This window comes from Yersinia similis (assembly GCF_001053095.1).
GTDB lineage: Bacteria > Pseudomonadota > Gammaproteobacteria > Enterobacterales > Enterobacteriaceae > Yersinia > Yersinia similis.
Map to the genome: position 1 here is coordinate 1 of NZ_CGBP01000020.1, position 86,251 is coordinate 86,251.

Sequence of the window (86,251 nt, forward strand, 5' to 3'; positions counted from 1 at the left end):
CAGGTGAGCTGTAAAGCCATAACAACCGAACCCGATCACCAGAACCAAACCACCAAACCACCAAACCACCAAACCACCAAACCACCAAACCACCATCAACCGAAACCCGATCACCAACTGAGATCTCCGGGATTCACAACACCCCCTTTTTATCTCCCAAAATCCCCTTCACTATCTGCACATCCTGAATCCCCAATCCGGTTAAATCCGCCAAGGTAATCTGTTGTTCATTATCTCGAAAAGGGATGCCTTGCACTAAAGCTAAACCGATCTCAGTTAAGCTGTGATGGGCCAATAGCCCTTGCTTAAATGCCAACGAAACTTCGCCAAAATCGGTACATTGCACAATTGAATCCACCAGAATTTTATCGGCTCTCGCTACCAACTCGGTGGAGAGCTCGTGCTTACCCGCGTTATCTGCCCCAACCGCCGTAATATGTGTCCCCGGCTGGATATCCTCAGCCTGTAAAATTGGCTCCTTGCTGGGTGTGGTTGTGACAATAAATTGGCTGTGATGGGCCAGCTCTGCGGCATTCAACGTAGTGTTGACTTCAAAGCCCTCTGCCTGCGCATATTGGCGATACTCCTCTAATGCAGTTTCACTGCGGCCCCAGACCCATAGCTGGCGGCAAGTTATCACATTTTTCAGGTACATCAGATGCAGCCGCGCCTGTATTCCTGTTCCCACGATACCAACGGCGCTGATGTGCTGTGGCGCACAAAGCTCGGCGACAATTCGCCCGGCCAGTGCTGTGCGTAGCGCCGTTAGCCAGCCTTCATCCAGTAAGATCGCTTGTGGTTCACCGGTTTGTGCCGAAAACACCATCATCAATCCTTGATTGCTGGCTAAGCCTTGAGCGGGATTATCATAAAATCCACCGGAGACTTTCACTACAAACTGGTCATCGCCCTGTAAGTAACCACTTTTAATACAGCAATCACCATTGGCATGATCAAACAGTAAATGCTGCACTGGAGGCATCTGGACTCGTTGCTGGCTAAAAGCAATAAATCCCTCTTTGAGCAGTAATGTGATGCGATCAGCATCGAATTTGTCGAGAATCTGTTGTTTATTTAGAATTAGCATCCGCTGACAGCTCCCAGATATTTCTCCAGCACAATATTCTTACCGCACAACACCACCGCCACTTTCTTACCTTGCCATTGCGGAGCCAATTTCAGTGCCGCAGCCAGTGCCACACCGGCGGCACCTTCAATCATCCAGCGGTCAGTACGGGCAATCAGACCCATGGCCTCTTTGATTTCTTGCTCACTCACCAGCACCTTCTGATCGATTAACTGCTGGCACAGTGCGAAGGTGATAGCCCCCGGTTCGATACCACCGGCGGTTCCGTCAGACAGCGTTTCTTGCTCTGCCACCTCCTGAATTTGTCCCTTTTCCAGACAGGTATATAGGCTGGTGGCATTGACCGGCCAGCAACCAATCACCTGTGTTTTATCCGATAATGTTTTCAATACGGTCGCAATACCTGAAATCAGGCCACCACCACCAACGGCAACAAACACCGCATCAAGATCTGGCTGCTGTTCGATCATCTCCATGCCACAGGTGCCTTGCCCGGCAATGACCTGCGGGTCGTTATACGGTGAGATATACACTTTACCTTGTTGCTCAGCGGCGATACCGGCGGCCAGTTCAGCATTTAAGGCATCACCGGGGACTAATTCAATTTGACCACCCAGTGCACGGATAACATCCAGCTTGATGGCTGCCGCCTGTTCTGGGGCGTAAATAGTGGATTTAATCCCCGCCAGTTTTGCGGCCAGCGCCACACCTTGCCCATGGTTACCGGTGGAGGCGGTGATCACACCTTGCTGGCGTTGTGCATCATTGAGTAAACGTAACTTGTTACTGGCCCCACGAAATTTAAAAGAACCGGTGTGCTGCAGGTGCTCACATTTAAGATAGATCTCACAACCGCTGTGTTGAGATAGTAGCGGGCTATGCTCCAACGGCGTGACTCTCACTTGTGGGCGTAATATCTGGTGGGCCTCTTTGATGGCATCAAACAACGTATTCATCTCGATTCCTTTAAATTTTATTTTCAATATATCCGTGGTACAGCAAGTTGTCTGCGCGCTAGCTGCTTCCTGCAACTCGAATTATTTAGGGTATATACGTCAAAATATGACGGGGCGTTCTGTATGCCATAATGGCACACATATTTAGCAAAAAATGTCATTTGCAACTTATCATAAAAGAATTAAAAGCATAAAAGAGTTGAAAATATGAATGCGCAAAAACACCATTTCTTACCGGAACAGCAGCTTACCTTTGATCCCAGAGGCCATCAGCTCACCAATATCAATATCTGGACCCCGGATAGCCAGTGGTTGGCTTATGATGTGCGCCCTAACGGTGGGACTTTTAACGGCTTAACGATTGAGCGAGTAAATTGTATTACCGGTGAAATTGAGGTGATTTATCGTGCTCAACAGGGTGCTCATGTCGGGGTGGTGACCGTGAGTCCTGATATGCCCGCACGCTATGTGTTTATCCACGGGCCGGAACACCCGGATAGCCACTGGCACTACGATTTCCATCATCGGCGTGGGGTGATTGTGTCCGAGCCGGATAGAGAACTGGCGGTGACCTTAGATGCCATGGATATCACGGCACCATATACCCCCGGTGCGTTACGGGGAGGCAGTCATGTGCATGTTTTTAGCCCTGATGGTAGCCGCCTCAGCTTTACGTATAACGACCATGTACTGCATGAACGGGATCCAGCGTTGGATTGCCGCAACGTTGGTGTTGCCCTGCCGTTACGTGGTGTGAATCCTCCGAAACACCACCCTCGTGAGCACGATGGCAGCCACTTTTGTGTCTTGATCAGTTGCACTACGCCTACGCCGCAAGCCGGTAGCGACCAGATTAATCGTGCTTATGAGGAAGGTTGGATAGGGGAACGGGGTTACGTAAGGGCTGATGGTACTCGCCAGCGTTGGGCACTGGCATTTATCGGCGATACCTTTTCCGCACAGGGTGAGAAGGTTCCTGAAATTTTTATTGCTGATTTGCCTGAGTATGATCGAGATTATGCACGTGCCGGTACGCACCCACTTGAGGGAACGGAAAACACGCTACCCGCGCCGCCTGCGGGCGAGATCCAGCGGCGGCTAACCTACACCACTGAACGACGTTTCCCTGGGCTGGCAACCTGTCCACGCCACTGGTTGCGCTCATCGCCGGATGGCCGTGCCATTGCTTGCCTGATGAAAGATGATAACGGTGTGGTGCAGTTATGGTTGATCTCTCCTAATGGCGGTGAACTGCGTCAACTGACAGCGAGTCAATGGGGGATTCAATCTGCATTTAGTTGGAGTCCACAGGGAGGGCATTTGGCCTTTATTTGCGATAACAGCGTGATGTTGTGCGATAGCCTAACCGGACATTTACGGCGGCTGACGGCTCGCAGCGTGGTGGCCCCGTTGGCTGACGCTGTGGTGTTTTCACCAAATGGCAAAAAGATCGCGTTCATGCGTGAGATCGATGGATGGGCACAAATCTTTACTGTGCATGCTGATTAGCAGCGACAAGATCTATTGGCTGGAGAGGGTTGAGAGGATCTATTGTTTTGGCGTATCACCTGTCTGATTGGTTTGCTGGTTCTGTATCTCGGATTGCCGGACACGTTCACGCGGTGAACTGGCCACTTTGTCCTCACTGTCTGAACGCAGATAATCGTAGGGCAGGAATAGGGTATCCATCACGGCGGAGAAAGGCAGGTCTACTGCCAGTAAGGGGCGTAGTGCCCAGCCGGTATCGTCATCTTTGAGCATGGCGATATTGGCTTCGGTGCCAGAGTAATAGCCTTGGCTACTGCTGGTGTGGGTCAAAATACTGGAACAACCGCTGGTCAGCAGCAGCGAACAACCAGTAGCAAAAGGGATAACGATATTTCTCATTATGTTATTCGGCTCTCATCACCAAGTGATTAACCCACGACGTCAGTGTCAGGTTTTGTCTTTCATTGTCACACTCTCTTACAGACACTTCCTATAGTCAAAAATTCAATCTTCTGGACTTATTTTTGCTTAAGTATAAGTGATAGAGGCCATTTCATCGAATATTTACCGCCTGTATTTTCCAATGAGATTTTTTTGCGAAATTTTTTTGATTTTTCGCTTGAAAAAAAGAAGAGTGCACCCACTTTATTATCAGGTCGAAGAGAATACGCCGATAGGGTATTCAGACCATAGGCCTGTCTAGAGTGGAAGGCTTAATTATAAAGTGTGATAACACCCTTGCTAATCTATTTAGGAGGCAGTTTGTATGCGTAATTCCGATCTTGCTCCATTGTATCGTTCCGCTATCGGTTTCGACCGGTTGTTTAATTTATTAGAATCCGGCCAGAACCAAAGTAATGGCGGTTACCCTCCTTATAACGTCGAATTAGTTGACGAAAATAACTACCGTATTGCCATTGCGGTGGCAGGCTTCGCAGAGCAGGAGCTGGAGATTACTACTCAGGACAATTTGTTGATTGTTCGAGGTTCTCATGCCAATGAGCCTGCACAACGCACATATTTATACCAAGGTATCGCCGAGCGAAACTTTGAACGGAAATTCCAGTTGGCTGAACACATTAAAATTAAAGGTGCCAATTTAGTGAATGGCTTGTTGTATATCGATCTTGAGCGGCTGGTGCCAGAAAGTTTGAAACCACGCCGTATTGAAATTAAGTAATCAGTCCTTATATAGATTTTTTAATAGTGTGAATTAGTTACATATACCCAAGTTAATTCAAGAGGCCGGTAGGCGGCAACCGAGTAAATCCTCAGGAGCTTAGATAACTAAGTGACTGGGGTGAGTAAGGCAGCTAACCCCTGCATCTTGAAAGACGACAGGTATATTTAATAACAGCGTTTGGCCTGCCGTAATCGGGGGCTGACCGGTCACGGACTGTTTATATAACGTTAATCCGTGGCTGCCTATTATCTCGCTTCAAAGAAGGAGTTAACGTATATGCGTAATTATGATTTGTCACCTTTACTTCGTCAGTGGATTGGCTTTGATAAACTGGCCAGTACAATGCAGGGCGGTCAGGAGCCACAAGGCTTCCCTCCTTATAACATTGAAAAAACTGACGATAACCACTATCGCATCTCACTGGCGTTAGCCGGTTTTAAACAGAGCGAATTAGATATTGAAGTCGAAGGCCCACGCCTGACAGTACGTGGTAAGCCAACACCAGTAGAGAAACAGGTTGAATACCTGCATCAAGGGCTGGTTCGTAAAGAGTTCTCGTTGACCTTTACCTTGGCTGAGCATCTGAACGTTGATAATGCCCAGTTTGAAAATGGCCTGCTGCATATTGATTTACTGCGTCAGGTGCCGGAAGCACTGCAACCACAGCGTATTGCCATCGGCAGTGCCGCACCTCAGGAGCGCCAGGTATTAGAAAGCCCGGCAGCACCTGACCAGCAGTAATGGTTGTTAAGTGACCTTGTGGTTTTGATAAGTTGGTTTAAAAGTTAGTGTTTTAACGTGTCGTTATGATGACCGGTACCCTCTGCCCGGGGTACCGGTGGTTACCTCTTATTGCACGACCCTCTGTTGTGTGTTTTTAGCATTATGCTTTTTCCCCCTGTTTGTCTTTACACCGGAGAGATTCCCCGCTCTCCGGTGCATTTTGTGGCGTATCCCACATTTAACCTCCCCCCCTTCTGACAGAATCCCTACTAATTGTAAGAATTTAAGGCCATGCATAGCATCTGAGGCAATCATGATGCTGGTGAGAATAGAGAATCCCTGTGGGAGTAGAAGTGGCCAACCTATTTTTAAACTTAGGCAAGGAAGTGATTTATGAGTGCTATCGCCCTTACCGTCAGTATGTTGGCGCTGGTCGCCGTATTGGGGTTATGGATCGGTAATTGGAAAATCTATGGTGTGGGGTTAGGTATCGGTGGGGTGTTATTTGGCGGCATTATTGTGGGCCATTTTGCACAAACTTATCAGATCGTCCTTAACGGAGATATGCTGCATTTTATTCAAGAGTTCGGCCTGATTCTGTTTGTGTATACCATCGGTATTCAAGTCGGGCCGGGGTTCTTCTCTTCACTACGGGTATCGGGGTTGCGGCTTAACTGCTTCGCCATCCTGATGGTGGTTGTAGGCGGGTTAGTGACAGCGATTATTCATAAGCTGTTTGCCGTGCCGCTGCCGATTATTCTGGGTGTATTTTCGGGTGCGGTAACCAATACTCCGGCACTTGGCGCGGCTCAGCAAATTCTTACCGATTTAGGTTCGCCGCCACAACTGGTTAGCCAAATGGGGATGGGTTACGCCATGGCGTATCCATTTGGTATTTGTGGCATTTTACTGGTGATGTGGCTGATTCGTTTATTCTTTAAAATCAATATCGATCGTGAAGCGAAAGCGTTCGACAGCAGCTACGGGCAAAACCGCGAGTTGCTGCAAACCATGAACGTTGCGGTGCGTAACCCCAATCTACATGGTTTATCGGTACAAGATGTGCCATTGCTGAACAGCGATGAGGTGGTCTGTTCACGATTGAAGCGTGGCGATTTACTGATGGTGCCCATGCCAGCCACGGTGATTGAAATTGGGGATTATCTGCATTTGGTTGGGCAACGGGATGCGCTGGAGAAAGTGCTGTTAGTTGTGGGTGAAGAGGTTGATGTTACGTTATCCACGGCAGGAACGGCGTTGCAAACGGCTCGAGTGGTGGTGACCAACGAGGCGGTACTAGGTAAAAAAATCCGCGATCTTAATCTGAAACAGAAGTATGACGTGGTGATTACTCGTCTTAATCGCGCGGGTATCGAGCTGGTCGCCAGTAACAGTGCCAGCCTGCAATTCGGCGATATCCTCAATTTGGTGGGCCGTCCTGAAGCTATCGAAGCGGTGTCCGCGGTTGTGGGGAACGCGCAGCAAAAATTGCAACAGGTGCAGATGTTACCAGTATTTATCGGTGTCGGTCTCGGGGTTTTACTGGGGTCGATACCGCTGTTTGTTCCAGGGTTTCCGGCGGCATTACGTTTAGGGCTAGCGGGTGGTCCGCTAGTGGTGGCGTTGATCCTCGGACGGATTGGTAGCATTGGTAAGCTGTATTGGTTTATGCCACCGAGTGCTAACCTGGCCTTGCGTGAATTGGGGATAGTGCTGTTTCTGTCAGTGGTCGGGTTGAAATCCGGCGGTGATTTTATTAATACTTTGGTCAATGGTGATGGGCTGGCATGGATTGGTTATGGTGCGATGATCACCGGGATACCGTTGCTAACGGTAGGCATTTTGGCACGCATGTTGGTCAAGATGAACTATCTGACCCTATGTGGCATGTTAGCGGGTTCGATGACGGATCCACCCGCGCTGGCCTTTGCCAATGGTCTGCACCCGACCAGCGGTGCGGCGGCGTTGTCTTATGCGACAGTGTACCCGCTGGCGATGTTTCTACGAATCATGTCACCACAGATATTGGCGGTATTGTTCTGGACGTTGTAGAGCGTTAATTCGCGGGCTATTAAACTTCAGGGCAGCGTAATTGGCTGCCCTGTGCGTATTGGTGAAGGGGGTAACGGTGATTCACCCTGTCGGAGGGTTAACCGTATAGAGATTAATCAGTAAGTTATTTCGCTTCCTGAAACGCCCGTTCAATCTCTTCTGCCAAGATCGCCACACCTTTTTCAATCTTTTCCGGAGCTGGCACATAATTCATTCGCATACATTGGTGAGTATGTGGCCAGTCATAGCCCAGACCGGGGAAGAAGTAGTGGCCCGGTACCATCAAAACGCCACGTTTTTTCAGGCGCTGATAGAGTAGTTCGGTGCTAATTGGCAAATCTTTAAACCACAGCCAGAGGAAGATAGCGCCTTCGGGTTTGTGGATCAGGCAGCGTTCAGCGGGCAGGTATTGGCGTAAGATAGCGATGGTCTGCTGTACTCGCTCAAAGTAAAACGGGCGGATCACCTCGTTGGATAAGCGCAATAAATCACCACGCTCAATCATTTCGGCGGCGATCGCTGGCCCCATACCGCCTGGTGACAGGCTGATAATACCGTTCATATTGGTGATGGCCGAAATCACTTTTTCATCGGCAATAACAATCCCGCATCGTGAACCTGGTAGGCCCAGTTTTGACAGGCTCATGCACAAGATGACGTTCGGGTTCCACAGCGGTGTGGCGTCGGTAAAAATAATACCAGGGAAGGGGACGCCATAAGCGTTATCAATCAATAACGGAATATTACGTTGCTGCGCGATAGCATCAAGGCGGATTAACTCTTCGTCAGTAATGACATTACCTGTGGGATTTGTGGGCCTTGATACACATATTAAGCCAATATCATCAGTAATATTGAGGTGTTCAAAATCCACGTGATATTTGAACTGGCCCTCGGGTAACAGCTCAATATTCGGTTTGGCGGAGACAAATAAGTCCTCATCCAGACCTGCATCAGCATAGCCCAGATACTCTGGCGCCAGTGGGAACAGCACCCGACGGCGGCTACCATCGGCATAACGGCCAGCGAACAAATTAAATAAGTAGAAAAATGCACTCTGACTGCCATTCGTCAGTGCAATATTCTGTGGCTCTATCTGCCAACCTAGCTCATCGCGCAGCATTTTTGCCAGTGCTTTTAGCAGCAAGTCTTTACCTTGCGGCCCGTCGTAATTACACAATGCCTCGGTTAACTTGCCTTCTGTTAGCATCTCCTGACACAGTTGTTGGAAGTAGGTATCCATCTCAGGGATATGTGCCGGATTTCCGCCACCAAGCATGATAGAACCCGGTGTTCTCAGGCCATCGTTGAGGTCATCCATCAATCTGGTAATGCCCGCATAACGGGTAAATTTGTCGCCGAAAAGTGAAAACTTCATAAATGAAAATGTATTGTTATCTGTAAGTGAACAAGTACCATACTCGCAGATAAAAGCGGACGCAATGCGGAAGAATTTCTTCTGACTGCGTGAAAATATCGCCATACATATTCAGAGCGGGATAATAAACTAATCTGGCTAAAAAAGTAAAAAACCATGAAATGGCAAGAGGAAAGCATTAACCTTTTTTTCTAAGGAGTAAGGGGATTATTATCATGAAATAAGGCATAAAAAGCCAAAGGAGAGCAATGGATTTACTTCTTCCAAGATAGTTTAGACACCTAATGCTACTAGAAATCAAAGGCACTATAAATAGCAGTGTTAACAAGATAGAAAATGATTCTTTTGAGAGAACAAAAAAATATAATGAGTACCAACATAACTGAAATATTAGGAATAATGCATATTCAAGTTTGCTTTCTTCCCCGTACGAGTCAAAAGAAAGTTTGTATGCCCTAATTATCAGTTTTAGAAAATACATTTATCACTTTCCTTATAAGGAAGAGATTTATAATTGAGCTAAGTATAATGTTACAGGCAATAATTAAATCATATCCATGAATTACATTATGGTTAGCATAAGGAGATGTTCTGACCATAAAGTGACTAAGGGTTAACGTTAATAAAAGAATAAAGTAAAAAGATAACGATAAGAAGGGAAAGACCATTTTATTTTGAATGGCACCCTCTTTAATGAAAAGTAAGGGTAAATAGGAAATTGTGACGCTGATTGAAAGAAGTAATGCATTAATTGCATTTGATGTCATCAAGGTAAAAATATCATAAGCCAGTATGGCTTTACTACCATATAAAAAATATATCATGTGGTAATATAAATTAAAACCAATAAATAGTGCAATAATAAAAGACCCTATTAGAAATGCGATTCTATTTTTCATTAGAAGATCAACGCCTTCTGCATTTAAATTGGATAATATAGAAAAATAGTGTTTAGTTATTGTCATTTTATCATTCTTTATAAAAAGAAATAAATTAAGTTTCTAAGTATATAGTTGATTATGTAAATGACCAGTAAAAATAATATAAATAAGATATTTCTTGTTTAAAGATAAGCGTGTAGATAAATGTGGTAAAGGTTCCGTATTTTGTATTTATCCTAATGCTACAGATCAATTGACGGCAGAAACAGACGTTGAGTTTGTATTTTTATGCCCGGAATTGCATGTGACTGGTGACCGAACGTTATTTAGCGATCGGGGATCCCCTTCGTCCTTGACGTCGCAGGGGGTAGCTGCGGAATTTGACTGCCTCATTATGCTAACCATACGCGCCCGCACGGTTAGCTCCAGATATTAGTTCCTATCACCGACCCAAACGACCAGAACCTTATCGCCCTGATGTTGGCGGCTAAAGGCATAGTAATTGGCGGTTTGTTGCGATTGTTGTACACCAGCGCCTATCGCGGGATGACGGGCGCGGAATTGACTGACTTTTTGCCAATGGGCCAACAGTGCGCCTTTTCCCCCCGATAGCTCACTCCAGTTCATATCCGAACGGGTACCCTGCAACGGATCGGAGCCAGTTGGGCCAAACTTCCGCCCGCTTTCATCACCGTAGAAGATTTGTACTGCCCCCGGAGCCAACAACAGTAAAGAGCCTGCTCGCTGCTGTTTTGCCAGTGACTGTTGTGCATCGTCTTTAAAGAATAACCGGGTATCGTGAGAAGAGAGGTAGCTCAACACATTGAAGTTTTGCAGTTTCTCCGCCATTTGGTTGTAGGTATTATCGATAGATGAGAAGCATGCCAGCGCCTGATTTGCCTGATCCTGAAAATCAAAATTAATCATGGCATCAAAGCCATTTTGGTAGTAATCACTTTTCATGACACCGTGGCCCCAGGCCTCTCCGGTCATCCAAAATGGTAGATTATCCAGCGCCTGTTCTGGATGTGCGGCTTTCCATTCGGCCAGTGCCGCGATGCTCTGCTGCTTTAATTGTTGCCAGGCGGGTTTCTCTACATGCTTGGCAGTATCAACCCGAAAACCGTCAATGCCGTAATCGCGTACCCATTGGCTTAACCAATGCGTCATATAATCACGGGGTGTCGCACCGGCGATTTCTTGGGCTGCGGTGTCCGGTTTGTTACGGTAAAACACGGGCAAACCGCTGGGCTGCGTCGATTCTGTTTTGATATCGGGTAGGAAGGCCAGCGACATCGTCAGATCGTCATAACCGGGGGTGTCGTAATCACCAATATCGGTGCGGATCCACTTTTTACCCCACCAATTATCCCAAGCGCTCTTATCACTGAAGTTGATGTAATCATTAAAGCTGTGCCAGGTCTGCCCGCTGCCAGGGGTCCAGTCGCTCCAACGCTTACCCAAGGTTTTTTCCTGCTGATCGCCTTGCAGGTAGAGCGCCCCGAATTGGTCGTTCTGCATATCCGCCAGCGTTGCATAACCCACATGATTCATCACCACATCAAATAGGATGCGAATGCCGCGTTTATGCGCCTGTTCAACCAGTGTGCGTAAATCCTGTTCGGTACCCATATTGGCATCCAGACGGGTCCAGTCCAGCCCGTAGTAGCCATGATAGGCATAATGTGGGAAGTCGCCTTTGGTCCCCCCGCCGACCCAGCCGTGAATTTGTTCCAGTGGAGAACTGATCCACAGTGCGTTGACCCCAAGCTGTTGCAGATAATCCAGCTTCTCGGTAAGCCCCGCCAAATCGCCACCGTGAAACGTTCCTATCTCCTGCATACCATCGCCATGACGGCCATAGCTATGGTCGTTCGCTGGGTTGCCGTTATTAAATCTGTCGGTCAGGGCAAAATAGACCGTAGCGTTTTGCCAGCTAAAAGGCGCGGCTTGCTGTGTTTGGGCCGATTCCAACAGCAGTAAACCACCACTCTCTGGGGCGGGTCGTAGCGTAATTTTGCCGAGGGAAACGGTTGCTGTTTGGCCGGAATAGAAATCCCGTACAATTTCACCTTCGGCAAAGGTTTTACTGACGTCCACGGTCACAGGATTGCCATCCCAGCGTTGGCAACTGTGGGTGACGACCTGGACTGCCTTCGCTACGGGTGCGGTGACACTCAAGGTCAGCGTCGGGGTGCCGCTACGGGTATCGATTCGCGCTTGATACTGGCCATCACGGAACAACCGCCACGGTATCGCGATATTATCCTGGCAAGGCTGCAACGAGAGCATTTGGTTTAGCTTTACCGGCCCGGTTGGCTGCCAGCACTGTTTGCCCTGATAAAATTTTAGAGGGTATTCGCCTTTGGTCAGTGCGCTGCTACTGAGAAAAATACCGCTGTCCTGTTCAATAAAAGCCGGGAAATGCTGTAGGGACCAGTTCGCCATCGCGGCCGGTGAAAGAACCAGTAGCAAGGGGAGTGTGAGACGTTTCATGGCGCGTCTTCCTAATATTGGGTTCGAGAAGCGTATAAAGTTTGAGGCAGATTCAGTGTGCCGCTTGGCGAAGAAATAGCCTCATCCCTGAGCAGTTTTTGTAGGGAGGAGGGGGGCGGAGGATAAGGATTTGAGGCGGCAACACCCCCAAAAAAAGGGCCGTTATCACGGTTCGGCAAAACGTTATTGACCAGCCAAATATCTATTTACCAGCCAAATATCTATTGGCCTGATAAACATCTATTGACCCGCTAAACAGGGAGGGCCAATAGAATTGACGGGCGGATGTTAATTTAGTGAGTTGTTAGCACCTGTGGGTTTACACAGTTCTCTTTTACCGTGCCGGTGAGGGCATTGATGAGGTTATCAACCGCACAAGCCGCCATGTTGTAGCGGGTTTCATGGGTGGCAGAACCAATGTGTGGTACAGCAACCACATTACGTAGCGTCAGGAGTGGCGAATCCACAGGCAGCGGCTCTTGCTCAAAGACATCCAGCCCCGCGGCGTGGATCGTGCCATTTTTTAAGGCTGCAATCAGTGCCTGTTCATCTACCACAGGTCCACGGCCCGCATTAATCAGGATTGCACTGGATTTCATTTTTGCCAGTTGCTCACGACCAATCATATGGTAGGTCTGTTCCGTCATCGGCAAGGTAATACACAGGAAATCGGCCTCAGCCAGCAGGGTATCCAGTGAACAGTGGCGGGCACCAAAACGCTGTTCTGCTGCTTCGTGGGGGCGGCGGCTGGTGTACAGCACGGGCATATTGAAACCAAAATGTGCCCGTTGGGCTAACGCCATGCCAATACGACCCATGCCCAGAATACCAATGGTTTTATGGTGAACGTCAACACCGAACCAGTCATCACCAATGCTCTCTTGCCATTCACCGGCTTTCACCCGCTCCGCCAGTTCAACCACCCGACGCGCCGTAGACAACATTAGCGCCATCATGGTATCGGCCACGGTCTCTGTCAGCACGGTTGGCGTGTGCATCAGTGCAATGCCTCGTTGATTCAGGGCATCAACATCGAAATTGTCATAACCAACAGAAATGGTAGAGGCAGCCCGTAAATTTGGCGCTAATTGTAAAAAGTTCTGATCAATTTTACCGCCAGAACCAATCAATCCTTCCGCTTGTTCTAGGGCAGCCAATAGCTCTGGCTGATTATCCGGCGTTAAGCCATCAAAACTATTTACAGTAAAATGTTGTGCTAAACGCTGATGCAGATCGGTGGGAATACTTTTGTACAACACAATAGAAGGTTTCATCACACACTCCAGCCAGTAATACTCGTCATATTTCAAATTACCTGCACACTCTCATCCCTATCAGTGAGTTAATGTCAGTTTTTGGGGGCGCTTAATTGCCACCTTGCTGTAACTCGAATGATTTAGGTCATAGCGAATTATTTAGAATACAGCAGTAAGAACCCAAATTATTAGATAAGAACTCAAGCCAGCATAACAGTGATCATGGCCTTGGGATCAAGCGCTAATCATCACTAAAATGTGATGATTGATGAAAATACCCATCGATTTACCGATGGGTATGCTATGTACGGGCGGAGGTATCAGGCTTTTTCACCTCCTGCGAGGCGTGTCGCTATTACGTTGATTTTGTTGCGATGGCAAAGTTAAACAAGTAAGGTCTTGGAATAAATGAGCCAGCGACTTTTTAGATAAAGAATATATGTTAGATAAATAATGCATGTTAGATAAACAATACATATTAGATAAACAATGCATGAGCCAAAAATAAAAAATGTTTCAATGATACCGGGGAAGAGATGAATATTGATCATGGGACCAGCCAGCCACAGTCAGTCGGTGAACGGCTGCTGTTGCTGCTCAAAACTCGCGGCCCACTACAAGCGAGCGAGGCGGGGAACATTCTGGGCACCACCGGTGAAGCGGCGCGTCAGCAGTTTGTTAAACTGGCCAAAGAAGGGCTAGTGGTAGCCGAAGCACAAACCCGCGGTGTGGGACGGCCAATTCAGTTATGGCAATTAACCGAGAGCGGTAATACACATTTTCCTGATGCCCATGGTGAGTTGACAGTGCAACTATTGCGCTTAATTCGCACCCAATTGGGCGATAACGCACTGGAGTTACTGATCGATAGCCGTGAACAGGAAACTCGCGATCAATATTGTCAGGCGATGGTAGGAGCCAGTAATGTGGCTGAACGTGTCGAGCGGCTGGTGGCTATCCGCACCCGTGAAGGATATATGGCACAATCGCAGGTCGAGGCCGATGGCACTATCTTGTTGATTGAAAACCATTGCCCAATTTGTGCGGCAGCGACCAGTTGCCAGGTTTTTTGTCGTGCTGAACTGGCGGTATTCCGGCAAGCATTGGGCGTACCGGTTGAGCGGGTTGAACATATTTTATCTGGTGCTCGCCGCTGTACTTACCGCATCCGACCCGAATAATTATGATGACCGGGAGATTGTCGCCAGGAAAAGATGGGGAGCAGTGCGGATAAGCCTTGGGGCGTTATCCGCATGTTTTATCACGATGTTTACTATTGATATTTATCGCATTGATGCATATTGCCGTTGTTTACAGTGGGCTTAAGGTGATTTCAACCCGGCGGTTTTGCGCCTTACCGGCGGCAGTACTGTTAGTCGCGACTGGGCTATCGGGGCCAGCGCCATAAGAGCGGATACGGCTGGCAGCGACGCCCTGTACGATCAGTGCGCTAGCCACATTATCCGCCCGCTGTTGCGAGAGCACGATATTATGGGCGCGTGTACCCGTACTGTCGGTATAACCAGTCACATTGACCGCAGTTTTATCATACTCTTTCAATACCATGGCGACGCCTGTCAGGGTATTGGCTCCGGCAGGTTTCAGGTTACTGCTATTGGTATCAAAGGTAACGTTATTCGGCATATTCAAGACAATGTTCTCGCCCTGACGAGTGACGCTTACACCGGTACCGCTCATTTTTTCACGTAATTTGGCTTCCTGCACATCCATGTAGTACCCGGCCCCGCCACCTAATGCCGCGCCCGCCGCTGCACCAATTAATGCACCTTTACCACGATCATGTTTAGACGATGACAACATACCAATTCCTGCCCCCAGCGCGGCCCCGATACCGGCCCCATAACCCGATTTACCGGCTTGCGACTCACCGGTATAAGGATTCGTGGTACAGGCTGAGAGGATCAGTGCGACGGAGACGATGACGACAGGAGCCAGAATACGCTTTTTCATGAAATTACCTTAATTGACACTCTATTTCGGCGAAGAGATGACAACATCGCCAAATAGCGGATAAAAAATTTATTAACCAGCATTAACTACATTGGCTGGCATTGATGTGCCATCGTTATCCGGTAAAAGGTCAGCGAATACCATTGAGAAAACTCTTATAATGCTGCCAGATTGGCGGAAGTGCTGGTTTTCTCGACAAATTTCTCATAAGAGCGCGCTATGGCAATGAAAAAGTCGTTAGTACGCCCAAAAGCGCGGTTATTACGGCTCCCACACAAGTCTTGCCATCATTGCATCTTGTTTTTCTGCGGTATGAACAGTGCCTTGCGATATGAATAAAGAAAGCGATAAAAGACGGGTTAATGTGTGGATTGTTGCCAATGCATCGTGAGGATTGTGCCCTGAGTTTCTGCGTGATAAGCCCGCCCGATGACCGTAAAACCCTGTTTACGATAGAAGCGGTAGGCGCGCTGGTTTTGCTGATACACCTCCAGACTCAGCGCTGGGTAGTGTTGCTGAACATGGTCCATCAAGGCCTTGGCGACACCGTGGCCGTGAAAGGCTTGAGCAACAAATAACGCCCCGACAAGTTGTTCTTCCAGGATACTGATAAACCCGATAATCGCGTTTTTCTCACCGGCCGCCCCCGGTTGCTGATATACCCAGGTACGTGCTACCGGAAGATAAGTCTCTCTGATTAAGGGAGCGCTCTCATGCCAGTATTGCTCGGCAACAAAAGGGTGTGCATCAATGGTACTGGTTAGCCACAGTTGCATCAGGGCATTGAGATCGTCGGGTTGGTAGATTCGAATCATTTCACTGCGTTATCTGGGTGGCAGAAACAATTCGCCATGTGATCGTTCACCAAGCCGCTGGCTTGCATAAAAGCATAACAAATCGTCGAACCAATGAATTTAAACCCACGTTTTTTCAAAGCCTTAGACATGGCATCAGATACTACGGTGGTGGCCGGGGCTTCTGCCAGACACCACCAATGGTTAATCTTTGGCTCATCATCAACAAAACGCCAGATAAAGCGTGAGAAGTCTTCGCCGTTGGCTTCCATTGCTAAATAAGCCTGTGCGTTGGTAATAATGGCTTGGATTTTACCGCGATGGCGGATAATTCCGCTGTCCTGTACCAGTTTTTCTACCTCTTCAGGCCCCATTTTAGCCACCCGCACCGGATCAAAATGATGGAAGCATTTGCGATAATGCTCCCGTTTTTTCAGCACGGTTATCCATGAAAGCCCCGCTTGTTGCCCTTCCAGACAGATCATTTCAAACAATGCCCGGCTATCTTTGAGTGGCACACCCCATTCGGTGTCGTGGTAGGCCAGGTAAAGGGGATCAGAGGTAACCCAACCACAGCGTTGCAAGCTCATATTTATTTACCTTTTTTGTTGTTTGTTATAGCGTTTGTAGCTTGTTATAGCATCTGTGTAGCTTGTTATAGCGGAGGATGATCGCTGTTCAGGTACAGATAAGCAACCCGCTCATTTCTATTCTGTGGTGACCTTAATAGGGGGCTGGTGTGGTTAGAAATGGTGAAATTTAAACCACTTTATCCCTTCGTCGGGCCATAAATTAAACCTGATTGCAGCATCTTACCGGATTCTGGCTGTATATCTTACGGTCAACGGGTATACTGACCCATTCCATTTTAATCCACTTGTATCGCGTGCGAATCCAACATGCAAAAGTTTGATACCAAGACCTTTCAGGGCCTGATCCTGACGTTACAGGACTATTGGGCGCGCCAAGGCTGTACCATTGTTCAACCACTGGACATGGAAGTCGGCGCGGGTACCTCCCATCCAATGACCTGCCTGCGCGCAATTGGCCCAGAGCCAATCGCTGCTGCTTATGTACAACCTTCACGCCGCCCGACCGACGGTCGCTACGGTGAGAACCCGAATCGCCTACAACACTATTATCAGTTCCAGGTGATCATTAAACCTTCGCCAGACAACATTCAGGAGCTGTATTTAGGCTCGCTGAAAGAGCTAGGTCTGGACCCGACCATCCACGATATTCGTTTCGTTGAAGATAACTGGGAGAACCCAACACTGGGGGCCTGGGGTCTGGGTTGGGAAGTGTGGCTAAATGGCATGGAAGTCACGCAGTTTACTTACTTCCAGCAAGTGGGTGGCTTGGAATGCAAACCGGTCACCGGCGAGATCACTTATGGTCTGGAGCGTTTGGCGATGTACATTCAGGGCGTAGACAGCGTTTATGACCTGATATGGTGCGACGGTCCGCTGGGTACCACCACTTACGGCGATATTTATCATCAGAATGAAGTGGAGCAATCCACCTATAATTTCGAATACGCCGATGTAGATTTCCTGTTCTCCTGCTTTGAGCAGTACGAGAAAGAAGCGCAGTCCCTACTGGCGCTGGAAACTCCACTGCCGCTGCCTGCTTACGAACGTATTCTGAAAGCGGGTCATACGTTTAACTTGCTGGACGCCCGTAAAGCTATCTCGGTTACCGAGCGTCAACGCTATATTCTGCGCATCCGTACGCTGACCAAAGCTGTCGCCGAGGCTTATTATGCCTCCCGCGAGGCATTGGGCTTCCCTATGTGCAAAAAGAATCAGAACTAAGAGGCTGTCATGACTCAACAGACTTTCCTGGTGGAAATCGGCACGGAAGAGCTGCCGCCGAAGGCTCTTCGTTCTCTGGCCGAATCTTTTGCCGCTAATTTTACGGCTGAACTGGATAACGCTAATTTGTCTCATGGTGAGGTGAGTTGGTACGCCGCACCGCGCCGTCTGGCAGTAAAAGTGGCCAATTTAAGTGCGGCTCAGGCTGATCGTGAAGTCGAAAAGCGCGGCCCGGCCATTGCGCAAGCGTTTGATGCTGAGGGTAAACCTAGCAAAGCCGCTGAAGGTTGGGCGCGTGGCTGCGGTATTACTGTCGATCAGGCGGAGCGTCTGGTGACGGATAAAGGCGAGTGGCTGCTGTACCGCGCCCATGTCAAAGGGCAACCTGCCCAGTTATTGCTGGCAGGCATGGTTAATACCGCGCTGAGTAAGTTGCCAATTCCAAAACTGATGCGTTGGGGTGATAAAGAAACTCAATTCGTCCGTCCGGTGCATACCGTGACCCTGCTATTGGGGACTGACGTTATTCCTGGCACCGTGCTGGGTATCAATTCAGATCGGGTGATCCGTGGTCATCGCTTTATGGGTGAAGCGGAATTCACAATCGACAGTGCTGACCAATACCCACAGATTCTGCTGGAGCGTGGCAAGGTCATTGCTGATTATGAATTGCGTAAATCAATCATTAAGCGTGATGCAGAACAGGCAGCACAACAGATTGGCGGCGTTGCTGATCTGAGTGAAAGCCTGCTAGAGGAAGTGGCGTCATTGGTGGAATGGCCGGTGGTGCTCACCGCCAAGTTTGAAGAGAAATTCCTGGCTGTCCCTGCGGAAGCGCTGGTGTACACCATGAAGGGGGATCAGAAGTATTTTCCGGTTTACGATACCGCCGGTCACTTGATGCCACACTTCATTTTTGTCGCCAACATTGAGTCTAAAGACCCTCAACAAATCATTTCTGGCAATGAGAAGGTGGTTCGCCCACGTTTGGCTGATGCTGAGTTCTTCTTTAAGACTGACCGCAAAAAACGGCTGGAAGATAATTTACCGCGTCTGGAAACCGTGCTGTTCCAACAGCAACTGGGTACCCTGCGTGATAAAACAGATCGTATTCAGGCGTTGGCGGGTTGGGTTGCTGCACAAATTGGCGCTGATGTTAATCACGCCACCCGTGCGGGTCTGCTGTCCAAGTGTGACCTGATGACCAACATGGTATTCGAATTCACCGATACTCAAGGTGTGATGGGGATGCACTACGCCCGCCACGATGGTGAAGCTGAAGACGTTGCCGTTGCATTAAATGAACAATATCAGCCACGTTTTGCCGGTGATGACTTGCCATCTAACCCGGTCGCCTGTGCGCTGGCCATTGCCGATAAGATGGACACGCTGGCGGGTATCTTCGGTATCGGTCAACATCCGAAAGGCGATAAAGATCCGTTTGCTCTGCGCCGTGCAGCGTTGGGTGTACTGCGTATTATCGTCGAAAAGAATTTGTCACTGGATCTGCAAACACTGACTGAAGAGGCGGTGCGCCTGTACGGCAGTAAGCTGACCAATGCGAAAGTGGTCGATGAAGTGATTGAATTCATGCTGGGCCGTTTCCGTGCCTGGTATCAGGATGAAGGTCATAGCGTCGATACCATTCAGGCGGTATTGGCACGTCGTCCGACCAAACCGGCTGATTTTGATGCGCGAGTGAAAGCGGTGACCTATTTCCGCACACTGGATGCTGCTGCCGCATTGGCTGCCGCCAACAAACGTGTATCAAATATTCTGGCGAAATCCACAGATACCCTGAATGATCACGTTCATGCTTCGATCTTAAAAGAACCGGCAGAGCTAAAACTGGCGACTCATTTGGTGGTATTACGCGATCAACTGGAGCCGGTTTTCGCGGCGGGTCAGTACAAAGAGGCGCTGGTTGAATTAGCTGCCTTACGGGAAACTGTCGATGAGTTCTTCGAGAGCGTGATGGTGATGGCTGAAGACGATGCTGTACGGGTTAACCGTCTGACATTGCTGAGCAAACTCCGCGAGCTGTTCTTGCAGGTTGCTGATATTTCGCTGTTGCAATAATTTGCTCGATAACATCGTGCTGGGCAATAAGGGGAGCTATACGCTCCCCTCAGACTGCTGACAAAGCCCGATGACGCGATCTTGAACGGTGAGGATAGGCAGAGGAGTAAAGAGTCCGCGCCAAGGATGGCGCGGCTCGAGCCTACATGGATGTATTTACGGCGTCTTTACGATCTGCCTGTTCTCTCCGTCGCGGGCACTTTGTCAATAACCTCAGGGGAGCTATACGCTCCCCTTACGTTATGCCTTTATGGGGTTAGCGATGCGGGCCTTGGCTTACGTTAACGAACCTGGGTTCGTTCGCGGACTCTCCCTGCAACCTCCCGTGCTTTGGGTATATACTCATTAAGATTTTATCCAATAGAGACTTTGTCCAATAGATTGTGTACCGCACGGATTGGATGCTAAGAACGGGATTTTGTGAGAGTAAATAGTTTATTAAGGAGTGATTGCACATGATTTTTGCATTGAACACCGTCCGGAACCCACGCTGGTTGGCACCTTTATTGGCGTTCTTGGTCATGTTCTTGGTGACCGCCTGCGGAGATAAAGAGCCAGAACAACGTAAGGCTTTTATTGATTATCTGCAAAACACCGTGATGCGCAGTGGGATGAAACTGCCAACACTGAGTGAAGACCAAAAGCAGAAGTTTGGCCCTTATGTCAGCGACTACGCGATTTTAGTCACTTTTTCGCAGCAACTGAGTAAATCAGTTGATGCCAGTCTGGTTCCGGCTATTGAGCAAATCAATCAAATCCGCGTGGCACAGGATTATCTCAGTAAGCGTGATGCGTTACAGCAGTCTGCGGGCGCGCTGAACCTGTTAGTACAACAGATCCGCACTGCCAAAGCCCAAGCTGACAGCGCTCAAGCCGCATTGAAGCTACCAGATGATTTGAAAGTGGTGTTCAACAGAGCCTTTGATAACATTGTGACTCAGCCTGCTAATGTGTTGATTCCAGCAGTGCCGGTGGTCTCTTCATTTGTGCAAGATCTGGTTCAGGTTGGGGATTTCCTGCAACAGCAGGGTACGCAAGTGACCTTTAATAACGGTGGCATTCAATTCCAGACTCCGCAGCAAGCCGCTCAGTACAACACGATGATGAGCAACTTGGTCGCCAAGTACCCGGAGATGATGGCAGCGCAAAAGCGCGTGATGAAGGTAATGCAGTAATAGATTTTGTTAAATAGAATTTGAGTATTGCTCAGGGGCCTTTTGGCCCCTGTTATTTTCTTACATATTCCTCTCTGGCTTAAACCACGATAGCGCGATCTTTCGGATGAATGTCGGCTTCTCCTCCTACGAGCAAAAATAACTTGTGACAAATATCACACTTTAAAAACAAACAACCGATCATTAATCGTGACTTAAGTCACACTTGATTGGTTTTTTAGCTCAAAAATTCTACGTTGTGACTTTATTACAGCCTGTAACTGTGATCTTAATCAACAAATACACCGGTGTGATGGGTTGTTTTGTGTGACTTTCGTCACGAAATTTTCGTGAGCTACGCGTGGCTAAAAGAGCATGCTAGAGTTTGTTTTGCATACAGCGTGTTTGCATAAGGTAATACTGGCGGGTTTTGCAAAACTGCCTCCAATTAAAATAATTATATCGCGCTCTTATTGTTAGCGCGTACCAATAGGGGTGTTTTATGTTTTCACCAGACGCAAAGGTCAGGGTCCAAAACTTTGGCCGATTCCTAAGCAATATGGTTATGCCCAATATCGGCGCATTTATTGCTTGGGGCATTATCACCGCACTGTTTATTCCAACCGGCTGGCTGCCCAATGAAACCTTAGCCAAACTGGTTGGACCGATGATTACCTATCTGTTGCCACTGTTGATCGGTTTTACCGGTGGCCGTTTGGTAGGCGGAGATCGAGGTGGCGTAGTCGGTGCCATCACCACCATGGGGGTGATCGTTGGTGCGGATATGCCAATGTTCCTCGGTGCGATGATTGTCGGCCCGCTGGGTGGCTGGGCAATTAAACATTTTGACCGCTGGGTTGAAGGTAAAATAAAAAGCGGCTTTGAGATGTTGGTGAACAACTTCTCATCCGGCATCATTGGTATGTTGCTGGCTCTCCTGGCCTTTATGGCGATTGGTCCGTTGGTTGAAGTCCTGTCTAAAGGGCTGGCTTACGGTGTGGATGTTATGGTGCAGAATAATCTGTTGCCACTCGCATCGATCTTCGTTGAACCGGCAAAAATTCTCTTCCTGAATAACGCCATCAACCACGGTATCTTCTCACCACTGGGTGTCCAGCAAGCCGCTGAAACCGGTAAGTCTATCTTCTTCTTGATCGAAGCAAACCCAGGTCCGGGTTTGGGTGTGTTGATGGCGTATATGTTCTTCGGCAAAGGTAATGCTAAGCAGTCAGCTGGTGGTGCCGCTATCATCCACTTCTTCGGTGGTATCCACGAAATTTATTTCCCTTATGTGCTGATGAACCCTCGCTTACTGTTGGCGGTGATTCTGGGGGGTATGACAGGTGTGTTCACCCTGACTCTGCTGAACGGCGGGCTGGTATCTGCAGCTTCACCGGGTTCTATTCTGGCAATATTGGCAATGACACCTAAAGGTGCTTACTTTGCCAATATTGCAGCTGTTGCCACGGCCTTTGCCGTGTCCTTCGTGGTCTCTGCCATCTTGCTGAAAAGCTCTAAGGCTAAAGACGATGAAGAGGGCCTTGAAGGCGCAACCCGCCGTATGCAAGATATGAAAGCGCAGTCTAAAGGTGTTCAGGCGGCCAATGCCGCTGCTGCTGCCGGCGATTTAAGCACAGTGCGTAAAATTATCGTTGCCTGTGATGCCGGTATGGGTTCCAGTGCGATGGGGGCCGGTGTTCTACGTAAAAAAGTACAAGATGCCGGGCTGAAACATATTGCGGTGACCAACTGTGCAATCAACAACTTACCGGAAGATGTGGATCTGGTGATCACGCACCGTGATTTGACTGAGCGGGCGATGCGCCATGCACCGCAGGCACAGCATATCTCGCTGACTAACTTCCTCGACAGCCAGCTGTACAACAATCTGACGGCGGAACTGCTGCAAGCCAGTCAATTGGTTGATAATACTAAAGTACAGAAAGTGATTGAAAAACTGGACGATAGCTTCGAAGCATTTGAAGATAATTTGTTCAAGTTGGGGGCGGAGAATATCTTCCTCAATCAGCATGCGACCGCCAAAGAACAGGCTATCCGCTTCGCCGGTGAACAGTTGGTCAAAGGTGGCTATGTCGAACCTGAATATGTTGAGGCGATGCTGGATCGTGAAAAATTGAGCTCAACGTATCTGGGTGAGTCTATCGCAGTGCCACATGGCACGATTGAAGCAAAAGACCGTGTGTTGAAGACCGGGGTGGTGTTCTGTCAATACCCGGAAGGCGTGCGCTTTGGCGATGAAGAAGATGATGTCGCCCGTCTGGTGATTGGTATTGCTGCCCGTAACAACGAGCACATTCAAGTCATTACCAGCCTGACAAATGCACTGGACGACGACTCGGTGATTGCGCGTTTAAGTAAGACCACCAACGTGCAGGAAGTATTGGATTTACTGGGCGGTAAAACGTCTGCTTGATATACCCGTCATACTTCAAGCTGCATGAGCGTTGGCTGCCTTGCCTGCCTGCAACGCGAATTATTTAGCGTATAAACAAGTCATAACTGATAGGGCTGTTGGAAGAAAATGGCCCTTTTACAGCAAGGTAACGAATATGAAAGCATTACATTTTGGCGCAGGGAATATTGGCCGTGGCTTCATCGGCAAACTGCTCGCTGATGCCGGTGCGCAACTGACTTTCGCCGATGTGAATCAACCATTGTTGGATGAGCTGAATAAACGTAAAAGTTATCAGGTCAATGTGGTCGGTGAACAGGCACGGGTTGAAGAGGTAAAGAATGTCAGTGCGGTAAACAGCGGTAGCCCAGAAGTGGTTGCGCTGATTGCTGAGGCCGATATTGTCACCACCGCTGTTGGCCCACAAATTTTGGCCAGAATTGCCGCGACAGTGGCACAGGGTCTGATAACCCGCCATCAGCAAGGGAATACCCGCCCACTGAATATTATTGCCTGCGAAAATATGGTGCGTGGCACTAGCCAATTAAAACAACATGTGTTTGCTGCCTTACCAGAAGATGAACAAATATGGGTAGAGCAGCATGTGGGTTTTGTGGATTCGGCAGTAGATCGTATTGTCCCCCCCTCTGAAGCAGGTAGTACTGATATCCTGGCTGTCACGGTAGAAACTTTTAGCGAATGGATAGTCGACGGTACCCAATTTAAAGGCCAGCCACCCGAAATCGTGGGCATGGAATTGACCGATAATCTCATGGCTTTTGTCGAGCGTAAGCTCTTCACGCTGAATACCGGGCATGCTATTACCGCGTATCTGGGCCAACTGGCAGGCCATCAAACGATCCGCGATGCGATTCTCGACCCGGCGGTGCGTCAAACAGTAAAAGGTGCGATGGAAGAGAGCGGTGCGGTACTGATTAAGCGTTATGCTTTCGACCCACAGAAACATGCCGCTTATATCAACAAAATTCTCTCTCGTTTTGAAAATCCTTATCTGCACGATGATGTCGAGCGGGTTGGCCGCCAGCCACTGCGTAAACTGAGCGCCGGTGATCGTTTGATCAAACCGCTGCTAGGTACGCTGGAGTATCAATTGCCGCACGATTCTTTGGTAACGGGTATTGCCGCCGCCATGAGCTATCGCAGTGAGCAAGATCCGCAGGCCCAAGAGTTGGTGGCGTTATTGGCACAATTAGGGCCGAAAGCTGCGTTAGCGCAAATTTCAGGCTTGCCTGCTGATAGTGAGGTTGTCGAACAGGCGGTGAGTGTGTATAACGCCATGCAGGAGAAGCTGGCGCACTGATTGTAGTGATAAGCCAGCTATGTCCCATTGGCCTGGTAACGGAAACGATAGCAGGCCAATGATACGACAATAAAGGATTTGCCAACGGATAATTGATCCGCTGCAGCAGAGGGTAAATACCGGATTAAATTTATGCGGTGTTTATTTTGCCGTGGCGTCATAATCAGGCGGACAGGACTTCACCAACTTCCCAGTGACCAGCAATGATTGAAAAAACACAAGCATTTGAGAATCGGGTTCTTGAACATTTGAACGCTGGAAAGACCGTGCGCAGCTTCTTGATGGCGGCAGTCGATTTATTGGCTGAAGCACTGAATATACTCGTAGTGCAGATTTTTCGTAAAGATGATTATGCGGTGAAGTATGCCGTGGAGCCGTTACTGGTCGGTGACGGGCCATTGGGCGAACTCTCTGTGCGGTTGAAGCTGGTTTATGCCCTAGGGGTGATCACCCGGCATGAATATGAAGATGCTGAGCTATTAATGGCGCTACGTGAAGAGCTAAACCACGATGGCACCGAGTATCGCTTTACCGATGACGAAATCCTCGGGCCATTTGGTGAATTGCATTGTGTCGATGAATTGCCGCCAGTACCCACTTTTTTACGCCCTGATGAAGCCGATGCTTCGCTGATTGCCATGCAACGCCAGCGTTATCAGCAAATGGTACGCTCCACCATGGTGCTGTCTATCACGGAACTACTCTCCCGCATCAGCGTCAAACAGGTCTCTAAACTCTCGCCATTAGGTCATGGTTAATCACGAAATTACGTTTAGCCACTCTTCTACCAACAGCCATACAGCAGTGATTGCCATTAAACCGCCCATCACGCCATTAAATAACCGCAATTTCCAGTTAACCTGTGTAGTACATCCAGTTAGCCTGTAGTGCATGGCGCAGTTAATCCCCCATGATTGCCCAAACCCCATGTCAGACTGCTGACAAACCCCGATGACTTGATCTTGAACGGTGAGGATAGGCAGAGGAGTAAAGCGTCCGCGCCAAGGATGGCGCGGCTCGAGCCTACATGGATGTATTTACGGCGTCTTTACGATCTGCCTGTTCTCTCCGTCGCGGGCACTTTGTCAATAACCTCATGTCATTATTCTTTTCTTATGGGGAGAGTCCTCTGCGCTATAGTTTGTTATTATACGTGCATAGTACTGTGTAGTTTACACGTATAATCATCACAGGAGAGCGTCCCATGGCAGCCAAACAACGCAATACACAGAACGTCACAATGACTGTAGAGCGAGACTTACTAAGCAGGGCGCGTGAGGCCGGTATTAACCTTAGCGCTACCCTGGCGGCCGCTCTAGATGCCGAACTACGTCATCACGCAACGAGAAAATGGCAGGAAGAGAACACGGAAGCCCTTGAGGCATTAAATCGTTTCCATGATGAACATGGTTGCTTCAGCGATGAATACAGGACGTTTTAACGATGCAATTCACTGTCTACTGTAATACCGGAAAAAGCGTCGCTTACCCCCTGTTACTTGATGTAACGAGCGACATTATCGGACAACTAAATCGTCGAATTGTAATCCCGCTGTTACCTGTTGAAAAATATCCGGGCGGCAATCGTCCAGATCGAATGATTCCCCTTATTAGGCTGACAGACGGCAAAGAATACGCAGTAATGACTCACGAACTGGCAAGTATACCTGTTCGCGCTCTGGGGGCAGAGTTCTGCGGCGCGGCGCAATATTGTACACAGGTAAAAGCGGCAATAGATTTTCTTCTTGATGGAATTTGAGACCTCTCTGGCAACGGTCAGCAAAACCTGGCACTCGGCACGCTCTATTCGCCCAATGGCCGCTATCGTAATGCGTTTCGGCTCTCTTGCTGCTATCCCTTTAATAGCCGCTATACTGAGGCATTGATGCGGGTTGGGCTGGCCGCCTGTGAAATTAGCGGCTTACCTGCCGGAACGGCGTGGCAACCGGTGCAAGAGCCAGTGGCTTAGTGGAATGCATCTCTGTCTTGATACACAATCAGTGTTATTATATCTCTAACTTTAGTGAAATATCGTGCCCATCAGAGGCATGTACGGACCAATATTATGAAAGAACATGCAGAAATCAAACGCTTAAGCGATATGCTGGATGCGCTGAATCACAAAGACCCGGCGGTGATCCAAAAGGGTAATGTGGAGCTAATTACCCAGCATATGAAAGAAAAAGAGAAACTGGCCGCTGAAATTCAGCGTCTGAAAGAAGTGCGGGTAAAAAATCTGAGTGAAGAAGCTCAAAAACTGGCTCAACTGCCTTTCAGCCGTGCTATTACCAAGAAAGAGCAAGCGGATATGGGCACCTTGAAGAAAGCGGTGCGCGGTATTGTGGTGGTGCACCCAATGACAGCATTAGGCCGTGAAATGGGCCTAAAAGAAGTGACAGGCTACGCTAAAAAAGCGTTTTGATCGCCTGCGGTAACCTCTGGGTGGCATGGCCGCCACCCGGTGTGTTTTCTCTTTGGGTATTCTCCCTCCCTAATTCTTTAAGTGTAATAACGGTTTTGCCTTCGTTAATACAATACAACCGTAAAGCAGCGAACTCATGAAATTAAAAAGTTACCTGATGTTCACTACCTGTAGCTGGCAGAGCCAATAAACTGAGAAAATGTTTCGCACCATATTTGTACCGTTGTGTAATCGTCTGGATTGACGTCTGCGGGCAACGTCTTTTTGAAGTTACCAAAATTTTTCAAGTCACCAATTAATTTTGCATCATCCTTAATTTTAAGAAATGATTCTTTATCATCCGCCTGGGTTTTCGTCAGATAGATTTTGTAATCAGGTCCTGGTGCAATTTCTCCTTCAAAGGCAATTTCGTGTTCTGATACATACAGTTTTCCTTCTGCCCAGTGTACGGCATCACTTCCTTTCTGGTTGCGGCTAAACTCACTGGTATATTTTGCAGATTGCTTTACTACCTGAATCTCAGGTGCTGTAGCGTTAGTTTCTGCGGTTAATATTGGCAAGATATAAATCCCCAATCCTGTTCCCGCAGCAAATACGACAAGATGTGTTACTAACATTAAAGCTTTCATTCGATTTGTCATAAAATAACTCTCGGATAATCTTACTTAACCTCTTAGGTCGGGTGTTTAATCCCTTGGTCCCAGACCGTCAGTCAGTATTTTTATCATAAGTCAGCGCAGTGCCTATCATCCCTGCAGCGATAAAATTGAACCTATAAAGTGTGGCTGTGGCATCGCGCAGTATTCGCTAAAAATATATAGCGCAGGCTATCTGGTCATGCAATGCTATTTTTTGCGTGATCGATAAAAAATAATTATATAGTTAAGTTATAACCTGTTAATCAAGGTGTCCATATGAAAGAAAAGAATCTGGGCGTCCCCGTTTGCTATCGGAGTAAGCATGAATAGAAGCAATGTTTCAGGTTTTTTCTCGGAAAGGATACAAGGCTACCGCCATCTCCGATCTGGCGAAAGTGCCAACCAGCCATACTCTATCTCGCTTTTGGTAGCAAAGAGGGTATGTATCTGGCAGCACAGGCTGTGCATGTACTGAATTTTTTTGATACAAAAACCGTCAGTATCCGCTAGAAATCATAACCATTAATAACGTCTAAAATATCCTGTCTTTTTTTGTATTTAACGCTTAATTTTTCTTGCAAACTACGGGCTTTGCTACACGTGACATTCACTTTTTTCTCTATCTCAACCTGTCGTTCTTTAGGCAGTGTTGAGTCCCACTCGCCAGAGAAATATTGGCAGTCATCTGCTACGTTTAAATAGGCCGTGATATCTGCCGGATATTTTTCAGAGGCATGAGAACACTCCAGTAAAATAAAAAATGGCATAATAAAGAATATTATTTTTTTCATACTATCGACCGTCCGTTGAGCAATGGGGTTTATCTTTTGAACCGCCATGGTGTTTGATTATACCAAAGCTATTACCATTTTTTATTCGTTGGGTTGTCTTTGCTGAAAAGTAGAAACAACCCATGCTAAAGAATAAAATAATCAGATGTCCTGCAAGATTGCCGGAGTTTACTCCATATATACCACCGTCATTAATCATTTCTTTAATGACAAACAATAGACTTATAATTGTATAGGCTGATATAGCAAAGAAAATTGAGGAAAATACTATCATCACTATCCGTAAAATTAATTTGAGATTCATTTTCTAATCATCTGTGTAAAAACTGATAATATGTTACATTCCAATGCAGTAAAAATACATAGTGAAGTGATGATTATCTGATTTAATAAAAATCATTACAGAAAAAATAGGTTAGTTATCGTATCTGTTCTTTTCCGGGGTATCGATAATAGATAGTGATTTTCTGCGTACAGGCTACGATTGGTTGGGCCTGAAAAAATGGCAGAAATAACCGTAGTGGCTATTCCTGCCGATATTGAGGGATTAGAACGTTTCCCAGTTATCCTGCTGCTTGGTCCGACGGTCTTCTGGCGTATGAAGCCCGTTATAGGCCACTGGCGTCACAACACTGCCTTCATCTGTCGCGCCTTCACCTTCTGATAGCCGGAATACCGCTACTGCCTGAGCCAGTAAGATGGCCTGTTCAGCCAGTGAATCGGCGGCGGCGGCAGATTCTTCCACCAAGGCGGCATTCTGCTGCGTGGTATTGTCCATTTCAGAGATAGCCTGGCTAACTTGGGTGATACCGCGGCTTTGTTCATCCGATGCTGAAGCAATTTCTGCCATAATATCGCGGACATGAGTCACTGAACGGACAATTTCCTCCATGGTTTGACCGGCATCTTTTACCAAAGATGTCCCGGCTTTGACCTGAGAAACTGACACGCCAATCAGCCCCTCAATTTCTTTAGCGGCCTGCGCGCTGCGATGTGCCAGATTTCTGACTTCACTGGCGACTACCGCAAAGCCACGGCCTTGCTCACCCGCCCTGGCCGCTTCAACGGCAGCATTCAACGCCAAAATATTGGTCTGGAAAGCGATGCTGTTAATCACCGAGGTGATTTCAGAAATACGTTTGGAACTGCCAGAGATATCATTCATGGTGCGCACTACATCATTGACCAGCTTACCGCCCTGTTGTGCGGTCTGCGAGGCTTCGGTGGCCAATTGATTGGCGTGATGAGCGTTATCCGTGTTCTGTTTTACTGTGGCGTTTAATTGTTCCATGCTGGCGGCAGTTTCTTCTACGGCGGCGGCTTGTTGCTCGGTACGGGACGATAAATCAGTATTGCCAGCGGCAATCTCACCAGAGGCATGGGATACCTGGCTGACACCAATGCGGATTTCATCAATCATGGCACGCAGGTTTTCATTCATTCGGGCGACGGCATTCATCAACATGCCCAGTTCGTCGGTACGGGATGATGTGGTTGCTGCGGTTAAATCACCGGTGGCAATACGTTCTGCCATATCCAGTGTGGCACGTAGAGGCACGGTAATTTGACGAGTCATGCGCCAGGCGATCAACAGCCCCAAGAACAAGGCCGCAATAGCGGCAATGGCGAGTTGGTACTGGGCATTGTTAATCTCGTTGTGCGTACCTTGCAACTCTTGGGTAAACAGTTGGGTGGCCAACGTATTCAATTCATTCGCACTGGCTTCCATCACTTTACCAACATCCAGTTCTTGCTGATAAGCCGGTAAATAGGCCAGAACGTTGTCTTTATAGAGGGCTAGGTTAGCGGCAACCGGTGCTAATAGTTTCTGCTGCTCGGCAGATAACACGGACATGAAAGCATTTGCTGCACTGTTGGCAATGTTAATTGAAGTCATCAGTGCAGCTTCGGCATCTTTATTACGATCCAGTAATAAACCGCGCGCGTTGTAACGCACTGTCATTAATTTTTGGCTCATTTCTGCTAGCAGTATTTGCGTATTGGTATCGGCCCCTTCATTAAGCAGGCTTTGCTGTAGTGCATTGATATTATTTAGGCTTTCAGAGATATTCCAGCTTTGACGCACTTTATCTTTATTGGCCACCGTATTTACAAAGTTCGTCTGTTGTTGCTGGTACTCCTCAACGACATTGGTAATGTTGGCAATATTTTTTCGGTTATCAACTGACCAGCGGAGATTGGCACTTTGGGTCAGTAAATTTTTTATCTTATTGATGTGCTGTGTGTTTTCTGTGATGTATTTCAGGTCATAGGTACGTTCATAAAGTGCGCGGTTATATTTTGCCTGATTCGCTTCGTCGTTTATTTTGTAGCTCAACTCGACTTTGTAAGCATGTTCTTCGATCACGGAGAAGTGATAAGCGGTGGTGCCCGCAATGACTCCGACCAATAGCAACATCAGGAAAAAGCTTAAGCCCAGTTTTTTTCCGACTTTTAGGTTATCAAAGCTGCCAATAATTTTGCTAAATACCGCCATATTCTTCTCCGTTATACGGTGTTTCTGATATGAATTAATCAGCGTAGGTGAGTTTGGTAAGGTCTAATTATTAGAGAAGTTAAAGGACTGGCGTACGCGGGGCAGCCTTGGCAAGAGTGCTTTTCCCAAACGTCTTTTTTCTACATCCATGCATTGTTATCATGGATGCCAGTAACCTTCTTGTATGATCTATCGGCAGGAATTGATGAAACTTTAACAATAAAAATGCCAGCAAGAGTGTCTTGCTGGCATGTGTTTTCGTACTTGAAGCTTATCTGCAACGCCACATTCTTTGGCTATGCAACGGGCGGTTTAAGGCCCGTTTTATGGATTAAGCGAATTACTTGGCTTGAGTGAAACGCGCTGCGGCTTCGTCCCAGTTAACGACGTTCCAGAATGCTTTGATGTAGTCTGGGCGGCGGTTTTGGAATTTCAGGTAGTAAGCGTGTTCCCACACGTCCAGGCCCACAATCGGGAAACCTGATACGCCAGAAACGGCTTCGCCCATCAGCGGGCTATCTTGGTTAGCGGTTGAAACAACAGCCAGTTTGCCGTCGTCTTTCAGTACCAGCCAAGCCCAGCCAGAACCGAAACGGGTCGCAGCAGCTTGTTCAAATTTTTCTTTGAAGCTGTCTACGCTGCCGAAATCGCGCTCAATAGCGGCTTTCAGGTCACCGGCTAGGGTGGTGCCCAGTTTCAGGCCTTTCCAGAACAGACTGTGGTTAGCGTGGCCGCCTGCGTTGTTACGCATGAAGGTGCGCTTTTCAGCAGGCACTTTATCCAGGTCTTTGATCAGATCTTCAACGCTCAGGCCCGCCAGCTCCGGGAAGCTCTCCAACACCGTATTTGCATTGTTAACATAGGTCTGATGGTGTTTGGTGTGATGGATTTCCATCGTCTGCTTATCGAAGTGTGGTTCTAAGGCATCATAAGCATAAGGCAGTGATGGCAGTGAATAACTCATAATCATCGTCTCCGTAGTGTAGGACGGCGCAAAAAAAGTAAGCACCGCGTAAGCATGGGGATCATTATAGTTAATTAAATGATATTGAAAATGATTATCAAATCCATGTTTATCGTATGGTTACTTGGGGGCGATGAAGAATAAAATGTGGTCAATAATATTTTTATAAAATTAACTGATGATACGGTGTAACCCGCTTCTTTTTGATATTTTACGTTTAAAATAACCAACTTATCAGTGACAGTGTCCTCACGGTACAAAATGAGGTATCCACTATCAGCGAAATTGACAACTAGCTCAAGTCTGAGTGTGGTCGTCGGTCACTGGGAATTTGACATCAGTCTCTCCATTATCTTTATATCTTTGGTGTCACCAATGAGTGGATTGTCGATAAATCGATCTCTGTTATTTCATTCGCTGCGGATGGGTATACACCGTTGCCCGCCCCGGTTTACTGAAACCGACTAGCGTCAAATTGCAGCGCTCGGCGACTTCAACGGCAAGCGTGGTGGCGGCGGAGACGGCAAATAAAATCTCTGCGCCACACATGGCAGTTTTTTGCACCATTTCATAGCTGGCACGGCTGGAAACCAGCACCGCACCTTGTTGCCACGGTTGTTTTGCCCGCATCCCCAGTAGCTTATCCAGTGCAACATGGCGACCTACATCTTCACAACCGCCTAATAACTTACCTTCAGGATTAATCCATGCTGCAGCATGGGTACAGCCGGTGAGTTGACCGACCGGTTGTACCTGTTTTAGCTGGGCAAGGGCGGCATCCAAATGCTCCAGATTAAATGTCTGGGTGAACGGTAGCGGGGTAATCGGGCGGAAGATATCGTCCAGTTGTTCAATGCCACAGACTCCACAACCGGTACGCCCTGCCATGGCGCGGCGGCGCTCTTTCAGGCCAGAAAAACGGCGACTGGATAGCTCAATATTGACCTCTATGCCGTTACAGCCGGGAGTGACCTCAACAGAATAGATTTCCTGCGGACTGCTAATGATGCCTTCTGATAACGAAAAGCCCAGCGCGAAGGCATCCAAATCTTTAGGGGTTGCCATCATCACCACATGGGAGATGCCGTTGTATACCAACGCAACGGGCACCTCTTCTGCCAGCCAATCCTGTTGTGGTACTGCCAATTTATGCCGTTGTAGCACGTCAAGTTGCCGGGCACCGCGGATTTCGGTGCTAGAGGATAATCTCGAAGGTTTGATCTGGCTCACTGTGCTGTCCTGAAAGTTATAACCCATAATCACAATGTGGTAACATTCACATTAAGAATGGTGTGGCTATGTATTATCTAACATAGAAATTCATTCCACACAGAAAAAGCGTGATATCGCATGAGCGATTTTAGCGCCTCCCATTTTATTGAGGGAAGCGTGAACTGGAAATAATGTGACAATGAAGGAGATACCCATGCAGGTCAGCAGAAGGCAGTTCTTTAAGATCTGCGCTGGCGGTATGGCAGGAACAACGGTCGCGGCACTCGGCTTCATGCCGTCAGTGGCGTTGGCGGAAACGCGCAATTATAAATTGCTGCGTGCTCGCGAGACACGAAACACCTGCACATATTGCTCTGTCGGTTGTGGGCTTTTGATGTATAGCCTTGGCGACGGCGCGAAAAATGCCAAAGAAAGTATTTTTCACATCGAAGGGGATCCGGATCATCCGGTTAACCGTGGTGCACTATGCCCGAAAGGGGCTGGGTTGGTCGATTTTATCCACAGCGAAAGCCGCCTGAAATACCCAGAATATCGGGCACCTGGCTCAGACAAGTGGCAGAGAATCACTTGGGATGATGCGTTTACTCGCATTGCCAAATTAATGAAAGAAGACCGGGACGCTAACTTCATTAAGACCAACGATGCCGGTGTTACCGTCAACCGTTGGTTAAGCACCGGTATGCTGTGTGCTTCGGCATCGAGCAATGAAACGGGTTATTTGACCCAAAAATTTAGTCGCGCTCTCGGCATGCTTGCCGTAGATAACCAAGCACGTGTCTGACACGGACCAACGGTAGCAAGTCTTGCTCCAACATTTGGTCGCGGTGCGATGACCAACCACTGGGTTGATATTAAGAACGCGGATTTAATTATCGTCATGGGCGGTAATGCGGCAGAAGCGCATCCGGTGGGGTTCCGCTGGGCGATGGAAGCCAAGATCCACAACAATGCCAAGCTTCTTGTGATAGATCCGCGCTTTACCCGTACGGCATCGGTGGCTGATTTCTATACGCCAATCCGCTCTGGTACTGATATTGCGTTTCTGTCCGGCGTATTGTTATACCTGATTTCCAACAATAAAATTAACCGCGAATATGTCGAAGCCTATACCAACGCCAGCTTGCTGGTGCGGGAAGACTATGCTTTCGATGATGGCCTGTTCAGTGGCTATGACGCCGAAAACCGCAAATACGATAAAACCAGCTGGAACTATCAGTTGGATGAAAACGGTTTTGCTAAACGGGATGTCACGCTGCAACACCCGCGTTGTGTGTGGAACCTGCTGAAAGAGCACGTTAGCCGCTATACGCCGGAAGTGGTCTCCAATATTTGCGGTACGCCAAAAGACGATTTCTTACAGGTTTGCGAATATCTCGCCGAAACCAGTGTGTCCAATAAAACGGCGACGTTCCTGTATGCCTTGGGTTGGACGCAGCACTCTGTGGGTGCGCAGAATATCCGGACTATGGCGATGATACAGTTGCTGTTGGGCAACATGGGGATGGCGGGCGGTGGTGTTAACGCTTTGCGCGGCCACTCCAATATCCAAGGGCTGACTGACCTTGGCCTATTGTCGCAAAGCCTGCCGGGCTACCTAAACCTGCCGTCAGAAAAACAGCCGGATATTGATACCTACCTAAAAGCCAATACGCCGAGAGCCCTGTTACCAGGCCAGGTTAACTACTGGAGTAATTACCCAAAATTCTTCGTCAGTATGATGAAAAGTTTCTACGGTGATAACGCCCAAAAGGAAAATGGCTGGGGCTACGACTGGTTGCCGAAGTGGGATAAAGGCTACGACGTATTACAGTATTTCGAAATGATGTCGCAGGGCAAGGTCAACGGCTATCTGTGCCAAGGCTTTAACCCGATTGCCTCGTTCCCGGATAAAAACAAAGTGACAGCAGCGCTGTCGAAGCTGAAATTCTTGGTGACCATTGATCCGCTCAATACTGAAACCGCGAATTTCTGGCAAAACCACGGTGAATTTAACGATGTCGATCCATCGAAAATTCAAACTGAGGTGTTCCGCTTGCCATCCAGTTGTTTTGCTGAAGAGAACGGCTCGATCGTTAACTCCAGCCGCTGGCTGCAATGGCACTGGAAAGGCGCTGATTCACCGGGAGAAGCACTGAACGATGGTGCGATTCTGGCGGGCATCTTTATGCGTATGCGTGAGATGTACCAGCGGGAAGGTGGCGCGGTGCCTGAACAGGTACTCAATATGACTTGGGACTACCTGACACCAGAAAATCCAGAGCCGGAAGAAGTGGCAATGGAAAGTAATGGGCGAGCGCTGGCGGATCTCACTGATGCCGACGGCAAAGTGCTGGTCAAAAAAGGCGAACAGCTCAGTACCTTCGCTCAACTGCGTGATGACGGTACCACTTCTAGTGGTTGCTGGATCTTTGCGGGTAGCTGGACACCAGCCGGTAACCAAATGGCGCGGCGTGATAATGCTGATCCATCCGGTCTCGGTAATACGTTGGGCTGGGCATGGGCATGGCCGCTTAACCGCCGCATTCTTTACAACCGTGCGTCTGCTGACCCGCAGGGTAAACCGTGGGATCCGAAACGCCAGTTGCTGGAGTGGGATGGTGCTAAGTGGGCTGGCATTGATGTTGCTGACTACAGTGCTGCTGCACCGGGCAGTGATGTTGGGCCGTTTATCATGCAGCCTGAAGGGATGGGCCGCTTGTTTGCAACTGATAAGATGGCAGAAGGGCCGTTCCCTGAGCATTATGAGCCATTTGAAACGCCGCTAGGGACTAACCCATTGCATCCGAATGTGATATCTAACCCAGCCGCTCGTGTATTTAAAGACGATCTGGCCGCGATGGGGTCGCACGAGCAATTCCCTTATGTCGGCACCACTTATCGTCTGACCGAACATTTCCACTACTGGACCAAACATGCGTTGCTCAATGCCATTGCTCAACCGGAACAGTTTGTGGAAATTGGCGAAAAACTGGCTGCGAAGAAAGGGATTAAGCAAGGCGACACCGTGAAAGTCAGCTCTAACCGTGGCTTTATCAAAGCCAAGGCGGTGGTGACTAAACGTATTCGTACGCTGAATGTGCATGGGCAAGAAGTTGACACCATTGGTATCCCGATCCACTGGGGATACGAAGGAGTGGCGAAAAAAGGCTTCCTGGCCAATACCCTGACGCCGTATGTCGGTGATGCCAACACGCAAACGCCAGAGTTCAAGGCGTTTCTGGTCAACGTGGAAAAGGTATAACGGAGAGAATCTATGTCACTGCAAACTCAAGACATTATCCGGCGCTCCGGTACTAATTCCCTTACGCCGCCACCTCAGGTTCGTGATCATCAGGAATCGGTGGCTAAACTTATCGATGTCACCACCTGTATCGGTTGTAAAGCCTGTCAGGTGGCGTGTTCGGAGTGGAACGATATCCGTGATGAAGTGGGCCATAACGTCGGGGTTTATGACAACCCCGCCGATTTAACCGCTAAATCGTGGACAGTGATGCGCTTCTCTGAAGTTGAAGATGAAGAGAGCGGCAAGCTGGAGTGGTTGATCCGCAAGGATGGCTGTATGCATTGCGCCGATCCGGGCTGCCTGAAGGCATGTCCATCGGAAGGGGCGATCATCCAGTACGCCAACGGTATCGTTGATTTCCAATCAGAACATTGTATTGGTTGTGGTTACTGTATAGCAGGTTGTCCGTTCGATGTCCCTCGCATGAATAAAGATGACAATCGGGTGTATAAATGCACCTTATGCGTCGATCGTGTCGGTGTTGGTCAGGAACCTGCTTGTGTGAAAACCTGCCCGACTGGGGCTATTCACTTTGGTACCAAAGAGTCGATGAAAGAAGTGGCTGCCGGCCGGGTTGCAGAGCTAAAAACCCGTGGGTTTGATAACGCAGGGTTATATGACCCTGCGGGCGTCGGCGGTACCCATGTGATGTATGTACTGCATCATGCGGATAAACCCCAGCTGTATCATGGACTGCCAGATAATCCGACCATCAGCCCGACGGTAACTTTCTGGAAAGGCATCTGGAAACCGTTGGCTGCGGTAGGTTTCGCGGCGACCTTTGCTGCCAGTATCTTCCATTACGTTGGCGTAGGCCCGAACCGGGTGGAGGAAGAGGAAGAAGACGATGATACAACAGCTCCTACACCTTCCGAGACGGTAGCAAAGGCACCAGAGCAGACAACCTCTGAGCGCCCAGACGAAGGGGAAACGCGGAAATGAAAAAAGAAAAACCAATCCAGCGCTACAGTGCGCCGGAGCGCATTAACCACTGGATAGTCGCCTTCTTCTTTATATTGGCGGCTATCAGTGGATTAGGGTTCTTCTTCCCCTCATTTAACTGGCTGATGAATATTTTTGGTACACCACAGATGGCGCGCATTCTTCACCCCTTTGCCGGGGTGGTGATGTTCGCAGCCTTTTTGATCATGTTTTTCCGCTACTGGAAACATAACCTGATCAATAAAGACGACTTGGAGTGGGCCAAGAATATCCATAAAATCGCCATGAATGAGGAAGTGGGTGACACAGGACGCTATAATTTTGGCCAAAAATGCGTATTCTGGGCAGCTATTATCAGTCTGGTGCTACTGCTAGTCAGTGGCGTGGTGATTTGGCGGCCTTACTTTGCGCCATCCTTCCCTATCCCGCTGATCCGTCTGGCACTACTGGTGCATTCGCTGGCGGCGGTTGGGTTGATTATCGTGATTATGGTGCATGTGTATGCGGCCCTGTGGGTGAAGGGGACCATTACTGCGATGGTGGAGGGCTGGGTACCTGCGGCATGGGCTAAAAAGCACCATCCGCGTTGGTATCGTGAAGTCCGTAGTAAAGATGATGCTCGCGCCAAAAGTCAGCTGCAAGAGAAACAGGAAGAGAAACCCTGATGAGTATTCGTATTGTCCCTAAAGACCAATTAGGTAAACAACGCGAAAAAGGTACAACGGCGGGGAATATCCCGCCGTTACTTTTCGCGAATTTAAAAAGCTTGTATACCCGGCGCACTGAACGTTTGCAGCAGCTGGCGCTGGACAATCCGCTGGCTGATTATCTGGATTTTGCGGCTAAAATTACTGAAGCCCAGCAAAAAGCGCTGCATGACAATCCGTTGGTATTGGATATGCAAGCCGAGTTGGTGCAATCAGCGGCCAGTGGCAAGCCACCCTTGGATGTGAGCGTTTTTCCGCGTACCGAACATTGGCGCAAGCTGCTATCTGCGCTGATTGCCGAGTTGCGTCACGATGCCCCCGACCACATTTTGGCGGTGTTGGATAATCTCGATAAAGCATCGGTTCATGAGCTGGAGTTGTACGCTGATGCCTTGCTAAACCGAGATTTTTCTCAAGTCGGTAGTGAGAAAGCCCCGTTTATATGGGCCGCTTTATCGCTCTATTGGGCGCAGATGGCCAGCCAGATCCCCGGCAAAGCGCGGGCTGAATATGGTGAACACCGTCAATTTTGCCCAGTGTGTGGCAGCATTCCGGTTTCCAGTGTTGTACATATCGGCACCCATAACGGCTTGCGTTATTTGCACTGTAATTTGTGTGAAAGCGAATGGCATGTGGTGCGGATTAAATGCAGTAACTGTGAGCAAACCCGTGATCTTAACTATTGGTCGTTGGACAGCGAATTGGCCGCAGTAAAAGCAGAAAGTTGCGGTGATTGTGGTACTTACCTAAAAATTCTTTATCAGGAAAAAGATCCGCAGGTGGAAGCGGTCGCTGATGATTTGGCCTCATTGATCCTTGATGCCAAGATGGAAGGTGAAGGATTCGCCCGCAGCAGTATTAATCCATTTTTGTTCCCAGGTGAGTAATACGTAACCTTGCTACAATTTACCCTAAATAAGTCGAGTTGCAGGAAGGCGGCAATAGCGTGAATCCCCAAGAGCTTATTGATGTTAGGTCAATGGCAAATCAGTGACCGGGGGGAGCGAGGGCAGTCAACGTACATGTAACTCGACGTATGGCGGGTATATCGTTTAATTAATCTGTTTGAGTGACTATGAGCGCAGAACCACACCCATTATATCGCCAGTTACCGGCCATTGATCGCTTACTGAATGAGCCTGAAATGGCCCCCTTATTGGCGGAGTATGGCCCTGTTCTTTTGGCCGACACCCTGCGTCAATTACAGGTGGAAGCTCGTGAATATATCGGTCAATTTCATACTCTGGCTGATTGGTGTGCGGACTGGCCTGCCGCTTTACGTCAACGATTGAATCAACGGCAACCCGCGTTAAAACCTGTGTTTAATCTTACCGGCACGGTGCTGCACACCAATTTGGGGCGTGCGCCGCTGGCAGAATCTGCTATTGCGGCGGTGACCGATGCCATGCGAAGCGCGGTCACCTTGGAATACTCCTTAGAGGGCGCGGGCCGTGGGCACCGTGATCGGGCTGTTGCCGATTTACTCTGTACCCTGACCGGTGCGGAAGATGCCTGTATCGTCAATAACAATGCGGCGGCGGTCTTCCTGTTGTTAACGGTCATGGCGGCGGGGAAGCAAGTCGTGGTCTCCCGTGGTGAACTGGTCGAGATTGGCGGTGCGTTTCGCATTCCTGATGTCATGCGTCAGGCAGGATGTGAACTGGTCGAAGTGGGTACCACGAACCGAACACATCTGAAGGATTACCGGCAGGCCATCAATGAAAATACGGGCCTGCTGATGAAGGTTCATACCAGCAATTACAGTATTGAGGGTTTCACGGCCGCGGTATCCGAACAGCAACTGGCGGTATTGGGGCAAGAGTATTCCATCCCGACCGTCACCGATTTAGGCAGTGGTTCGCTGGTGGATATGACCCGTTACGGTTTGCCGGCAGAGCCAATGCCACAACAGTTGATTGCGGCAGGCGTAGATTTAGTGACCTTCTCCGGCGATAAACTGCTAGGCGGGCCGCAAGCGGGGATCATTCTCGGTAAAAAACAGTGGATTGAGCGGTTACAGCAGCATCCGCTGAAGCGAGCATTGCGGGCTGATAAAATGACACTGGCGGCTTTGGACGCCACCTTGCGCCTCTATCAGCAGCCAGATCGGTTGGTTGAACAACTGCCATCCCTGCGGCTACTGACCCGCCCCGTATCAGAGATCGCCGCGTGCGCACAACGCCTGCTGGCCCCACTGAGGGTCTGTTATGGCACAGATTTCACTTTGAATGTTGAATCATGCTGGTCACAAATTGGCAGTGGTTCGCTGCCTGTTGATCGCTTGCCCAGTTGGGCGCTGACTTTTACGCCTAAAGATGGGCGTGGTAGTACATTGGAAGCCTTAACGGCGCGTTGGCGCACATTGACGAAGCCAGCCATTGGCCGTGTGGCTGATGGGCGTTTGTGGCTGGATTTACGCTGCCTAGAGGATGAGGCGGCGTTGCTCAGGGAATTGGCATCATGATTATTGTCACCGCAGGCCATGTCGATCATGGCAAAACCACACTGTTACAGGCCATTACCGGCGTCAATGCGGATCGGTTGCCGGAAGAGAAGCAGCGGGGGATGACCATCGATCTGGGCTATGCCTACTGGCCACTTCCTGATGGCCGTATCATGGGTTTTATTGACGTGCCCGGTCATGAGAAGTTTTTGGCTAACATGTTGGCGGGGGTGGGCGGTATTGATCACGCTCTGTTGGTGGTGGCCTGTGATGATGGCGTGATGGCGCAGACCCGTGAACATCTGGCGATTTTGCGGCTGAGTGGCCGGCCAGCGCTAACGGTGGCATTGACCAAAGCGGATCGGGTTGATGATGAGCGCATTGCACAGGTTCGTCAGCAGATTTTGCAGGAGTTGGTTGCACAGGGCTGGCTGGTGGAGCAGGTTACCCTACTTGTCACGGCGGCAGTAACTGATCGGGGTATCGGTGAGTTACGTGAGCATCTGGCGCAATGTCATCAGAAAAGTGCTCAGAATGGCCGATTACAGCGGCGTTTTCGTCTGGCTATTGACCGGATTTTCAGCGTGAAAGGGGCCGGTTTGGTGGTGACGGGGACGGCATTGGCGGGCGAGGTGGCGGTCGGGGATACCCTGTGGCTGGCTGGCGGTGATTGCCCCGTGCGGGTGCGAGGTATTCATGCCCAGAACCAACCGGCACAGCAGGCGCAAGCCGGCCAGCGCATTGCCCTGAATATCAGTGGTGATATCAGTAAGCAGCAAATTAACCGCGGTGATTGGTTATTGGCGCAGCCGCCGCTGCCGCCGGTGGATCGGGTGTTGGTAACCGTTGATGCAGATACGCCGTTACAACACTGGCAGCCCTTACATCTGTATCATGGGGCCCGCCATATTACGGGCCGTTTTTCACTACTAGGTCACCAACAGTTAATTGACGACCAACAACAATTAATTGACGACCAACAACCGTTAATCGGCCATCAACAAATCATAAATAATCAATCCACATCAGGCGGTCAATCCTCTCAGATTTTGGCAGAGTTGCTGCTGGACAGCCCACTGTGGCTGGTGGAAAACGACCGGGTGATCTTGCGTGATATCGGTGCGAAGAAAACCTTGGGTGGCGCACGGGTGATTCATCTGGCGGTGCCACCACGTGGTAAACGGCAACCGGCGTATTTGGCTTGGTTAACTGCACTGGCCCAGGCGACGAGTGATCGGGAGGTGTTGGATTTACATTTGGCGCAAGGGCCGGTCTCCGTGCGCACGTTTAGTTGGGCGCGCCAGCTTACTGACAATGAGATGGCGGCATTACTGGCGGCGACCGATACTGTCGTTGCCGGGGACATTGCGCTATCACATCCTCACGCACAGCAAGCGCAACAAACCCTCTTGCATGTATTAACCCTCTATCACCAACAGCATGGCGATCAGTTGGGGTTAGGGCGGGCGCGTTTGCGACGTATGGCTTTACCGACTCTCGATGAGGGGGTGGTATTCCGTCTAATTGATAACTTGCTGGTGGAGGGAGCATTACACAACACCCGTGGCTGGTTACATCTGCCAGAACATGGTTTAGCGTTTACTGAGCAAGAGCAGATAGGGTGGCAACAAGCGGTGCCTTACTTTGTTGATGACCCTTGGTGGGTACGTGATTTAGCGGCCGAGTTGCAGGCTGAAGAGGGCGAAATGCGCAGCCTATTACGTAAAGCGGCGCAACTGGGTTATATCACCGCGGTTGTGACGGATCGTTATTATCTGAGCCAACGTATTGAGCAACTTGCTGATTTGGTCCGTGAGTTAGATAGCCGCCAGGGGAGTGTCAGTGCCGCAGATTTCCGTGATCGACTCGGTATTGGCCGTAAACTGGCGATCCAAATTCTTGAATTTTTTGATCGCAGTGGTTTCACTCGCCGCCGGGGTAATGGCCATATATTGCGAGATAGCGGCCTGTTTTCTGCGATAGGTTCTTGAGGAGAGCTATATTGTTGCCAGATCAGCGTTTTGTATAAATTGAGCCCTACTTTGGCAGCAAAAGTATAAATATTTGAAGGATTGATTATCGCATTTTTATCCACTCGCCAGAAAACGGCATCTCCGGCGTCCGCCAGACGGGGAGAAAACGGGTATCCCAACAGCCAGAATAGACCGAATATCAAATCGCTGGCACCTGCTGTATCAGTCATAATTTCCTGTGGATTCAACCCCGTTTGCTGTTCGAGTAAACCCTCCAGAACAAAAATTGAGTCCCTCAAGGTGCCCGGTACAACAATGCCGTGAAAACCAGAAAACTGATCGGAAATAAAGTTGTACCAAGTAATTCCCCGGTTGGAGCCAAAGTATTTTCGATTGGGTCCGGCGTTAATCGTTTTTACTGGCGTAACAAAACGCATACCGTCAGCAGAAGCAACTTCTCCACCACCCCATTGCTGTGCCAGGCTCAAGGTAGCCTGATAATCAACCAGGGGTCATGCGGTTCCGGCGTACAACCCCAGTACAAAAAATCACCTTAACGTACCATATTTTCCGTTTCCCAAACGGAGCCCAAGTATAAACAGAATGTGGGTTGTCTTCGGGTAAAGCCGAAAGTGTGATAAAACGAATATATTGACATTTTGGCGCTCCGGGTAATAAAGAAAAAGTAGAACAGGGTGTATCAGGATAAATATTGATTAGACGTCAGTCTATTATCACGATAGAATATTACAATGCAGTAATAAGGAGATAACGCAGTGACAGAATTAGAAATGGAAAAAAAATTGCTAAATAACGGCTTTACTGCCAAGAATATTGCACATATGAGGAAAATAGTTTCGCGTGATGACAAGAAAAAAGAGACCTATTCCAGTTTACTCATAGAGTTAAAGAAGCGTTTTTTCGCGGGATGTTTGATTTGTGCTATTTTATTTACCCCTCTTATTTTTATGATGTTCAATGATTATACATCGGATGAAATATTCAGTTATCTTGTCGCCCTGATTTTTGGCTTGTATATGACTTATTATATAACGCCACTGAACCTAGCATGGAAGTCATATAGATATCTTTCCAATAAGGAGGAATGATCCTCCTTGCTGTCTATTTTCTTTCATACTCTGAATTATCATCCAGATAGGTGCTACCGATAACTCTTATTTTATTTGTAGCCTTAACACCTTGTATGGTAAGTGCTAGCTTACTCATGCTGTTTATTTTTCGGTAGTAATCGGATGGAATATATTTATACAATCTCCACGCATCGGGTTTTAATGACAATTTAATGACACCATAGAATGACGTAGTTAAATCTGCCGCATAATAGGCCAACATACCGGTTTTTCTTTCAAATCCAAAGAATTCAGCCGTTCCCATATAAGCATCCTGCATAAAACCGGTAGCATTTTTATTGCCTCTTAACCGCTGAACCCCTTCTGATAGACTACTTGCACCATTTAATATCAAATGAGCACCAACGATGATACCGACAATATTTCCTGAAGCTATTGAGCCAAGGAGAATTCCACCTCCGGCGACCATCTGTAAACCGCCAACAATTACAGCTATTCCATCAATAACATAGCCGATAACTTTATCATGCTCTTCAATTTTAGCGGATATGTATACCTTCGCCTGTTTTAATGAAAGCATACTGTCTTGCTTGGAAAGGTGATAGCATTCCATTTTCAAGTTGTCTATCCCTTCCTTGCAATCGTTGTCTGTTCTGGCGTTCCGTATAAAGGTAAGATTTTTTTGTGTAAACTCTTTGATATCATTCTCAAATTTCACTCTCAAGAAAACATCTTTTATATTATTAAACGAAACTCTTCTTGAGAGATTGATTAAGTTATCAGCCTCTATTTTTGCCATTGCATAAAAATATTTATTATTTCTTTCCTGCAAGCTCAAACCAATATCCATTTGCTCACTCCTTTTTTTATGGGGCAATCTAACAAGGTATTATATCTATAGATAGAGCCTATTCCTCTATACATTATATAAAATTACGATTATTGCCCTATTAAAATGGAGTATTTTCAGATGTTTCTTGATACATTTAGCTTTTTGCGGGTAAAGCCAAGACAAATGGGTAATGGCAGAGTAGGGAGGCGGGCCAACCAGCCAGTACTGGTAAATCAGCCATTTTGTCACCTTGCAGGGCAAGCCCGCGACCGTAACAGTCTGTTCGATAACCGCCCAGCGTTATTTCTGACTGGAAATTTTAACGAATATATAGACGCTTAGCGTAGGTTTTCACCCCATTGGACCTCAAACCCCTTTATCTGGGGGAAATACGTATCGGTGTGTTTTTAATACCGTCTTGAGAAATATAACGTGGGTAAGGTTATCCCGCTGGAGAAGCTATCTGATGCTCCTCCAGCATGGAATAAACTTACTCGGCAGCAACCGCCTCGGGTTGGCGGCGGATGAACACCATCACCAAGCCTAGCCACAGTAAACCGCTCATCAGGTTAAACAGATTAAACCCTCTACTGTCGCCCCACAGGTAAGCCACTTTGGCCAACTCGATACCTAAGGTGAAGATCATCATGCTGATCATCCCCATGGCCGCAGAGACGGTTCCTTTACTGATATCACTGGCGAATAGTGTCAACCGCACCAGACCGGCGTTCGCCAGACCGATACCAAAAGCATACAGGCTCAACCCGGCGGTCATCCACAGATAGGCATGGGATGAATAGAGTGTTGAGCCGGCAGCGATCATCAGGCCAACAATCATCGGGCCTGCGCCGTAGCGGATGAGTTGAGGAATACTGGTTTTACCACTCAATCGCGCCAGTGTCAGGTTACCTATAATCAGTGCGCCGAAAATCGGTACCTGCAAAATGCCATATTCAAAAGTAGAGAGCTGCTCTCCGCTGATCAAAATCACCGGTGACTGGGCAATCCATGCCAGCAAAGGTAGGCTGGCAAAGCCTAATGCTAAAGAACCACATAGGAAACGGCGGTTAGCAAGTACCTGCTTATAATCGCGCCACATGTTGGCAACTGACAGTTTTTCCCCTTTCAGCGAGGCTGTTTCTGGCATTGCGCGCCACAGGCCAGCAAATGAAATTGCCCCCAGCACCGCAAACAATACGAACATGGTTTGCCAAGGAGCCACATGGATCAGGGCAGCACCGGCCAATGGGCCAAGCAACGGAGCAATCAATGCCACATTGGCCATTAACGCGGTGATTTTAATACAGACTGCTTCTTCAAAAGATTCCTGGATAGTGGCATAACCGACGGCACCGATAAAGCACAAGCCAATGCCTTGCAAGAAGCGCATTGCGATGAACTGTTCAATGCTATTAACCAGTAAAATGGCAAGGCAGGTCACGACAAAGAAGGCGACCCCAGCTAGCATCACTGGACGACGCCCACGGCGGTCAGACAACGGCCCAAGCAACCATTGCAGGAACATCCCCCCCGCCAGATAAGCGGTCATAGAGGTTGGAACCCATTCGACGCTAGCATTAAACTCGGCGACCACTGCCAGCATGCCTGGCTGGATCATATCGTTGGCGATATACGCTGTAAATTCGAACAATACTAAGCAGAGAGGGAATAAAAGCGCCCGTCGACCTAAACGTGTCGTGGGTGAAAATGAAGTTTGCATAAATTAAGCTAATTAATAATAAGTATGTAAAAGGGAACTGCTTGGGCAGGGCCTACAGTCAGATCGTGTCAGAGCGGTTATTTTGCCGTCAATAGCGGGTTATAGCAATAATTACCCTTAGTTTAGTGATTTGTGGCTGTTGATGTCCAAAGCACATTTGAGCTGCCGAGTGATGCCAGACTGCCTACTCTCCGTTATCTGAGACAGACCTGATTAGACTTTTAATCCGTTTTTGATTTTGAATGGGTTGTTGATGTCCAAAGCACATTTGAGCAGCCGAGTGATGCCAGACTGTCTACTCCCTGTTATCTGAGACAGACCTGATTAGACTTTGAATCCGTTTTTGGTTTTGAATGGGTTGTTGACGTTCAAAGCACATTTGAGCAGCCGAGTGAAGAATGAAGGTAGGACGCGAGGCATGGATGCCGAGCGAGGGCCGCTTGAGCAGGAAGCGAATCGGCCCGGTCCGTCAGCGAAATGATGAATCGAGGGACCCCACGCAGTGGGCAAGCGATAGTGCGAAAGCGCGGGGTTCCAAGGGGGCCACGCTTATGGCCCCATTGGCGGTTGGTTCATCGGAGGCCAGGTGAGCTGTAAAGCCATAACAACCGAACCCGATCACCGACTCAAATCACTGAACCCGATCACCGACTCAAATCACCGCACCCGATCACCGCACCAAAAACTCCCCCCCAAACCCCCTATGACTCTGTGTATATCCCTAAACTTACGTTATTATTCGCCAGGAAATCGTTTATGAAGATAATCATTTGTAAAAATAATAGCGTACCTATTTATATTCAGGCAATTTGGTCAGCTAAATTCCAGTCGATAACGGCGTAGCAGGCGATACCGCAACAAACATTATTGCAACAAGCATTATTGCAACAAACAATACAGATAACAGAGAGCATGCATGACCAATAAGATTGGCTGGATTGATAACCTTCGGGCGGTGGCGTGTATTATGGTGGTGATGATTCATTCCACCACTTATTATGTGACCCGTGGCGCACAGGTAGGAGAACTAAGCTGGGATATCGCCAATGTGCTGAATTCAGCTTCCCGCGCGTGTGTCCCTTTGTTTTTTATGATCTCCGGCTATCTGTTCTTTGGCGAAAAAAGTGCTCAGAAAAAACACTTTATGCGTATTGGACTGTGCCTGCTGTTTTATAGCGTGATCGCACTGATCTATATTTCAACGTTGACCCCAATCGACGGTTGGGCCTCGTTGAAAAATATCCTGCAAAAACCAGTGTTTTATCATCTGTGGTTCTTCTATGCCATTATCGTGGTCTATCTGGTCTCGCCCCTTATTAATGTGAAACCCGTTTCGGGCCGCTATCTGGCAATATTGATCCTGTTACTGGCTGTTGTCGCCAACCCGCAAACCAGCAAGTTCTCTCTTGATGATTTCCGTTTGTTGCCTGCTAACCTCTATATTTACGGCGATACTTTCTATTATTTGCTGTATGCCATGTTAGGCCGAGCGATGGGTATGCTGGAAACTCAGGGACGGGGGATCAGTTGGGGAGCGGCGTTGCTGTTTGTCGTGAGTGTAATATGTATTGCCATCTCAACGGAAAAACAGACGCGAATTAATGGCAGTTTTGCTGATACGTTTTATATGTATTGTAGCCCGCTGGTGTTCGTTGCGGCGGTGTCGCTGTGGGTCTGGTTTAAAAATTGTCTGAATCAGCACATTACCTGGCTAAGTTGGCTCGCCAGGCATTCACTGGCAATTTATGGTTTTCATGCGCTGATTATTCACTTTATCCGCACGCATCATTATGATTTCACTGCTTACCCAGTGCTGGATATTCTTTATGTCTTTGCACTGACTCTCGGCCTAAGTATATTATTATCAATGGGATTGCAGTGTATTGATCGGCGGCGGTGGGTCAGTTAACCACGGCAACTCCCCGTTGTGGCACTTTATGATTAACGACGCTAGGGCATAATTAACAAATTCAGCGCTGTGCAAAGAGCCCATATACGGCACTGACTTCGATACTAATGTTGTTTTTTATCTGGGTTTATAAGTAAAACCCACCGAGAGGGTTTATTCTAGGTGGTTTAAAATTTGTTAAATTTATTCATAAAAATATACATATTGAAATGATAAATGAGATTTTTCCTATAATTTTAAAGAATTAATTCACCTATATTGTAGGAGATTTAATTTTATTTTCATTGAAAATTCTTATTTTTAATAAAATTAAAATAAAAACCCACGCCTCTATCATAAATACAATTTAAGTATTTGTTTGATTGTTATTTTTACTGTCACTTGTAGCTTGCTGTTAAATTTGATTATTTATATTAAAACTCTATTTTTTATAAATGGTAATGCAATTGATGGTTTAGTTTGTTTTATAAGATGAAAAGTCGATTTTTAGTAAAACTGACAAGCCTGAATTTACCCCAGTAAACTAGCATGGCATATAAATACTTTTCCATTTCAGTTGGTTATTGTTATTTATAATTTCTTACTCAGTAAAATTGGTAAGATTTTTAATAATTTTTTATTTTAAGAGTGTGTTGATATCTTGATATTGATGTGAAATTTTATTTGGGGTATTTTATTTTAGAGAGTAAAATCTCACTGTATATAATGATTTACTTTTCGTTCTAATTACATTAGACCCCTTTAACATTTTTTGATTTCACCATGAATGTATTCATTATTAATAATTTTACTATGTGGTTGGTATATCAGAGATATATCCTTTAAATGCAGTATCTACATAAAGGTTTTTAATATGTCTAACGTTAAGAAAAGTACTTTAATTATTGCTTTAGCAACTTCATCTGTTATTTATCAGGCTTTCGCTGCTGATGCAGGGAATGGGCGTATTAAGTTCACTGGAACGGTTATTAATGCACCATGCTCAATTGCATTAGATTCTATTGATATTAACGTAGACCTAGGGCAGGTAGCGAATAAGGTTCTGGCAACGGGTAATAAATATTCTCAGAGCGTACGGTATAACATTAATCTGCAAGATTGTAATCTGACGGCTCAAGAGAGCGGGGGTACCACTTATCCCGCAATGTCTAAAGTCAATGTCACCTTCAGTGGTATTGCTGACGCGACGGCTCCAGCCCTGCTGGCTAACACCGGTAGCGCGAAAGGAGTGGGTGTGCGCCTTATTGGCACGAATGACGTGCTACTCAAAGTGGGTGATACGAGTCCTGATATTAATCTGACGTCAGGTCCGAATCAGATTGTATTTGCTGCTCGTATTGAAGCAACCAGTGCGCCGGTAACTACCGGTACTGTTGTCTCTCAGGCAACTTATGCCCTGAATTATAAATAACAAATATTTAAAGTAACCTAAGGGGAGGCGACTCCCCTTGAATTAATATTTCGCCATAAGACAATGGTTTATATATGCCATATAATGCTAAAAGAAAAACAGCTATCTTTCGAATGGTGAAAGCATTAACAATAGTTTCAATATGGTTATTTTTGCCTGAATCGACTGCGGTAGTAAAGTTCAATACCAATATTATCGATGCAAAAGACCGTAGTAATATCGATCTCTCTCGTTTTGAGGTTGATGATTATACCCCTCAGGGGGATTATCTACTTGATATTCTGATTAATGGTCGGCTGTTACCTGAACGTTATTTAGTGACTTATCTTGCTATCGATGACGGAAAAGCAACGAAACTCTGTTTGACGCCAGAGTTAGTTAATCTATTTGGTTTATCTACGGAAATTCGTGAGTCGATGACATTATGGAATAACGGTAAATGTGTTGCTATTGATGAAAGAAAAGAGATCACAACTCAGTACGATAAAGAGAAGCAATACTTAATTATTTCTATTCCCCAAGCTTGGCTGGCTTATAACGATCCCTATTGGGTGCCGCCTTCACAATGGGGAAACGGTGTTGCTGGCATTTTATTGGATTACAACTTGTTTGGTTATCGTTACTCACCGAATATTGGTGGCAGCACCACGAACTTCAGCAGTTACGGCACTACCGGGGCTAATATGGGACCATGGCGTATTCGTGCGGATTACCAATATATCAATACAGAAACGGCGGGAGAGCACTACCATAATTTTAATTGGCCGCAAGTGTATGCTTTTCGAGCGATCCCCTCAATAGGCGCTAAATTTATCGGTGGGCAGACCTATCTCAACTCCAGTATTTTTGATTCATTCCGTTTTCTGGGCGTTTCACTCTCCAGTGATGAGCGTATGTTACCGCCGACGCTACGCGGTTATGCACCACAGGTCATGGGCATTGCCCGCACCAATGCCCGTGTAGTACTGAGCCAGAATGGGCGGGTGCTTTATCAGACTAACGTTGCACCAGGCCCCTTTGTTATTCAGGACATTAGCGAAGCCGTACAAGGGAATATTGAGGTCCGCGTGGAAGAGGAAGATGGCCGTGTCACTGTGTTTCAAGTCAACGCAGCGAGCGTGCCATTTTTAACCCGTAAAGGTGCCGTGCGCTATAAAACTGCGTTGGGCCGCCCGATGCCGGGGGGTAATAATTCAGCCAGTAATCCGGCATTCTTTAGTGGCGAATTCTCGTGGGGCGCATTTAACAATGTTTCATTGTACGGTGGACTGATGACGACTTCGCAGGATTACACCTCGGCTGCGTTGGGTGTCGGGCAAAATTTATATGACTTCGGCGCACTGTCTATTGATATCACCCACTCACGTGCGCAGTTACCAAATGAAGAAAAACAGAGCGGTGAAAGCTATCGGGTTAATTATTCCAAACGTTTTGAGCAGACTGACAGCCAGATTAGCTTTGCCGGATACCGTTTCTCGAAGAAGAACTTTATGAGTATGAGCCAGTATTTGGACCGGCTGAACGGAAATATCGCCCTGCAATATGATAAGCAAGCTTATACCGTGACGGCTAACCAGTATCTGGCCTGGCCGGATATCACGATATATTTATCGATGGCGCGTAGAACCTATTGGAATGCGGCCCCCAGTAACAATTACGGTATATCCATGAGCAAGATCTTTGATATTGGTACTTTTAAGGGTATTTCGGCGACGATATCCGCCAATAAAATGAATAATCCGTATGGCAGTGAGAATCAAATGTTCTTATCGCTCAGCGTCCCTATCAGTATGGGCCAGCAAGCCAGCTATGATGCACAGCAAGGTAGCAACACCGACTACACGCAAAATATCTCCTATTTCAACAACCAGGATTCGAAAAATATCTGGCGTATCAGCGCGGGTGGTGGCAACCCAGAACTGCAAAAAGGTAATGGCGTATTTCGTGGTGGTTATCAATATAGCTCACCTTATGGTGAATTTGGTCTTGATGGCAGCCATAAAAATAATGAGTACAACTCAATCAATGCCAATTGGTATGGCTCAATTACGGCGACCGCTTATGGGGTTGCTGCCCACCAGAATAAAGCAGGCAATGAACCAAGAATAATGGTTGATACCGGGGATGTCTCAGGGGTGTCTCTGAATAATAATTCGGCAGTGACGAACCGTTTTGGTGTGGCGGTTGTGAGTGGCGCGACCAGCTACCAGCAGTCTGATATCCGGGTGGATGTGCAGAATCTACCGGATGATATTGAGGTCTACAACACCGTTATCCAAAAAACGCTGACCGAAGGAGCAATTGGTTACCGTGAGATAAGGGCGGTAAAAGGTCAGCAAATGATGGTGATTATCCGCCTGAAAGATGGCAGCTTTCCTCCCTTGGGGGCATCCGTTATCACTGATAAAACGGGCGCTGAAGTTGGGATTGTGGGAGACGATGGCCTGACTTATTTGGCGGGATTACAAGACGCTGAGAGACTGACAGTCCAATGGGGAAAAAAACAGTGCACGTTCATATTGCCAAAAGATAAAGGAATGAATTCAGGAAAGGTACTGCTGCCCTGCCAGTGAGTGATTTTTTGGAACAATGTTCATTAAAACGGTTTGTTGATCGCACCGAGTTATTCACAGCCAAATGAGGCCCTTTACAGTGGAATAGCGAAATGAAAGATATAAATAGCATGATATGGAGACAACAACATTTGTGGGCAAATAAAACGCTATTAGGGATAGCGTTCAGACTGCTGACAAACCCCGATGACGCGATCTTGAACGGTGAGGATAGGCAGAAGAGTAAAGACGTCCGCGCCAAGGATGGCGCGGCTCGAGCCCCCAGGGAAGGGTTTACGGCGTCTTTACGATCTGCCTGTTCTCTCCGTCGCGGGCACTTTGTCAATAACCTCAACGCTATTAGGGATAGCGTTGTGGCTCACGACGTTCACCAGCCAGGCTGCAATTAATCTGGATCGGACACGTATTATCTTTAATAGTACCGATAAGTCCGCCAGTGTTATTTTACAAAATCAGAGCCTGTCATCACCTTATCTGGCGCAATCTTGGTTGGAAAATGCCAAAGGACAAAAAATAGAGAGTCCATTGGTGGCGTTACCCCCTATGCAGCGGATTGATGCCGGACAAAAAAGCCAGGTTAGGATTATGAAGCTACCGGATGCCGATAAGTTACCCACTGATCGCGAGACATTATTCTATTTCAATGTGAGGGAGATCCCACCGCAAAGTGCAATGACTAATGTAGTACAAATTGCGATTCAAAATCGGGTAAAGCTATTTTATCGGCCCGTGGCTATCAAAGCGAATTATAGTGATATCTGGCAGGAAAAATTACAGATCAGTAAACAAGTAGGGGGGCTTAAAATGGATAATCCAACACCTTATTACATTACGTTGGCTTATTTGAGTCAGAATGAGCGGGGTAATTTTCCTGGTTTTGACAGTGTGATGATTGCGCCTTTTAGTACTGAATTTGTTAAAACGCCGGGTTATAGTGGTAGCCGTTATAACGTTGGTTATATGGATGATTTTGGGGGCATTGTGATACGCATTTTTAACTGTTTATCAGCAGAATGCCAAATTCAGCCAGTTGAAAAGAGAAGGTGATACACGCACCCTGTTCAGCATATGAATAAGGAATAACAATGATGCAGACTATTTTAAATAAAATAAGTCGAGTCGGTGGCTGTATTGCCCTGTTATTCATGGTAATGCTGTTATCGCAAGCTGCCTATGCACTTGATTGTGTAGAGAAAGGCACTAATGTTGTCAATAAACCCGGCATTCCGATAGGCCAATTAGCGATACCGTCTAACATTGCACCTGGCACAAAAATCTGGGAATCGAGTGATATTACGGTAACGGCATACTGCGACAATGTTTTAGGCTCGGTGTATGATCAGGTCTGGTTCTATTTTAATCCGCTTGAGCAATCATTAGGTCGGGGATTACAGTTAGGTGTCAGCTACTTAGGACAAGATCTACAAACCAGCTCTGCTCGTTTAAGCACCAATAGCAGCCCAATCACTAGCGGGCAGAACGTAACGGTAACGGTGACTTTTCGTCTGTATATTAAAGTGACTAATGATCTTCCTTCCAGTGGAAATTATACCGGCCCGGATAGTTTTACGGTATTCCAATTGGACGGCTCTGGTGGTATTAACGTGACTGCGGGTGCCAAAAATCTGAGATATACTTTGTCTGGTTTAAGTATTGTACGCTTTATTGCCTGTGGTGCGGATTTAGTGATTTCTCCGGCGTCACAAATTGTGAATTTTGGTTCGTTTAATAAAGCCCAGTTACTATCCAGCAATAATAATCTTAGCCAACCTTTTTCTATTACTGCGATAAAACAAGGTTGTTTGGCTAATTTCTCCATTCAGGCACAGTTTTTAACCGCTAACCCATTGGTGGGGGACAATGGGATTGATCTGCAAAACGGCATTAAACTAACCATTTATGATGATAAAAATCAGGCGGTTGTGTACAACCGTTACGCTGATTTTGCGCAATTGAATAATATCTCTCAGGTGACAAGAAATTATACTGCCCGCCTAAATGCCATTGAAGGACAACCGATAAAGCTGGGCCAGTTTGATGCCACGGCAATCATTAAGATTAACTATTATTAGTGTGTGAACCGCGGCCCTATAAAAATGTGCTGAGTGATAATGAGTTACCCAGCACGTTGTTTATTCGCACTATTGACGACTACTCACACAATGGCAGCAATTGTTGATAAAGTTTTTTAAAGGTTACCCGGCGGTGGGTGTAATAGTGATGCTTTTGTGGATCCGGTAAATGCGTTTGTTCCAGCGCCAGCGGGGGCAATAAATCAGCCAATGGTACATCTGGGTTCATGGCGATTTGAGCTAGCCGGGCCGCGCCCAGCGCTGGGCCAACGTCACCGCCGGTGCGATATTCCAGCGTTTGGCCACTGATATCAGCCAGCATTTGTCGCCAGTAGGCACTGCGAGCGCCGCCGCCAATTAATGTGACTGACTTTGGCTGTAGCCCACTAGCATGGAGAGCATCCATTCCATCTGCAAGTGCGAACCCGACACCTTCCAATACTGCGCGGGCTAGATCTGGCCGCCCATGCTCATGGGTGAAGCCCCAAAACGCCCCTTTAGCATTAGGGTTGTTATGAGGGGTGCGTTCGCCGGAAAGATAGGGTAGGAACCACACTGGTGTTGCAGCCATTGGTTTTTTTTCTACCTCAGCAATTAAGGCGGGAACACTGCCAGCCCCGGTGAGTTGGCAGGCCCAATCCAAACACGAGGCGGCACTGAGCATGACTGACATCAAATGCCAAGTATTAGGCAGTGCGTGGCAAAAACTGTGAACCGCACTGGCTGGATTACTGAGAAAACCTTCGCTGACTGCAAAATAGACGCCGGATGTCCCCAGTGACAACATCGCCTGTCCGGTCTTATACAGCCCAACCCCTACCGCCCCGGCCGCATTATCGCCACCGCCGGCGACAATCGGTACTCTGTTGATACCCCAACGTTTGGCGATGTCGGCACTGATATGGCCGGTTATTTGGTTACCTTCAAACAAGGTCGGCATGTGCTGGCGGCATAAACCACAGGCAGCCAGCATCTCATCACTCCAGTCACGTTGTGCGACATTCAACCACATCGTACCGGCAGCGTCAGACATATCCGTGGCGAAATCACCGCTCATCAGGAAGCGCAGATAATCTTTTGGTAATAATACCTTATCGATAGATTGAAACATGTCTGGCTCATGTTCTGCCAGCCACTGCAATTTGGGAGCGGTAAAGCCCGGCATCATCAAATTACCGGTTATCTGGCGTGATGCCGGTACCGCTTGCTCCAATGTTTGGCACTGAGAAAAACTGCGGCCGTCATTCCATAAAATGGCTGGGCGCAGCACCTGATGTTGTTTATCTAGCAAGGTTGCTCCGTGCATTTGCCCGGTCAGCCCGAGCGCTTTTACTTGCTGCATATCGTGTTCTGCGGCCAGCGCTTGCATGACCTGATTGGTTGCTTGCCACCAATCAGCAGGATTTTGTTCAGACCATAAAGGATGTGGGCGAGAAACCGTTAGTGCTGCGTTTTGGCTGGCAATTACTTGCCCATTTTCGGCCAGTAAAATAGCTTTAACGCCGGAGGTGCCCAGGTCGATGCCAACATACATATGCTTTCCTCAAATTTTAATCGGCTATTCTACTCGCCATTTTGGCCGCCTCTAAGGGCGACCCGTTAGAGTTTATCAACTTAGTAAGCGATCAACTCAGTAAGCGATCAACTCAGTAAATGATCAACCAAATAAATAGCGGTTAACCTTATTCTCTAGCAACTCTTGATGACCGCTTTGGTGCTGCGGGTTCAGGTTATGTTGACTGGCATAGCGGGCGAGCTCTTCCAGCGACAGTTTACCTTGTAGGATCTGTTGGCCCAGCTCGCTATTCCAACCGGCATAACGTTTGGCAACGATCTGATCTAATTGTCCATCTTCAATCATTTTGGCGGCAAATTTTAGCGCCAGTGCCATGGTGTCCATCGCGCCAATATGGCCGTAGAACAGATCATATTTATCGGTACTCTGGCGGCGTACTTTGGCATCAAAATTCAGGCCCCCGGTGGTAAAACCGCCCGCTTTGAGGATCTCGAACATCACCAGTGTATTCTCTTCCACACTGTTCGGGAATTGATCGGTATCCCAGCCCAGTTGCGGGTCACCACGGTTAGCATCCACTGAACCAAAAATACCTAATGCGATGGCACTGGCAATTTCGTGATGGAAAGAGTGCCCGGCCAGCGTGGCATGGTTGGCTTCAATATTGACTTTAATCTCTTTTTCCAATCCGAACTGCTTAAGGAAGCCGTAAACCGTTGCGACGTCATAATCGTATTGATGTTTAGTGGGTTCCTGCGGTTTTGGCTCAATAAGTAGCGTCCCCTGGAAACCCGTTTTGTGTTTATGTTCGACGACCATTTGCATAAAGCGGCCAATTTGTTCACGCTCTTGTCGCAAATCCGTATTCAACAGTGTTTCGTAGCCTTCACGTCCGCCCCATAACACATAGTTTTCACCGCCGAGTTGGCGGGTGGCATTCATGGCCGTAAAGACCTGGGTGGCTGCCCAGCTAAACACCTCTGGATCAGGATTGGTCGCGGCACCAGCACCATAGCGAGGATGGGTAAAGCAGTTAGCCGTGCCCCATAATAATTTCACACCACTGGCTTCTTGTTTTTCAGCCAGTACATCGGTCATTACGGCGAAGTTATTCAGATATTCCTGCAGTGACGCGCCTTCTGGCGAGACATCCACATCATGGAAGCAGTAATACGGTACATTCAGTTTATGGAAGAATTCAAATGCGACATCGGCTTTGCGTTTAGCCAGAGCCAGTGCATCCCCAGAATGTTGCCAAGGGCGATCAAAAGCATTGGCACCGAACATATCGGCCCCGCCCCAACAGAAGGTATGCCAGTAACAGGCGGCAAACCGCAGATGGTCAGCCATCCGCTTACCAAGGATCATTTCATCCGGGTTGTAGTGATGAAATGCCAGAGGATTCGTGCTCTGGCTACCTTCGTAGCGCACTTGTTCTAATTCATTAAAATAAGATTGCATGCAATACTCCTTGGAAGCAGGCCCTGCTTTTGCTGGGCTGGTGAACGTTTATACCCGTGATACTTCAAGTTGCCTGTACGTTAGCGGTTTCGTTCAGTTGTTGCCGCTAGCCTGCCACTCGAATTATTTAGGGTACATCTTCGGAGTTGTTGGCTATTCTCTCAATTACGTTATTTCACACTTAAATTCAGAGAATTATTAATTGTGGTGTAGATCTCATAAATAACGACTTAATTATAAAAATCCCTTTATATTCATCAGGTAGATGAAAACTTCGGTATAAATCCGCGTTTATGGGGAAAGAAAACATGATCGTTATCATAAAATTAACATTAAACCAAAAAACATAATTGGCGGATGAAAATCTGTAATTGCCGATGTGCTAATAAGCGTCAACAATCCTATTGCAGTTGATGTTTACCGTTTCTCTTACCCTGCTTGCACAATAAGAAAGGTACCAAAAGATGAAATTTAAGAACATTTTACTCTCCGCATGCGCTGCACTGGTAATGTTTAGTCAGCCTGGATTTAGCAAAGAAATTAAAATTGGTATGGCGATAGATGATTTACGTCTTGAGCGCTGGCAAAAAGACCGCGATATCTTTGTTAACAAGGCAGAATCCCTCGGTGCTAAAGTTTTTGTTCAATCCGCTAATGGCAATGAAGAAACACAAATGGCGCAGATTGAAAATATGATTAACCGTGGTGTCGATGTCCTGGTTATTATTCCCTACAACGGGCAAGTATTAAGTAATGTGATCGCCGAAGCAAAACGGGAAGGTATAAAGGTTTTAGCTTATGATCGCATGATAAATAATGCTGATATTGATTTCTATATCTCCTTTGATAATGAAAAAGTAGGTGAATTACAGGCCAAAAGTCTGGTTGAACGGGTACCTCAGGGCAATTATTTCCTGATGGGCGGTTCACCAGTGGATAATAATGCTAAATTGTTCCGTCAGGGGCAGATGACCGTCCTTAATCCATTGATAAAGGACGGTAAAATCAAGATTGTAGGTGACCAATGGGTTGATGCCTGGTTACCCGAAAATGCGTTAAAAATCATGGAAAATGCCTTAACGGCAAACAATAACAATATTGATGCCGTGGTGGCATCTAATGATGCAACCGCCGGTGGTGCCATTCAGGCTTTAGCCGCACAAGGGCTAGCCGGTAAAGTGGCTATTTCTGGTCAGGATGCGGATTTAGCCGCTATCAAGCGTATTGTTGCCGGTACGCAAACCATGACGGTATACAAGCCTATCAGTAAACTGGCCAATGATGCAGCTGAGATTGCCGTGACATTGGGTAATGGTGAGCAACCGAAAGCGAACAGTACGTTAAATAACGGTATGAAAGATGTTCCTGCTTATTTGCTAACACCTATTCAGGTCGATAAAAATAATATTGATAGCACAATCATCGCTGACGGGTTCCACAAAAAATCAGATATTTATTAATTAATATGTCGCTGATTGGTTTTATTGCTTTAATAAATGGCCAGTGTTTGTAAGGTGTTAATTTTGAATTAATAGACTATCACTCATCTGGCCGTTATTTTATCTATACCCGAGTTTATTGGTGTTGCCGATGGGCAGTAAACGGGTGGCGAGAGCCACTAACACTGCAATAACATCAATAAATAAGGGTATAACAAGGAGGGGAACATGCCCTACCTGCTAGAAATGAAAGATATTACCAAGCAGTTCGGCGTCGTCAAAGCCGTAGATAATATTAGCCTGACGCTGGAAGCAGGGCAGGTATTATCGTTGTGCGGTGAGAATGGGTCTGGAAAATCCACTTTAATGAAAGTGCTATGTGGTATTTACCCCACCGGATCCTATCAGGGGTCAATAATATTTTCTGGCGAAGCCTTACAGGCAAAAAGTATCCGCGAAACAGAACAAAAGGGCATTGCGATTATTCATCAAGAGCTGGCGCTGGTGAAACAAATGTCAGTGCTGGAGAATATGTTCCTCGGCTCAGAATGGGGCCGTTTCGGTATTATGGATTACGACGCCATGTATTTACGCTGCCAACGGATGTTGGCGCAGGTCAAACTGGTAGTCGACCCCCATACACCAGTCAGTGAATTGGGGCTTGGGCAGCAACAATTGGTTGAAATTGCTAAAGCATTAAATAAACAAGTACGGCTGCTGGTACTGGATGAACCAACGGCGTCACTGACTGAAAGTGAAACCGCCATTTTGCTGGATATTATTCGTGACCTGCGTAACCACGGTATTGCCTGCATCTATATTTCTCACAAATTGAATGAAGTAAAAGAGATATCAGATCATATCTGTGTGATCCGCGATGGCCGCCATATCGGCACCCGCCCGGCATCAACCATGAGCGAGGATGACATTATCGCCATGATGGTAGGCCGTGAGCTAAAAGAACTCTATCCCCATGAAGCCCATCACATTGGCGAGGAGATTCTACGGGTTGAAAACCTCTGTGCCTGGCATCCGGTGAATCGCCATATTCGCCGGGTTGACGATGTCTCTTTCTCCTTGAAGCGTGGTGAGATTTTGGGGATTGCCGGGCTGGTAGGGTCTGGCCGGACGGAGACCGTTCAGTGCCTGTTTGGGGTATATCCGGGCCGCTGGCAGGGCGATATCTTTATTAAAGGGCAAGCAACGACTATTCGTTCGTGCCAGCAAGCGATGAAATTAGGTATCGCGATGGTGCCGGAAGATCGCAAAAAAGACGGTATCGTGCCAGTGATGGGTGTCGGCGCTAATATCACACTGGCGGCACTGGATGATTTCACTGGCGCTTTCAGTTTGCTAGATGACGCGAAAGAACAATCGACAATTGTACAGTCCTTGGCTCGACTAAAAGTGAAAACGTCTTCTTCAGAGCTGCCTATTGCCCGTCTGAGTGGGGGGAATCAGCAAAAAGCTATTTTGGCCAAGTGCCTATTATTGAATCCACAAATCTTGATCCTCGATGAACCGACACGCGGCATCGACATCGGTGCAAAATATGAAATCTATAAACTTATCAATCAACTGGTCCAACAGGGGATCGCGGTCATTGTGATTTCCTCTGAACTGCCAGAGGTCTTGGGATTAAGTGATCGGGTGCTGGTCATGCATCAGGGGCGCATCAAAGCCGATCTTATCAACCATAACCTGACTCAAGAAAAGGTCATGGAAGCCGCACTCAGGAGTGAAACCCATGTCACAAGCTAATCAATCTGAACTTAACTCACCAGAGAATGGGGATAAAAAGCCATTTTTTCGGCTAAAATCCGTCAACTTACAAGTTTTTGTTATGCTGGCCGCGATTGCCATTATCATGCTTTTTTTCACCTTCACGACAGAAGGGGCCTACCTGAGCGCCAGAAATATCTCTAACTTGCTGCGCCAGACGGCGATCACCGGCATCCTGGCGGTCGGTATGGTGTTTGTCATTATCTCAGCCGAAATTGACTTGTCTGTTGGCTCGATGATGGGGTTGCTGGGTGGCATAGCTGCCATTTTTGATGTCTGGCTCGGCTGGCCGTTGCCGCTGACCATTGTCGTTACGTTGGCGCTGGGGCTGGTATTAGGGGCATGGAACGGTTGGTGGGTCGCGTATCGTAAAGTACCTTCGTTTATTGTTACGCTCGCGGGCATGTTGGCTTTTCGTGGCATTTTAATTGGTATCACCAATGGTACGACGGTTTCGCCGACCAGTAATGCGATGTCGCAGATTGGTCAGAGTTATCTGCCAAGTGGCATTGGTTTTGGCATAGGGGCTATTGGCCTGATGCTGTTTGTGGCCTGGCAATGGCGTCGGCGTAATCACCGCATCCGGTTGGGGCTACCGGTTGCCGCCCCGCAGGGGGATGTGACTCGTCAATCTATTACCGCAGTTATCGTTCTGGGTGCCATATATTTATTGAATGATTATCGCGGTGTACCTACGCCGGTACTAATCCTGACTGCATTAATGCTGGCGGGGGTATTTATGGCCACTCGCACCGCTTTTGGTCGCCGGATCTACGCTATTGGCGGCAATATTGATGCGGCGCGTCTGTCTGGTATTAATGTAGAGCGCACTAAACTGGCAGTATTTGCGATTAACGGACTGATGGTGGCGATGGCTGGTTTGATCCTCAGTTCACGTTTAGGCGCAGGTTCGCCTTCTGCTGGCAATATCGCTGAACTGGATGCGATTGCGGCGTGTGTTATTGGCGGTACCAGCCTGGCCGGAGGAGTTGGCAGTGTGGCGGGGGCAGTAATGGGCGCATTTATTATGGCTTCTCTTGATAATGGGATGAGCATGCTAGATGTGCCGACGTTCTGGCAGTACATTGTCAAAGGTGCAATTTTGCTGCTGGCCGTGTGGATGGATTCCGCTACCAAACGCCGGGTGTGACTTTACCCCATAGAAAAATCAGTGGCATACCGCGCTGATTTTTCTGTCTGTTCAGCCTTGATATCCCATGCATTTCAGGAGCTACCCCCATGTTTGAAAAACGCTACCGGATCACCTTGTTGTTTAACGCTAACAAAGTGTACGACCGGCAGGTGGTAGAAGGCGTCGGCGAGTATTTACAAGCCTCGCAATGTGATTGGGATATCTTCATTGAAGAGGATTTTCGCTGCCGAATCGACAATATCAAGGATTGGTTGGGCGATGGTGTGATTGCGGATTTTGATGACCGGCAGATAGAGCAACTGCTGGCAAATGTGAACGTACCGATTGTCGGTGTCGGTGGCTCTTATCATCAGCCGGAAGATTATCCGCTGGTAGATTATATCGCGACTGACAACGAAGCATTGGTCAATGCGGCATTTATGCATTTGAAGGAAAAGGGATTAAACCGTTTTGCTTTCTATGGGTTGCCCGCCAGTTGCGGTATGCGTTGGGCGCAGGAACGGGAATACGCATTTCGCCAATTAGTGTCTGCTGAACAATATCAAGGCGTGGTTTACCAAGGAATGGCAACGGCTCCGGATAATTGGCAATACGCACAAAACCGGCTGGCAGATTGGGTACAAACCTTGCCGCATCAGACGGGGATTATCGCCGTAACTGATGCACGGGCACGTCATTTATTGCAAGTGTGTGAGCATCTGGATATTGCTGTACCAGAGAAACTGAGTGTGATCGGTATTGATAATGAAGAGTTAACCCGTTATTTATCGCGGGTGGCGCTCTCTTCGGTGGTTCAGGGAACCCGACAAATGGGGTATCGGGCGGCCAAGTTACTCCATCAACGTCTGAATCTGCGGCAAAAACAGCAAACAGCGCCTCCCTTACAGCGCATTTTAGTCCCACCTGTGAAAGTCATGGCCCGCCGCTCTACGGACTTCCGCTCATTACGTGACCCAGCAGTTATTCAGGCGATGCATTACATTCGTCACCACGCTTGCAAGGGGATCAAAGTTGAACAGGTATTGGATGCGGTAGGGATGTCGCGCTCAAATCTGGAAAAGCGTTTTAAAGATGAGATCGGCCAAACCATCCATGGCGTGATTCATGAAGAAAAACTCGATCGGGCGCGCAATTTACTGGCGGCGACATCACTTCCTATCAATGAAATATCGCAGATGTGCGGTTATCCATCGCTACAATACTTCTATTCGGTGTTCAAAAAAGGTTATTCCATCACACCGAAAGAGCACCGTGACAAATACGGCGAAGTAAGTTACTGACCCTTTCTGAGCGGATGATAATGTTCTGTGACATGGTTTTATTGGGGGATTTATTTAGCCTGCTAATCTAATGGATAGCGCCATACAATAAACGCGCTATAATCGCCGACTTAGATAACGCTTATCTATGGAAGATCATCGTCCCCGGTGGGGCGGCTGGACTTCAAATCCAGATGGGGCCGCCAGCGGTCCCTGGCAGGTTCGACTCCTGTGATCTTCCGCCAAAGCTCTTCCGTATTACTCCCCAAAAGTCCTAAAAACCCCAGTAAAACCAATAGATAGAGCGTTTTGTTGTCCGTAGGTGTCCGAGCTTATCTCTCTAAATCCGTAACAATTGTGTATAGTAAAGGGTATAGAATTACCCTATACCTTTTTGAGCTATACACATGCCACTTTCAGATATCCAGATTCGCCGTGCTAAATCACAAGAAAAAGCCTATACCCTGAGTGACGGGCAAGGGCTATCACTCTTAATTGAACCTAACGGCAGCAAAGGGTGGCGCTTTCGCTATCGTTTTGCCGGTAAAGCCCGATTAATGTCATTAGGGACTTATGACTTGATATCCCTTGCTGAAGCTCGCTCTAAGCGAGATGTGGCACGTAAACAGGTTGCAGATGGAACAGATCCCGCAGAGGTGAAAAAGGCTGAGAAGTTGGCGCAGCGGTTTTCATCGGAAAACTCTTTTGAGGCCATTAGCCGTGAGTGGCACAAAGCCAAAGCCGATCGCTGGTCATTGGGCTATAGGGAAGAAATCATGAGTACCTTTGAGGCGGATATATTCCCATATATTGGTAAACGGCCAATTGCAGAAATCACACCGCTGGAATTACTTGATGTACTTCAACGTATCGAAAAGCGCGGAGCCTTAGAAAAAACTCGCAAAGTACGTCAGCGCTGCGGGGAAGTATTTCGTTATGCCATTATTACCGGTCGGGCTGAATATAATCCCGCCCCTGACCTTGCTAGCGCATTAAGCACGCCAAAGAAACAGCATTACCCGTTCCTGTCTGCCGAAGAGATGCCATATTTTATTCGTGACCTAGAGGGTTACACCGGCAGCATCATAACCAAGAACGCTGCGAAGATACTTATATTAACTGGTGTACGAACTAAGGAAATGCGTTTTGCTACTTGGCAGGAAATCGATCTTGAGAGCGGCTTGTGGGAGATTCCAGCAGAACGAATGAAGATGCGCCGCCCCCATATCGTGCCGCTATCTACGCAAGTTATAGCGCTATTTAAACAGCTTTTACCCATCACCGGGCATTACCCCTACATTTTCATTGGACGGAATGACCGTAAAAAACCTATAAGTAAAGAAACAGTAAATCAGGTCATTGAATTACTGGGTTATAAAGGCCGTGCGACGGGTCACGGATTTAGACATACCATGTCAACGATTTTGCATGAGCAAGGCTATGATAGTGCATGGATAGAGCTACAATTGGCTCACGTTGATAAGAATAGTATTCGCGGTACTTACAACCATGCGCAGTATCTTGAAAAGCGTAGAGAGATGTTGCAGTGGTATGCTGATTCAATATATTAGTTAAAGAAATTATGCCGAGGATTAACAATGAACCTCGGCATAGTTTTATTATCAGAATGGTAACTCATCATCTACTATATTTGCGATAGGCATATTTTTTATCAAAATTTGGCCGACCATTCTATCGGCAACTATTTTTAATTTCTCATTTGATAATCTAGGTTCCGACCATCCTTTAGCAAAACTGACGTTATCAGAACGTGGCCTTTTATTTTCTGGAAGATAATTAATCTTAATTTTTGCTGGAAGAGCAGCAGCTTCACCAACAAAAATAGCTTCCTGTTGAGCAAGTGATGGCAAAGAAGCTACAAGGCCTGATAAGCCGTCTGGTAGGAACTTAGCTACGTGTTGTTGATCCGTTGAGTTTGTTAATCTTAATACAATCCAAGAACCACATTGTGAGATAACGGTACTTTCTATATCAGCAGGCCTTTGGCTTACTAACATTAGGCCAAGTCCATATTTCCGCCCCTCCCTAGCAATTCGTCGAATAGCTGATTGTGCAGCTGCATATTGTGCTTCACCATGATTAGGAACATATCTATGGGCTTCTTCACAGACAAGTAAGAATGGGTCTGAGATTCTTTCTTCTAAAGTTTGATGGACTTTATATTGAAATAAAAGACGAGATAAAGTTGCTGTCAGTGGGCCAGCAACCTCATTAGGTAAGCCAGATATATCAATTATCCTTATATCCTTATATAATTCACCAACTTTTATTTCACCTACAAGCTGATTTAATACAACTTCTAAAGTTATTGCATCATCATTATTAACCCATTCTTCCATCAAAAATGAAATTCTTGGATCTCTTCTTAAGACAGATAGCTTATCAAGTATTGATTTGAATTTTTCTGAAAAATTAGAATCAGTTTCTTTTTCAATTTTTCCTTTTACTATTCTTGCAGCTTGAACATATCTTATATGATTTTCAAACTCAGAAAGTGAGAAAGCGATAGGTTTATCTGAATCAAATGACATTATTTCTTCAATGGTTCTACCATTATTCGGCCGAGGTTCATCTGGTGACATGCCATCGTTTGGAACATCCCACTCATAATTTTTAGGGGCTGATGAGACTAAACCAACAGAAACCATTCTGCTATGTGCCAATGCTTTATAAATGATATTATTCTGAGAAGTAGCCTCCTTTTCTGTTTTCCCAATAATCAGAGTCCTAAATTCATCTGATGACATTAACCAATATGGTAATTTAATATCTTTTTTATTTTCATTCTTTTCTAAAGCACTATACGCTTGATATGTTACACCTCTATCTAGAAATGCAGTACCATATTCATCATGAGGGTCTATCATGATAATTCGGGGAGAAATTATTTTACCTTTTATACATGAATGGTCTAAAATACTATGAAGTAAAGTTGCTACAGCACCTGATTTTCCTGAACCTGTTGATCCTAAAACTGCACAATGTAAGCCGAATAGTTTATCTATATTGGCTCTACAGGGTATTGATGTAGCACTCGAGTATCTAGCAAATGGAACTAATGGGTTAAATTCCCCATTTCTTGCCCCCTCTGCTGCTGAAAATAAACCAGAAGACTCGGTGTGAGTAAGTAGATATACCCCTTGCAAGGGTAAAGGATATGTTTTCACTCCTCGACTGAAACTTAATGTTTGCGCGGATTGTGACCATTGTCCATGCGAAAAAAGTTCCACCTCCATTATTCTTTGATCTGCTTCTGGTGGGATTGGTAAGGAGTTTCCCACTACTTCATCAGATCTCATTCTTAATAATGTTACAAATCCAAATATTATATTTCGTCCAAAATGAATTTTAACTATACTGCCAAGTTGGCCTATAGGATAAACTTTTCCCTCATAACTCCTCGTTAATTCCTCTACATTATTTGATAGTTCAACTTTTATTTTTGTTCCAGAAACCTCGATGATTTTTCCAATCTTTAGTTCTTCAATTGGTATAAATTCCATTAAATAACTCCTTCTTTCATTACGGTAGTAATACCTGAGAATGTCCACCAGTCATCATATTTTTCTTTTCTTTTCAGTACTGGTTTATCAGATACATACAAACCTTCCTGAGTGGCTATATAAATTCTTTTTCCCCAAACCTCCTTTCTCCATGTATTTAGAACGTCAGGAATACTGCCATTAATTTCTTGGCAAAATGCTAAGAGAACTGTCTTGCTATCCGGATTTGACATTGATAAGGATATTTCTTGATTAATGTGTTCATCACCAAAACTATACCCGCAAACTATTAGTACATTATACGATGGTGATGAAATAGCTTTTCTAAATAAATCAAATTGAGATGAGAATGGATCTTTCTGAGTCGCTACATATTTTGTAGACTGTGGGTAGATAAGAACCCTACGGTTTTTTGGGGGGTATGTATCCCTATCTCTTACTCGCCATAAATATCCATCATCATTTTGGTACCAATCTATTGAACCATGCATTTTTACTACATATGCTTTAGCTTCACTAACGGGTTCACTTTGCCCATATCGATAAGTTCTATATGCTACAGCTCCGCCACTAAAACCATCCCAGTATGGGATTTTATTTAAAGATAATGCATCTTCAAGAAGCGTATCATAATTAGTTGTGAATAGCCTAACCGGCTTTCTTCGCTCGTTTATACCAGCTCTTAAGTTATAGAATAGTGTTTTTATGAAATTAAAATGATCATCTATTCTTACTATAAAATTATCCTTGTCACCGACTTCTCTTTTCTCTCCTTCTACATATCCATATCTAATGGTGTCAGCTATATTATTTAATATTTCATTGTGTGCGCTTTCAATCTGATCAAGAGTAAAAATGGTATTTCCAATACTTATTTCTTTTGTTACTGAGCGGGAAGCTATAGCAGAATAGTCACCTAATTGACTGAGTATGTGTTCTATATGAACATCTTGAGGTAGTTGTACCTTTAAAATATTCACTAACTTTAATACGTCAGGACTGTCATTTAATAATTCAACAACCCTATTCGTAAGTGGATACATTAAGGGTATTTTCGCATTGTAGCTAATGCCAGCACCTAATAGCCAATTCTGTTCTGGGCAATTTAGTAATTCTTGAAATTGTTCAAACTCTTCATCCACATCATCAATCATAACAGCTCCTAATTACTCGCCTTGAAATAATAATAGGTGTAATTACTTTATTGACTGTAATCACAACTAATCCTGTGATAGCAGCGACACTCACTGTATATAAAGTTTTTTGCTAGTAAGATACAGTCTTGAATCAAGTTTATAGTACATATATCAATAACAAGAGAAAATAGGTAATAATAAAATTAAAAATTTCAACAGGTTACTATTTTTAAGGGGACTACGAATTATGTGACGCTAAGGAGACATTTTTAATTCGGCTTTCAACCTAGCCGCGCGCAATGGTCCCCCGCCTACGCGCTCTGACTTTATCATGCACTTTTCATGCATGGCATAGAGAGCCTACAAGCCCTTGTGGCGCGGTGTTTCAGATGTTTTGATGCTGAGGCGTTGCATGCAAATTCATGCACTATATGCATGCAGTGCTCTTTTTGGCAGGCTAGCCAGAGAAAAGGCCCTTAAACGGCAAGGGTGAAGTGGCGAGAACGGGAGACAAACCCCCGCCTTGAGAGGTTACAGGCGGGGTGGGATTATTAATGAATTCGTGCGTTAGAACCGTAGCGATTTAATACTTTTCGCTCTGGTAGAATAACGGCGGGTATTATTTCAGGTTCTTTAATGGGAGGGCGGGTAATGATTTTATCCACACTCTCAATCGATTTAAAGGTGCAAGAACATTCTATATTCTGGCACTGATAATAGGCCTCTTTGGTCTGCTCAGATAAATAGCGGCTGGCACGCGTATGAGACGCATGTTTACATACTGGACAACGCATCATAATTATTGCTCCCCAGTTGGATTCAATTTTGCTCGTTTATCTCGAATACGCTGGCCTAATTGCCCTCTTTTGAGCGGGCTGTTGTACAGAATGGAGTCTACATAATCCGGTTGGGGCCGTTGTAAGGTCAGTTCAGCCAGAACGGTCTCTTTTTCCATATTCAAGGGATACAGGGCGGCGGCCCCAGTTGCTTTAGCAATAAGCATACCCAGCGCGCGCTCAGGTGATTCGTTACCGTAGACATCGTTAACGACCATTTTGATTTTTACCGCCCGAATGAGTTCGGACGACAAGGTACGCAATGCAGCGACTATTTCCATGTCTGCGTAAGCCATCAGGGCTGCCCGGTGTGTTGTCTCATAGGGTTTTGCGGAAACGCACAATTTTAATATGGCTTCACTTTTATCCAGCTCCAGCTCTTCAATCAAATGCCCGAATTCCTGTGCCAGCTCCCGTTGTGAAATCCGGCGGATATGTTCGGTTTGCAGCTCATCGGTTATTTCGCCGCGCAGGCTACGAAACAGTTTGCGCCAACTACCATCCGCCTGCTGGCTTTGAGTTTCTGCCTCACGCTGTTTTTTCTGACTGCGGGCAATAGAAGTAATGATTTCATCGTATGCCTGTACGTTCTTCAGGTGTTGCGCTTTTGCCGCTTTGAAACTTTCAAGGGCGGATGTAATCGGGTGTGTAGTCATCTGGTTCATGGGGGTATAACTCCGAGTCAGTCAATGTGGAGTCATTTTGCAAGCTCTCACACAACGCCTCAATCAATGCCCGTTGTGCCATTTCCCATACAACACACTCTCAAATCAAACTAAAAGGGCTATAAAAATAATAGTTTTATAAAAACTGTTCACTACTCTTCACTTCAGGAAAAAAGTATTAATAATCAATAAATAAAAGGGTGAACAGTTCATTTAAAACTATTCACCAAGTGTTCACTACTGTTCACTTGGTTAAAAAGAGCTTTTTCTCTGGCTAGCTTAAAAAGCAGGCAAAATCCTCACTGTTGTGCTCAACCACCACCACTCTTTTTAGAGCATTTTAATATCAATCAATGTCTTTTAATTCATTTTAGCTTTAACTACTCAGTACAAAAAAACACCCCTTCCACACATATACCCGAATACACCCACATAGACCCAGAGAGTCAAATACCGTCATTTTTACGCGTGTTTGTTGTGGGAAATCACACAACAACGGCTTGTTGCATCAGATAAAAATATTCTCACAATAGGGAGCTACCCAACTGAATCCCAGCAAACCCGGCGGTATATGGCCGGACAACAACAAGGTAGCTTTTCATGCTTGCAATGACACAACAGGCTCTATCCAATACGCCACCACCCATGGCAACACACTACCCTCGTGACCGCTTTATGCGTTTGCCTGAAGTGATTAACACCACCGCATTATCCCGCTCGACCATTTATGAACTGATTAGCCGTGACCACTTCCCCGCACAGATTTCCCTCGGCGGTAAGAACGTTGCATGGCTGGCCTCTGAGATTGAGGGCTGGATGGCAGAGCGTATTGCTAACCGTCAGGGGGTATCAGCATGATCACCCTAAAAATCGGCGAGCAATTCTTCACTCTGAATGAGGGCGACGTGCAGTACATCGCTGAGGCGTTCCAGATTGCGCAGCAACAACCCGGTCTTGCTTTACCCAAGTACCGTAGCCAGCTAAACGGCGTGGTGCAAGTGATGTCAGGCAATGCGTCGAGTACGCCAGCACAGGCCAATTTCTACGCCCGTGCCCCTGCTCAGCCCAAGCCTGATATTCTGACTGACTGCTAAATCGATGACGCTCATCCCGCAAAAAGGGCTTTTCTCTGGCTTGCATCTTTTGCAGGCCTTGCGTTATAGTCACCGTGCTGTCGCAAAATCGACAGCCGGGCGTGGAAACCCGAGTTACTTATTGGCGACACAACACGCGCCAGGCGTGTTTTTTTATGTCGTGGCCTCGGCCTACCAGTTTTTTGCGCAGTGGTTTCTACACCGCTGTCGCTATCAAGCAATGGTGGCTCAGGCGGGGCAGCCTTCGGGCTGGCCGGTTTCCAATAAGGCCGGTATTTCCACCCCCGTCTGGGCTACCACCCATAAGCGTGGAAACTTCGGTGGTAGCAATAACCAATACTTATTGGAGGCTGCCACTATGGCTACATCCCTCACCCCGTTACACCCGCAATTTATCTATCTGTTTGCTGCGGTTCGCCGTACTGAATTAACGGCGCGTCCCTGCATGTTACGTACCACCGCCAGCAGTGAGAAGAATGCCCGCCTGCGTTTAACCCGTGACTACATCCTGTCGTTTGCTGGCCGCCTGCCACTGGAGGAAGTCGCATGAATACCCTTGCCGCCCGTTATCTCAGCGATACGCAGTACACCATTCCTCACGCTGATTTCTTACGCCTCCAGCATGCGCACAATGTCGGCGTGACGTTCCTCGATATGCTGGAAGCACAAACCTGTCTGTTACACGGCATTACCCCTCCATCACCTGAATCGTTCGCCTCAATGGTGGCGTTACTGACTGACCAGCTCGGACAGGTGATGAACACCTGCGAATCACAAATCTTATCCCGCATGGAGGCACCTATCGTATGAATACCCTCAATCAATCCTGTCTGCCCGTTGAAGTCCGTACCGCTGTTTATCGCCGTGCGTTAGCCCATGCCTATCTGGATACCTGCGTGTCTCACGGGGTGAGACTTGGTTACTCGCTGGATGAATTGCAAATGGCGATTGCGATGGATATTGAGGGCTACTTTGTGCGCCAGCACGGGCCAGAAACCGGTATGGATATGGCCTGTACCATGCTCAGTGACATGGTTCAGCCGGATATTTTGCTGGCTCCGCCGCGCCTGACAGTATTGGGGCAAAAAATGATGGATGAGCTGTGCCAAGCGCAGATAGCCACAACCACTCAAACTACCCTGCACTGAGGAGAAACAGACAATGACGACATTAAACGTTTCAAAAACCTCACGTGCAGCCACCGGCCAGTGGCCGGTATTGCTCCCTGCTCTTGGTATTCATATCACTGCTGGCGGCCGGGCGCAGCCCTGCCCGATGTGTGGCGGTAAAGACCGTTTCCGCTTTGATAACCTGCAAGGGCGTGGAACATGGTTTTGTAACCAGTGCGGCAGCGGCGATGGCCTGAATCTGGTTGAAAAGGCGCTGGCGGTCACGACCAAGGAAGCCGCCTGCAAAGTGGCCGAGGTGTTAGGGGAACCATCGAACCCGCCATTACCGGCACACAATGCTGAACAGGAAACGCAGGAGAAAGCGCAAGCACGGCAGCGGGCCGCAGAACAGGCCAGACAGTTGCTGTCCGTCGCCCAATCACAGGCCGGGAATGCTTATCTGACCGCCAAAGGTTGGCCAGAACTGGAGGCGCTGACATTACACGGTAAACCGTTGTGTGTTGGGGGTATTACCTATCAAACCGGCGACCTGTTATTTCCCCTTACTGATAGTAGCGGTGAAGTGGTTAACGTTCAGTTGATTAACGCCAACGGTGACAAGCGCACACTGGCCGGGGGACAGGTGAAAGCGGCCTGCCATTTTTTGGCCGGACAGGATAACGCCGTTATCTGGCTGACAGAAGGCTATGCTACCGGGCTAACAGTGCATCACCTGACCGGGGAAAGTGTTTGTGTTGCGCTCAGTGCTAACAATCTGCCCGCACTGGCGCAACAGTTGCGTACCCACTACCCAGATGCACTGCTATTGTTGGCCGCCGATAATGACGAGAACGGCACCGGCCAGACCCGTGCAACAGAGGCCGCCCAATTGAGCGGCGGTAAGCTGGCGTTGCCGTCGGTTGTTGGTGACTGGAACGACGTTTATCAGCAGCAAGGTAAACTGGCCGCCCTGACCCAGTTACAAGCATTCAATCAGCCGCAGCAGCCCAGCCCGTTTGATACGCTCAGTGACGCCGACCTGAAAGCCATGAGCGCCAGTGAAAAGGCCGAACTCTTAGCCGAGCACTATCAGCACTTATTGGCCGTGCCACAGGTGGGTGAAGACCTGTGCCGCTATGAGCAAGGAGCATGGCAGGTGTTGCCGTATCGTGTACTGAGTCGGGAGATTGCCGCTTTGTTCCAGAAAATCCGCGCCCCATTCTCAGCGTCAGGGATTAATAGCGTACTCGATACGCTCAAGCTGATGGTGCCACAAATGGGAACACCCGCCCGGCACTTGATAGGTTTTCGTAACGGGGTATTTGATACCACTACCGGCCAGTTCAGCGCACACCAGAAAACGCACTGGTTGCGTACGGTAAACAGTGTGGATTACACCCCGCCCAAAACTGGGGAAAATCTGTCCGACCATGCCCCGCACTTTTGGCGCTGGTTAACGCGGGCCGCCGGGCAACAGCACGAGAAACAGGAGCGTATTCTCGCGGCGCTATATATGGTGTTGGCGAACCGCTATGACTGGCAACTGTTCCTTGAAGTGACCGGGCCGGGCGGCAGTGGCAAAAGCGTGATGGCCTCCATCGCCAGCTTACTGGCCGGTAAAGACAATACCACCTCGGCCACCATCGATACGCTTGAGTCGTCGCGAGAACGTGCCTCCGTGGTGGGGTTCTCTCTGATTATTCTGCCAGACCAAGAGCGCTGGAGCGGTGACGGTGCTGGTATTAAAGCCATCACTGGCGGCGATGCCGTTGCCATAGACCCGAAATACCGTGATGCCTATTCCACCCATATCCCGGCGGTGATTCTGGCTGTCAATAACAACCCGATGCAGTTCAGTGACCGCAGCGGCGGCGTATCACGTCGCCGGGTTATTCTGCCGTTCCCGGAAGTCATCCCGGCTAACGAGCGTGATCCGCAGTTGTTGGCGAAAATTACCGGTGAGCTGGCGGTGATGGTGCGCCACCTGATGCAGCGCTTTACTGCTCCCAATGATGCCCGTGTGCTACTCGAAGCACAGCAGAACTCGGATGAAGCGCTGGAGATTAAACGCGGTGCTGATCCGCTGGTTGATTTTTGTGGTTATCTGCTGGCGGTTAATACGCCCAATGGCCTGTATATGGGGAATGCCAACATTATCCCAGCTAACCCGCGTAAATACCTGTATCACGCTTACCTGTCATTTATGGAGGCGCGCGGCCATCAACGGCCAATGAGCCTGACCGCATTCGGGCGCGCTGTGCCGCAAACTCTGAGTGAATATGAAATAGCCTTATTGAAACGTAAAACTAATCAGGGGATGCAAACCAATCTGATATTAAGTGAAGACTGCGAGGCCGATTGGTTGCCTAAATGTGAAGCACATTGAATAAACAACATCACGATCGTTTCTACCGATCAATATGGCGTTATTGATCTGCCTAACCCATTGGACGCTATCAGTTACGACACTTATAGTTGAGTTGTACAAACCTCATACATCCAACACCGGGGAGCAATGTATCAGTGTGTACTCGGGCCTGCTTGCAGGCCTTTCTTTTATCCCCAATTCGTCCCACATATCTTGGCACCTCAAAAATAATCACACCGGCCTAGGCCGGTGTTTTTGTATTCAATGGCCGACTGTTCACAGCAAGTGACCAGTTTGTATAAACTCGTCACTAACTCATCACCACCTAATGCATTGTATTTAAATAATTAAATTAAAAAGTGAACAGTGTGAACAGTTTTTCTATAAATCTTTTTTCTCGGCTGATTTGAATATATGCCTAGTGAGTTATCACCCCAATAGTTGCTCAAAATTTCACCGCATTAATTATTATGTATAGGAAAGTGTATAGAATCATACTTCCATTTTTATATTTTTCTTATATATCAGTATTTAATGATATTTTAGGTATTCCTGTGATCTCCGCCAAAGCCTATCTCCCGCTTTCTCTCTTCGTCAATAAATCCTTTTATAATCCAATGGTTACAATGAAAATAGTCTGTCTGAATCTACCGTGCTCTACTGGTTTCTACCCTGTGCTGGGGGCATAATTGGGGGCATAAAAATACTGTCCTTTTAGAGATGCCCCCAAATGAAGCTCAATGCCCGCCAGGTAGAGACTGCAAAGCCGAAAGAGAAATCCTACAAGTTGACTGATGGGGGAGGGTTGTATCTCGAAGTCAGTGCCAGTGGGGCGAAATACTGGCGCATGAAATACCGCTATGGCGGTAAAGAGAAGCGCATTGCTTTTGGGGTTTACCCCCATATATCACTGGCCGATGCACGTCAAAAACGAGAAGCGGCGAAGAAGCTTTTAGCCTCCGGAACTGATCCCGGAGAGACTAAAAAAGCAGAGAAATTGGCACAAAAAATGGCTATGGAAAATAGCTTTGAATCAATGGCACGAGAATGGCATAAAAATAAAGCCGATCGCTGGTCATTGCGTTATCGCGAAGAAATTATCGAGACCTTTGAAAAAGATATTTTTCCCTTTATTGGCCGTCGCCCAATAGCTGATATTAAACCAATGGAATTGCTGGAAACTCTCAAACGCATGGAAAATGCGTAAAGTACGCCAGCGCTGCGGGGAAGTATTTCGCTATGCCATTATTACCGGATGCGCGGAATATAATCCGGCACCGGATTTAGCCGGTGCTTTGCAAACCCATAAGAAACAGCATTTACCTTTCCTCACCGCTCCAGAGTTACCTTATTTCTTACGAGACTTAGCGGGCTATACCGGCAGCATAATTACTAAAACTGCCACTCGGATTATTATGTTGACCGGTGTTCGCACCCAAGAACTACGTTTTGCCCGCTGGCAGGATCTCGATCTCGATAAAGGCTTATGGCACATCCCCCCTGAGCACATGAAAATGAAACACCCCCATGTTGTACCCCTTTCTATTCAAGTCATTACCGCGTTTAAGCAACTCCACCCGCTGAGCCATCATTATCCGCTGGTATTTATTGGCCGTAATGATCACCGCAAACCCATCAGTAAAGAGAGCATCAATCAGGTGATTGAACTGCTGGGTTATAAAGGGCGGTTAACCGGACATGGTTTTCGCCACACCATGAGCACTATCTTGCACGAGCAAGGCTATAACTCAGTATGGATTGAAACTCAGCTTGCTCATGTGGATAAAAACTCAATTCGTGGCACGTATAACCATGCTCAATATCTCGATGGACGACAGGAGATGTTGCAGTGGTATTCAGATTATATGGATAGCCTTGAACTGGGGGGCAATGTGTTGCATGGCACTTTTGGTCAGCGACGCTAAGCAGGGTTAAGATTCGGCGGCTTATAAAGAGATATACCCGTCATACTTCAAACTGCATGTGCGTTGGCTGCCAGCATTCACCCAAGTCATTGAGTTATCTCAACTCCTTGGGTTCATTTCGTTGCCGCCTTCCTGCAATTCGAATTATTTTGGGAGATAACAGGAGTAATCTCATGATAAACCCAGCGGAAAAGCTCAAGGCAAAGCAGCAGGAATTTATCAGTATCAGGGAGTTGATTCAGCGGATTTCGCGTCTCCACCCCACGATGAGTCAGGCGCAGATAGCCAACTGGCTGCTGATAGAATTGACGGATGCCAGGCCAGTTTCACCGCCGTTACTGATTCAGGACGCGCTCGGCGTGACCCGCTCCCCCGGCGTTGATGACCCCCAATTTTGCTATTTTGATCTGCTCTCGGCAGCGATGGCCAACCCTAAAATGGATGGAGCGCCTTGTGATGGATGGATACCTGAAAGTTATAAACCTGACGAATTTAATCACCGGCCCGATGAGGAGGATGATCACGAACTTCCCTTCTAAGGTATTAACAGCATGAATTGTTATGATTACGTCGGATTTAACCGGACTGAAATAGAACAGCTTTTGCAGATTAACCTGCGTGACAGTGACGAAGAATATCAAAATATTCTTAAAGATAAATTACCAAAATGGTTAACGCCATTTCTATCCAGAATTAATATCACAATAAAAGAAACGGCTGCACTGATTGTTGGGGTGATGCCTTATTCTATTCAAATTGATGATATAGGAATGGTAATAATTAATTATGAGAAATCATTATGGGATGCAGTGGATTGCAACCTATTAAGTTGTCGGGATATTAGTTATACAAATACTAATAAAGATATTCGCCATGACGGTTATTTATTAAAAGCAGAAGTGGAAGGCTGGGTTAAGGCGAATGGATTTCACTGGCCGCTACCACTGGGCGCTGCACTGGTGCTGGAGCAGCGGCAAGCAGAAGAGAGCTGGGGTGGTTTTGCCGGTAAAGAAACCGCGCTGGCGTTTATTGCCGGTATGGCTATCGCGTTAGCCAGGAACAACCCGCAGTGCCGGCGCGGCGTCAAAATGAATAAAACCGCCATTGCCCGGGTGGCGACTCAGGCTATGTTCAACGCGGGATTCAGCGGGGAAATGGTGACCGAAAAGCAAATGAGTAACTTGATCAGCGAGGCGCTGCTTGTTTCTCTGCCCGGGGCCGATAATCCTTAGACGAGCGGAAGTTTATTTCCAACTCGCCGCTATGGGTTTCCAACTAACATATTCGCGTTACGGATTGACCTAAAACGACAGGAATAAAGGTTCCTTTTATTTATTTGCCACTTACCCCTATTACTGCCTGATTTTGTTTCAATTAATTCAGTAGCCACCGAGAGATAACAGGAGTCATGGAATGACCTATTCATCATTAATCCGATTGCCAGAAGTATTAAAACGTACCGGTTTTAGCCGGCCTTGGGTTTATAAATTATTAAAACAAAAGCGCTTCCCGCCACCGATAAAAATAGGGGGGCGGGCTATCGCTTTTGTTGAAAGTGAGGTGAATGACTGGATTGAACAGCAAATTGCACATTCACGGGGAAATAAGCAATGAGTGCGCTGGTGCATTATTCGGAATGTATTCCCTTTAACGTTTCATCAATGATGGCGAAATCCTGGCGCTCCAGCCGCTCATATTCTGCCCTCACTGTCGGTTTCTTTAGCATTCGGGCGACCACTTGTTCATGGGACAGGCTTGGTGGTTGGCGTTTATTATCCAAATCGCAACTCCTTCATTCGTTTAGCGGCTTTGCCTTTCTCTTTCCACGGCATATAAGCCGTTTTTTGCACCACAATATGCAAAATAACAATCTGCCAGTCTATTTGTGCCATAAAAATGACGCGGTTCCAGCCTTTCGGCTCATAAAAACACAGCTCAAACACATCTTCGTGGTAATGCATCGGGACAGCATCAACCATCTTAATACCGTAGCGCTTCATACGTTTAGCCAGGCTAATAAAATTGGCCTGCAAGCTGATGGGTTGGGCAAGAAGCTGGGTGATGACATCATCATCGTAATATTCAATGGTGTAGTTCATAGGCTAAAAAATAACAGAAACGTTATTTTCCTCCGGCTGCGGATGTATCAAAAGGAACGCCCCGACATCACTCAATACTGCCGGGGCGTTTATCCACCACGGAGCAAGGGTGGCGCGGTGGATACAGTGAGTCTACGAATATTCCCGTTGGGTGCAACTACTGGACAATAGAATCAGATTATCTGCATCTCATTGATACATAAATTGTATTTATAAAATTTAAAACATTGCTATGGGTGTTAAAAATGGCCCGAAAATGGATTTTATCCGCCGGAAACCGGGCGTAAAAAGGAAAAGTCATGAATCAATTTATTACCGAGGTTGCGGCACAGGCGCGCGGAAAATGGGGCTTTATTCTGGATGCGCTGGCGATCAGCCACAGCAAACAGCACTCCCCCTGTCCGGCCTGTGGCGGCAAAGACCGCTTTCGTTTTGATGACCGTCAGGGCGCGGGAACGTGGTTTTGTAATCAGTGCGAACCACGATCCGGCGACGGTTTGGATCTGGTTAAAAATGTCCGACAATGCTCGCTAACTGAAGCCGCGCAGCTGGTGGCCGATATTCTCGGTGTCTTGCCCAAACCGAAAGCGCCGGATCTGGCCTCTCTCATGGCGAAAACCACGCCAGGAGAATCTCGCTATTTAATTAATAAAGGTCTGAGCGGCCATAAATTACCTATTCTGCCGGATGGTTCGTTATTGCTGACATTACAGAATATGGCGGGCGACAGCACCGGCGCACAGATTATCCGGCCCGATGGCACAAAAAAGCTGATCGCCGGTAGCCGCAAAAAAGGCGCGTTTATCCCGCTCAAACCGCTGCCGGAACAGGCTGAAACCGTGGTGCTGGCAGAGGGTTACGCCACCGCGCAAAGTCTGGAGTTATTGCTACCGGCCGCCGTGATTATCGCCGCCATCGATGCCGGAAATCTGTTGCCGGTGGCACAGGCATTCCGTATCTATTGGCCTGCCGCGAAAATCATCATTGCGGCGGATAATGATATCAATCCACAAGACACAGCCAATGTTGGCCAGTTGTCCGCAGAAAAAGCCGCCAACGCGGTCAATGGTTGGGTGACATTGCCGCCAACCCCGCATAAAGCCGATTGGGATGATTACCGTCAGCAAGCCGGTACCGGGCAGGCGCGTAACAGTTTTTATCATGGTTTGTATCAGCCGCCGCCGGTGAGCCAATTGGCTGAAAACAAAGGGTTGCATCCGACATTATCGCAAATGGCCGCCAGTCAGCGCGGGCAGTTATTGGCCGAACATTATGGCCAGATTGCGGTGCATGCCGAGAGTGAAACGGTTTATCACTATGATGGCGAGCGCTGGGACAAGCTGCCCGATGGTGTGTTACGGCGCGAGCTGGTGATGATTTTCAACGCCAACGACACGCCCTATTCACCGGCCGGTATCCGCAATGCCATTGAAGCGATGAAGCTGCAAATCCCGATCATGGGCGAGCCACCACGCCATTTAATCGGCTTTCAGAATGGAGTTTATGACCTGAAAGCCAAACAGTTCCGGCCGCATCGCGCCAATGATTGGTTGCAGCATCATAACGACATCATATTCACCGAACCGCAGCCAGACGAAAATCTGGCACACCACGCCCCCCATTTCACCAAGTGGCTGGCCCATGCGGCCAATGACGAATTGCCCAAAATGGCCCGTATCAAAGCCGCGCTGTTTATGATTCTGTCCAACCGATTCGACTGGCAATTGTTCCTTGAGGTCACCGGCGAGGGCGGCAGTGGAAAATCGGTATTCACCTACATCGCCACCTTGCTGGCGGGCCGCCAGAACACCGCCTCCGGCAATATGGCGGCGCTGGATCAAGCCAGAGGGCGCGCGCAGTTTGTCGGCAAGAGCCTGATTACGCTGCCCGATCAGGTGAAATATGTCGGCGAGGGGGCTGGCATCAAGGCCATCACCGGCGGGGATTTAGTGGAAATCGACGGCAAATATGAGAAACAATTCAGCACCTTATTAACGGCTGTGGTGCTGGCGACCAATAACGAGCCGATGAGTTTCACCGAGCGGCAAGGCGGTATTGCCCGGCGGCGGGTGATTTTCGCGTTCAACCATCCCGTGAAAGAGGCGGATAAAGATCCGCTGATCGGCGAGAAAATCGCGGCAGAACTGCCAGTGGTGATCCGCTGCCTGCTGGCTGAATTTGCCGACCAGGACAAGGCGCGAAAGTTGCTACTTGAGCAGCGAGATTCACGGGAGGCGATGGGGGTTAAGCGGGATGCCGATCCGCTTTATGGCTTCTGCGCGCACATTGTCGAGCTGGGCGAGGCGGTCGGTATGTATATGGGAACGCTGGCAATTTCCCCGCGCGCCCCGCGCATTTATCTGTATCACGCTTATCTGGCTTATATGGAGGCTTACGGCCATCAGCGTTCATTATCGTTGACCAAATTCGGCAAAGACTTTCCCAAAGTGATGAAAGAGTTCGGCGCAGAATACAAAAAAGCCAGAACTGACAAAGGGTTCCGCTACAACATGGATTTATCCGACACCGCCAATGACTGGCTCCCCGCCCTGGCACTGCCCCACCATCCGCAACCGGAAGAACCCCACTAATTATTTCTCACCTCTGGCTTATTCAGAGTATTCAGAAATAGATTTAATTAATTGAAATACAAAGATAAAAACTGACTGAATAGTTTACTAATAACTGTTCAGTCAGTATTCAGAGGTGTTCATTAATTCATGGATGGCAGGTATTAAAAACTGAACACCTGAACAGTTGCTGAAGAGTTCAGCGGGGAGTATTCAGAGGGGGCGAGGCCAGAGTGGGTGCGGGTTGTGGGGGGGATTTTGTAGGTTGGTGAAGGGGGTGAAGGGTTGGGGGTTGGGATGGGGAGATGGGGGGTGAATATATAGATATTTTGAATTTATGTAATTATCGTATGTAGATGGGTTATAGGAAGCATGGTATAGTTGATAATTAATAATTTAACCTGTGTATAAAGATGGAATTAAATAATAAAAAATTTCTGACGGTAAGCATTATATTAATCGCATCCATTTTTATTATTCCTCTTATGTTATATTGGTTATTTGTTGGCATCCCTAGTACCGGCATATCATCGAACCCTACCAAATGGTCAGAATTTGGTTCTTATCTTAGTGGTATCTTTGGCTCTATCAGTGCCATAATCACATGCGTAACACTCTTTTTTATTATAGATCAACACAAACAAAATATTAAAAATCAACAACTAAACACGAAAATCCAACAAAGAAATATTGAAATACAGCAAGAGAGTATTGAAGAACAAAGAAAAGAGTCTAAATTAAGATTAAAAGAGTTTCACAAACAAGACTTTATAGAACTTTTAAGTCAATTGGAGTCTCAGGGGGATAATTTATTTTACTTCAAAAACAAGCTAAGTCTTTATCACTCTATTTTTAATCGTCGAGACTTCGATATATTCAGTGAACACTATGACTCTGCAATTCTAAATAAAGCGAATGACTATTTTTTATCAATGAAATACTACAATGATAATATTGACTCTATAACTAATGATTTTTATCCACCAAAAGATGGTAATTACAATAAATTATCAGTTACCAGACATGAATATATTAAATTACTCGAGTCTACTTTAAATTTGAATAGCACTCTTGGAGTCGTTTTTAATGAAAACGACCATGATGGTAACTTATTATTCAGAGGTATGTTTATAGGTTTAAATGCTCATCAGCCTAGGTTTTACTTCGAAAAATTAGCCAACACTCTTAATGAAATTAATTTCTTCGTTTCAAGAAAAGATTTAATTACAGAGCAACTACATATTAATGGTGATTTAAGTTATATAATGAGAGGGTTAGGGTATTATTTGAAAAAACATGATTTAAAACAGATCACACCGTCGCATTTTCAATATAAATCTAATGATCTCTTAGCTGAAATGATGTATGAATTTATGAGTATTCATGAAGAATATTTAACTGAAACAAAAATAGATGGTGAACCTCAATTAATACTGCCTATTTGGTTTGATATTAATAATTACTTCTTTCATAAAATAAATGATGAGGCGGTCAATCAGAAAGAATATCGAGACAGATTAATCAAATCAATGAAATTTGAGTTAACTAGTATGAATAATAAGAATTTATCTTCATCTTTAAATGAGAAAATAAATAAAATCACTTCCGATTTAGACGATTATAAAAGTGATTCATACAGATGAGGTTAGTGTTGGTATAATATAAATAAAAAATAACACCTATTAATTCCATACTTCAGAATAAGAGGATTGATAGTATATCATAACAGTCAGCCTATAAATAGCATCACATATTTCTATGCTTCATCAACGTCCGTGATTTTTATTTTATTATTCAATAAAGTTGCCTTCCATAGCTATGATGGAAATAATACTCCACCTACCACGGATTAGTAGGATATATATTTCCGATTAATTTGCGCACCTAGATATCCAGATGCACAAATTAAAAATATTTAGGAACATACCATAGTAGTTATCAAATCAACCACTTTATTTCTTGCTAAAATAACAATTTGGTTCTATTTTACTCTGTATCAGGAATAGAGCTGGCTATTTTTTCGTTAGTTTTCTTGGGTGGTTCAACTTTAAATCCTAGTTTATTTAGGATTAAATCTTTAGCTTCATTGGGTGTCTGAAGAAACTTTTTAAAAGAGTCACTACCTATCATCTCCATCCAAGGAGTATAATGTTCCTTTTCTTTTACCAAACGCAGTGGTTCTTCTTCAAATCGAGTTAATGCGGCTGCAAATAGCCTATTTTCAAAGTCACCATCTAATTGCTTAGCCTCTCTTCTATAACCTTCATATGCTTTAGCTACAGAGGCTTTGAATGCATAATCTTCGGCGAGTTTAAAACGTTGGCTAATTTGCTTTGTTGATAACCAAGCAAACCATAATGGTGCACCAATACTAAGAGCAGATAGAATAACCTGAGTAATAATAACTGTTAAGCTAGGATTTTGTTGTTCCAGAATCTTGGAAAGAGCCTTTATTCTTTCAAAGCCAACATAAGCACCTGCGCTTAAGGCAATGAGAAGGCCACCGACCCAAAATCTGATACTAGCATTTAATTTATCCGCTTTAACTTCAAATGCACCAGCTAATCCTTTTGTTGTTGTAATTCTAAATGCATCTTCGCATTGAGCAACTAATTTAACTGACTGTTCTTTATTAGACTCTATCAGCTTTAAGTTATTATCTGTCTTTTCTCTTTCTTTTTTAATGTCGAATAAAATTTCTGATATATCTTTTCCAGTTTTACTTATTGCTTTTTGGGAATCTTTTAACATCTCCATATCTACAGGAAGAGACTCTGCTGCATTATGTGCATCTAATATTGCAGAAACTTTGTTTTGTAAGTCAGATATTTCAGGGCTAAGTTGTTCAAGCTGTATATTATAACTTTTCAACCGACTTTTTAAACTCTTTGGTAATGCTTTACTATCATTCAAAACCTCCCATGAGAAAACCCTATCAATAGTTCCATTAATATATAACATCGTTGACATATAAGCTGGAATGGCTTGTAATCCATTACCATTATAAATATATGGTAATGTTGTTTTTATTAGATTGTCAATATTATGAGATAACCCATTTATTTCTTCTTCGATATCACCAGCCAACTCTTCAATTGGTATTTCATTTATTTTATCGACCAAATTTAAAGGCATGCAATTTAAATCATTTGGTGTTATAGCCGGGTATTGCCAACCATAGGTTTCACAAAGCATTGTGCTCCCATCATTTAAAGCTACTAACTGTCGATTCAATTCACTTAATTTCTTGCTCAATCTCTCCAGAGAAGCATTCATTTAGCTCTACCATTTTAACTGATTATTTGATAACCATTTAATACAAATAATTACACTTTGTCATCAATAAAAACACATTAATCATCAGAAATAGTAATGATTTATGGTGTATATGACAAATGCGGCCCCCCTCGCATCTACAAAAATGTTTGTCCTAATTTACCACTGGTTAATTGAACAGTAGGGAATGGCCGGATATAGTGCCCCCGCAGCGGCAAATTCCGCTGCCGTGATTAGCGTCCCGGAATTCAATAGAGCGCACGACCGCACAGGCGGTTACTATGTGCGGGTACAGTTACACCTGTGAAAAAGCAATGGTGGGCTGGACGGGGGCATCGAAAGATGCGCCGGGTTCTCTGTTGACCGGTTACGCTAACCTCGTTCAGTTCACCACCCTCTTGAGGTTAGCGTCTCTTGGTGGTGATTTTAAAGCCATCAACTGAGAGGTTGTCATCATGGATTCGACGACTAAAGCCCCTTGCCGTACCGCTTTTCTTCACCTGCCAACATCACTGGCCGCCACTCTCCCGCCGGAGGTGCGCCATGTACGATAACTCGCCCCACGAAGTGGAAGACCTTATTGATCATTGCCGTGCGCTCATTTACGCCGTTGTCGTGCTTGATCAACCCGTTGCAAAAGAAATACTCAATCTCGTTCTATGGCAGCAAATAGACCTGCTACATCAAACTTATCATCAAGCCACCAGCGAGCCTCTCAAGGCAGAATAACCTCTAAATGGCAAAAGGCATCGTGAGATGCCTTTAAAAATCACTTCATCTCACTTCATTTGAGCACTTAACGTACTAATCTCTTGATAGTTAACAGGATATAGATGCTCATTTATAATCTTGCTTTTTTAAAGTAACTCATTGTTTTAAATTAAAAACAATCTATAATAAGAACTGGGTTACCTATGAGTGCTTAAAGGAGGCAATCATGATTTTGAAGCAAAAACTGTTGCGCTCCGTCGCCAACCGGAAAGGTATTGTTGTACTGCGTTCGGAGCTGGAACACCTGGGTAGCAAATCGCAAGTTAGCAAAGCATTGTCTGAACTCGTTAAAGAGGGCGTATTAATTCGGGTTAGCCTTGGCGTGTATGCAAAAACTCGATTTAACCGATTTGCGGGGAAAAGGACGGTGGCCGCACCATTTGAAACTGTTGTGGAAGAAACGTTCAAAAAACTCAACGTGAAAGTCACTCAGGGCAAGGCCTTAGAGGATTATAACGCGGGAAGAACGACACAGATCCCAATGCAGCTTCAAGTCAGAACTCCAGGAAGGAAAATATCCAGAAACATCACTGTTTCGGGTAAAAATGTAAAATATGAAAAAACTTACGGATGAGCAAATTGCTGATATTCAGGATGCGGAAGCTGCGGGCCTGCTAAATGGCCTGCCAGCATTCGTCGCTGAAAAAGATGTGCATGTAACAGATGCATTACGTATATTAGCTAACTTGAATGTAGTGCATGAGGCACAGTTAAAAGGATTTGACCCTAGAAGTAAAAAAGTACCTGTTGAGCCAGTAAATATAGAGCTTCCTGTCCGATTAGTGTTTGCTGGCGGTACTTGCTTATCGAAAGCTTATAATTTGATTAGTCGGATGTCAGAAGATATTGATATAAAATTCATTCTTCCAGAGGTTCCGAACACCTATAAATTAAAAAATGAATGCTCATCTGATAAAGCAAGACTGAAAGATATTCATCAAAAACTGACAACAAAGCTAGCAGAACTAGGTTTCTACCTTACTGATAAAGAAGGTGAAAACCCTGAAATCAATGATAAACACCGTCATTATAATGTCGATTTAAGCTATCAAGGGAATTTCAGTAGCGGTGTTTCTAACCCTCTGCGTAGCTGTATAAAAGTAGAATTAATAAATCGGCCCATCAATTTACCTACTGAGAAGTTAAAGATTAATTATCTTTATCAACAATTAGTAAATGGTAAAAGCTACCCTGATTTTGATATCGAATGTATCAACATATCCGAGACTCTGGCCGAAAAGGTCTTATCTCTTCTAAGACGATTTGCAATGTATTGTGCTGGCGTGAAGCAAGCCGAATTTGATGAGGCGCTAGTACGGCATATTTATGATGTATGGCGCATATACACAATAAAACCCAAAGCGATTAATGCTGCTGCTAGTATGTTCGGGCACTCAGTAAAAACTGATATGGAAGAATATTCACAGCAATTTCAGGCATTCGTTGATGACCCGTATAGTGTCATGAGTAAAAGTCTTGATGTCATAAAAAATACTAAAGATGGGCAGGGTAAATGGTTGAACCATTTATACATAACGAGGCTTAGCCCGCTGGTTTATTCGCAGGAACCACACTCCTATGAAGAGGCGTTGGCAAGTTTTGTCGAGGTAGCTAACCACTTACTCCGGGCCTTAGCTGAAAAGTGAATATATAGATGTTCACTAAATAACTGCGCTTAATACCGCTACACTTTTGTTAGCCCATGTTTGTTGCCCGGAAAAG

Annotated in this window: 75 protein-coding genes, 1 tRNA gene and 6 pseudogenes; 54 read left to right on the top strand and 28 right to left on the bottom strand. The window is 46.7% G+C overall.

Translation table 11 applies throughout. From position 1 onward, the window contains the following. Positions 1-133: 133 nt before the first annotated feature. Positions 134-1,087, bottom strand: a complete 954-nt coding sequence (locus tag AC971_RS14480) for an ornithine cyclodeaminase family protein (RefSeq protein WP_025381950.1) — start codon at positions 1,085-1,087, stop codon at positions 134-136. Continuing rightward, entirely contained in the window at positions 1,081-2,043 is a 963-nt protein-coding gene (locus AC971_RS14485; RefSeq protein WP_025381949.1) for a threonine/serine dehydratase, read from the bottom strand. The genes AC971_RS14480 and AC971_RS14485 overlap by 7 nt, the downstream gene beginning before the upstream one ends. A 207-nt stretch (positions 2,044-2,250) precedes the next feature. Here AC971_RS14485 and AC971_RS14490 point away from each other — a divergent pair, with 207 nt between their 5' ends. Then, entirely contained in the window at positions 2,251-3,552 is a 1,302-nt protein-coding gene (locus AC971_RS14490; protein WP_025381948.1) for a YidR family protein, read from the top strand. Between the two features lie 39 nt (positions 3,553-3,591). Here the strand turns inward: AC971_RS14490 and AC971_RS14495 are convergent, their stop codons facing one another. Then, positions 3,592-3,930 (bottom strand): YceK/YidQ family lipoprotein, encoded by a 339-nt coding sequence (locus AC971_RS14495; RefSeq protein ID WP_025381947.1) that lies wholly within the window; start codon positions 3,928-3,930, stop codon positions 3,592-3,594. Between the two features lie 367 nt (positions 3,931-4,297). On the opposite strand from AC971_RS14495, the gene ibpA reads away from it, so the two are divergent. The 3 genes from ibpA (at position 4,298) to AC971_RS14515 (ending at position 7,489) form a co-directional block, all read left to right on the top strand. After that, positions 4,298-4,711, top strand: a complete 414-nt coding sequence (gene ibpA, locus AC971_RS14500) for a small heat shock chaperone IbpA (RefSeq protein ID WP_002209636.1) — start codon at positions 4,298-4,300, stop codon at positions 4,709-4,711. A 279-nt stretch (positions 4,712-4,990) separates the two neighbouring features. After that, positions 4,991-5,455 carry a small heat shock chaperone IbpB gene (gene ibpB, locus AC971_RS14505; protein WP_025381946.1) on the top strand — a complete coding sequence of 155 codons (465 nt, stop codon included), beginning with the start codon at positions 4,991-4,993 and terminating at the stop codon, positions 5,453-5,455. A gap of 375 nt (positions 5,456-5,830) precedes the next feature. Next, positions 5,831-7,489, top strand: a complete 1,659-nt coding sequence (locus tag AC971_RS14515) for a putative transporter (RefSeq protein WP_025381944.1) — start codon at positions 5,831-5,833, stop codon at positions 7,487-7,489. A gap of 124 nt (positions 7,490-7,613) precedes the next feature. On the opposite strand, the gene AC971_RS14520 is transcribed toward AC971_RS14515, so the two are convergent. The 4 genes from AC971_RS14520 to ghrB form a co-directional block, all read right to left on the bottom strand. Next, entirely contained in the window at positions 7,614-8,867 is a 1,254-nt protein-coding gene (locus AC971_RS14520; protein ID WP_025381943.1) for a valine--pyruvate transaminase, read from the bottom strand. 455 nt (positions 8,868-9,322) lie between these two features. Then, entirely contained in the window at positions 9,323-9,766 is a 444-nt protein-coding gene (locus tag AC971_RS14530; RefSeq protein WP_025381941.1) for a hypothetical protein, read from the bottom strand. Between the two features lie 414 nt (positions 9,767-10,180). After that, entirely contained in the window at positions 10,181-12,244 is a 2,064-nt protein-coding gene (locus AC971_RS14535; protein WP_025381940.1) for an alpha-amylase, read from the bottom strand. Positions 12,245-12,537: 293 nt separating this feature from the next. Continuing rightward, the gene (ghrB, locus tag AC971_RS14540; RefSeq protein ID WP_025381939.1) at positions 12,538-13,518 is read right to left on the bottom strand and encodes a glyoxylate/hydroxypyruvate reductase GhrB; all 981 of its coding nucleotides are present in this window, start codon (positions 13,516-13,518) and stop codon (positions 12,538-12,540) included. Between the two features lie 518 nt (positions 13,519-14,036). On the opposite strand from ghrB, the gene AC971_RS14545 reads away from it, so the two are divergent. Beyond that, on the top strand, positions 14,037-14,681 hold the full coding sequence (locus AC971_RS14545; RefSeq protein ID WP_025381938.1) for a helix-turn-helix transcriptional regulator: 645 nt from the start codon (positions 14,037-14,039) through the stop codon (positions 14,679-14,681). A 130-nt stretch (positions 14,682-14,811) separates the two neighbouring features. Here AC971_RS14545 and AC971_RS14550 read toward each other — a convergent pair whose 3' ends face one another. The 3 genes from AC971_RS14550 to AC971_RS14560 form a co-directional block, all read right to left on the bottom strand. Continuing rightward, positions 14,812-15,471 carry an OmpA family lipoprotein gene (locus tag AC971_RS14550; protein WP_025381937.1) on the bottom strand — a complete coding sequence of 220 codons (660 nt, stop codon included), beginning with the start codon at positions 15,469-15,471 and terminating at the stop codon, positions 14,812-14,814. Between the two features lie 359 nt (positions 15,472-15,830). Further along, positions 15,831-16,286: an N-acetyltransferase gene (locus AC971_RS14555; RefSeq protein WP_025381936.1), complete on the bottom strand. Its 456-nt coding sequence runs from the start codon at positions 16,284-16,286 to the stop codon at positions 15,831-15,833. Then, on the bottom strand, positions 16,283-16,855 hold the full coding sequence (locus AC971_RS14560; RefSeq protein WP_025381935.1) for a DNA-3-methyladenine glycosylase I: 573 nt from the start codon (positions 16,853-16,855) through the stop codon (positions 16,283-16,285). Before AC971_RS14560 ends, AC971_RS14555 begins: the two co-directional genes overlap by 4 nt. A 309-nt stretch (positions 16,856-17,164) precedes the next feature. Here AC971_RS14560 and glyQ point away from each other — a divergent pair, with 309 nt between their 5' ends. From glyQ to AC971_RS14590, 6 genes are all read left to right on the top strand, one after another. Next, on the top strand, positions 17,165-18,079 hold the full coding sequence (gene glyQ, locus AC971_RS14565) for a glycine--tRNA ligase subunit alpha (RefSeq protein ID WP_002209624.1): 915 nt from the start codon (positions 17,165-17,167) through the stop codon (positions 18,077-18,079). A gap of 9 nt (positions 18,080-18,088) precedes the next feature. Next, entirely contained in the window at positions 18,089-20,158 is a 2,070-nt protein-coding gene (gene glyS / locus AC971_RS14570) for a glycine--tRNA ligase subunit beta (protein ID WP_025381934.1), read from the top strand. Positions 20,159-20,613: 455 nt separating this feature from the next. Continuing rightward, positions 20,614-21,333: a DUF3053 domain-containing protein gene (locus AC971_RS14575; protein ID WP_012105968.1), complete on the top strand. Its 720-nt coding sequence runs from the start codon at positions 20,614-20,616 to the stop codon at positions 21,331-21,333. Positions 21,334-21,814: 481 nt separating this feature from the next. Continuing rightward, entirely contained in the window at positions 21,815-23,746 is a 1,932-nt protein-coding gene (locus AC971_RS14580; RefSeq protein ID WP_025381933.1) for a PTS mannitol transporter subunit IICBA, read from the top strand. Between the two features lie 136 nt (positions 23,747-23,882). Continuing rightward, positions 23,883-25,046, top strand: a complete 1,164-nt coding sequence (locus AC971_RS14585; protein ID WP_025381932.1) for a mannitol-1-phosphate 5-dehydrogenase — start codon at positions 23,883-23,885, stop codon at positions 25,044-25,046. A gap of 203 nt (positions 25,047-25,249) precedes the next feature. Then, the gene (locus tag AC971_RS14590; protein WP_025381931.1) at positions 25,250-25,804 is read left to right on the top strand and encodes an MltR family transcriptional regulator; all 555 of its coding nucleotides are present in this window, start codon (positions 25,250-25,252) and stop codon (positions 25,802-25,804) included. Here the strand turns inward: AC971_RS14590 and AC971_RS24735 are convergent, their stop codons facing one another. Beyond that, a complete protein-coding gene (locus AC971_RS24735) occupies positions 25,805-25,975 on the bottom strand; it encodes a hypothetical protein (protein ID WP_162471853.1) in 171 nt (56 codons plus the stop codon). It abuts the gene before it with no gap. 98 nt (positions 25,976-26,073) lie between these two features. Between AC971_RS24735 and AC971_RS24360 the strand changes: the two genes are divergently transcribed. The 5 genes and pseudogenes from AC971_RS24360 (at position 26,074) to AC971_RS14605 (ending at position 27,467) form a co-directional block, all read left to right on the top strand. After that, complete coding sequence (locus AC971_RS24360) at positions 26,074-26,217, top strand: gluconate 5-dehydrogenase (RefSeq protein WP_071825452.1); 144 nt, start codon at positions 26,074-26,076, stop codon at positions 26,215-26,217. A gap of 33 nt (positions 26,218-26,250) precedes the next feature. Next, positions 26,251-26,487, top strand: coding sequence for a type II toxin-antitoxin system CcdA family antitoxin (locus tag AC971_RS14595; protein ID WP_025381930.1), 237 nt, complete (start codon positions 26,251-26,253; stop codon positions 26,485-26,487). 2 nt (positions 26,488-26,489) lie between these two features. Beyond that, on the top strand, positions 26,490-26,804 hold the full coding sequence (locus AC971_RS14600; protein WP_025381929.1) for a CcdB family protein: 315 nt from the start codon (positions 26,490-26,492) through the stop codon (positions 26,802-26,804). A gap of 27 nt (positions 26,805-26,831) precedes the next feature. After that, positions 26,832-27,014 (top strand): annotated as a pseudogene (locus tag AC971_RS25205) (aminotransferase-like domain-containing protein); the annotation flags it as partial. Positions 27,015-27,110: 96 nt separating this feature from the next. Next, entirely contained in the window at positions 27,111-27,467 is a 357-nt protein-coding gene (locus AC971_RS14605; protein ID WP_025381928.1) for a YibL family ribosome-associated protein, read from the top strand. A gap of 164 nt (positions 27,468-27,631) precedes the next feature. Here the strand turns inward: AC971_RS14605 and AC971_RS14610 are convergent, their stop codons facing one another. The 5 genes from AC971_RS14610 to fdhD form a co-directional block, all read right to left on the bottom strand. Continuing rightward, entirely contained in the window at positions 27,632-28,108 is a 477-nt protein-coding gene (locus AC971_RS14610) for a DM13 domain-containing protein (protein ID WP_025381927.1), read from the bottom strand. Positions 28,109-28,611: 503 nt separating this feature from the next. Further along, on the bottom strand, positions 28,612-28,944 hold the full coding sequence (locus AC971_RS14615; RefSeq protein WP_025381926.1) for a hypothetical protein: 333 nt from the start codon (positions 28,942-28,944) through the stop codon (positions 28,612-28,614). A gap of 499 nt (positions 28,945-29,443) precedes the next feature. Beyond that, positions 29,444-31,393, bottom strand: coding sequence for a methyl-accepting chemotaxis protein (locus tag AC971_RS14620; protein ID WP_025381925.1), 1,950 nt, complete (start codon positions 31,391-31,393; stop codon positions 29,444-29,446). Between the two features lie 340 nt (positions 31,394-31,733). Beyond that, positions 31,734-32,357, bottom strand: a complete 624-nt coding sequence (gene sodA / locus AC971_RS14625) for a superoxide dismutase [Mn] (protein WP_025381924.1) — start codon at positions 32,355-32,357, stop codon at positions 31,734-31,736. A 405-nt stretch (positions 32,358-32,762) separates the two neighbouring features. Continuing rightward, positions 32,763-33,587, bottom strand: coding sequence for a formate dehydrogenase accessory sulfurtransferase FdhD (fdhD, locus tag AC971_RS14630; RefSeq protein WP_025381923.1), 825 nt, complete (start codon positions 33,585-33,587; stop codon positions 32,763-32,765). Positions 33,588-33,783: 196 nt separating this feature from the next. Here fdhD and fdnG point away from each other — a divergent pair, with 196 nt between their 5' ends. The 6 genes from fdnG (at position 33,784) to selB (ending at position 42,956) form a co-directional block, all read left to right on the top strand. Next, entirely contained in the window at positions 33,784-36,831 is a 3,048-nt protein-coding gene (gene fdnG, locus AC971_RS14640; RefSeq protein WP_144236060.1) for a formate dehydrogenase-N subunit alpha, read from the top strand. Between the two features lie 12 nt (positions 36,832-36,843). Beyond that, a complete protein-coding gene (fdxH, locus tag AC971_RS14645; RefSeq protein ID WP_025381920.1) occupies positions 36,844-37,815 on the top strand; it encodes a formate dehydrogenase subunit beta in 972 nt (323 codons plus the stop codon). Then, the gene (gene fdoI / locus AC971_RS14650) at positions 37,812-38,480 is read left to right on the top strand and encodes a formate dehydrogenase cytochrome b556 subunit (RefSeq protein ID WP_025381919.1); all 669 of its coding nucleotides are present in this window, start codon (positions 37,812-37,814) and stop codon (positions 38,478-38,480) included. The genes fdxH and fdoI overlap by 4 nt, the downstream gene beginning before the upstream one ends. Continuing rightward, positions 38,480-39,409, top strand: a complete 930-nt coding sequence (gene fdhE / locus AC971_RS14655) for a formate dehydrogenase accessory protein FdhE (protein WP_025381918.1) — start codon at positions 38,480-38,482, stop codon at positions 39,407-39,409. The genes fdoI and fdhE overlap by 1 nt, the downstream gene beginning before the upstream one ends. A 188-nt stretch (positions 39,410-39,597) precedes the next feature. Then, positions 39,598-40,986 (top strand): L-seryl-tRNA(Sec) selenium transferase, encoded by a 1,389-nt coding sequence (selA, locus tag AC971_RS14660; protein WP_025381917.1) that lies wholly within the window; start codon positions 39,598-39,600, stop codon positions 40,984-40,986. After that, complete coding sequence (gene selB, locus AC971_RS14665; RefSeq protein ID WP_048677736.1) at positions 40,983-42,956, top strand: selenocysteine-specific translation elongation factor; 1,974 nt, start codon at positions 40,983-40,985, stop codon at positions 42,954-42,956. Before selA ends, selB begins: the two co-directional genes overlap by 4 nt. 89 nt (positions 42,957-43,045) lie before the next feature. Here selB and AC971_RS22150 read toward each other — a convergent pair. Then, positions 43,046-43,447: pseudogene (locus AC971_RS22150) on the bottom strand (Tn3 family transposase); the annotation flags it as partial. A gap of 267 nt (positions 43,448-43,714) precedes the next feature. Here AC971_RS22150 and AC971_RS14670 point away from each other — a divergent pair. Next, complete coding sequence (locus AC971_RS14670) at positions 43,715-44,047, top strand: hypothetical protein (protein WP_025381915.1); 333 nt, start codon at positions 43,715-43,717, stop codon at positions 44,045-44,047. Positions 44,048-44,060: 13 nt separating this feature from the next. Here the strand turns inward: AC971_RS14670 and AC971_RS14675 are convergent, their stop codons facing one another. Further along, entirely contained in the window at positions 44,061-44,642 is a 582-nt protein-coding gene (locus AC971_RS14675; RefSeq protein WP_025381914.1) for a DUF4225 domain-containing protein, read from the bottom strand. 357 nt (positions 44,643-44,999) lie between these two features. On the opposite strand from AC971_RS14675, the gene AC971_RS14680 reads away from it, so the two are divergent. Next, on the top strand, positions 45,000-45,203 hold the full coding sequence (locus tag AC971_RS14680; RefSeq protein WP_025381913.1) for a hypothetical protein: 204 nt from the start codon (positions 45,000-45,002) through the stop codon (positions 45,201-45,203). 148 nt (positions 45,204-45,351) lie between these two features. Here AC971_RS14680 and AC971_RS14685 read toward each other — a convergent pair whose 3' ends face one another. After that, positions 45,352-46,581 (bottom strand): MFS transporter, encoded by a 1,230-nt coding sequence (locus AC971_RS14685; protein WP_025381912.1) that lies wholly within the window; start codon positions 46,579-46,581, stop codon positions 45,352-45,354. A gap of 711 nt (positions 46,582-47,292) precedes the next feature. Here AC971_RS14685 and AC971_RS25210 point away from each other — a divergent pair. From AC971_RS25210 to AC971_RS14715, 7 genes and pseudogenes are all read left to right on the top strand, one after another. Beyond that, a pseudogene (locus AC971_RS25210) lies at positions 47,293-47,508 on the top strand (hypothetical protein). Then, a complete protein-coding gene (locus tag AC971_RS14690) occupies positions 47,498-48,490 on the top strand; it encodes an acyltransferase (protein WP_025381911.1) in 993 nt (330 codons plus the stop codon). The pseudogene AC971_RS25210 and the gene AC971_RS14690 overlap by 11 nt, the downstream one beginning before the upstream one ends. Positions 48,491-49,343: 853 nt before the next feature. Further along, positions 49,344-49,901, top strand: a complete 558-nt coding sequence (locus tag AC971_RS14695) for a fimbrial protein (RefSeq protein ID WP_025381910.1) — start codon at positions 49,344-49,346, stop codon at positions 49,899-49,901. A gap of 152 nt (positions 49,902-50,053) precedes the next feature. Beyond that, the gene (locus AC971_RS14700; RefSeq protein WP_231573020.1) at positions 50,054-52,474 is read left to right on the top strand and encodes a fimbria/pilus outer membrane usher protein; all 2,421 of its coding nucleotides are present in this window, start codon (positions 50,054-50,056) and stop codon (positions 52,472-52,474) included. A gap of 272 nt (positions 52,475-52,746) precedes the next feature. Beyond that, positions 52,747-52,809 (top strand): annotated as a pseudogene (locus AC971_RS25775) (gluconate 5-dehydrogenase); the annotation flags it as partial. Then, positions 52,793-53,521, top strand: coding sequence for a fimbrial biogenesis chaperone (locus AC971_RS14710; protein WP_038402469.1), 729 nt, complete (start codon positions 52,793-52,795; stop codon positions 53,519-53,521). The pseudogene AC971_RS25775 and the gene AC971_RS14710, both read left to right, overlap by 17 nt. A 38-nt stretch (positions 53,522-53,559) precedes the next feature. Continuing rightward, a complete protein-coding gene (locus AC971_RS14715; protein ID WP_025381907.1) occupies positions 53,560-54,546 on the top strand; it encodes a fimbrial protein in 987 nt (328 codons plus the stop codon). Between the two features lie 79 nt (positions 54,547-54,625). On the opposite strand, the gene xylB is transcribed toward AC971_RS14715, so the two are convergent. Both xylB and xylA read right to left on the bottom strand, forming a co-directional pair. Further along, positions 54,626-56,080: a xylulokinase gene (xylB, locus tag AC971_RS14720; RefSeq protein WP_025381906.1), complete on the bottom strand. Its 1,455-nt coding sequence runs from the start codon at positions 56,078-56,080 to the stop codon at positions 54,626-54,628. 123 nt (positions 56,081-56,203) lie between these two features. Further along, positions 56,204-57,523 carry a xylose isomerase gene (xylA, locus tag AC971_RS14725; protein WP_025381905.1) on the bottom strand — a complete coding sequence of 440 codons (1,320 nt, stop codon included), beginning with the start codon at positions 57,521-57,523 and terminating at the stop codon, positions 56,204-56,206. Between the two features lie 464 nt (positions 57,524-57,987). Here xylA and xylF point away from each other — a divergent pair, with 464 nt between their 5' ends. The 6 genes from xylF (at position 57,988) to AC971_RS14750 (ending at position 64,727) form a co-directional block, all read left to right on the top strand. Then, positions 57,988-58,983 carry a D-xylose ABC transporter substrate-binding protein gene (gene xylF / locus AC971_RS14730; protein WP_025381904.1) on the top strand — a complete coding sequence of 332 codons (996 nt, stop codon included), beginning with the start codon at positions 57,988-57,990 and terminating at the stop codon, positions 58,981-58,983. Positions 58,984-59,190: 207 nt separating this feature from the next. Then, positions 59,191-60,723, top strand: a complete 1,533-nt coding sequence (locus AC971_RS14735) for a xylose ABC transporter ATP-binding protein (protein WP_025381903.1) — start codon at positions 59,191-59,193, stop codon at positions 60,721-60,723. Beyond that, positions 60,710-61,894 (top strand): xylose ABC transporter permease XylH, encoded by a 1,185-nt coding sequence (xylH, locus tag AC971_RS14740; protein WP_025381902.1) that lies wholly within the window; start codon positions 60,710-60,712, stop codon positions 61,892-61,894. Before AC971_RS14735 ends, xylH begins: the two co-directional genes overlap by 14 nt. 89 nt (positions 61,895-61,983) lie before the next feature. Continuing rightward, positions 61,984-63,177, top strand: coding sequence for a D-xylose utilization transcriptional activator XylR (gene xylR / locus AC971_RS14745; RefSeq protein WP_025381901.1), 1,194 nt, complete (start codon positions 61,984-61,986; stop codon positions 63,175-63,177). Positions 63,178-63,306: 129 nt separating this feature from the next. Next, positions 63,307-63,401: transfer RNA gene (locus AC971_RS24375), tRNA-Sec, on the top strand. A 162-nt stretch (positions 63,402-63,563) separates the two neighbouring features. After that, a complete protein-coding gene (locus AC971_RS14750; protein WP_025381900.1) occupies positions 63,564-64,727 on the top strand; it encodes a tyrosine-type recombinase/integrase in 1,164 nt (387 codons plus the stop codon). A 51-nt stretch (positions 64,728-64,778) separates the two neighbouring features. Here the strand turns inward: AC971_RS14750 and AC971_RS14755 are convergent, their stop codons facing one another. The 4 genes from AC971_RS14755 to AC971_RS24740 form a co-directional block, all read right to left on the bottom strand. After that, positions 64,779-66,680: an ATP-binding protein gene (locus AC971_RS14755; RefSeq protein ID WP_025381899.1), complete on the bottom strand. Its 1,902-nt coding sequence runs from the start codon at positions 66,678-66,680 to the stop codon at positions 64,779-64,781. Next, positions 66,680-67,834 (bottom strand): SIR2 family protein, encoded by a 1,155-nt coding sequence (locus tag AC971_RS14760; RefSeq protein WP_025381898.1) that lies wholly within the window; start codon positions 67,832-67,834, stop codon positions 66,680-66,682. Before AC971_RS14760 ends, AC971_RS14755 begins: the two co-directional genes overlap by 1 nt. Before the next feature lie 533 nt (positions 67,835-68,367). Then, positions 68,368-68,613, bottom strand: coding sequence for an ogr/Delta-like zinc finger family protein (locus AC971_RS14765; protein ID WP_025381897.1), 246 nt, complete (start codon positions 68,611-68,613; stop codon positions 68,368-68,370). Positions 68,614-68,615: 2 nt separating this feature from the next. Continuing rightward, the gene (locus tag AC971_RS24740) at positions 68,616-69,317 is read right to left on the bottom strand and encodes an aldehyde dehydrogenase (protein WP_174407866.1); all 702 of its coding nucleotides are present in this window, start codon (positions 69,315-69,317) and stop codon (positions 68,616-68,618) included. A gap of 600 nt (positions 69,318-69,917) precedes the next feature. On the opposite strand from AC971_RS24740, the gene AC971_RS14775 reads away from it, so the two are divergent. The 11 genes and pseudogenes from AC971_RS14775 to AC971_RS14825 all read left to right on the top strand — a co-directional run bounded on the left by AC971_RS14775 (position 69,918) and on the right by AC971_RS14825 (position 77,427). Further along, positions 69,918-70,175, top strand: coding sequence for a helix-turn-helix transcriptional regulator (locus AC971_RS14775; protein ID WP_025381895.1), 258 nt, complete (start codon positions 69,918-69,920; stop codon positions 70,173-70,175). Then, positions 70,172-70,411: a hypothetical protein gene (locus tag AC971_RS14780; protein ID WP_231573021.1), complete on the top strand. Its 240-nt coding sequence runs from the start codon at positions 70,172-70,174 to the stop codon at positions 70,409-70,411. The genes AC971_RS14775 and AC971_RS14780 overlap by 4 nt, the downstream gene beginning before the upstream one ends. 4 nt (positions 70,412-70,415) lie before the next feature. Continuing rightward, a complete protein-coding gene (locus AC971_RS14785) occupies positions 70,416-70,961 on the top strand; it encodes a host cell division inhibitor Icd-like protein (protein WP_025381893.1) in 546 nt (181 codons plus the stop codon). Next, the gene (locus AC971_RS14790) at positions 70,958-71,221 is read left to right on the top strand and encodes a hypothetical protein (protein WP_025381892.1); all 264 of its coding nucleotides are present in this window, start codon (positions 70,958-70,960) and stop codon (positions 71,219-71,221) included. The genes AC971_RS14785 and AC971_RS14790 overlap by 4 nt, the downstream gene beginning before the upstream one ends. Further along, positions 71,218-71,559, top strand: a complete 342-nt coding sequence (locus AC971_RS14795) for a DUF5375 family protein (protein WP_025381891.1) — start codon at positions 71,218-71,220, stop codon at positions 71,557-71,559. Before AC971_RS14790 ends, AC971_RS14795 begins: the two co-directional genes overlap by 4 nt. Positions 71,560-71,572: 13 nt before the next feature. Further along, positions 71,573-73,906, top strand: a complete 2,334-nt coding sequence (locus AC971_RS14800) for a primase-helicase zinc-binding domain-containing protein (RefSeq protein ID WP_025381890.1) — start codon at positions 71,573-71,575, stop codon at positions 73,904-73,906. 712 nt (positions 73,907-74,618) lie between these two features. Then, positions 74,619-75,813: pseudogene (locus AC971_RS14805) on the top strand (tyrosine-type recombinase/integrase). 173 nt (positions 75,814-75,986) lie between these two features. Continuing rightward, entirely contained in the window at positions 75,987-76,352 is a 366-nt protein-coding gene (locus tag AC971_RS14810; protein WP_025381889.1) for a hypothetical protein, read from the top strand. Between the two features lie 12 nt (positions 76,353-76,364). Further along, positions 76,365-76,598 (top strand): annotated as a pseudogene (locus AC971_RS24745) (hypothetical protein); the annotation flags it as partial. A 114-nt stretch (positions 76,599-76,712) separates the two neighbouring features. Continuing rightward, entirely contained in the window at positions 76,713-77,045 is a 333-nt protein-coding gene (locus AC971_RS24750) for a hypothetical protein (protein ID WP_025384489.1), read from the top strand. Between the two features lie 181 nt (positions 77,046-77,226). After that, positions 77,227-77,427: a helix-turn-helix transcriptional regulator gene (locus tag AC971_RS14825; RefSeq protein ID WP_002209920.1), complete on the top strand. Its 201-nt coding sequence runs from the start codon at positions 77,227-77,229 to the stop codon at positions 77,425-77,427. A 13-nt stretch (positions 77,428-77,440) separates the two neighbouring features. Here AC971_RS14825 and AC971_RS24755 read toward each other — a convergent pair whose 3' ends face one another. Both AC971_RS24755 and AC971_RS14830 read right to left on the bottom strand, forming a co-directional pair. After that, a complete protein-coding gene (locus AC971_RS24755) occupies positions 77,441-77,593 on the bottom strand; it encodes a hypothetical protein (RefSeq protein ID WP_038402070.1) in 153 nt (50 codons plus the stop codon). Continuing rightward, positions 77,586-77,912: a type II toxin-antitoxin system RelE/ParE family toxin gene (locus AC971_RS14830; RefSeq protein WP_002209922.1), complete on the bottom strand. Its 327-nt coding sequence runs from the start codon at positions 77,910-77,912 to the stop codon at positions 77,586-77,588. The genes AC971_RS24755 and AC971_RS14830 overlap by 8 nt, the downstream gene beginning before the upstream one ends. A 299-nt stretch (positions 77,913-78,211) precedes the next feature. Between AC971_RS14830 and AC971_RS14835 the strand changes: the two genes are divergently transcribed. Continuing rightward, on the top strand, positions 78,212-80,503 hold the full coding sequence (locus AC971_RS14835) for a primase-like DNA-binding domain-containing protein (RefSeq protein WP_025381888.1): 2,292 nt from the start codon (positions 78,212-78,214) through the stop codon (positions 80,501-80,503). A 392-nt stretch (positions 80,504-80,895) separates the two neighbouring features. Then, positions 80,896-82,125 (top strand): hypothetical protein, encoded by a 1,230-nt coding sequence (locus AC971_RS14840; RefSeq protein ID WP_025381887.1) that lies wholly within the window; start codon positions 80,896-80,898, stop codon positions 82,123-82,125. 343 nt (positions 82,126-82,468) lie between these two features. Here AC971_RS14840 and AC971_RS14845 read toward each other — a convergent pair whose 3' ends face one another. Beyond that, on the bottom strand, positions 82,469-83,758 hold the full coding sequence (locus AC971_RS14845) for a hypothetical protein (RefSeq protein ID WP_025381886.1): 1,290 nt from the start codon (positions 83,756-83,758) through the stop codon (positions 82,469-82,471). Between the two features lie 281 nt (positions 83,759-84,039). On the opposite strand from AC971_RS14845, the gene AC971_RS23925 reads away from it, so the two are divergent. The 4 genes from AC971_RS23925 (at position 84,040) to AC971_RS14865 (ending at position 86,175) form a co-directional block, all read left to right on the top strand. Beyond that, positions 84,040-84,201, top strand: a complete 162-nt coding sequence (locus AC971_RS23925; protein WP_167330749.1) for an ash family protein — start codon at positions 84,040-84,042, stop codon at positions 84,199-84,201. 100 nt (positions 84,202-84,301) lie between these two features. Beyond that, complete coding sequence (locus AC971_RS14855; protein WP_025381885.1) at positions 84,302-84,487, top strand: hypothetical protein; 186 nt, start codon at positions 84,302-84,304, stop codon at positions 84,485-84,487. Positions 84,488-84,695: 208 nt separating this feature from the next. Further along, positions 84,696-85,103, top strand: a complete 408-nt coding sequence (locus AC971_RS14860) for a DUF6088 family protein (RefSeq protein ID WP_025381884.1) — start codon at positions 84,696-84,698, stop codon at positions 85,101-85,103. Next, positions 85,084-86,175, top strand: coding sequence for a nucleotidyl transferase AbiEii/AbiGii toxin family protein (locus AC971_RS14865; RefSeq protein WP_025381883.1), 1,092 nt, complete (start codon positions 85,084-85,086; stop codon positions 86,173-86,175). The genes AC971_RS14860 and AC971_RS14865 overlap by 20 nt, the downstream gene beginning before the upstream one ends. Positions 86,176-86,251 lie beyond the last annotated feature (76 nt).

What these genes read in the sequence shown, in the direction of transcription:
- AC971_RS14865 (WP_025381883.1), top strand. Translation starts at nt 85,084, where the DNA reads ATGAAAAAACTTACGGATGAGCAAATTGCTGATATTCAGGATGCGGAA.
- AC971_RS14855 (WP_025381885.1), top strand. Translation starts at nt 84,302, where the DNA reads ATGTACGATAACTCGCCCCACGAAGTGGAAGACCTTATTGATCATTGC.
- AC971_RS14765 (WP_025381897.1), bottom strand. Translation starts at nt 68,613, where the DNA reads ATGATGCGTTGTCCAGTATGTAAACATGCGTCTCATACGCGTGCCAGC.
- xylA (WP_025381905.1), bottom strand. Translation starts at nt 57,523, where the DNA reads ATGCAATCTTATTTTAATGAATTAGAACAAGTGCGCTACGAAGGTAGC.
- selA (WP_025381917.1), top strand. Translation starts at nt 39,598, where the DNA reads ATGAGCGCAGAACCACACCCATTATATCGCCAGTTACCGGCCATTGAT.
- ghrB (WP_025381939.1), bottom strand. Translation starts at nt 13,518, where the DNA reads ATGAAACCTTCTATTGTGTTGTACAAAAGTATTCCCACCGATCTGCAT.
- AC971_RS14605 (WP_025381928.1), top strand. Translation starts at nt 27,111, where the DNA reads ATGAAAGAACATGCAGAAATCAAACGCTTAAGCGATATGCTGGATGCG.
- AC971_RS14845 (WP_025381886.1), bottom strand. Translation starts at nt 83,758, where the DNA reads ATGAATGCTTCTCTGGAGAGATTGAGCAAGAAATTAAGTGAATTGAAT.
- AC971_RS14840 (WP_025381887.1), top strand. Translation starts at nt 80,896, where the DNA reads ATGGAATTAAATAATAAAAAATTTCTGACGGTAAGCATTATATTAATC.
- AC971_RS14550 (WP_025381937.1), bottom strand. Translation starts at nt 15,471, where the DNA reads ATGAAAAAGCGTATTCTGGCTCCTGTCGTCATCGTCTCCGTCGCACTG.
- AC971_RS14675 (WP_025381914.1), bottom strand. Translation starts at nt 44,642, where the DNA reads ATGGAATGCTATCACCTTTCCAAGCAAGACAGTATGCTTTCATTAAAA.
- AC971_RS14490 (WP_025381948.1), top strand. Translation starts at nt 2,251, where the DNA reads ATGAATGCGCAAAAACACCATTTCTTACCGGAACAGCAGCTTACCTTT.
- AC971_RS14755 (WP_025381899.1), bottom strand. Translation starts at nt 66,680, where the DNA reads ATGGAATTTATACCAATTGAAGAACTAAAGATTGGAAAAATCATCGAG.
- AC971_RS14515 (WP_025381944.1), top strand. Translation starts at nt 5,831, where the DNA reads ATGAGTGCTATCGCCCTTACCGTCAGTATGTTGGCGCTGGTCGCCGTA.
- fdoI (WP_025381919.1), top strand. Translation starts at nt 37,812, where the DNA reads ATGAAAAAAGAAAAACCAATCCAGCGCTACAGTGCGCCGGAGCGCATT.
- xylB (WP_025381906.1), bottom strand. Translation starts at nt 56,080, where the DNA reads ATGTATGTTGGCATCGACCTGGGCACCTCCGGCGTTAAAGCTATTTTA.
- AC971_RS14680 (WP_025381913.1), top strand. Translation starts at nt 45,000, where the DNA reads ATGTTTCTTGATACATTTAGCTTTTTGCGGGTAAAGCCAAGACAAATG.
- AC971_RS14545 (WP_025381938.1), top strand. Translation starts at nt 14,037, where the DNA reads ATGAATATTGATCATGGGACCAGCCAGCCACAGTCAGTCGGTGAACGG.
- AC971_RS14775 (WP_025381895.1), top strand. Translation starts at nt 69,918, where the DNA reads ATGCTTGCAATGACACAACAGGCTCTATCCAATACGCCACCACCCATG.
- AC971_RS14600 (WP_025381929.1), top strand. Translation starts at nt 26,490, where the DNA reads ATGCAATTCACTGTCTACTGTAATACCGGAAAAAGCGTCGCTTACCCC.
- ibpA (WP_002209636.1), top strand. Translation starts at nt 4,298, where the DNA reads ATGCGTAATTCCGATCTTGCTCCATTGTATCGTTCCGCTATCGGTTTC.
- AC971_RS14750 (WP_025381900.1), top strand. Translation starts at nt 63,564, where the DNA reads ATGCCACTTTCAGATATCCAGATTCGCCGTGCTAAATCACAAGAAAAA.
- AC971_RS14825 (WP_002209920.1), top strand. Translation starts at nt 77,227, where the DNA reads ATGACCTATTCATCATTAATCCGATTGCCAGAAGTATTAAAACGTACC.
- AC971_RS14535 (WP_025381940.1), bottom strand. Translation starts at nt 12,244, where the DNA reads ATGAAACGTCTCACACTCCCCTTGCTACTGGTTCTTTCACCGGCCGCG.
- AC971_RS14860 (WP_025381884.1), top strand. Translation starts at nt 84,696, where the DNA reads ATGATTTTGAAGCAAAAACTGTTGCGCTCCGTCGCCAACCGGAAAGGT.
- AC971_RS14590 (WP_025381931.1), top strand. Translation starts at nt 25,250, where the DNA reads ATGATTGAAAAAACACAAGCATTTGAGAATCGGGTTCTTGAACATTTG.
- glyQ (WP_002209624.1), top strand. Translation starts at nt 17,165, where the DNA reads ATGCAAAAGTTTGATACCAAGACCTTTCAGGGCCTGATCCTGACGTTA.
- AC971_RS14575 (WP_012105968.1), top strand. Translation starts at nt 20,614, where the DNA reads ATGATTTTTGCATTGAACACCGTCCGGAACCCACGCTGGTTGGCACCT.
- AC971_RS14480 (WP_025381950.1), bottom strand. Translation starts at nt 1,087, where the DNA reads ATGCTAATTCTAAATAAACAACAGATTCTCGACAAATTCGATGCTGAT.
- glyS (WP_025381934.1), top strand. Translation starts at nt 18,089, where the DNA reads ATGACTCAACAGACTTTCCTGGTGGAAATCGGCACGGAAGAGCTGCCG.
- AC971_RS14715 (WP_025381907.1), top strand. Translation starts at nt 53,560, where the DNA reads ATGATGCAGACTATTTTAAATAAAATAAGTCGAGTCGGTGGCTGTATT.
- xylF (WP_025381904.1), top strand. Translation starts at nt 57,988, where the DNA reads ATGAAATTTAAGAACATTTTACTCTCCGCATGCGCTGCACTGGTAATG.
- AC971_RS14690 (WP_025381911.1), top strand. Translation starts at nt 47,498, where the DNA reads ATGACCAATAAGATTGGCTGGATTGATAACCTTCGGGCGGTGGCGTGT.
- AC971_RS14585 (WP_025381932.1), top strand. Translation starts at nt 23,883, where the DNA reads ATGAAAGCATTACATTTTGGCGCAGGGAATATTGGCCGTGGCTTCATC.
- AC971_RS14610 (WP_025381927.1), bottom strand. Translation starts at nt 28,108, where the DNA reads ATGACAAATCGAATGAAAGCTTTAATGTTAGTAACACATCTTGTCGTA.
- AC971_RS14835 (WP_025381888.1), top strand. Translation starts at nt 78,212, where the DNA reads ATGAATCAATTTATTACCGAGGTTGCGGCACAGGCGCGCGGAAAATGG.
- AC971_RS14785 (WP_025381893.1), top strand. Translation starts at nt 70,416, where the DNA reads ATGACGCTCATCCCGCAAAAAGGGCTTTTCTCTGGCTTGCATCTTTTG.
- AC971_RS23925 (WP_167330749.1), top strand. Translation starts at nt 84,040, where the DNA reads ATGTGCGGGTACAGTTACACCTGTGAAAAAGCAATGGTGGGCTGGACG.
- selB (WP_048677736.1), top strand. Translation starts at nt 40,983, where the DNA reads ATGATTATTGTCACCGCAGGCCATGTCGATCATGGCAAAACCACACTG.
- AC971_RS14760 (WP_025381898.1), bottom strand. Translation starts at nt 67,834, where the DNA reads ATGATTGATGATGTGGATGAAGAGTTTGAACAATTTCAAGAATTACTA.
- AC971_RS14800 (WP_025381890.1), top strand. Translation starts at nt 71,573, where the DNA reads ATGACGACATTAAACGTTTCAAAAACCTCACGTGCAGCCACCGGCCAG.
- AC971_RS14780 (WP_231573021.1), top strand. Translation starts at nt 70,172, where the DNA reads ATGATCACCCTAAAAATCGGCGAGCAATTCTTCACTCTGAATGAGGGC.
- fdxH (WP_025381920.1), top strand. Translation starts at nt 36,844, where the DNA reads ATGTCACTGCAAACTCAAGACATTATCCGGCGCTCCGGTACTAATTCC.
- AC971_RS24740 (WP_174407866.1), bottom strand. Translation starts at nt 69,317, where the DNA reads ATGAACCAGATGACTACACACCCGATTACATCCGCCCTTGAAAGTTTC.
- AC971_RS14695 (WP_025381910.1), top strand. Translation starts at nt 49,344, where the DNA reads ATGTCTAACGTTAAGAAAAGTACTTTAATTATTGCTTTAGCAACTTCA.
- AC971_RS14830 (WP_002209922.1), bottom strand. Translation starts at nt 77,912, where the DNA reads ATGAACTACACCATTGAATATTACGATGATGATGTCATCACCCAGCTT.
- AC971_RS14485 (WP_025381949.1), bottom strand. Translation starts at nt 2,043, where the DNA reads ATGAATACGTTGTTTGATGCCATCAAAGAGGCCCACCAGATATTACGC.
- AC971_RS14520 (WP_025381943.1), bottom strand. Translation starts at nt 8,867, where the DNA reads ATGAAGTTTTCACTTTTCGGCGACAAATTTACCCGTTATGCGGGCATT.
- AC971_RS14795 (WP_025381891.1), top strand. Translation starts at nt 71,218, where the DNA reads ATGAATACCCTCAATCAATCCTGTCTGCCCGTTGAAGTCCGTACCGCT.
- AC971_RS14620 (WP_025381925.1), bottom strand. Translation starts at nt 31,393, where the DNA reads ATGGCGGTATTTAGCAAAATTATTGGCAGCTTTGATAACCTAAAAGTC.
- ibpB (WP_025381946.1), top strand. Translation starts at nt 4,991, where the DNA reads ATGCGTAATTATGATTTGTCACCTTTACTTCGTCAGTGGATTGGCTTT.
- sodA (WP_025381924.1), bottom strand. Translation starts at nt 32,357, where the DNA reads ATGAGTTATTCACTGCCATCACTGCCTTATGCTTATGATGCCTTAGAA.
- xylR (WP_025381901.1), top strand. Translation starts at nt 61,984, where the DNA reads ATGTTTGAAAAACGCTACCGGATCACCTTGTTGTTTAACGCTAACAAA.
- AC971_RS24735 (WP_162471853.1), bottom strand. Translation starts at nt 25,975, where the DNA reads ATGGGGTTTGGGCAATCATGGGGGATTAACTGCGCCATGCACTACAGG.
- AC971_RS24360 (WP_071825452.1), top strand. Translation starts at nt 26,074, where the DNA reads ATGGATGTATTTACGGCGTCTTTACGATCTGCCTGTTCTCTCCGTCGC.
- AC971_RS14615 (WP_025381926.1), bottom strand. Translation starts at nt 28,944, where the DNA reads ATGGCGGTTCAAAAGATAAACCCCATTGCTCAACGGACGGTCGATAGT.
- AC971_RS14685 (WP_025381912.1), bottom strand. Translation starts at nt 46,581, where the DNA reads ATGCAAACTTCATTTTCACCCACGACACGTTTAGGTCGACGGGCGCTT.
- AC971_RS14495 (WP_025381947.1), bottom strand. Translation starts at nt 3,930, where the DNA reads ATGAGAAATATCGTTATCCCTTTTGCTACTGGTTGTTCGCTGCTGCTG.
- AC971_RS14735 (WP_025381903.1), top strand. Translation starts at nt 59,191, where the DNA reads ATGCCCTACCTGCTAGAAATGAAAGATATTACCAAGCAGTTCGGCGTC.
- AC971_RS14580 (WP_025381933.1), top strand. Translation starts at nt 21,815, where the DNA reads ATGTTTTCACCAGACGCAAAGGTCAGGGTCCAAAACTTTGGCCGATTC.
- AC971_RS14595 (WP_025381930.1), top strand. Translation starts at nt 26,251, where the DNA reads ATGGCAGCCAAACAACGCAATACACAGAACGTCACAATGACTGTAGAG.
- fdhE (WP_025381918.1), top strand. Translation starts at nt 38,480, where the DNA reads ATGAGTATTCGTATTGTCCCTAAAGACCAATTAGGTAAACAACGCGAA.
- AC971_RS14790 (WP_025381892.1), top strand. Translation starts at nt 70,958, where the DNA reads ATGAATACCCTTGCCGCCCGTTATCTCAGCGATACGCAGTACACCATT.
- AC971_RS14810 (WP_025381889.1), top strand. Translation starts at nt 75,987, where the DNA reads ATGATAAACCCAGCGGAAAAGCTCAAGGCAAAGCAGCAGGAATTTATC.
- AC971_RS14555 (WP_025381936.1), bottom strand. Translation starts at nt 16,286, where the DNA reads ATGATTCGAATCTACCAACCCGACGATCTCAATGCCCTGATGCAACTG.
- AC971_RS14560 (WP_025381935.1), bottom strand. Translation starts at nt 16,855, where the DNA reads ATGAGCTTGCAACGCTGTGGTTGGGTTACCTCTGATCCCCTTTACCTG.
- xylH (WP_025381902.1), top strand. Translation starts at nt 60,710, where the DNA reads ATGTCACAAGCTAATCAATCTGAACTTAACTCACCAGAGAATGGGGAT.
- AC971_RS14530 (WP_025381941.1), bottom strand. Translation starts at nt 9,766, where the DNA reads ATGAAAAATAGAATCGCATTTCTAATAGGGTCTTTTATTATTGCACTA.